82 protein-coding genes, 3 tRNA genes and 2 pseudogenes are annotated in these 109,942 nt (G+C 36.7%); 45 read left to right on the top strand and 42 right to left on the bottom strand.

Going from position 1 to position 109,942, the window contains the following annotated elements; all coding sequences use genetic code 11:
• From ACFIK4_RS03535 to ACFIK4_RS03510, 6 genes are all read left to right on the top strand, one after another.
• A partial coding sequence (locus tag ACFIK4_RS03535; RefSeq protein ID WP_375674996.1) for a hypothetical protein occupies positions 1-323 on the top strand: 323 nt, incomplete at its 5' end.
• Positions 324-386: 63 nt separating this feature from the next.
• On the top strand, positions 387-1,049 hold the full coding sequence (locus tag ACFIK4_RS03530; RefSeq protein WP_375674994.1) for a lysozyme: 663 nt from the start codon (positions 387-389) through the stop codon (positions 1,047-1,049).
• A complete protein-coding gene (locus ACFIK4_RS03525) occupies positions 1,046-1,273 on the top strand; it encodes a hypothetical protein (RefSeq protein WP_375611041.1) in 228 nt (75 codons plus the stop codon). Before ACFIK4_RS03530 ends, ACFIK4_RS03525 begins: the two co-directional genes overlap by 4 nt.
• A gap of 116 nt (positions 1,274-1,389) precedes the next feature.
• Positions 1,390-1,620, top strand: coding sequence for a hypothetical protein (locus tag ACFIK4_RS03520; protein ID WP_375674992.1), 231 nt, complete (start codon positions 1,390-1,392; stop codon positions 1,618-1,620).
• Positions 1,621-1,767: 147 nt separating this feature from the next.
• Positions 1,768-2,142 (top strand): helix-turn-helix domain-containing protein, encoded by a 375-nt coding sequence (locus tag ACFIK4_RS03515; protein ID WP_375610409.1) that lies wholly within the window; start codon positions 1,768-1,770, stop codon positions 2,140-2,142.
• A gap of 607 nt (positions 2,143-2,749) precedes the next feature.
• The gene (locus tag ACFIK4_RS03510) at positions 2,750-3,115 is read left to right on the top strand and encodes a response regulator (protein WP_273724078.1); all 366 of its coding nucleotides are present in this window, start codon (positions 2,750-2,752) and stop codon (positions 3,113-3,115) included.
• A gap of 311 nt (positions 3,116-3,426) precedes the next feature.
• Here the strand turns inward: ACFIK4_RS03510 and rpsI are convergent, their stop codons facing one another.
• Together rpsI and rplM are read right to left on the bottom strand one after the other, a co-directional pair.
• Positions 3,427-3,912, bottom strand: a complete 486-nt coding sequence (rpsI, locus tag ACFIK4_RS03505; protein WP_015856545.1) for a 30S ribosomal protein S9 — start codon at positions 3,910-3,912, stop codon at positions 3,427-3,429.
• A gap of 2 nt (positions 3,913-3,914) precedes the next feature.
• Positions 3,915-4,379, bottom strand: a complete 465-nt coding sequence (gene rplM, locus ACFIK4_RS03500; protein WP_015856544.1) for a 50S ribosomal protein L13 — start codon at positions 4,377-4,379, stop codon at positions 3,915-3,917.
• 296 nt (positions 4,380-4,675) lie between these two features.
• On the opposite strand from rplM, the gene recJ reads away from it, so the two are divergent.
• Positions 4,676-6,460 (top strand): single-stranded-DNA-specific exonuclease RecJ, encoded by a 1,785-nt coding sequence (recJ, locus tag ACFIK4_RS03495; RefSeq protein ID WP_375611494.1) that lies wholly within the window; start codon positions 4,676-4,678, stop codon positions 6,458-6,460.
• Positions 6,461-6,477: 17 nt separating this feature from the next.
• Here the strand turns inward: recJ and parE are convergent, their stop codons facing one another.
• The 4 genes from parE to ACFIK4_RS03475 form a co-directional block, all read right to left on the bottom strand.
• The gene (gene parE / locus ACFIK4_RS03490; RefSeq protein ID WP_375632404.1) at positions 6,478-8,544 is read right to left on the bottom strand and encodes a DNA topoisomerase IV subunit B; all 2,067 of its coding nucleotides are present in this window, start codon (positions 8,542-8,544) and stop codon (positions 6,478-6,480) included.
• Positions 8,545-8,625: 81 nt separating this feature from the next.
• Complete coding sequence (gene lipB / locus ACFIK4_RS03485) at positions 8,626-9,363, bottom strand: lipoyl(octanoyl) transferase LipB (RefSeq protein WP_375629025.1); 738 nt, start codon at positions 9,361-9,363, stop codon at positions 8,626-8,628.
• Between the two features lie 147 nt (positions 9,364-9,510).
• Positions 9,511-10,362: a TPM domain-containing protein gene (locus ACFIK4_RS03480; protein ID WP_375674989.1), complete on the bottom strand. Its 852-nt coding sequence runs from the start codon at positions 10,360-10,362 to the stop codon at positions 9,511-9,513.
• Positions 10,362-10,988, bottom strand: a complete 627-nt coding sequence (locus ACFIK4_RS03475) for a LemA family protein (RefSeq protein ID WP_375629028.1) — start codon at positions 10,986-10,988, stop codon at positions 10,362-10,364. Before ACFIK4_RS03475 ends, ACFIK4_RS03480 begins: the two co-directional genes overlap by 1 nt.
• Before the next feature lie 421 nt (positions 10,989-11,409).
• Here ACFIK4_RS03475 and ACFIK4_RS03470 point away from each other — a divergent pair, with 421 nt between their 5' ends.
• The 9 genes from ACFIK4_RS03470 (at position 11,410) to ACFIK4_RS03430 (ending at position 24,347) form a co-directional block, all read left to right on the top strand.
• Positions 11,410-12,186, top strand: a complete 777-nt coding sequence (locus ACFIK4_RS03470; protein ID WP_375632401.1) for a class I SAM-dependent methyltransferase — start codon at positions 11,410-11,412, stop codon at positions 12,184-12,186.
• Positions 12,187-13,500: 1,314 nt separating this feature from the next.
• A complete protein-coding gene (gene hutH / locus ACFIK4_RS03465; protein WP_375629031.1) occupies positions 13,501-15,039 on the top strand; it encodes a histidine ammonia-lyase in 1,539 nt (512 codons plus the stop codon).
• A 399-nt stretch (positions 15,040-15,438) separates the two neighbouring features.
• Complete coding sequence (locus ACFIK4_RS03460) at positions 15,439-15,798, top strand: hypothetical protein (RefSeq protein ID WP_375613125.1); 360 nt, start codon at positions 15,439-15,441, stop codon at positions 15,796-15,798.
• A gap of 448 nt (positions 15,799-16,246) precedes the next feature.
• Entirely contained in the window at positions 16,247-17,629 is a 1,383-nt protein-coding gene (locus ACFIK4_RS03455) for an amino acid permease (protein ID WP_375674986.1), read from the top strand.
• Between the two features lie 943 nt (positions 17,630-18,572).
• On the top strand, positions 18,573-18,734 hold the full coding sequence (locus ACFIK4_RS03450; RefSeq protein ID WP_375613123.1) for a hypothetical protein: 162 nt from the start codon (positions 18,573-18,575) through the stop codon (positions 18,732-18,734).
• Between the two features lie 122 nt (positions 18,735-18,856).
• Positions 18,857-19,270, top strand: a complete 414-nt coding sequence (locus ACFIK4_RS03445; protein WP_375613122.1) for a hypothetical protein — start codon at positions 18,857-18,859, stop codon at positions 19,268-19,270.
• Between the two features lie 362 nt (positions 19,271-19,632).
• The gene (locus ACFIK4_RS03440; RefSeq protein ID WP_375611504.1) at positions 19,633-20,034 is read left to right on the top strand and encodes a hypothetical protein; all 402 of its coding nucleotides are present in this window, start codon (positions 19,633-19,635) and stop codon (positions 20,032-20,034) included.
• A gap of 161 nt (positions 20,035-20,195) precedes the next feature.
• Positions 20,196-20,645 (top strand): hypothetical protein, encoded by a 450-nt coding sequence (locus tag ACFIK4_RS03435; protein WP_375611505.1) that lies wholly within the window; start codon positions 20,196-20,198, stop codon positions 20,643-20,645.
• A 948-nt stretch (positions 20,646-21,593) separates the two neighbouring features.
• Positions 21,594-24,347, top strand: a complete 2,754-nt coding sequence (locus ACFIK4_RS03430; protein WP_375674983.1) for an autotransporter outer membrane beta-barrel domain-containing protein — start codon at positions 21,594-21,596, stop codon at positions 24,345-24,347.
• Positions 24,348-24,618: 271 nt separating this feature from the next.
• Here the strand turns inward: ACFIK4_RS03430 and ACFIK4_RS03425 are convergent, their stop codons facing one another.
• From ACFIK4_RS03425 to ACFIK4_RS03405, 5 genes are all read right to left on the bottom strand, one after another.
• Entirely contained in the window at positions 24,619-25,881 is a 1,263-nt protein-coding gene (locus ACFIK4_RS03425) for an acetyl-CoA carboxylase biotin carboxylase subunit family protein (RefSeq protein ID WP_375636820.1), read from the bottom strand.
• Positions 25,878-26,279, bottom strand: coding sequence for an EamA family transporter (locus ACFIK4_RS03420; protein ID WP_375674980.1), 402 nt, complete (start codon positions 26,277-26,279; stop codon positions 25,878-25,880). Before ACFIK4_RS03420 ends, ACFIK4_RS03425 begins: the two co-directional genes overlap by 4 nt.
• Positions 26,280-26,288: 9 nt before the next feature.
• Positions 26,289-26,741 (bottom strand): EamA family transporter, encoded by a 453-nt coding sequence (locus tag ACFIK4_RS03415; RefSeq protein WP_375675003.1) that lies wholly within the window; start codon positions 26,739-26,741, stop codon positions 26,289-26,291.
• Positions 26,742-26,821: 80 nt separating this feature from the next.
• Positions 26,822-28,027: a DUF6421 family protein gene (locus tag ACFIK4_RS03410; RefSeq protein ID WP_375674978.1), complete on the bottom strand. Its 1,206-nt coding sequence runs from the start codon at positions 28,025-28,027 to the stop codon at positions 26,822-26,824.
• Entirely contained in the window at positions 28,014-28,574 is a 561-nt protein-coding gene (locus ACFIK4_RS03405) for a prephenate dehydratase domain-containing protein (RefSeq protein ID WP_375674976.1), read from the bottom strand. Before ACFIK4_RS03405 ends, ACFIK4_RS03410 begins: the two co-directional genes overlap by 14 nt.
• 647 nt (positions 28,575-29,221) lie before the next feature.
• On the opposite strand from ACFIK4_RS03405, the gene ACFIK4_RS03400 reads away from it, so the two are divergent.
• Positions 29,222-30,004, top strand: coding sequence for an ATP12 family chaperone protein (locus ACFIK4_RS03400; protein ID WP_375629042.1), 783 nt, complete (start codon positions 29,222-29,224; stop codon positions 30,002-30,004).
• 34 nt (positions 30,005-30,038) lie between these two features.
• Here ACFIK4_RS03400 and ACFIK4_RS03395 read toward each other — a convergent pair whose 3' ends face one another.
• The 4 genes from ACFIK4_RS03395 to uvrA all read right to left on the bottom strand — a co-directional run bounded on the left by ACFIK4_RS03395 (position 30,039) and on the right by uvrA (position 36,528).
• Positions 30,039-30,584, bottom strand: coding sequence for a hypothetical protein (locus ACFIK4_RS03395; RefSeq protein WP_375629043.1), 546 nt, complete (start codon positions 30,582-30,584; stop codon positions 30,039-30,041).
• Between the two features lie 156 nt (positions 30,585-30,740).
• Complete coding sequence (gene glnA, locus ACFIK4_RS03390; RefSeq protein ID WP_375611514.1) at positions 30,741-32,150, bottom strand: type I glutamate--ammonia ligase; 1,410 nt, start codon at positions 32,148-32,150, stop codon at positions 30,741-30,743.
• 59 nt (positions 32,151-32,209) lie between these two features.
• Positions 32,210-32,548, bottom strand: coding sequence for a P-II family nitrogen regulator (locus ACFIK4_RS03385; protein WP_015856528.1), 339 nt, complete (start codon positions 32,546-32,548; stop codon positions 32,210-32,212).
• A gap of 1,064 nt (positions 32,549-33,612) precedes the next feature.
• Positions 33,613-36,528, bottom strand: a complete 2,916-nt coding sequence (uvrA, locus tag ACFIK4_RS03380) for an excinuclease ABC subunit UvrA (protein WP_375611515.1) — start codon at positions 36,526-36,528, stop codon at positions 33,613-33,615.
• 330 nt (positions 36,529-36,858) lie between these two features.
• On the opposite strand from uvrA, the gene ssb reads away from it, so the two are divergent.
• The 7 genes from ssb (at position 36,859) to ACFIK4_RS03345 (ending at position 47,093) form a co-directional block, all read left to right on the top strand.
• Positions 36,859-37,365: a single-stranded DNA-binding protein gene (gene ssb / locus ACFIK4_RS03375; RefSeq protein ID WP_375611516.1), complete on the top strand. Its 507-nt coding sequence runs from the start codon at positions 36,859-36,861 to the stop codon at positions 37,363-37,365.
• 230 nt (positions 37,366-37,595) lie between these two features.
• The gene (gene gyrA, locus ACFIK4_RS03370) at positions 37,596-40,379 is read left to right on the top strand and encodes a DNA gyrase subunit A (protein WP_375674972.1); all 2,784 of its coding nucleotides are present in this window, start codon (positions 37,596-37,598) and stop codon (positions 40,377-40,379) included.
• A gap of 24 nt (positions 40,380-40,403) precedes the next feature.
• Complete coding sequence (gene coaD / locus ACFIK4_RS03365; protein WP_375611518.1) at positions 40,404-40,910, top strand: pantetheine-phosphate adenylyltransferase; 507 nt, start codon at positions 40,404-40,406, stop codon at positions 40,908-40,910.
• 2 nt (positions 40,911-40,912) lie between these two features.
• Positions 40,913-41,506, top strand: a complete 594-nt coding sequence (locus tag ACFIK4_RS03360; RefSeq protein ID WP_375638223.1) for a peptidylprolyl isomerase — start codon at positions 40,913-40,915, stop codon at positions 41,504-41,506.
• Positions 41,507-41,524: 18 nt separating this feature from the next.
• Positions 41,525-42,037: a peptidylprolyl isomerase gene (locus tag ACFIK4_RS03355; protein ID WP_375611520.1), complete on the top strand. Its 513-nt coding sequence runs from the start codon at positions 41,525-41,527 to the stop codon at positions 42,035-42,037.
• A gap of 1,453 nt (positions 42,038-43,490) precedes the next feature.
• Positions 43,491-44,609, top strand: a complete 1,119-nt coding sequence (gene tgt / locus ACFIK4_RS03350) for a tRNA guanosine(34) transglycosylase Tgt (RefSeq protein WP_375629052.1) — start codon at positions 43,491-43,493, stop codon at positions 44,607-44,609.
• A gap of 1,284 nt (positions 44,610-45,893) precedes the next feature.
• Positions 45,894-47,093 (top strand): MFS transporter, encoded by a 1,200-nt coding sequence (locus ACFIK4_RS03345; protein ID WP_375629055.1) that lies wholly within the window; start codon positions 45,894-45,896, stop codon positions 47,091-47,093.
• A gap of 44 nt (positions 47,094-47,137) precedes the next feature.
• On the opposite strand, the gene ACFIK4_RS03340 is transcribed toward ACFIK4_RS03345, so the two are convergent.
• From ACFIK4_RS03340 to ACFIK4_RS03330, 3 genes are all read right to left on the bottom strand, one after another.
• The gene (locus tag ACFIK4_RS03340; protein ID WP_375629058.1) at positions 47,138-48,565 is read right to left on the bottom strand and encodes an MFS transporter; all 1,428 of its coding nucleotides are present in this window, start codon (positions 48,563-48,565) and stop codon (positions 47,138-47,140) included.
• A 118-nt stretch (positions 48,566-48,683) separates the two neighbouring features.
• On the bottom strand, positions 48,684-49,898 hold the full coding sequence (locus ACFIK4_RS03335) for an NADP-dependent isocitrate dehydrogenase (protein WP_375613103.1): 1,215 nt from the start codon (positions 49,896-49,898) through the stop codon (positions 48,684-48,686).
• A gap of 791 nt (positions 49,899-50,689) precedes the next feature.
• A tRNA-Glu gene (locus ACFIK4_RS03330) sits at positions 50,690-50,764 on the bottom strand.
• Positions 50,765-52,108: 1,344 nt separating this feature from the next.
• Between ACFIK4_RS03330 and ACFIK4_RS03325 the strand changes: the two genes are divergently transcribed.
• The gene (locus ACFIK4_RS03325) at positions 52,109-53,425 is read left to right on the top strand and encodes a homoserine dehydrogenase (protein ID WP_375674968.1); all 1,317 of its coding nucleotides are present in this window, start codon (positions 52,109-52,111) and stop codon (positions 53,423-53,425) included.
• Between the two features lie 142 nt (positions 53,426-53,567).
• Complete coding sequence (gene glpX, locus ACFIK4_RS03320; protein WP_375617770.1) at positions 53,568-54,554, top strand: class II fructose-bisphosphatase; 987 nt, start codon at positions 53,568-53,570, stop codon at positions 54,552-54,554.
• Between the two features lie 105 nt (positions 54,555-54,659).
• Here the strand turns inward: glpX and ACFIK4_RS03315 are convergent, their stop codons facing one another.
• Positions 54,660-55,766, bottom strand: a complete 1,107-nt coding sequence (locus ACFIK4_RS03315; RefSeq protein WP_375627801.1) for a branched-chain amino acid aminotransferase — start codon at positions 55,764-55,766, stop codon at positions 54,660-54,662.
• A 310-nt stretch (positions 55,767-56,076) separates the two neighbouring features.
• Between ACFIK4_RS03315 and ACFIK4_RS03310 the strand changes: the two genes are divergently transcribed.
• On the top strand, positions 56,077-56,352 hold the full coding sequence (locus ACFIK4_RS03310) for a hypothetical protein (RefSeq protein ID WP_375627800.1): 276 nt from the start codon (positions 56,077-56,079) through the stop codon (positions 56,350-56,352).
• 173 nt (positions 56,353-56,525) lie between these two features.
• Here ACFIK4_RS03310 and ACFIK4_RS03305 read toward each other — a convergent pair whose 3' ends face one another.
• From ACFIK4_RS03305 to ACFIK4_RS03295, 3 genes are all read right to left on the bottom strand, one after another.
• Positions 56,526-59,042 carry an SPOR domain-containing protein gene (locus tag ACFIK4_RS03305; RefSeq protein WP_375674965.1) on the bottom strand — a complete coding sequence of 839 codons (2,517 nt, stop codon included), beginning with the start codon at positions 59,040-59,042 and terminating at the stop codon, positions 56,526-56,528.
• 151 nt (positions 59,043-59,193) lie between these two features.
• The gene (gene argS, locus ACFIK4_RS03300; protein ID WP_375627798.1) at positions 59,194-60,951 is read right to left on the bottom strand and encodes an arginine--tRNA ligase; all 1,758 of its coding nucleotides are present in this window, start codon (positions 60,949-60,951) and stop codon (positions 59,194-59,196) included.
• A gap of 30 nt (positions 60,952-60,981) precedes the next feature.
• A complete protein-coding gene (locus ACFIK4_RS03295) occupies positions 60,982-62,184 on the bottom strand; it encodes a deoxyguanosinetriphosphate triphosphohydrolase (RefSeq protein WP_375638219.1) in 1,203 nt (400 codons plus the stop codon).
• A gap of 108 nt (positions 62,185-62,292) precedes the next feature.
• On the opposite strand from ACFIK4_RS03295, the gene ACFIK4_RS03290 reads away from it, so the two are divergent.
• The 5 genes from ACFIK4_RS03290 to glmS all read left to right on the top strand — a co-directional run bounded on the left by ACFIK4_RS03290 (position 62,293) and on the right by glmS (position 67,840).
• Positions 62,293-62,616 (top strand): HesB/IscA family protein, encoded by a 324-nt coding sequence (locus ACFIK4_RS03290; RefSeq protein ID WP_375671866.1) that lies wholly within the window; start codon positions 62,293-62,295, stop codon positions 62,614-62,616.
• Positions 62,617-62,655: 39 nt separating this feature from the next.
• The gene (locus ACFIK4_RS03285; protein ID WP_375638218.1) at positions 62,656-63,645 is read left to right on the top strand and encodes a carboxypeptidase regulatory-like domain-containing protein; all 990 of its coding nucleotides are present in this window, start codon (positions 62,656-62,658) and stop codon (positions 63,643-63,645) included.
• A 45-nt stretch (positions 63,646-63,690) separates the two neighbouring features.
• Entirely contained in the window at positions 63,691-64,479 is a 789-nt protein-coding gene (locus tag ACFIK4_RS03280) for a cytochrome c biogenesis CcdA family protein (RefSeq protein WP_375675001.1), read from the top strand.
• Between the two features lie 14 nt (positions 64,480-64,493).
• The gene (gene glmU, locus ACFIK4_RS03275; RefSeq protein WP_375638217.1) at positions 64,494-65,843 is read left to right on the top strand and encodes a bifunctional UDP-N-acetylglucosamine diphosphorylase/glucosamine-1-phosphate N-acetyltransferase GlmU; all 1,350 of its coding nucleotides are present in this window, start codon (positions 64,494-64,496) and stop codon (positions 65,841-65,843) included.
• A gap of 173 nt (positions 65,844-66,016) precedes the next feature.
• Positions 66,017-67,840, top strand: a complete 1,824-nt coding sequence (glmS, locus tag ACFIK4_RS03270; RefSeq protein WP_375674964.1) for a glutamine--fructose-6-phosphate transaminase (isomerizing) — start codon at positions 66,017-66,019, stop codon at positions 67,838-67,840.
• A 356-nt stretch (positions 67,841-68,196) separates the two neighbouring features.
• Here the strand turns inward: glmS and recG are convergent, their stop codons facing one another.
• Entirely contained in the window at positions 68,197-70,305 is a 2,109-nt protein-coding gene (recG, locus tag ACFIK4_RS03265) for an ATP-dependent DNA helicase RecG (RefSeq protein WP_375674962.1), read from the bottom strand.
• Positions 70,306-70,707: 402 nt separating this feature from the next.
• Here recG and dnaE point away from each other — a divergent pair, with 402 nt between their 5' ends.
• A complete protein-coding gene (dnaE, locus tag ACFIK4_RS03260) occupies positions 70,708-74,175 on the top strand; it encodes a DNA polymerase III subunit alpha (protein WP_375611586.1) in 3,468 nt (1,155 codons plus the stop codon).
• Positions 74,176-74,366: 191 nt separating this feature from the next.
• On the opposite strand, the gene ACFIK4_RS03255 is transcribed toward dnaE, so the two are convergent.
• Both ACFIK4_RS03255 and ACFIK4_RS03250 read right to left on the bottom strand, forming a co-directional pair.
• Complete coding sequence (locus ACFIK4_RS03255) at positions 74,367-75,614, bottom strand: FAD-binding protein (protein WP_375636833.1); 1,248 nt, start codon at positions 75,612-75,614, stop codon at positions 74,367-74,369.
• 52 nt (positions 75,615-75,666) lie between these two features.
• The gene (locus ACFIK4_RS03250) at positions 75,667-75,915 is read right to left on the bottom strand and encodes a zinc-finger domain-containing protein (RefSeq protein ID WP_375611536.1); all 249 of its coding nucleotides are present in this window, start codon (positions 75,913-75,915) and stop codon (positions 75,667-75,669) included.
• A gap of 325 nt (positions 75,916-76,240) precedes the next feature.
• Here ACFIK4_RS03250 and ACFIK4_RS03245 point away from each other — a divergent pair, with 325 nt between their 5' ends.
• Entirely contained in the window at positions 76,241-78,421 is a 2,181-nt protein-coding gene (locus ACFIK4_RS03245; protein WP_375638214.1) for an RNA degradosome polyphosphate kinase, read from the top strand.
• A 6-nt stretch (positions 78,422-78,427) separates the two neighbouring features.
• Entirely contained in the window at positions 78,428-79,945 is a 1,518-nt protein-coding gene (gene ppx / locus ACFIK4_RS03240) for an exopolyphosphatase (protein ID WP_375638213.1), read from the top strand.
• Positions 79,946-80,218: 273 nt separating this feature from the next.
• On the opposite strand, the pseudogene ACFIK4_RS03235 reads toward ppx, so the two are convergent.
• Both ACFIK4_RS03235 and rnd read right to left on the bottom strand, forming a co-directional pair.
• Positions 80,219-80,404 (bottom strand): annotated as a pseudogene (locus tag ACFIK4_RS03235) (helix-turn-helix transcriptional regulator).
• Between the two features lie 643 nt (positions 80,405-81,047).
• On the bottom strand, positions 81,048-82,202 hold the full coding sequence (gene rnd / locus ACFIK4_RS03230; RefSeq protein WP_375611539.1) for a ribonuclease D: 1,155 nt from the start codon (positions 82,200-82,202) through the stop codon (positions 81,048-81,050).
• Positions 82,203-82,334: 132 nt separating this feature from the next.
• Between rnd and aspS the strand changes: the two genes are divergently transcribed.
• Both aspS and parC read left to right on the top strand, forming a co-directional pair.
• Positions 82,335-84,128, top strand: a complete 1,794-nt coding sequence (gene aspS, locus ACFIK4_RS03225) for an aspartate--tRNA ligase (protein WP_375611540.1) — start codon at positions 82,335-82,337, stop codon at positions 84,126-84,128.
• Between the two features lie 778 nt (positions 84,129-84,906).
• Positions 84,907-87,156, top strand: a complete 2,250-nt coding sequence (gene parC / locus ACFIK4_RS03220; protein ID WP_375627792.1) for a DNA topoisomerase IV subunit A — start codon at positions 84,907-84,909, stop codon at positions 87,154-87,156.
• Positions 87,157-87,623: 467 nt separating this feature from the next.
• Here parC and ACFIK4_RS03215 read toward each other — a convergent pair whose 3' ends face one another.
• From ACFIK4_RS03215 to rpe, 10 genes and pseudogenes are all read right to left on the bottom strand, one after another.
• The gene (locus tag ACFIK4_RS03215) at positions 87,624-88,880 is read right to left on the bottom strand and encodes a multidrug effflux MFS transporter (RefSeq protein WP_375611542.1); all 1,257 of its coding nucleotides are present in this window, start codon (positions 88,878-88,880) and stop codon (positions 87,624-87,626) included.
• 71 nt (positions 88,881-88,951) lie between these two features.
• A complete protein-coding gene (gene grxD, locus ACFIK4_RS03210) occupies positions 88,952-89,284 on the bottom strand; it encodes a Grx4 family monothiol glutaredoxin (RefSeq protein WP_375606638.1) in 333 nt (110 codons plus the stop codon).
• Positions 89,285-89,382: 98 nt separating this feature from the next.
• Entirely contained in the window at positions 89,383-89,616 is a 234-nt protein-coding gene (locus ACFIK4_RS03205; protein WP_375611543.1) for a BolA/IbaG family iron-sulfur metabolism protein, read from the bottom strand.
• Between the two features lie 58 nt (positions 89,617-89,674).
• Positions 89,675-91,883: pseudogene (gene purL / locus ACFIK4_RS03200) on the bottom strand (phosphoribosylformylglycinamidine synthase subunit PurL).
• Positions 91,884-92,176: 293 nt separating this feature from the next.
• Positions 92,177-92,848 (bottom strand): phosphoribosylformylglycinamidine synthase subunit PurQ, encoded by a 672-nt coding sequence (gene purQ, locus ACFIK4_RS03195; protein ID WP_375613086.1) that lies wholly within the window; start codon positions 92,846-92,848, stop codon positions 92,177-92,179.
• An 11-nt stretch (positions 92,849-92,859) separates the two neighbouring features.
• A complete protein-coding gene (purS, locus tag ACFIK4_RS03190) occupies positions 92,860-93,099 on the bottom strand; it encodes a phosphoribosylformylglycinamidine synthase subunit PurS (RefSeq protein WP_375613085.1) in 240 nt (79 codons plus the stop codon).
• A gap of 78 nt (positions 93,100-93,177) precedes the next feature.
• Positions 93,178-93,942, bottom strand: a complete 765-nt coding sequence (purC, locus tag ACFIK4_RS03185; RefSeq protein ID WP_375613149.1) for a phosphoribosylaminoimidazolesuccinocarboxamide synthase — start codon at positions 93,940-93,942, stop codon at positions 93,178-93,180.
• A 173-nt stretch (positions 93,943-94,115) separates the two neighbouring features.
• Positions 94,116-94,664, bottom strand: coding sequence for an RBBP9/YdeN family alpha/beta hydrolase (locus ACFIK4_RS03180; RefSeq protein WP_375611547.1), 549 nt, complete (start codon positions 94,662-94,664; stop codon positions 94,116-94,118).
• A 68-nt stretch (positions 94,665-94,732) separates the two neighbouring features.
• Positions 94,733-96,040 (bottom strand): adenylosuccinate lyase, encoded by a 1,308-nt coding sequence (gene purB, locus ACFIK4_RS03175; RefSeq protein WP_375674998.1) that lies wholly within the window; start codon positions 96,038-96,040, stop codon positions 94,733-94,735.
• A complete protein-coding gene (rpe, locus tag ACFIK4_RS03170; protein WP_375674957.1) occupies positions 96,040-96,726 on the bottom strand; it encodes a ribulose-phosphate 3-epimerase in 687 nt (228 codons plus the stop codon). The genes purB and rpe overlap by 1 nt, the downstream gene beginning before the upstream one ends.
• Positions 96,727-96,872: 146 nt before the next feature.
• Between rpe and ACFIK4_RS03165 the strand changes: the two genes are divergently transcribed.
• Positions 96,873-97,412: a flavin reductase gene (locus tag ACFIK4_RS03165; RefSeq protein ID WP_375611549.1), complete on the top strand. Its 540-nt coding sequence runs from the start codon at positions 96,873-96,875 to the stop codon at positions 97,410-97,412.
• Positions 97,413-97,727: 315 nt separating this feature from the next.
• The gene (gene dksA, locus ACFIK4_RS03160) at positions 97,728-98,144 is read left to right on the top strand and encodes an RNA polymerase-binding protein DksA (RefSeq protein WP_015856486.1); all 417 of its coding nucleotides are present in this window, start codon (positions 97,728-97,730) and stop codon (positions 98,142-98,144) included.
• 52 nt (positions 98,145-98,196) lie between these two features.
• Here dksA and ACFIK4_RS03155 read toward each other — a convergent pair whose 3' ends face one another.
• Positions 98,197-98,673, bottom strand: coding sequence for a hypothetical protein (locus ACFIK4_RS03155; protein ID WP_375611550.1), 477 nt, complete (start codon positions 98,671-98,673; stop codon positions 98,197-98,199).
• A 218-nt stretch (positions 98,674-98,891) separates the two neighbouring features.
• Between ACFIK4_RS03155 and ACFIK4_RS03150 the strand changes: the two genes are divergently transcribed.
• Complete coding sequence (locus tag ACFIK4_RS03150) at positions 98,892-101,426, top strand: response regulator (protein ID WP_375674954.1); 2,535 nt, start codon at positions 98,892-98,894, stop codon at positions 101,424-101,426.
• A 281-nt stretch (positions 101,427-101,707) separates the two neighbouring features.
• On the opposite strand, the gene purN is transcribed toward ACFIK4_RS03150, so the two are convergent.
• Both purN and purM read right to left on the bottom strand, forming a co-directional pair.
• The gene (purN, locus tag ACFIK4_RS03145; RefSeq protein WP_375613082.1) at positions 101,708-102,319 is read right to left on the bottom strand and encodes a phosphoribosylglycinamide formyltransferase; all 612 of its coding nucleotides are present in this window, start codon (positions 102,317-102,319) and stop codon (positions 101,708-101,710) included.
• On the bottom strand, positions 102,316-103,425 hold the full coding sequence (gene purM / locus ACFIK4_RS03140) for a phosphoribosylformylglycinamidine cyclo-ligase (protein WP_375613081.1): 1,110 nt from the start codon (positions 103,423-103,425) through the stop codon (positions 102,316-102,318). The genes purN and purM overlap by 4 nt, the downstream gene beginning before the upstream one ends.
• Positions 103,426-103,583: 158 nt before the next feature.
• Here purM and ACFIK4_RS03135 point away from each other — a divergent pair, with 158 nt between their 5' ends.
• The 5 genes from ACFIK4_RS03135 to ACFIK4_RS03115 all read left to right on the top strand — a co-directional run bounded on the left by ACFIK4_RS03135 (position 103,584) and on the right by ACFIK4_RS03115 (position 106,779).
• Entirely contained in the window at positions 103,584-104,795 is a 1,212-nt protein-coding gene (locus ACFIK4_RS03135) for an AI-2E family transporter (RefSeq protein ID WP_375630182.1), read from the top strand.
• Positions 104,792-105,481 (top strand): DnaA regulatory inactivator HdaA, encoded by a 690-nt coding sequence (hdaA, locus tag ACFIK4_RS03130; RefSeq protein WP_375671874.1) that lies wholly within the window; start codon positions 104,792-104,794, stop codon positions 105,479-105,481. Before ACFIK4_RS03135 ends, hdaA begins: the two co-directional genes overlap by 4 nt.
• 710 nt (positions 105,482-106,191) lie before the next feature.
• Positions 106,192-106,268: transfer RNA gene (locus ACFIK4_RS03125), tRNA-Pro, on the top strand.
• 89 nt (positions 106,269-106,357) lie between these two features.
• The gene (locus ACFIK4_RS03120) at positions 106,358-106,663 is read left to right on the top strand and encodes an ETC complex I subunit (RefSeq protein ID WP_375671875.1); all 306 of its coding nucleotides are present in this window, start codon (positions 106,358-106,360) and stop codon (positions 106,661-106,663) included.
• Positions 106,664-106,702: 39 nt separating this feature from the next.
• Positions 106,703-106,779 (top strand) — tRNA-Arg (locus tag ACFIK4_RS03115).
• Between the two features lie 1,930 nt (positions 106,780-108,709).
• Here ACFIK4_RS03115 and ACFIK4_RS03110 read toward each other — a convergent pair.
• Positions 108,710-109,753, bottom strand: a complete 1,044-nt coding sequence (locus ACFIK4_RS03110; protein ID WP_375671876.1) for a tyrosine-type recombinase/integrase — start codon at positions 109,751-109,753, stop codon at positions 108,710-108,712.
• Positions 109,754-109,761: 8 nt separating this feature from the next.
• The coding region (locus tag ACFIK4_RS03105; RefSeq protein WP_375674950.1) for a hypothetical protein at positions 109,762-109,942 on the bottom strand (181 nt) is incomplete at its 5' end.

The following is a 109,942-nucleotide window of genomic DNA, read 5'->3' as shown; positions in this document are numbered from 1 at the left end:
AATATCCAGAACATTTAAATAGCAAAGAAGATTATCTGAACATGCTTTCTTTTGACAAAGTTGAAACAGTAAGAAGGCTAGAGATGCTTTTGACAACGCGTTTTTATTGGTTTTTTGTCAAAGAACTCAGTGAAGGGGAAGAGGGGGTAGAAGATGATACGCATAAGGTTTGTCGAACAACAGAAATACCGTTTGATTCAAATGGTGATTTTGTCGAAAAGCGTTGTCAGTATGAATTACAGGAAAGTGAATATGCGCCGCTCTTTCAGCTTGGCTTTGGTGTTGACGAAGTCGAGCAACTGATCAAAGAGCATAGCCAATAGAGATCATAAGAAAACATTTTTATCCAGCTCCACTTTTGTGGGGCTTTTTTTATGGAGCGTCAGATGAGAAAGATATCGAAAGAAGGATTAGAGCTTATCAAACAATGGGAAGGTTTGCGTTTAGAGGCATATAGAGACACGGCATGTATCTGGACGATTGGTTATGGTCACACCAGCAATGCGGGTCACCCCCTTGTCAAAAAAGGCATGTGTATTAGCCAAAAGCAAGCAGAAGAAATCCTTTGTGAAGACTTAAAGCAATTTGAGAAGACGGTAGAGGAATCGGTGACGGTTTCGTTAACGGATTGCCAATTCGCGGCATTGGTCTCATTTTGCTATAATGTAGGAACAGCTGCTTTTCGCAAGTCAACCTTGTTGAAGAAGCTTAATCAAGGCGATTATGAAGCCGTACCCTTAGAATTACAGAAATGGAATAAGGTCGGTGGGAAGCCTCTTGCGGGTTTAGCTAACCGTCGAGCAGCAGAAGCGGGATTATGGGTAAAAGGGGCTTATGTTTCTTCGAATTATCAAAGGGTAGAAACGAAAACGGCAACCGGACTTCTTAAAATAGAAGCACTTGCCCCGATTATAGGGTCTTGTTCAGGTTTTGGCGGCTTGTTAGCAGGCAATGGTCCGGTGCAATGGGCTTTAGCAGGCATCATGGTTTTAGCGGCTGTAACGGGCATAGTGATTGTCGCCAAGCGGTTTGGGGAGCAACGCTTATGATTTTTTGGCTAAAGAAATATTCTCTTATGTTTACAGCGGCTTTAGCCGTTTTTTTTATGGCTTTAGCCAAGGCGTTTCAGCTTGGCAAGCAAAGCGAACGGCAAAAGCAAACAGAGAATGCTTTAAAGACAGCAACAACCCGTCTTGAGGTAGAAAATGAAGTTAATCGAAAAAGTGATGCTGGTGTGCGCTCTGAACTTTCTCGTTGGGTGCGCGGCAAATAGGTCTGTTTCTTGTGGTGGCTGGTTGCCCATTTATTTGGATAATCAGGATGTTGCGGTCATCAGTTCCAACCTTGCAAGAGATATTTTGAAGCATAACAAGCAGGGAGCCCATTTATGTGGTTGGAAAGATGGTCAAGAAACGAAGCAGCAAAGATAAAGGTCTTACAGAAACAGAACAACAGCTCCTTCACGAGATGATAGAGACCTATCAAGGCTTAAAGATGATGTCACGCATCATGAAATTGATTGCCTTCATTCTCTTTATGTTTGTAATAGATTTTTCCCGTTGCGTGGACGCCATAGAGAATAGCTTCTCACATCTTAAAAGATGGTTAACAAAAAGTTAGCTATCTTAGAATAGCGATCCTTTGGACCTCTGGTTTTGCTAAAAAATCACCCCGAAAAGAACTCTTGATTCGTAATAATTGAAGAAAATCATAAAAAGATTTGTTAGAATCAGAAGAAAATATTTCTTCTCTAATAGGACTTTTTATATGGTTACATCTTTTGGTAAAATTTTACGGAAACTTCGCATTGATCACTCAGAACGCCTCTTAGATATGGCTAAGAAATTAGACATATCTGTAGCATTTTTATCTTCTGTCGAGATTGGCAAAAAATCTGTTCCTGTAGGACTGGAGGAAAAGATCATAGAGCTTTATGGTTTAGATAAAGAGAAGGCTTTACTCTTAAAAAAAGAAGCCTATTCTTGTCGAAAAAGCATCATCATAAAGCCTTCTACTCCGTTGCAACGTGAAGCTGTTGTTGCGTTTATGAGACTTTTAGATGGCTTACATCAAGAAGCGTTAGCAGACTTCAAAGAAACATTAGAAACATTGTGCGAAGCGTGCTTTATAGAGAAATGTTAAAAATCCTATTCCCTAACTTTTATTTACGCGTCCCTCACTGTAAAAAAGCTGTATAAATACAGCAAGTTATTTTTACATAAAACTTATATATTATTCTGTTATTGAATGTTTTATATTAAATAAACCGTGATATTTAATCACGGTTTATTTATTTTTTTAATCTTAATGACCTTGATAAGTTTATCCTTTTATATCATTAAGATATTGTTTTGTGGATGCCAGTATATGGTGCATTAAATTCAGCTAATCAGTTGCTTTTTAAATTTACTTAAATTTTTTTCTCTTCAAAATGCGCATTTGAGCTAAGTTTGTGGTTGATATTTTTTTTATGATGAAAACGCGAATGCATTAATTGAGATATCCATAAACTTTGTATATCAACTCAAAAAATACAAGGTCACACAATCTTACGACTATTTGTGGGTTTTATGTTGATGAACTGAATAAGTATAGCGATGCGTCTTACAAATATTTGCAAAAATGCTTTTATTGGAATCTTTTAATCTCTTTGTGGTTTACAATTCATTTTATCATTTTATCTTAAGCAAAGAGAATGTGGATTCATTTCTATTTCGCTATTTTATCTGAGAAGGGTGGAGTTATACGAATGTCAAAAAAAGTCATGATCGTGGAAGATAATGAGCTTAATATGAAGTTATTTCGCGATCTTGTAGAAGCGAGTGGTTATGAAACCGTTGAAACACGTAATGGTCTTATGGCATTAGATTTGGCGCGTTCATCAATGCCATCTCTTATCCTTGTGGATATCCAGTTGCCAGAGGTCTCTGGAATAGATGTTATTAAACAATTAAAAGAAGATGAAGAACTTCGATCAATCCCCGTTGTTGCTGTAACAGCTTTTGCTATGAAAGGCGATGAGGAGCGAATTCGTGCCAGTGGATGTGAAGAATATATGTCAAAGCCTATTTCTGTCCCTCATTTTATTACAATGGTAAAGCATTTCTTGGACTAAAGCTTGTTAAGTGATGATAGAAAAAATATTGAAAAGCTTATAAGATTGCTAAAGTTGTCGCGTAAATATTTTTGTGCTTTAGCACGTCGATATATTACAAGTTAGTAAAACAGATTTAAAAAATTGAAACTGAAGTTTTGAATTTTTTCGGTCTATTTTTCTTGCCTTTTATCTTAAGAGAAGAGGTTGTTTTGCATTCTTGTTTTTTCTAATCGGTATAGATTTGTTCCTACATTCATCTAAAAGTCTGTTTTAGCAGTTTAAAAAAGCCCCGTTTTTGTCCGAGGCTTTATGCATTGCAAAAATTGAAATTAACGCTTTGAGAATTGGAAAGAACGACGTGCTTTTGCTTTACCGTATTTTTTACGTTCAACAACACGACTATCACGGGTAAGAAACCCACCTTTTTTCAAGATTGAGCGAAGTTCTGGTTCGTAATAGGTTAAAGCTTTGGAAATGCCATGGCGCACTGCACCGGCTTGTCCAGAAAGACCACCGCCTGCAACGGTTGCAATAATATCAAACTGGGTATCCCTATTTGTTGCAACAATTGGTTGACGAAGAATCATTCTAAGAACAGGACGAGCAAAATATTTGTCAAATTCCTTATTGTTGATCGTGATTTTTCCAGAACCTGGTTTAATCCATACACGCGCAACAGCGTCTTTACGCTTTCCTGTTGCGTAAGCACGTCCTTGTGAATCAAGCTTCTGCACGTGAACAGGAACAACATTTTCATGTGTTTCTGTAATACTTGTTACTATGCTAAGCTCAGAAAGAGAATTAATTTCAGCCATAATCAAGCAATCCTTTTGTTTTTGCGGTTTAAAGCACCAACGTCAAGAGATTCAGGCTGTTGTGCTTCATGTGGATGTTGGCTTCCAGCGTAAACACGTAGATTCTTCAATTGACGGCGACCAAGAGGTCCACGAGGAATCATACGCTCTACCGCTTTTTCAATAACGCGTTCGGGAAAACGCCCCTCAAGAAGTTGACGTGCTGTACGTTGTTTGATTCCACCAATATAGCCGGTATGCCAATAATATTTTTTATCCGTATATTTTTTGCCAGTGAGAGCTATTTTATCTGCATTAATGACAATAACGTTGTCACCATCATCAACATGTGGAGTAAATGTAGCTTTATGTTTGCCACGTAAGCGGTTAGCAACAAATGTGGCAAGACGACCTAAAACAAGGTTTTCTGCGTCAATAATAACCCATTTTTTCACCACTTCAGTTGGCTTTTGTGAAAAAGTTGCCATAGAAGTATCCTTTATTAGAACCCTTTTAATATAAGGGAATTTTTACTGTTTTGCGTTGAAAATTGTTACCATAGCGAAATATTTAACGCATACTACTTGCTCTGATATAATGTCTTTTGATTGACGTCAAGAGAAAATAAAAACTTTATAAAACAACATGTTACAAGAAAGGTATTATAATACCCCATTAAAAGAAGTTTGTAGACCATTTAAACTTAAAATGAATGTTGCAAAAGACTATTTTATCTTTAACGCATGATTGTATTTTATCGTTCTTCATTATAAAATAAGAAATAATGCAGTGGTCTCGTTATTTTCTCAATGTTGAATCTTCTGCTTGTGGTCAAGCTTGGTTAGATGCCCTTGATGTTCAAGGGATAAATAACGCGCGCGCTATTTCTCAAAAATTTGGCTTTCCAGATCAGTTAGCTCGAGTACTTTCAGCAAGAGATGTGGATGAAGCTGAGGCTGTTGCTTTTATTAATCCAACATTGCGTACGCTTATGCCTGATCCAGAAAGTTTTAGGGATATGCAATGCGCTGCAGAGCGCATTGTTAAGGCTCTTCTCAATCAAGAACAGGTTGCTGTGTTTGGTGATTATGATGTTGATGGTGCTTGTTCATCGGCACTCATAGCACGTTTTTTTCGTTATTTTGGTATTGAAGTCAAAATTTATATTCCTGATCGTATTGTTGAAGGCTATGGTCCGAATGAACAAGCAATGAGGATGCTTGTGCAAGAAGGCGCTCGGTTAATCATCACTGTTGATTGTGGTGCAAACAGTCCTGATGCCGTAAAAGCAGCGAGGCTTGCTGGTGCTGATGTTGTGATTTTAGATCATCATCAAATGTCAGAGATTCATCAAGAAGCTGTTGCTCTTGTCAATCCTAATCGTCCTGATGATTTTTCTAAACAGGGGCATTTATGTGCAGCTGGCGTTGTTTTTGTTACGTTAGCTTGGGTTCATCATTTGCTGCGGAAAAAACAATTCCAAGGACCGCTGCCTGATCTTTTAAGTATGCTTGATCTTGTTGCATTGGCAACCATATGTGATGTCGTTCCATTACAGGGGGTTAACCGTGCTTTTGTGTTAAAAGGGCTTCAAGTTGCTCGTTCTATGCATAATCTAGGAATAACAGCTTTAACAAAGGTTGCACGAATAGGGGAGCCGCTTAATAGTTTTCATTTAGGCTTTTTATTAGGTCCTAGAATTAATGCAGGAGGGCGCATTGGTGATCAAGCTTTGGGAGCACGTTTGCTTAGCTGTGAGAATAAAGATGAAGCGGACAGAATAGCAGAACAATTAGATCGGCTTAATCAAGAACGCCAAGAAATGGAGAACATTCAATTAGCACAAGCGGAATCTTACATTTCTTCTCTTTATCAAGATCAAGAAATACCATTGTCACTTGTAATTTCTCATAAAGAATGGCATCCGGGAATTATTGGTATTCTTGCTTCCCGCCTTAAAGAGCGTTTTTTTTGCCCTGTTTTTGCTATTGCTTTGAAAGAAGATGGAAATGGCGTAGGGTCGGGACGCTCAATTAATGGTATAGATTTAGGAGCACTCGTTCGTGAAGCTGTTACATTAAATTTATTAGAAAAAGGAGGGGGACATAGTATGGCAGCAGGAATTACAATTCAATCAACAAAAATTGAAATTTTTCGAAAATGGCTAGAAGAAAAAGTTTCTTTAATGGTTTCACAGTTGCGTGCAAAAAAATCTCTTAGTATAGATGGTTCTCTTTCTGCTTCTGGTGTTAATGAAGCGCTGTTTGAATTGCTTGAAAAAGCAGGGCCATTTGGGGCAGGGAATGCAACACCTGTTTTTGTTCTTCCCTCTCATCGACTGGTGAATCTATCTGAAGTTGGTAAAGGACATCTTCGCCTCATTGTATCTAATGTTGAAGGAAAAAAACTACAAGGAATAGCTTTTCGTGCTGTAGGGACATCGCTAGGTGATTTTCTTTTTGAAAATATTGGTGAAATGATTCATTTAGCTGGTCATCTTAGTTTGAATTATTGGAATGGAACGATCAATCCGCAACTGCGCGTGATTGACGCAGCTGCAGTGGTTTGAAAGGGATATTTTTTATATTAGATGTCTAGATTAGAAGCAAAAGTAGAGTTTTCTTGTATGAAACGAAATCGTGCTTCTGGTTTTGTTCCCATGAGACTTTCTACAGTCTTTTTCGTTTCTTGCATTTCCACGGCATCAATAGAAACACGAAGCAATGTACGTTTTTGAGGATGCATAGTCGTTTCTTTAAGTTGTTCTGCGCGCATTTCACCCAGCCCTTTAAAACGCCCGATTTCGATTTTAGCTTTTCCAGTAAATTCAGTTTTGAGCAATTCATCCTTATGAATGTCGTCACGAGCATAAGCAACTTTTCCTCCTTGCGATATTCTATAAAGGGGAGGGACGGCAAGATATAAATGTCCCTGATGAATAAGGTCAGGCATTTCTTGAAAGAAGAAGGTAATGAGCAGTGACGCAATATGAGCACCATCAACATCAGCATCTGTCATGATGATAATACGTTCATATCTGAGATCTTTTTCACGATACTTGGAGCGTGTTCCACATCCAAGAGCAAGGATAAGATCGCTAATTGTTTGGCTTGAGTTCATTTTTTCATGTGCAGCACTGGCGACATTTAAGATTTTACCACGAAGAGGTAAAATTGCTTGGTTTGCTCTATTTCTTGCTTGTTTAGCAGATCCTCCTGCAGAATCCCCTTCAACAATGAATAGTTCAGCACCCAAAGCATGGTTCTGGCTACAATCTGCAAGTTTACCGGGCAGACGTAATTTACGGACAGCAGTTTTTCGACTTATTTCTCTATCTTGGCGTCGTCTAACACGTTCTTCAGCACGTTCGATAACCCAATCGAGAAGTTTTGTTGCTTCTTGTGGGGAATTTGCTAACCAATGATCAAAAGGATCGCGGATTGCATTCTCAACGATACGCTGTGCTTCAATGGTTGCTAATCGATCTTTTGTTTGTCCAACAAATTCAGGGTTACTGATAAAGACTGAAAGTATTGCGGCTGTTGAAATCATAATATCGTCAGACGTAATAATCGTTGCGCGCTTGTTTCCTATTAACTCAGCGTAGGATTTCAATCCACGCAAAAGAGCTTGACGTAATCCTATTTCATGTGTTCCGCCTTCTCCTGTAGGAATCGTATTGCAGTAAGATTGCACACAAGAATCACCACCATGCCAAGCGATAGCCCACTCAACGGAGCCATGGCCATTATTGTGTTGTGTTTTGCCAGAAAAAATTTCTGACGTTACTCGATATTCATCTTTTAGTGACGAAAGTAAATAGTCTTTAAGCCCATCGGGAAAATGAAAAACAGCTTTTTCAGGAATATTTTTTGCGCCTTCAAGTATGACGGGATCACAAGACCAGCGAATTTTTACGCCACCAAAAAGATAGGCTTTGGAGCATGTCATCTTATAGATTTTTTCTGGATCAAAAGCTGCTTTTTCACCAAAAATTTCATGATCAGGATGAAAACGAACGCGCGTACCACGACGATTATAAACATCTCCCAGATCTTCCAATCCAGATTGAGGAATACCGCGTGAGAAACGTTGGCGGTACAGTTTTCGTTCTCGGGCAACTTCAACTTCCATATCATCAGAAAGAGCATTGACGACAGAAATTCCTACTCCATGAAGTCCACCTGCAGTTTGATAAGCCTTTCCATCAAATTTTCCCCCTGAGTGGAGTTGTGTCATAATAACTTCAAGAGTCGATTTCTCAGGCATTTGAGGATGATTTTCAACAGGAATACCGCGTCCATTATCTGTAACGGTTATATAACCGTTCCTATCTAATGAGACCTCAATAGAATCTGCATAACCCGCAACAGCTTCATCCATCGCGTTATCAATAATTTCAGCAAATAAATGATGAAGTGCTTTACTGTCTGTTCCACCAATATACATTCCAGGGCGTAAACGTACCGGCTCTAAACCCTCAAGAACTCGAATAGAGAGGGCATTATAGTCATCTTCTTGCGTATCTTTTGCACTTTTTCTTGAAATCATCGCGTTTGATTTCATTGGAGACTGCAGAGTGTTTTCTTTTGTATTTACCCGAGATTGGGCTTTATTTAAAACACTAAAAAGATCCTTTTTGTTATCGCTCATAGCGTTTAACTATCCACCTCATAAAATCAAATATTTATTAAAATAATTTTATGCCTGTTTTTTATTTAAAAATCAATGCACTTAGGAAACATCGATTGTTGGACCAAAAATTTTTTCAAAAGCGTGTTTGAGAGCAATATCAATATCATGCATTGCTACAGGGCAACCTAGATCAAGAAAGCTTGTTACACCGTGGTTTGTAATTCCACAAGGAACAATTCCTGAATAATGGGCTAAATTAGGATTAACATTGATAGAAACTCCATGAAAACTTATCCATTTGCGCACTCGAATGCCAATAGCTGCAATTTTATCTTCGGAAGAAAGATCATTTTGTTTTGATGGGCAATGAGACTGTTTAACCCAGACACCAACGCGATCTTCTCTGCGTTCGCCTTTAATATTAAAGTTGGCAAGCATCTGTATAATCCATTCTTCTAATGCACTAATGAAAGCACGAATGTCTTGTTTCCGGCGTTTAAGATCAAGCATGATATAAGCAATACGCTGTCCTGGACCGTGATATGTAAATTCACCTCCACGTCCTGCTTCATAAACAGGGAATAAATTAGGCGCCAAAAGATCTTTTTTATTTGCACTCGTTCCCGCTGTATAAAGGGAAGGGTGTTCGAGAAGCCAAACTTGTTCATGCGCAGTTTTTGCAAGAATTTTTTCTACACGTTCTTGCATATAACGCAGAGCTTCAGGATACTCAATCAGATGATCGCTTATTTTCCATTCGACGGGTGGATTTTCTAGAATTGCATTAAAATGATGTGATAAGTGATTACGATCTGTATGTTTCAATTCACATGTCATGGGTTATATTTATCTTGATGTTTGAGTTTGTATTGTAATCAATAAAAGTGATTACAGAGTAAGGTATAGAATTGTTGAATAAAAGAGAATACGTTCATAAAATTTTATCTTAAGAAGATTTGCTACGCTTAAAAATCCACGTTCCTTTTACCATCTTCCTGTTGCACCACCACCACCTGATGATCCACCACCACCCCTAAATCCCCCTCCACCTCGAGGACCACCGAACCTTCCACCAGGATATCTGCCACCGGCACTTAAGTTAAGAAACCAAGGTGTGAAGATGATCCCCAGCCAGAGATACTTTTGTGGACCCACTTTTTTACCAAAAATCATTGCAAGAATGGGCAAAGCAACGACTATAAAGAGAATGAGAAACATAATTGCATTGATTACCATTTCTTCTTTTTCAGCTTGTTTACGTTGTTCTTCAACGATTTTAGCTTTTTCTTTGATGCGAAAAGTAAAATCAGAATCACTTTCTGTAATAACTTTGATAATTGTATCAACTGCTTCAGCAATTCCTTTTTGATAATTTCCTTCGCGAAAATTAGGAATCATGAAGCTATTAATAATGACAGAGGAAAGAGCATCTGTTAGCTCTCCTTCCAAACCATATCCAACTTCGATACGTGCTGTGCGTTCATTCGGTGCAATGACCAGTAATACACCATTATTGATCTTCTTTTGGCCTAATCCCCATGTACGAAAAAGAGAATTGCTGTACGTTTCTATATCGTTGCCCGAAAGAGTAGGGAGTGTTACAAGAACAATTTGATCTCCCGTTTTCTCTTCGAGTGCTGCCAGTTTTTTTGTCAAGTCTTCCTTGGTTGCATTATCGAGCAAATGAGCCACATCATTAACATAACCTGTTAAATGAGGAAATTTTATTTGCGAACAAGCGATACTTCCCAATGCAGCAACTAAATACAGAGAGCAGATAAAAGCCCATAATTTTGGAAATACAATACGTTGCAAAGAGTATCGAAATGATTTCATTAATTAAAATTAACCTTTGGTGTTTGTTGGCTATCAGTATCGATGGTAAAAGTTGGCATAGGTTTAGCATCACGAAACCATAATTTTGCCCAAATCATCGTCGGCATTGTTTTGAGTGCAGTATTGTAGGCACGTACTGTTTCAATATAATCGCGGCGCGCAACGGAAATACGGTTTTCTGTTCCTTCTAATTGTGATTGAAGAGCAAGAAAGTTTTGGTTTGCTTTAAGATCCGGATAGTTTTCAACAACAGCCATAAGTCGCGAAAGTGCACTTGATAAATTTGCTTGATTTTTGAGATATTGCTGCATAACTTCTGGATTATTCAACATATCTGCATTAATGTTGACTTGTGTTGCTTTAGCACGTGCTTCAATTACATTTGTGAAAACACTTTGTTCATGAGCTGCGTAAGCTTTAACTGTTTCTACAAGATTGGGGATGAGATCTATACGACGTTGATATTGATTGAGCACTTCACTCCATGCTGCATGTGCTTTTTCTTCATTTGTTGGTATCGTATTAAATCCGCACCCACTTAAAAATGGCACTAACCATGCCAAAAGAATCACGATTGGAAATTTTTTTAATATTTTAAACATTGAAGAAGTTTGTACATTTAACATAAAGATGTCTCCACAGATATTTTATGTATTATATAGGGTTTATTTTCTTGGTGGAAAGTATTTTGAACTTTATAAACAGGCGTATTTATCAATAAATTGATATCTCTCTGCGTTTTAGGTACGCTTAAGTGACTTGTTGATGTTAAAATAATAATAGTAATATAGATGTCATCTTATAAAAGATCAATAATATTTATATCAATTATTATTACAGAAAAATATATTATTTTCGTAGGAGTTTTGGGTTTCGCAACGTGCAGATAACAATTGGAAAAGAGAAAAATGTAAGTATCAATCTTATGGAAAGATAGAAGGTCAGGGCAGTTCTTATTTTCCTCCTTTAGAAGTTATGTTTAATACATTGGATAAAAAGGCTTTTTTATTATGTATGGTAGTAATTGAGAAGGAGGGTGAAAGTCCTATGATAGAAAGTGTTCAGCGGCAAAGTGAAAAGTTTGATGGATTGGCTAATGATTATGATCGTTATCGTCCTCGCTATCCCCTTACTTTATTTAAAACCATGCTCCATCCTTTTAAGAACAAAAAGCATTTGTCCATTGTGGATGTGGGTGCTGGGACAGGCATCGCATTAGAGGGAATTGTTAAATTTTTAGGAAATGAGCACCAATATCATGCTATCGATGTATCGGCAGATATGATTAAGCAGGGGCGAAAAAAATTTCCTACGGTGCAGTGGTATCAGGGCCGTGCCGAAGACCTATTGCCTCAAATTGGCGAGGTTGATCTTGTCATTGCAGCGCAAGCGTTTCAGTGGATGGATCGTCCCAAGTTGCTTTGTTCTGTTTCAGATCAACTTCGAGTCAATGGTGTCATGGCGGTTATTCAAAATAATCGTGATTTCAAGCATAGCGAATTTCTAGAGGCTTATGAGACATTGTTAGAGAAAATGAGTCCGAATTATTCCCGTTATTATCGTAATTTTGATTTTTTACAGGAAATGACTGATGGCTTTGGGGTAGATCCAGAAAAGATTTTTTTTCATACGCACAATTGGACGATGATGATCCCATCTGAAGCTTTTATTGGAATGAGCCGCTCTTCAACGCAAGCGCAACGCGCTATTGCTTGCTATGGGGAAGAATATTTGCGGCAATTGGTCGCATTGATAAAGAAATATGAAGTGCAAGGCAATTTGGAGCTTTTGTATCGAAGTGAGCTCTATATGTATGCAGGATAATCCGATATCGATGATTGCTTTTGCTCTTTTAGCACATCAGAGTGGGCGGTATTCAGGAAATTAACGCCTTATTAAGGCAGACTTTGAGGGCGAAAGTTTTTTTCTTCAGCATTCACATTGACATCTTATTACCGCTGATTTTCATTGTTCACTTGATATGAGAGAGTTTAAATAGAAAATTTATGCAGTGCATTATAGTATCGAAGCGCTTTTTTTACTGCAGTTTAACAACAGATTATTTTATAAAATAAGAAGAGGTAGATTGAATAGAAATATTTGATAATTCTTTGTTTTTATGATTGTTTTTTGTTATTAAATGAGAGTGTTTTTAATAAATTTTGACAAAAACAACTGAAAAAGTACAAAAAATTATCATAATCAGAAATTTGTAGTAAAAAAGGTAATGGCTTGGAAGCACCTTTAAAACAACTCATTTTGAAATTATCTCTAAATTCAGATTCAATATAACAAAAAAGTAAAATATAAATATGCTATATGAAGCATTTCTCTGTTTAAAAGATATAATATAAAACAATATATTAATTATTTTTTTTTGATATAAGAAAACTTCTTTTATTTTCTATTTTAAATAACGGGTTAGGCCGATTCTTATGTGGTTTTATTGAAGATGTGTTTTTCAAGGTTTAATCTGGCGCTTTAAATACAATTTTAGAAGTCGCAAATAAGCTCAATTTCTTCTCTGTTGTGATGTGTTAAATAAGTTTTTTAATTTTCTATAGAGTTTGATTTTTGCAATTATGATAGATTGTGACAGCTATCTATTTAAGGTTTTTATAAGTTTAGTAAGAATAGCTTGATAATAAATCCATTGATTTTTTCATCTTTACGCTTCATAAAAGAATAAGCCTGCACCATCACGCACTTTGTCATTTCCCAATGTTGCGACAGTCCTTGACATGGTTTATAAGAGGAGTAGTCCTTTTTTGTACAGTTTATCCATACGCCAATTTCGCTTATGACGTGCAAGCGAATGGTTTTGATTGATTCAACATACACAGATTTGGAATGAGAGAGTTTTAAGATATTCAGCTCTCTCATTTAATATGAATCATGCTAGATTATAATTATAAATTAATGCGTTATCTATTTTTAAAATCCATGACCTTGGTTGTGTTTGTCAATATTTCATTTTCATTTATCGTCAACTATTCTACTTTTGGATAATAACTCCATTGTAAGGAATACCTTTAAGAAAGCATTCTCGCTTTAAAGAGTCGTTATAGTTTTTTTTGTTTTATAGAAGGATCAATAATGCTAAACGTTATACTTTGATAAAAAAAAAGAAAGTAGATTATGACTATTATACTGAAACCGAGCGAGGTGACGCTTAGTGAGCTTGCAGCTATTTATTTTAATGGTGAAGTGAGTAAACTTCATAATGACACGCATTTAGCTATCGAGAAAGGGGCTCAGCGCATTGCTGAAATTGCTGCTGGAAGTGAGCCTGTGTACGGTATTAATACTGGTTTTGGGAAGTTGGCTTCCATTAAAATTGATGCGGACGATGTCGCTGTTTTACAGAGAAACCTTATTTTGTCCCATTGTTGTGGGGTAGGAGAGCCTTTAGCTGAAAATATTGTGCGTTTGATAATGAGCTTAAAGCTTATCTCTTTAGGAAGAGGGGCTTCAGGAGTTCGTCTAGAATTGGTAAATTTGCTGGAAAATATGCTTGCAAAGGGCGTCATTCCTGTCATCCCTGAAAAAGGGTCTGTTGGTGCTTCAGGTGATCTAGCTCCACTTGCTCACATGGCGGCTGTTATGATGGGAGAAGGAGAAGCATTTTTTCAAAATATTCGTATGAGTGGGGCGGTTGCATTAGAGAAAGCGGGATTGTCCCCTATTATTTTAGAGGCAAAGGAAGGTCTAGCTCTTATTAATGGAACTCAAACATCAACAGCCCTTGCACTTGCTGGTCTTTTTCGAGGTTATCGGGCATTGTGTGGTGGATTGTTGGCAGGGGCTTTGACGACAGATGCTATCATGGGATCAACGGCGCCATTTCATCCTGATATCCATATTTTACGAGGACATTATGGGCAGATTGCTGTATCGAAAACATTAGAAAAGCTTGTAGAGGATTCAGAAATTCGTGCAGCACATTTACGGGGGGATGAGCGTGTACAAGATCCTTATTGTATACGTTGCCAGCCACAGGTCATGGGGGCATGTTTTGATATTTTGCTGGCAGCAGCAAAAACACTGATTATTGAAGCAAATGCTGTTACAGATAATCCATTGATTTTAAGGAATGGTGAAGTTGTATCAGGTGGGAATTTTCATGCTGAACCTGTAGCGTTTGCTGCTGATCAGATTGCTCTTGCTTTATGTGAAATAGGATCTATTTCTCAACGGCGTATTGCTCTTATGGTTGATCCAGCAGTTTCTTATGGACTTCCAGCTTTTTTAGCGCATAATGCGGGTCTTAATTCAGGTTTTATGATTGCTGAAGTAACAGCGGCAGCTTTAATGTCTGAAAATAAGCAAATGGCCCATCCTGCTTCCGTTGATTCAACCCCAACTTCTGCCAATCAAGAAGATCATGTTTCAATGGCTTGCCATGGAGCGCGTCGGTTATTGGTAATGAGCGAAAATCTTTTTACACTTATTGGCATTGAAACGCTTGTTGCAGCACAAGGAATTGAATATCGTGCACCTTTAAAAACAAGTACTTTTTTGCAATCCGTTATGGAATGTCTACGAAAAAATGTTGCTTCTCTTAAGGAAGATCGCTATCTGGCTCCAGATCTTCATCAAGCACATATACTTGTGCGTGAAGGGCACTTATTATCTGTTTTACCAGAAACAATTTTTCCTTCATTAAGTTTTCAATAGTATTTGTTTGAAGGTCAATGCTGAAGGGCGGATATTGAATTTTAAAACTTTCTCATATGAAAATATAGAGGAGCGATACAATATTTGAATTATTTAATAAATCATATATTTATTACTGTATATATCTGATTTTTGTAGTTAACTAGATATTATGTTATTTTATAGAAACTATAAACTTAAAGCACCTATATTTTCTGATTTATATCAGAAATTTTAATATAAGTTAAATAATATCCACGAATTATATATTCGTGATATTATATTTCTATAAATATAAATTATAATATATGTATTGTATCGAGTAAAAATAAAAGTTTTATTTTATATTATTCTTATTTGTTAATACTTTATGAATTTTATAGTTTATTTTTGATATTTAAAATAAAAAAGGAGAAAGGAATGTTTAAAAGTGCTAAATTATGTGTTTCAATAACAGTTCTTTTTTTCTCTCAAATTCTTGAGATTCATGCAAATTTTAGGAGAGGTAGCTTTCCAGAGGAAGTTTTCATTATGATAGTGGCCCAAGAGAAAGAGCCTCTTATTTCAGCGAAAAACAAAGATTTTATTGCTATATCAGGGCAAATTCCCAGAGGTAAGGAGAACGCTATCATCGGACCAACAATCAAAGATGCTCTTTTTACCGTATATTTTTTTTTCATTGGAAAGCTTGTCGTTAAGGCAGCTGGAGTCCTTAAAAGATGGGTTGTAGATACACTTTCTCATACTTTTGAAAACTTGCGAGATTCGTATTATCATTAATTGAGCTATTCAATTGGCGTAAAAAGTTTTTTTATAAGCTCAAAGAGAGTTGGCTTAAAGTAACAAAAAATTAATTGTATGCATAGTTAATGTGTTTGTTATGAATTTTTAGGCTTCTATTTCAGTGCACTGAAATAGAAGCCTAAAAGTTTAGATTACATTAAGGTTAATTTTCTCTGTAAAAAACTAGAGAATACGAAATGAATTAAATGACAATTATGAAAAAATTCATTATCACTTTATTTGAATAAAATAATACGAAATTGTAGGCTATAAAAGCTGAATAATTCGCAATAAAAGTATTTTTTCATTGTTTAGAGCAAAGTGTTGGACTGGCTGGTCTTCGGTGTTTTTTGAAATATATTTGTGAAAGAAACATGAGGCTTTATTTCTCATAGAGCTGTTATCGTGGTGTGGATTGTCAGCATTTCAAAAAGTAAGGAAAGAAATGGCAATAAATGAACTGAAAAGAGGGATGAGTAAGCGCCAAGTTATTTTTTTAGCTCTTGGTTCTGCTATTGGAACAGGTCTTTTTTATGGGTCTGCACAGGCAATTAAGCTTGCGGGTCCTAGTGTTTTGATTGCCTATTGTATTGCTGGTTTAGCTATTTTTATGGTTATGCGGGCTCTAGGAGAGATGATACTTCATAATCCATTGCCTGGTTCTTTTGCTCGTTATGCGGCAAATTACATATCACCATTAGCAGGTTTTTTAACGGGATGGACATATGTATTTGAGATGATTCTTGTTGGTTTGGCTGATATTACAGCTTTTGCGACTTATATGGGGTTTTGGTATCCTGATGTTGCTCCTTGGGTATGGGCACTGAGTATTACATTAATCATCACAGGTATTAATTTAGCGGCTGTAGAAGTCTATGGTGAACTAGAGTTTTGGCTATCTTCTATTAAAGTTATCGCTATCATTGCGATGATTATTTTAGGAATAGCAATTATTTTTTGGGGGTGGGGTGAAGGTGCAGATTTTTCTACCGTTACTGTTCATAATTTATGGAAAAATGGTGGACTTTTTCCCAATGGTTGGTTTGGTTTTTTAGCTTGCTTTAGTGTTGTTGTTTTTGCTTTTGGTGGCATAGAAATCATTGGCATGGCAGTTATGGAAGTTCAAAACCCTCATCAAACGATTTCAAAGGCAATTAATTCTACTCCAGTTCGTATTTTGCTTTTTTACGTCATGACGTTAGCTATTTTAATGTCTCTTTATCCTTGGAATGAGATTGGTCTCATGGATAGCCCTTTTGTATCCATTTTTGAAAATCTTGGGATTTCATATGCAGCAAATATTTTAAATATTGTTGTTGTTACAGCGGCTATTTCAGCAATGAATAGTGGAATGTATGGTGCTTGTCGTATGATCCATGGTTTATCGCAGGAAGGTTATGCTTTAAAAAAGTTTCAATATTTATCAAAAAACGGTATACCAGTTTTTGTTATTTTGATGATCTTCGGTATTTTTCTTCTTGGTGCTGTCCTTAATTATTTTTATCATGAAAAGTTTTTTTTTCTTATTGCTGCAATGGCAACATTTGCGACAGTTTTTGTTTGGATGATGATTCTACTTTCACAATTTTTTATGCGAATTAAGATGCCTAAAGAAGCTCAGAATGGTTTAAAATTTCCCATTCCATTTTGGCCAATAGGATCGATTTTTTCTATTTTATTTATGGTTTTTATTTTTATTCTCCTATGGTATTTTGATGAGACACGACCAGTTTTAATTATAGGTGTTATTTGGATTGCTTGGCTTGTTATTTGTTTCTATACACTTAAACTTTATAATTTTAAGCAAAAGAAGCTGAATAAAATGTGAATAGAGAAAAAACTCAAAACAAATAGCTGATGTCATCAGGAGAACAGGTGTTTGATTGTTTTCTCTAAAGGTTAGAACAATCTAGATTGAAAAAATCTGCTCGTTATTATTTTGCTTTGGAAGTTTTTGTGAGCCATTGTTTACGGTAACGACAAAATCATATAAATATTAGGCGTTTTTTTGATGGTGAGCTGTGCCATTAATATAAGTCTTTCAGGTTAAAATGCCTAACAGTGCAAATAGATTTTACCAGATACATGATTATAGGCAGATATCTTTTTCTAAACGTATTAATGAAGTTCTGTTTCACGAAAGAAGTTATTGTAAGAATTGTTTTTTAGCTCTTTAAAAAATTAGTTGTTTAAATTTTGTTGTTTAGAAAATTACTATTGCTTTTAGAAGCGAAGATAAAGTTCTTTATGTATTTTTTCTCAAAGAGGATTGGCGTTGGTAGAAAATAGTGGATAACAAAGTTACATGAGGCATTGTATCATTGTTTTTACAAAAACTTTAATAAACAGCAGCAAGGTATTACAATAAAATTTCATAGAAGAGTAAATTAAAGAGAACAATGAACGTGTGACAGTTTTACGATTCTTATTGCTCTCACAAGAGGAAGGATCAAACTTATTTTTTTAATATTGATACAAGAGTAATTTTTATCACAAGTGGAGGCGGACAAAATGCACTCCGCAACTGTATTTCGGTGCAAAATTATTCGATATTACCATAAAAGGCGCTCAAGAACACTACAACCAGCAAAAAAATCATCGGAAAGTGGCTTTTTACACGAGAAATCTTCCAATAGCTCTGAACACACACAACAACAATTCTCTCTATCCTTGAGGCAACAGGCAATGTTGATATGGATGTACAATGAGATGCTACGATTATTGCTTCTCATCTGATTTCTGGTCAAGATATCAATGTAATGGGGGAAAGTATGACGATTGTTGGCATGACAGACCATCATAGCAGCCATTCACAGACGCATGAAACAGGTTTTGATGGGAATAAATTTGACTTTGTAAGCAGAATTATTGGCGGTAATGGCTATACCTACGAAACGATACCTGCTGGCAGTAACGTTTGGATAGAATGGTAGAGAGTGGCTACAAATCCCATAAATCCCCATACCTGTCTTGGAGATGCGGGTCCAAAATGCCAAAAATTTTATGGCACATCTCATTTAGAACAAAAGCCTTGAATTAGATCATGGAGTAAAAAATGAAACACATCGTAAAATTATTAAGTGCTGTAACTTTGTTAAGTATAGCTGGATGTCAGTTTAATAAGCCTCCTTCAGGATATTTGACTGCTTGGGAAAAACCAGGAGCAGATTTTACAGAGATAGGAAAAGGCTTGTTAGAATGTGGTATGCCAACTCCTTATGATGTCGATCCAGAAAACAGAAAGCAGAGCATCAATGCAAAAGCAACAACTTATGCTTGCATGCTTCAATCAGGTTTCCGCTATAAAGATGAAGAGGTAGCAAGAGCGGGTGGACCATGTTATACTTTTAGAGCCGAAAACTTGCCGATTTGTCGTTCAGGCGCAGTCATCCCGAGGCGCAGTGTCAAGAAGCGCTTGAACAGCCCTTTTTGTAAAAAATATAAAAATGCACCTGAATGCAAACCTTAAGTCTTGCTGTTTGTGACGATCACAATCCCTACCTTCATGTTTCTCATACCCGTACGCGGGGGGCTTAATTCAGCATGTCAATGCTATTTATTTATGGGTACCACAACTGTTGGCGCAATAATATGAAATATCTATTTTGGTTATAATCAAAATATTGATAATAATTATAAGCATATCGTTGATAGATAGATGATTTTAGTAATAATTTTACCGTATTTTTGATATAATAATTATGGCATAATCTTCGGAAAGATAAAATAATATAGGTTGATAATGTTCATCATTGTTTTGGAAATAAAAAACAGTATGTAAAATAATTTATAGATTGTTTCGTAATATCAAAATTACTCAAGGATAGGAAAATGAAGCAGATTTTAAAATTATTAAGCGGGATAACCTTATTTGTTATGGCTGGATGCTACCCTGAGCAGCCTTCTCGAACAGCTGTAGATGCATGGGAAAAATCCGGTGCTGATCAGCTTGAGATCAAAAAAGCTCTGTTAGAATGTGGAATACAGCATCTTGATGGTCGTCTTGATACAGAAACAAGTACTGATGAGAAATTCAATGCTGAGGAGTCTGTGAATGCATGTATGATCCAAGCAGGTTTCCAAGATAAATTGGGAAGAATGAAGTGGTGTGAGAAATATAAAAATCTTCCAATTTGTCAGCCTGATGCAGTTATTCCTCAGCGAAGTGTAGAGAGGCGTTTGAATAGTCCTCATTGTCAAGAGCATAAAGAACAACCTGAATGTCAACCTTAAGTATTGAGGCTGCTGTAATCAAAAATCCTTCCATTCTTGTTTTTGCATGGGGGGTGGGATTGTTTCTTCAATATCTATATGCTAACAAAAGTCATCTTGCGTGTGAGAAAATATTAGAAGACTTATCAGTCTTTCTATCGTAAATATTGACGGAGGGCGAAATGAAAAAAACATTGAAATTATTGATTGCTATAATTTTATTAAGCTCTGCTGGGTGTATTAGCAAACCTCCCCCATCGACGTTAGAATTATGGGAAAAGTCTGGTGTCAGTAAGTCTATGGTCCAACAAGCACTGTCAAAATGTGGTTGGAAACCAATCTACGCTTCTTCTAAAAATATGGATTCGCGTGCAAGTGATTTTGCAGCAGTTTATGAGTGCATGACTAAAGCAGGTTATCGGTACAAATTACAAGATTCAAAGGGAATCTATTTTTCATCAACGCCGCGAAGTGATTCATTTTTAGTCAATTTAATGGTAGCAGGGTATCAGCAGGTTATGGACAATGATACTTTTGGTGTAACCAATTCGACACAACAAGAGCGAGATTTGATGTTACGTTTTGAAAATGATAAAAAGCGCCAGAAAATAAAAAAAGCTTTGCACAAGTGATCATCAACAGTAGAACGTTAATTTTTAAAGCAATAATTAAATAAAAATATTAAACGGGAGAAGAGAGAAATATAGCTCTTTTGTCTCTAATGTAGTTATATTCATCAGCTACGAGATTGGCAATAGTGTTGTTGTCAGATGATGCTAGCGGAGGATAGTGAGTTGTTGTTTAGAGAAATTTATTCAATATAAAGAATGGCAAATAATAGCTTTGCTAAAATATCTTCTTTAACGATAATAAACAGATAGCTTTCATAGAGCTAATTTTGATGAAATTTTATTTTGGTGTTTTTTAAGTTCAGAATGGTGAGTGTTTTACTGTATTTTAGATTTTATCAAAAGATCTAAAATATTACATTTATTAATTCAAATCATTGATGATAGGGTATTAGGAGAAGTTTTTTATTTATTCAAATTTCTTTGTTAGATATCTAGCATTTTTAATATAGAAATTGTGTACATTAGCTTATACATTAGTGTGCAATTTCTTGTTTTTTTGTTGTAGTTGAAGAGATGATGCGGTTATAGATTTCGTATACTGTATCTTTTTGTTCTGTGTTTTATTAAAACGTTTTAATCGTTTAATCTTAGAAGTCATTCTCATTTTGTTGTATTTTTATTTTTTGGTGGTGAGATAAATTGAATATTATATCTCTTCAAAATTCGCATTTTTTTACGTTTTTTTAAGATTGGTTTTTTGGCCTTTTGTAATTACAGTTTCCAGCGGTTTTTGAGATGCATTCTTTAAAGGGATTTTCATCCTAAATGGTATTTTTAAACTTTTTATTCTTTCTTTACATAAAACACAAAACATATTATTGAATGCTATGATTTTATCATGAAAAATAAAATAATTTTGTTTGTTTTATTCTTGTTGTGTTTAATTTGTGGTTTATTTTTTTGCCAGCATTTTTTGTTTTTGTTGAAAAAAGAAAGTTTTGAAAAACAATGATAATCAAGGTATCTAACAATCACTTGTATTCGTGCGTTTTTACAGCAGCTATTTTTTCTTTTTTGTTAAATATAAATATTGAGGCACATTCTCATTCATATACATCACTGTCATGTGACAAAAACAAATTACCTTATGAATGCAGTGATGGTTCAAAGCATACAATTAGTGATAAAGTATATAAATTCACGGCGCCTGTTAAAGAAACGAATGGGGAGGGTCGTTCTCTCATGTTACCTGCTGCTATAGTAGTGCAGGAGCCAAATACAGTTATTCAGGCAACGCGTGTAGAGGTTGAAGGGACTGCGGGTATAGAAGATATTTATGGTGTTTTTGTATCACGAGGGGGAAAAATTGTTTTGAGCGATTCAGCTTTTAAAAATGTATCAATAGGTCTTAAAGCTGATAATGGAATGATTGAGGTTGATCGTGGAACAATTGAGGCTTTTCAGATTGCTGCTTATGCAGAGAAGCGAGGAGCATCTGTTACGTTAACGAATACAAAAATTAAAGTGGAAGGTTTGGGTATCGGTCAAGAGAGTGCTCTTTTCGTTAGTGCTGATGCGGGTATTCAGATGAAAAGTGGATTTATTGATGTGAATGATGCTGCTGCGCTTTATGTGGGGAGAGGGGGGAGTGCGACTTTAGATGGTGTTACCATTGCTTCAAAATATCAAAAAACAGAAGACAAAGAAAATACAAATGAAAAAATTACACATACAGTTTTCAATGTAAAACATCAGGGTTCTGTTTATGTAAAAAATACGAATATTATTTCTACGGATGTTCATGTTTTAACAGTTGGACAAGATTCTAACACGCCATCCAATAACGGCAGGGAAGGAAATATTTTAATTTCGCGGGTTAATATTGAAGATTCAACAATTAAAGCAATAGGTAACAAACATGGTATGTATTTTGAGAGGGATGAGGAAAATGATGCGTATGAACAGGGGCTTGTCTTTTTGAAAAGGACGATTTTTGAGGTTCCAGATGGGACAGCTGTTCATAGTCATAACAGTCGTATTTATATTGGAGTAACAGAAGGTACAAAAATTTTTGGTGACTTATTATTAACAGCTGAAAAAGGGGGAAGTGTAGCGATTTTGGCTAATTCTTCTTCATTGATAGGAGGGACTCGTGTTGCCGATGATTCTATTGCTGAGCTTTATTTAACAGGGGGATCAAAATGGTTTTTGACAAAAAGAAGAGAGATCGATTTGCAAGTTGCAAACCGTACAAGTTCGTCTATTTCATTTGTGAAAGTTTCTGATAGTTTTATTGCTTTTGAGACTCCAATGTTTCAGGAGTATCAGACACTTCATATTGGGAAGGGAGAAAAAGAAGTTTATAGTGCGCAAGATAGGGCAGATATTTATCTCAATACGCATCTCAGTAGTGATGGTTTGCTCGATAATACAAAAACTGATCGGCTTTTAATACATGGTGATGTTTCTGGAAAAACAACAGTTTATGTGCAATTTGTTGCAGGAAATCAGGGTGAGATAGCAACCGGTGAAAATGCTCATAGTATTTCACTTATTCAGGTTTCTGGAAAAGCGGCAGAGGATTCTTTTCAGTTAAATCGTGCTTATATCGCATTAGAGGGTTTGCCTTACCAATATTATCTTCATGCTTATGGTCCAGCTTCTGCTCTTGGAAATGCACAAACTTCTCAAAGATTGGTTGAAGGAGATGGAGATTTTTGGGATTTTCGCCTTGAAAGTAAATATATTCAGCCTGTTTTAGAGGTGTCTGCTATTCCCCCTTCTGAGTTAAAGGTCAGAGAGGTTGTTCCACAAGTTCCGACCTATCTTTTGTTACCAAATGCTTTGTTTCATGTTGGGCTCATGGATATGAGTCATCAACAAAAGCAGTTGCAAGTTAGGCGGTCTATTCCTCGTAAATTATTAAAAGTTGAAGGGAACTTTGCTTTATCTGTTCACGGTTATGGTGGGAGTTATCGTTATGTCTCAGATCTTTCTATACTTAAATATGGGTACGATGGTCATGTTGATTATAACGCTATAAAAACAGATATTTTGCTCAAAACAATAGAGAGCGCATATAGTACGACATCTTTTGGGATTATGGGAACCTATGGAAAGCTTTCTTTACAACCTCGTAACGTGGAACGAAGCCAAAAGAGTACGTTTAATAAATGGTCATTTACGTCATACGGTAGTGTGGAACACAAAACTGGTTTTTATATAGATGGTCTTTTATCTTATGGTTTGTTTAAAGGGGATGTGCGTAGCCATGTTTGGGGTAAGACGGCGACATTAAAAGCAAATCCTTTGAACGTTTCGTTTTCTGCTGGTAAAACGTTTATGACAGGATATAAAGATCTTATTTTTGATCCGCAACTTCAGCTTATTTATCAACATCTTCAATTTGATAAGTTTCGTGATATTGATGGATTTGATGTTGATATGAAAAAAATGAGTCAATGGTTTGTACGTGTTGGTGGGCGTTTAAGTAAAACATTTACAGCCTCTGATAAGGATCGTATCACTTCTTTTTATGGCAATATTCATCTTGCTCATTGTTTTGGTAAAGAACAATTTGTTCATTTTAAAGATGTTTTTCAGTTGAGTGCTTTCGGTTCTTCCTTAGAAACAGGTTTGGGTATCAATGCGCAGTTTTCTTCTAAAGTTACACTTTACAGTGATCTTAGCTATCAGCATAGGTTAACCAAGGCTGGTTTTTCTGGAGTTCATTTTTCTGGTGGTTTGCGCTATCATTTTTAATAAATCTTTTAAAAAAATAATAAATGTTATTTTCAAAGTCTTGTTCTACTATCGGAATTAAAACCATTGTTTGTGCAGAATTTTAGTTGCTTCTTTTAATAATGATATCATGTGTTTTAATAAATATGAAAATATCGTGTTGATTTATTTTTATCTACTATAGCATTTTTCAAATGCTTTAAAAAATTTGTTCATCTGATAAACAGATTTAAAATGAGAAAATCCTACGATATCGGCGTTCTCATTCAATATGAATAACGATAAATTATCATTATAAATCAGTATTTTGCCATATGATGCTTAAGGTATCATCGAGCCATTTATGGTAATTGCGTGCTTCTTCGTTTGAGTTATGAACAGAGAAAATAAAACCAGGATATCCACCAAATGCTGGTGGAGGTGGTGAAATGTGATTGGTTTCAAAAAAAATGATAGTTCTGGCGGTTTGAGGATGCTGTGCAACCTTATCTAGACCTGAAAATCCAGAAAACCGTCCATACCCATGAAGAGGAATAATATAATTTGCCGCCACTTTTTCAGTTGGGAGTATATCGGGAAGGTCTGGGGTTTGTTCAGCTAAAGCGGCATTCATACATAGTTTTGCAAATGAAATTCCTGTACCTTGCTCAACAATAAAATGGGAAACACCTGATCCACCTATACGAGCGCCTATCTCAATGATATAAGGTAAATTATTAGTATCTAGGCGTAGCTCTACATGGGCAGCTCCCATATTTATACCAAGAGCTTTAACTCCAGAGCATGCAGCCTCACATAAAGCAATAATTAAAGGATCATCTATATCACAGCGTTGACGATAAATTGTTTCTTCAAACCATGGTCCCTCAGGCTGTCCCTTGTCTCCAACGGATAGAACGTGTACACCTGCTGTATCAACAAAGCATTCTACGACAAACTCTTTTCCTGACAAATACTGTTCTACGACTAAACCTACAGGTTTATTTTTATCATTAAAACGTGCCATGTCTTTATGCTGAACATTCCATACGGCTTTAATGAGATCAGGAAGTTCGGTGGAATTTTTAGCTAACATGACGCCTGCACTTGCCCATCCAGAGACGGGTTTAATAACGAGTGGACAGTCTAAGGCATGTACTTGTGATAGGTCTTCTGGATTATCTATATAAAAGAATCCTGGTGTTCTTAAGCCTGCTTTAGCAAAAGCTTGACGCATGAGATATTTATTTCTGGTTAATGCTGCTACTTCTGGTTCAATACTTGGAGTATTGATTTTTTTTGCAGCCAAAGCTGTCCATAGAATGGCTTCTTCGCGAAGGGTCATAACCCCAGCAATATTGCGTTCTTTTGCTCCTGTTGCAAAAGTGTCTAGAGCTAGCTCTGGGTTATCAAAAACAGGAAGTTGCCAAGTTGAAGTGACTGCTGCGGGGTGTTGAGTGGGAGCGCTTTCAGCGGTATCATAGATCATTACTAATTCGATATTAGCTGCTTGTGCTGCTTCAAATATAAATGGTAATTTTGCATTGCGCTGGCAAACTAACGCGAGTTTTTTCATTTTGTTTCCTTATTAAATTTGGAGTTTTGAGAATGGCGTTTATGTTGCCATGTAGATACCTTTGATGCATCTATAAATAAGAGTGTCATCCCTATAACAACTACAATCATAGCAATTATTTTGATCATATTGAGAGAAGGGCTCGAGCCGATTATCCATTCACATGCAATCACTGCAAAAGGGGATAATACGCCGATAGTGTTGGCGTATAATACGCCTCCTTCGGCTAAAACTTTTTGATATAATACGTAAACTGGTGCCGAGCAAACAGTTCCTAAAATCAATATTTTAAATATATCTTCTAACTTAAGATAGAAGAGTGGGGCAGGATCAAAAATAAATAATGGCATAAATGATGCTGCAGAAATTGTCGTGATCCAAGCCAGTGAGGTGAGCAAAGGTAGATTTTAAAGATAACGTTTAGACAATAAGCCATAAGCAGAATAAGAAAGGGCTGCTGTTAAGGCAAGCACTACTCCTATCAGGTTATAATATCCACCTTCTCCACTATTTATATTGAATACTACAGCTGCTACACTGACAATTATCACTCCACTAAGCTTCAGCCATGAGAATTTAAGGACATTTGTCAATGCACCTAATATATAAGTAATTCCTGGAATAGTAGCGAGCACCATGGTTAAATCACTGGCTTTGAGCGATTTTAATGCACCAAAGCTGCATACAAAATACAGCGAAAATCCTAACACTGAGAGAATTAAAAAAGAAGGTATCATGGAAAGCAATGGTAGGGATCTGAAAACAGCTTTCTCACGAAATATTGCAATCAGCCATAAGGTGGCAGCGGTGGCAAACAACCTAAGTCCAACCGCATGCATGACGGGTATATTGCTAACCAAATTCTTAGATAATAACCAACTTATGGAAAACAATGCTAGAATGGCAAAAGTAAATAATAATAATCGTCCTTTTATAAAACTCAATGATTTAATCCTCTAATCACTCGCTGTGCATAAGATGATGTTGAAAAATTAAATCGTGACTGTGAAGTTTGCGGCTTACCAAGATTATTTTGGATATAATCTTTAGCTCCTGCCAAATAAGCGTCATCATCTAATGCTTCAAGTGCTTCTATATCTGCTATCATCAATATTATTACTTTTTCAAGACGCTCCAAATCAAATTGAAGATAACCTTGATTTGTTTCAATCAATGCTTTGTTCCGCATCAATATTTCAAAAAGCAAGATCCCTGTACCAGCATCGAATGTCATATGCTGATCAGAATCTTTTGGATAACGAAATATGCGTTCTAATAGGATAAATTCAGTTATTTCTTTCCAAAATTTTGGATGATTTTGTAGCATAATACGCACTGTAATTAAATCAACTTTAGTTTCTTCTAGAAGACCTGTAAACCAATTTAATTTTATATACAGATTTTTATCCAATGGCCGCGGTCCGGTATGATGTGCATAGTCATGATAATAGCCCCACAAACAGCGAGCATCGTAAATGTCTTCTTTAGATAAGTTACGACTATGCAATTGACCGAACAGGAATTTACTATCTCGACCGAGTAAACGTTCAGCTTCCACAATTGTTTGCTTGTTGTAAATATCAAAGAATTTACTGAAAAAAAACAAAGCAAATGCTTGCTTATCAATTTTTTGAGCAGCTGCTACAGATTCTGGGAATAGAACAATGCAATTGCCTTCTAAAAAACCTCTTGATGCTATTCCCATTTTTATACATTGAAATGGTGATACATAATTATTTGTATATTTTGAGGCGTCAGCAAGATAGGCCGTTTCATGACGATATCCTGTAACTAATTCCAGCCGGAATCCTTCTGGATCAGGTCCATTTGTTGCACGCATTGGAGCCAAGAAAAACAAGGGCGCATCTGGTAATGGGGCTTTGAAAGCAGCCAAAGTGTTATCAAATTGAGGAGGGGTCGTTAAACCGCTGATCATCCACTGATGAAGATCATCAGAAGTGGTCGCTAAAAGTTTTGGAGATAATCCGTCAAGAATATTGGCATGGTGGTTCAGCAGAGTGATCAATTCATTGATCATATTATTATCTGCTGAAGTTGGTTCTTTAATGCTCCCATCTCGTTCTTGGCGCATACGGAATTTGTCAACCAAGTTAACAATGGAAAGAAGCGCTTCAGATTTTTTCATGATGAGTTGACTTTAGTGAGTGGAGCAAAAAGGACATTGGCACTTGTCCAAAATTTTCGACAATACTCAGCTTATAGCGATTTGCCGCAACCGATGTTGTGATACAAGCATCGGCTTTTTCAGCCTTACAAAGAACGGCTGCATCAGCATTGCTGTTGGCAAATACTTTGTCATATTGATGAGCTACCAGAGATTGCGGGGCAGGATGAGTCGCTACGGTTTTAATTTCATCAATGTTATTGCGTTTAGCTAAAACCATAGAGTGAGTAGGCATGATAAAGCTGTCAAATAATTGCATATCACCTAAACGGGTAAATATGAGTGTATGCAAATCAGGGTAAGCAGCACAGCTTAAGAGATATCCATCCTTTTTCTGAGCAAGTTCATTAAATGCTTCTTCAAGAGTTGCGTATAAGATAATACGGGATCTCGAGTCAGTGAACAAAACACTTCTATTGTGATTGTCAAGCCACCACTGTGCTGCTGCTGCACAGTTAGTATCTGCAGGGCCAAGTGTATAGATAAAAGTATTATTTTCAGATTGCATGATCTCTATTCTTTATAACTATATGCCTAAATTTAAACTAGTGTAATATGTAGAGTATATCAAGCACAATGCGTTAAGTAATTTAGTGCTTTATAAAATAATGTATATATGAAAGAAAATTTACAATTATAATTTTGTCTGTTCATTATTCTATCATGCCGTAAAACAGCGTCTTTTAGGGGAGTAATTGAGCAGAAAAATTCTATGCAGGGTATTTATTGGATATGTTAGAGAATTATTGAAATGGTTAAGCGAAGGTGAATGACACGTAAACCGTACTGCTCTATCATTTTTTGGATGAGCAGCGTTTTTGAATCTGTTCATATTGATAATACTATTGTAGGTGAATAATAAGCAAATTGGTAAGGCATGAACATCTTTGCCATAAAACTCAATATGTTTAACTTCTTAATTAAGATAATACTTTTAGAAATTGTTTTACTATTATGATTGTATTAAATATATAAAAGGCAATCATCATTGTCTTGTTTGTAAAAGAAACATGAAATATAACTCTTAAATCAGATTGAGATTGGTAAGATTTTTTTCTTCTTTGGAATCGTTAAGAAGGTCAGATTAAACCTTATTCAAGCTACAGAACCTAAAGAAACAGTCGTTTTTTTTGAAAAGATCAGAGGTAAACAAATATGCGTGAGATTTTGGATCATGTTGATATGCCATTGAATAAGAAGAGTTCTGTTCAAAAGGTTCAAAATCTTTCATTCCAATCACACCCAAAACGGTTTTATAAGCAAGTGAAGATCGCTTGTGAGGAGGGCGGCTTTACGATTTTGTTGGATGAACGTCCTGTAAAAACGCCCGCAAGGCGTCATTTTCATGTGCCAACAGAAGTGTTTGCTGAATATGTTGCTCAGGAATTTGAGAACCAAAAGCACGTTGTTGATCCTGCAAAAATGCCGATGACGCGTTTGGTTAATACTGTTATTGATGGTATCGCTGATGATATGCAGGCGGTTTTTGAAGATTTATTGCGTTTCGTTGCATGTGATATGATCTTTTATCGTGCACAAACACCTAAAGAGTTGGTGCAAAAACAATCTGAGCAATGGGATCCTTTATTAGATTGGGCAGAAAAAAAACTGGGTGCAAGGTTTTATTTGACAGAAGGGCTGATGCATGTGGAACAATCACCAGAAGCACTTCAAGCAGTCAGTAATTATTTACGTAGAGTTGAGTCTGCTTATATGCTTGCTGCACTTCATATGATGACAACATTAACGGGATCTGCTCTCATTGCTCTTGCTGTTGCAGCGGGAAACATTGATGCTGATCATGCTTGGTCTATTGCCTATTTAGATGAAGATTGGATGATGGAGCAATGGGGAACGGATAAAGAAACAATAGCACGCCGTTCTCATAAAAAAGTTGAATTTAAGGCTGCTGCTACAATTGTTACAACTTGTTTATAGGGGAAAATCTTTTATTTACGTGCATTCTTTTCGCTCAGAGTATTTTTGTGACTTTTTGAGGATTGGTTTTTACTTTATCAAGTCCAGGAAATAGTTCATTGGTTATGGTTAAGAGCGCTTCGTCATTACCACGGATAAAATACCATTGGTTATCGTGAAGTAGGGCAATAATTTCAGTTTGAATAGAGCATTTTTTTCCAGCATTTGTTGTGGTTACAAGCTCCACGGGTATAACAAAATAAGGGGTACCATTATCAAGGGTACCTTCACGTTTTTGTTTTTGATCAATGTTGATCGTTTCAATCTTGTAACTTTCTGCCAACCGTTCTATTTGGCTTTTCATGATTTGTAGAAATTGTGATTGATTAAGATTTTTTTGGGCGGTTAAGCGGTTGATGACTTGGGGAGGAATAGCATTTAAGATGGCATTTGCATCGGCATTTTTAAGTGCTTTACTATAAGCAGATGTTGCTTTCTCAAGAGTTGTAAGTTTTTGGTTGGTTATTGTATGTGCTTTAGTTGTTGATGTGATAAAGACAATGCATAAAAGAACGGGAACGAGAAAACAAATTCGCGGCATTAGAAACCTTTGTTAATTCATTTGAAGAGATTCAATACATTATAAAGGAAAAGCGGGCGAGCAAAAAGCCTCTTGCGCTTTTGCATGAGAAGAATATCCACAAAAATGGAGGCTTTTGCCTCCACTTTAAAAATCAAAAGAATACGTATTAATTGTTTAAACAGAATAGTACATATCAAATTCAACAGGATGGGGTGTTGTTTCGTAACGCAAGACTTCTTGCATCTTTACTTGAATGAAGGAATTAATCTGATCATCATCAAAAACGTCGCCAGCTTTAAGAAAGCCACGATCTTTGTCAAGTGCTTCAAGCGCTTCACGCAGGCTTCCTGAAACAGTAGGGATTTCTTTAAGTTCCTTTAAGGGAAGATCATAAAGATCTTTATCCATAGCATGTCCGGGATGAATTTTGTTTTTGATACCGTCAAGACCAGCCATTAAAAGGGCTGCAAATGCCAAATAGGGATTTGCTGTTGGGTCTGGAAAACGAACTTCTACGCGTTTTGAATTTGGTGAGGAGCTCATTGGAATACGGCAAGATGCAGAACGATTACGTGCTGAATAGGCAAGAAGAACAGGAGCTTCATAACCAGGAACCAAACGTTTATAGGAGTTTGTAGATGGGTTGGTAAAAGCATTTATTGCTTTTGCGTGCTTAATAACACCACCGATAAAAAACAGACAGGTTTCTGATAGTCCAGCATATTCATTTCCTGCAAAAATGGGTTTGCCATCTTTCCAAATGGAAATGTGGACATGCATTCCAGAGCCGTTATCACCAAAAACTGGTTTTGGCATGAAGGTTGCTGTTTTCCCATAACTGTTTGCTATTTGATGTACAACATATTTAAAAATTTGCATCTTGTCAGCCTCGCGAACAAGTGTATCAAAACGAATACCCAATTCATGTTGGCCCGCTGCTACTTCGTGATGGTGTTTTTCGACCTGTACACCCATATCTTTGAGTGCTGTGAGCATTTCAGAACGCATATCTTGGCAGGAATCAATCGGCGGAACAGGAAGGTAGCCTCCCTTTATTCGTGGGCGATGCCCTAGATTTCCTGTTTCATATTCCGTATCATCATTAGAGGGAAGTTCACTTGAATCGAGTTTAAACCCTGTGTTGTAAGGGTCCGTTTTATAGCGCACATCATCAAAGATAAAAAACTCTGCTTCTGGACCCACATTGATTGTATCTCCAATGTTTAAAGATTTCATATACACCTCAGCCCTTTTGGCGATAGAACGAGGATCTCTACGATAAAACTCACCAGAGACAGGATCAAGTACATCACAAAATATGACCAAAGTAGATTGAGCAAAAAAAGGATCAATATGTGCTGTTGCTGGATCTGGCATTAAAACCATGTCAGATTCATTAATTGTTTTCCAACCAGCAATTGAAGAACCATCAAACATGACACCATCACTAAAAGTATCCTCGCTGATCTCTGCGATATCCATTGTAATGTGATGCAATTTTCCTCGTGGATCAGTAAAACGTAAATCAACAAAACGGATTTCGTTGTCTGTAATCTGTTTGATAATATCTGATGCGGTTGTCATATTCAATTTCCTTAATATGGCGTTGAGGTGGATAAAAAAGTGAATTTTCCTGTTATTTATTAAAGGGCATCGATACCGGTTTCGTCTGTGCCTATACGAATTGCATCATCAATGGAAAAGACAAATATCTTTCCATCCCCTATATGTTTGGTTTGAGCTGCTTTACGTATTGCATCAACAGTTTGTTCCAGTTTTTCATCGGACACAACAATTTCAATCTTTACTTTAGGTAGAAAGTCAACAACATATTTCGTACCACGATAAAGTTCTGTATGTTCCCTTTGACGACCAAAACCTTTCGCTTCTGTTACTGTAATACCATGTAACCCAATTTTTTGAAGCGCTTCTTTCACTTCATCAAGTTTGAAAGGTTTTATAATGGCTTCAATTTTTTTCATGCTGAAATTATCTCCAACGTTATTTTGTCTTTTTAGACTGCATCACATTATATTGACAACTGTAAGATGTCCAACAGATACTTTGTGCACAAAAAGTCGAAAATAATGACACTCTATGCTCTGTTAGGAGAGTTTCTTTTGTAGAATACAGCCAAATACTGTTTTTTGGGAAAAAAACTTACAATTCTTATACAGAATTCAAATAATATAATAAAAGAGTTTTGTTTCTTTTTTATTAGATAATATCTTGACTTATAAGGATAATTAGACGCTCTCCACATTGAATGAGAAACTCTAATAGCGTAAGATTTTCTCATTTTAGATCTTTTTATCGTCAATCAATCAAAACGATACTTTTATATATCATAAATAGTTATGAGTGTGTGGATAACAACATTTGAAAAAAGAAATAAAATGCTTTTTATGAAAGCTTTCGATAATTAAAGGCTTTACAATATTAGGGAGTAGGGAAGACAAATATTGGAAAAGAGTGTGATGATGCCGATTCATAAATGTAAAGATGGTGGTGTATAATAATGAGTTTATCATTATAGCATTCATAGGAGCCGTTGTGAAATGGGCTTGAGAGCATTGAGAAATGTTTCTTTAAAACAGATGTGGGAATTGGCAACGCAAATATATTCCTTTTGGGGCGTTTTGTTCCTTCGTGAGGAATGTGATCTTCATTAAGGAACGCGATAAATAAAAGTGTGAAGCAATGGCAATCTTCATTATAAGATATTGCTGTGGATGCCTTGGAAAATCATAAAGATAAATTAAAAGGAAATGGAAATATAGAAATTTATTTATACCCTTAAAACTTCATATTCTTCCCAGTTTAGGTTGTCTGGTCGTTTCAGGTATAAACAAAACAGAGAATAAATACGCAATTATGTGCGCGTTCCTATTTGGCAATACGACAACTGAAACAGCTTATAAAGCGCTAAATTGTTTTTAGTCTTTGCTTCAAACGTGTTGCACCACTGGAATTAGGTGTTGGTTTACAGGTAATAATAAAAGTACAGGCTTTGTTAGTATGCTGTATTTTACAATAGAAAGCGTTTCTAAGAATTGGAATTATAGAGAGATGGGCGCAGTAAAACATGTTTTAGAAATTTTCCCGTATAGGAAGCGGGAACCTTAATGATGTCTTCAGGGCGTCCAATTGCAACAATTTCACCACCGCGATCTCCACCTTCTGGTCCTAAATCAATAATCCAGTCGGCTGTCTTTATAACATCAAGGTTATGTTCAATGACTATAACTGTGTTGCCTTGCTCGACTAGTTCGTGAAGCACTTCAAGAAGTTTGGAAATATCATGAAAATGTAAACCTGTTGTCGGTTCATCCAAAATATAGAGTGTACGTCCCGTTGTTTTACGAGAAAGTTCTTTCGCAAGTTTTACACGTTGTGCTTCCCCACCAGAAAGTGTGGTTGCTTGCTGTCCTACTTTTATGTAACCCAATCCTACTTTAATGAGAGTTTCCATTTTATTATGAATAGCGGGAATAGCTTGGAAAAATTCCTCTGCCTTTTCAATTGTCATATCCAAAATATCGGCTATAGACTGTCCTTTGAATTTTATTTCTAGTGTTTCTCGGTTATAGCGTTTTCCTTTACAGACATCGCAAGTAACATAGACATCAGGTAAAAAGTGCATTTCAATTTTGATGACTCCATCACCTTGACATGCTTCGCACCGTCCTCCTTTAACATTAAATGAAAAACGCCCAGCTTTGTAACCGCGGGCTTTTGATTCTGGAAGATCGGCAAACCACTCACGAATCGGTGTAAAAGCACCTGTATAGGTTGCGGGATTAGAGCGTGGGGTGCGTCCAATAGGAGACTGGTTGATATCGATGACTTTATCAAGAAATTCTAATCCTTCAATTTTGTCATAGCTGGCAGGGCTGTGATGAGAGCCCATGATATGATGTGATGCTGCTTTGAAAAGCGTTTCAATAAGAAATGTTGATTTTCCTCCTCCAGAAACACCAGTTATGCATGTGAAGGTTCCAAGAGGAATATTCGCATTGATATTTTTGAGGTTATTGCCTTTGGCGCCGATGATTTTAAGTGTTTTCGTTTTTGATATTTTGCGTCGCTCTGTCGGCATTTTAACAGCCATTTTTCCTGAAAGGTATTGGCCTGTGAGAGAGGCTGAATTTTCTATAATTTCCTGCGGTGTTCCTTGCGCTATGATTTCTCCACCATGAACGCCTGCGGCAGGCCCCATATCGACAACATAGTCTGCTGTGAGAATAGCATCTTCATCATGTTCAACAACAATAACTGTATTGCCAAGATTACGCAAATGGCGCAGCATTTCCAACAGGCGTTCATTATCGCGTTGGTGTAAACCGATAGATGGTTCATCTAAAATATAAAGAACGCCTGTAAGACCAGAACCAATTTGGGATGCCAACCGAATGCGTTGGCTTTCTCCCCCTGAAAGCGTTCCTGAATTTCGAGACAAGGTAAGATATTCCAATCCTACATGATTTAAAAAAGCCAAGCGTTCACGAATTTCTTTTAAAATACGTACGGCGATATTACGTTGTTTTTTTGTGAGATATTGATGAACATTGGCAAACCAATCATCTGCCTTTAGAATAGAAAGATCTGATATTTGCCCAATATGCATTCCGTTTATTTTTACAGCAAGTGCCTCTGGTTTTAAACGATAACCGTGACAAGCTGGGCAGGGCGAAGAAGACATATAACGTTCGATTTCTTCTCGAGACCAAGCAGAATCGGTTTCTTTCCAGCGTCTCTCCATATTAGGGATGATTCCTTCAAAGGGTTGGGTCGTTTTATGCGAACCAGAATTATTTTTATAGATAAAAGAAATTTCATCTCTTTTTGTACCGTAGAGAATAGCCTGTTGTGCTTCATTAGAGAGTTCACACCATTGATCTGTGAGTTTGAAACCGTAAGCTTTTCCTAATGCTTCTAAGGTTTGTTTATAGTAAAGTGAATCTGACTTAGCCCAAGGGGCAATGGCGCCATTCTTGAGGGTAAGATTTTTATTGGGCACAATTTTCAGTGGATCCATTGCTTTTTTTATGCCCAGTCCATCGCAGAGAGGACAGGCGCCAAAAGGATTATTGAACGAAAAAAGGCGTGGTTCAATTTCAGGAATAGAAAAACCCGATACAGGGCAGGAAAACTTTTCTGAAAAAATGAGCCGTTTGTGTGTATCATTTTTTGATTTATGAGCAGATTCCTTTGTCGTTTCTTTTTGTGCTAAGGGGTGGTCTGCCATTTCAGCTATGGCAAGCCCATTTGCTAGCTGTAAACAGGTTTCTATACTATCAGCCAAGCGAGAGGTGATATCCTTCTGTACAACAATGCGGTCTACCACGACATCGATGTCGTGTTTATATTTTTTATCAAGAGGTGGAATATCAGCGATTTCATAGAATTTTCCATCAACTTTAGCGCGTTGAAATCCTCTTTTTAAAAGTTCTGTTAGCTCTTTTTTATATTCTCCCTTTCGTCCTCGCACTAAGGGTGCCATAATAAAAATTCGCGTTCCTTCTGGTAAGGCCATAATTTGATCCACCATTTGGCTTACTGTCTGGCTTTCAATAGGAAGTCCTGTTGCAGGAGAATGAGGAATACCAATACGTGCAAAGAGAAGACGCATGTAATCGTGGATTTCAGTAACGGTACCTACCGTTGAACGAGGGTTGCGACTGGTTGTTTTTTGTTCAATGGAGATAGCTGGAGAGAGACCGTCTATGCGGTCGACATCGGGTTTTTGCATGACTTCCAAAAATTGGCGTGCATAGGCTGAAAGGCTTTCGACATAGCGGCGTTGTCCTTCAGCGTAAATTGTATCAAACGCTAAGGATGATTTCCCTGATCCAGAAAGTCCTGTTATAACAATGAGTTTATCACGAGGCAGATCGAGATCAATATTTTTAAGGTTATGCTCACGTGCACCGCGAATGGAGATATATTTTTGATGAGTCATACTTTATCCTTGGCATATGTGGCAAAAATTGAGCACCTAAAATGGAATAAAACTGTTTTTTTAGAATTATAATGTGTTTAACTGCTTTAATGCAAAAGGAAGGTATAAGTTTTGTGAAAAAAATACAAATGAGCAGCTTTTTATTCTCTCGTGGTGGAATAAACTATGCGTTTTTATCATCTTTTGTTATAATTACACTGAATACAATATTGGTAAAGGATAGCAATACCCATATTGATAGTCAATTGCGACATGTAAATTGAAGGTCAAGATGGTTATAACTGTTATAGAACAGAGTATTTTACAAATTAAAATTTTGGAGTTTATGCGATGGCTGGTAGCCTTAATAAAGTTATTTTGATTGGTAATCTTGGTGCGGATCCTGAAATCCGCCGTTTGAATTCTGGTGATCAAGTGGCAAATCTGCGTATTGCTACTTCAGAAAGTTGGCGCGATCGGAATACAAATGAGCGAAAAGAACGCACTGAGTGGCATAGTATTGTTATTTTTAATGAAAACCTTGTCAAAGTTGCAGAGCAATATTTAAAAAAGGGCAGCAAAATTTATATTGAGGGGCAGTTACAGACACGAAAATGGCAAGATCAAAATGGAAATGACCGTTATACAACAGAGATTGTTTTGCAAAAGTACCGTGGCGAATTACAAATGCTTGATGGGCGGGGAGCTGCGAGCGGGGAGCAAGGAGCAAGTCAAGGGGGGAGTTATAGTGGTGGCTTTGCCGATAGTCACTCAAATCAGAGAAATGCTTTTGGTCAAAATAATAATCAATTGGGAGAAAGTTTTTCACACAAATTAGATGATGACGTCCCTTTTTAAGAGTCTTTAAATTGCAGTATTATGATCATTTTATGGTTTGCTTGTTTCAGATTTTTGAAGTTTAGCGAAGTGAAAATTGTTAATTATTATTGGTAATTTAAAATATAAATTAATAACATCTTGAAAAGTATTGTTAAATTTCTTTTTTGTCATGGGAGAGAAATTAGCATTTTTGTGTATTTTTCGCTATAAATAAAGTGAAATGATTCTTTTTTGAAAGTTTTGAAATTGTGACCGATCTTACTCCACACCCAGAACGTGATGTGCTAACCGGTATTGAACCAATCAGTATTATTGATGAAATGCAACGCTCCTATCTCGATTATGCGATGAGCGTGATTGTTTCACGTGCACTCCCTGATGTCCGTGATGGTCTTAAGCCTGTTCATCGACGTATCCTTCATGCTATGAATGAGATGGGGCTTTCTTTCAATAAGTCGTATCGTAAATCTGCTGGTGTTGTTGGTGAGGTTATGGGGAAATTTCATCCCCATGGTGATGCTTCAATTTACGATGCATTAGTGCGTATGGCGCAGGACTTTTCTTTAAGAAATCCATTAATTGATGGTCAGGGAAATTTTGGTTCCGTTGATGGTGATCCACCCGCGGCTATGCGCTATACTGAGTGTCGTTTAGAAAAAGTTTCAGAAGAACTTTTAGCTGATATTGATAAAGATACTGTTGATTTTCAGGATAATTACGATGGGCGTGAGCGTGAACCGGTTGTCTTACCAGCGCGTTTTCCCAATCTTTTGGTTAATGGGTCAGGGGGAATTGCTGTGGGAATGGCAACCAATATTCCTCCCCATAATCTTGGTGAAGTCGTTGATGGTTGTATCGCTTTGATTGATAATCCCGATATCACACTCGATAAAATAATTGAAATTATTCCTGGTCCGGATTTTCCTACAGGGGGTATTATCCTTGGCCACTCTGGTGTTCGTGCAGCTTATGAAACAGGGCGTGGCTCAATCATTATGCGTGCTAAAGTTGAGATCGAAGAAATTCGCAGTGGTCGACAAGCAATTATTGTGAGTGAGATCCCTTATCAAGTTAATAAGGCAACAATGATTGAGAAAATGGCTGAATTGGTGCGCGATAAACGCATTGAGGGAATCTCTGATTTGCGTGACGAATCTGATCGTGATGGATATCGGGTTGTTATTGAGCTGAAGAAAGATGTTGTTGCGGAAGTTGTTTTAAACCAATTATATCGGTATACGCCGCTACAAACTTCCTTTGGTTGTAATATGGTTGCTTTGAATGGGGGAAAACCCGAACAGATGACGTTGCTTGATATGCTTCGTGCATTTGTTTCTTTTCGGGAAGAAGTTGTCAGTCGGCGAACAAAATATCTTTTGCGTAAAGCGCGTGAGCGAGCACATGTTTTGGTTGGCCTTGCCCTTGCTGTTGCCAATATTGATGAAATTATAGCGCTTATTCGCAAAGCTCCTGATCCGCAGACAGCACGTGCACAGTTAATGGAGCGACGCTGGCCAGCGATGGATGTCGCGCCTTTGATTAAACTTATTGATGATCCTCGTCATATTATTCATGAGGATGGTACTTATAACCTCTCTGAAGAACAGGCGCGTGCTATTTTAGAATTGCGTTTGCAACGATTGACAGCCCTTGGGCGTGATGAAATCGCTGATGAATTGAATAAAATTGGCGTGGATATCGCTGACTATCTTGAGATCTTGGCATCACGCGTACGCATTATGTCTATTGTTAAGGATGAGTTGAGTGCTCTTCGTGAGGAATTTGCAACGCCGCGACGTACCGTATTTGGTTTTGGTAGCGCTGAGATGGAGAGTGAAGATCTGATCGCACCAGAGGATATGGTGGTAACGGTAAGCCATAGTGGCTATATTAAGCGTGTGCCTCTTAATACCTATCGTGCACAGCGACGTGGTGGTAAGGGGCGTTCTGGTATGTCCACGAAGGATGAGGATTTTGTAACGCGGTTGTTTGTTGCCAATACGCATACTCCGGTTCTTTTCTTTTCATCACGTGGGATTGTTTATAAGGAAAAAGTTTGGCGGCTGCCGCTGGGGACACCCCAATCGCGTGGGCGGGCTTTGATCAATATGCTTCCTTTACAACAAGGTGAGCGTATTACAACGATTATGCCTTTGCCTGAAGATGAAGTGAGCTGGAGTGCATTAGATATTATGTTTGCGACAACACGTGGAACTGTGCGTCGTAATAAATTATCAGATTTCGTTCAGGTTAATCGTAATGGTAAAATTGCGATGAAACTTGATGAAGAAGATGAAATTCTTTCTGTTGAAACCTGTACAGAACATGATGATGTTGTTCTAACAACAGCCAAAGGACAATGTATCCGTTTTCCAGTTGTTGATGTTCGGGTCTTTGCTGGGCGTAATTCTGTGGGAGTTCGTGGTATCAATTTAGCTAAAGGCGATAAAGTCATTTCGATGACAATTTTAGAGCATGTCGAGGCGACGTCCATTGAGCGTTCTGCTTATATTAAACGTGTAATGAATGAACGGCGTGCTTCTGGTGCAGATGCTGATGTTGAAGATGTTATAACTTTTGATGAAGAAGATGGGGGTGCTGAAACAGAGTTAACAGATGAACGTTATGCAGAACTTCATGCACGTGAACAAATGCTTTTGACAGTGAGTGAGTTTGGTTATGGTAAACGTTCTTCTTCCTATGAGTTCCGGATTTCGGGACGTGGCGGAAAGGGGATTCGCGCAACAGATCCATCTAAAACAGCTGAAATTGGTAAATTAGTAGCGGCTTTTCCGGTGAAGGCGCAAGATCAAATTATGTTGGTATCAGATGGGGGGCAGCTTATTCGTGTCCCTGTTGAGGGAATTCGTACTGCTGGGCGCTCAACTAAGGGAGTCACAATTTTTAATACAGCCAAAGGTGAAAGAGTCGTATCGGTTGAACGTATTTCTGAACCTGAAGATGATACGAGTTCATTAGATGATGAAGGTGAGAAGCATTCTGATACAGTTGATATGAGCGAAGAAAAATAATTTTTAAGAGGAAGGAGTAAAGTCATGAAAATTGCTCTTTACGCGGGTTCTTTTGATCCTCTTACAAATGGTCATCTTGATGTTTTGAAAGGGTGTTTTGTGTTAGCTGATAAGGTGGTCGTCGCTATAGGGATACAGGCTGACAAAAAAACACTCTTTAGCTTCGAAGAGCGTGTTGATTTCATTACGCAGGTAGGGAAAGACTTATTTGGTGCAGATTCTAATCGATTGCAGGTTCTTTCATTTAGCAACCTTCTCATTGAGAAGGCGCGTGAAGTTGGTGCTTCATTTCTCATTCGTGGATTGCGTGATGGTACTGATCTTGATTATGAAATGCAAATGGCAGGAATGAATGGTGTTATGGCTCCTGAATTGCAAACTGTTTTTTTGCCGGCAAGTGTTTCTGGGCGCGCGATAACTTCTACATTGGTACGCCAAATTGCCTCTATGGGAGGTGATGTGACACCATTTGTACCGCCCAATGTTGCACAAGCTTTAAGCTCGAAATACCAATCTTTTAGGGGAGAATAAGTGTGTCTCGTAGAATTTTTGCTGTTTTGATATGTGTGTTTTGTTTTTTTTCATTGTCCGCTGTCGCTGGTAATCCTAGACCAGCAAGCGATGCAAGCCTTCTTGTTTTATCTCTCAAAGATGGTGATGTCATTATTCGTCTGCGTCCTGATTTGGCGCCAAAGCATGTTGCGCAAATCAAAAGATTAACAGAGGAGGGGGCCTATAATAATGTTGTGTTTCATCGCGTTATTCCTAATTTCATGGCACAAACTGGTGATGTAGAATTTGGAAAAAAAGGCAGTAGAGATTTTGATCTGAAACGCGTTGGTATGGGTGGCTCAAATTATCCCAATATACCGGCAGAGTTTTCAAAACAGCCGTTTAAGCGTGGTACAGTTGGGATGGCACGGTCACAAGATCCGGATTCCGCGAATTCTCAATTCTTCATTTGTTTTGATGATGCTGCTTTTTTAAACGGTCAGTATACGGTTGTTGGAGAGGTTATAAAGGGGATGGATGTTGTTGATAAAATAAAAAAAGGTACGACAAGTAATAATGGATCTGTAAAAAATCCTGATGTTATTAATGCTGCTACTTTACAAGTTGAGAAATGAATCAAGGGAGCTTTCCATATGGCTGAGAATAAAAATCCAGAGAATACTTTAATTCTTGAAACAACAAAGGGCAGAGTTGTTATTGAGCTTTTTGCTGATTTGGCACCTTGTCATGTTGCACGTATTAAAGAACTGGTACGGGAAGGTGCTTATGATAATGTTATTTTCCATCGCGTTATTGATGGTTTTATGGCGCAAACAGGGGATGTGCAATTTGGAAAGAAGGATAGTGAAAAATTCAATTTATCACGTGCTGGTATGGGGGGAGCAGAAAAACCAAATTTAACAGCAGAGTTTTCAAATCTTTCTCATAAGCGTGGTACAGTTTCTATGGCACGGAGTCAGAATCCAAATTCTGCTAACTCTCAGTTTTTTATTTGTTTTGCAGATGCTCCGTGGCTTGATCGTCAATATTCCATATGGGGGCAGGTTGTTGAAGGTATGGAAAATGTTGATAAAATTAAACGTGGTGAACCTGTTGCAGATCCAGATTCAATTACCAAAGCCATTATTGCTGCGGATGTAGAATAGTATAAACTATACTGATTTCAATTGTAAGTTTCTAAGAAAAAGTACTCTTTTCTGATCAATAAAGGCACACGAAACTCTTTTGTAGTATCACGCTTACCTTTTATAATTTCGAGCTAAGCATTGTCCATATATTTTCTTTAATCGGATCTTCCTGAAGAATATAACGCAACGGATTTGTACAAACACCTGTCAGAATAAGAAAACGCAAAGTCTGTTGTATTATGGTTGTTGTTTGGCAAAGTGTTTTATAAAAAATTCGGCATTTCTCTTCAATCCATTGTCGGTCTTAATGGTTTTATGATGTTACTTTCTTAAGAGAGCGTGTGCTTTTGTTTCTGCTCGTAAATCAACATCTAATCCTAATGCAGAAGCATGTTTGAAACACATATTAAGACGGATAAGAGCTTTACTCGCTCATCCAGTTTTCTTAGCAAGGTGGAAAACCAGCATTTATATATATATTGGCGTAATCTTTAAAATAAGAAGACAGTTTAATCTTAGAAGAATATAATAAAGGCGCAGAAGTGAAATAAATGGCTAGTCTTGCCATCTCCTTTTTAACTCAACTTTACTTTTTTAAAAGTATCTAATGCAATATCTTTTAAATAATGAAGATTATGCATGGACTTACGCTTTTATTTTTCTCGTTTTTTAATAGAGGAATGCTCCAAACGGAATACACTTGTGTTGCGTATTTACGTGTTTTTTAAGAAGCATTTCTTAGTACATATCAACGTTCACTTCCACGATGATATTCATGGCATGTATAGTTTTAAAGCTATAAATAGTATAAAATCTGTTATGTACCACCTTCTTTAAAGCTTATGAAGGAGCAAGCGGGTACCATCATACGCTTTTTCAGCCTCTAATGTTACGATAGAGCTTTTGGTATTTGAGAATCTTTACAAAAAGCATTTTTAGTTTTTTAAAGTATTTTTATTTACACGTTAATTTCTTTTGTGAATTATCTCTAATGCCAAGAGCTATCTCAATATTGTGAGTGGATAAGTGATTATGCTCATTTGCGTTTTTATTAAGCGTGAGGATCGCTGTGCCCAGTAGATGAAAAATTTTTATCTGTAAAAGTTAAAGAATATGTAAGCTGTACAATGCGTTCAAAATTTTCTTCTATGGGTACAAAGTTACTGCTTATGGAAGTATGTGAAGATGAAATTATTGTGATAATAATGTTGCAGTTCTGTTAAGGATAAGCGTAGGTATTTTGAGGTATGATATTATAAGGATTTTACTATTTTTTGGGAGCTAGATTATCACTTTTATTATGGTGGTTTCTTAACAAGAAATGTTCTTTTATCTCGTTTAATTTTTGATGCTGATTACAATATTGAGCGAATCAAAAATTAATTCATAAAGCTTTTGACAATGCTCGTAAGGGGATATCTTTTTTCTTTCTATAGAGATATGCATTGATGGAATCAAAAAGACGAGAGTTATGATAAAGACATTTCATTATAGAAAAATTGCTCAAGATGGGTATGCACGTCGAGGCGAAATTATAACGGGGCGAGGATGTGTTCGTACACCCGCATTTATGCCTGTTGGGACGGCAGGAACCGTTAAGGCTATGTATATGGATCAAATTCGTGATCTTGGTGCAGATATCATTTTGGGGAATACTTATCATTTAATGTTACGTCCAGGAGCTGAACGTGTTGCGCGTTTAGGAGGATTACATGAATTTTCACGCTGGAGCGGACCTATTTTAACCGATTCTGGTGGCTTTCAGGTTATGTCATTGGCGGGAATCCGTAAAATTACTGAACAAGGTGTGATTTTTCGTTCTTACATTAATGGAGCCTACTATGAAATGAGTCCAGAGCGTTCTATCGAAATTCAAGAACTTCTTGGTGCGGATATCCAGATGCAGTTGGATCAATGTATTGCATTACCCGCAACTGAAAAAGAAATGGAAGAAGCTATGGAACTTTCATTGCGGTGGGCGCTGCGTTGTAAAACAGCTTTTGGAGAGCAGCCAGATAAAGCATTGTTTGGGATTGTTCAAGGTGGTGATAATATGAAACTGCGTGAACGTTCTGCTCAAGCATTAAAAGAAATAGATTTAAAAGGTTACGCTATTGGAGGGCTTGCTGTTGGTGAGCCGCAGAGTGTTATGACAGCAGTATTGGATACTACTTGTCCGATTTTACCAGAGGATAAACCACGCTATCTTATGGGAGTAGGGACACCTGATGATATTTTACAAAGTGTTGCTCGTGGTGTTGATATGTTTGATTGTGTTATGCCGACGCGTGCAGGACGTCATGGTTTAGCTTTTACCCGCTTTGGTAGAATTAATTTGCGTAATGCGCGTTATGCAGAAGATCCACTTCCTCTTGATCCACAGTCACTTTGTCCAGCAGCACATGATTATAGTTGTGCTTATTTGCATCATTTGATTAAATCTGGTGAATCTCTTGGGGGGATGTTGTTGACGTGGAATAATCTTTTTTATTATCAACAACTTATGCAGGGAATTCGTGATGCCATTGAGGAAGGCTGTTATGCCGATTTTTGCGCTGAAACGCGTGCTCTATGGGCACAAGGACGCTAAAATATTAATCGTAATATAGCGCCTCATTTTTTTATTGAATTTATTCTCGCACTTACAAATTTAGCTAAAAAATGAAATTAGAAACATCTTCCAAAATTATAAAATTCCACTATCTTAGGATATAACAGTGCGGTTTTATAGGGCACATATTCTTTTTCTAATTACTAGATAAAAACAGAAACTGCTACTCCGGTACGCGCTACCTGATCCGGAGAAAAACAGTTTTTCTGTTTCTGATGACTGTTTACAGCAACAATGTTAATGAGGCGTTAGCGAACTCTTAAAGAAGTATGAAAATTGTATTTTTATGAGCTACTTTGTGTTTTTTATTACTAAAGGTAAAGAATGGATTATATACAATCGAACAGATAAATTTTTAGAAAATTAAAATAAAACTAAAATAAAATTACAACATTTAAAATGTTATAATTTTATTTTTTAAGTTTTTATATATAAATATTCTTTAAAATAGATTTATGTAATATTATTTATATAATAAAAATATAGATATTATGTCATAATAAATTAAATATTAATCACGGTAATTGTCATGTTTATAAAACATCAATAAACATACTTATACAAAATTTATTATATTTGTTTTTTGCTTTGTTTATAGAATTTATCTGAAAATAATCATAATATATTTACGTGAATATTTTAATTTACAGATAGTGAGTTAGATATCTGATGCGATTCCTCTGTTAGATGAGGGAGGGGTAAAGATGTCTAAAAGAGGGTATTTAATAAATCTAGAAACCAAGCACTATTATCATGAGAATTTTTAAAAGACTCTATAATAATTTATAAGAATGGCCTAAAGTTGAAATTATAGCTTATCGATTTGGGGGATCTGTATTCAGGTAGCAAAATAAAGCAACAATAATTTTGGGGGAGAAGTTTTATCTTTGTATCAAGATAATGATGAGATATTATTCACTTGTTTGAAATGCATTCTTCGGCAAATTTTAGAATTATTTATAGGATATAGTATATCGTTGCAAAATAAAGTTTTCACTGTAAAATTACAATGGCTGAAAAGAGGAGACAAAGTTTATTATCTGGTAGATCTGATAGAAATAGGTGAATACGTCTATGATCTTGAGGTTTTCAAAGATTTTCCATTAAAGAATCTTACTTAAAACTCTATAAAATGCTTTATATATCAAAATATTTCTAAAACTTTATTGGGGACTATTGGGCATGCGTATAATAATGTTTTGAATTTTTGTTTGTGTGTATTACAGATATTTACAGTTAAAACTCCTATCCAGAAGTGATAGTATGAAGGATTTTTATCAACAAAAGGTTCTTGCATTGGGAATTGATTCGAGAATACGGCGTTTAATAATTTTAGCTCTTGCCGTGGGGAGTTTTGCTATTGGTACTGCAGAGTTTGTCGCAATGGGGCTACTGCCAGAGATGGCACGAAGTTCCTATGTTGATATTCCTACCGCTGGTCAATATATTTCTGCTTATGCATTAGGAGTTGTGATTGGAGCACCTCTTTTAGCTGTGGCAACAGCTCAGGTATCACGCAAAACTGTTTTGATGGGATTAATGCTTTTTTATGCCTTAGCAAATATTGCTAGTGCCTTTTTTTCTGATTTTAGCATATTAGTAGTATTACGCTTTCTCAGTGGACTTCCCCATGGAATCTATTTTGGACTTGCGGCTATGGTTGCTTCTTCAATGGTAGAAATGAAAGAACGTTCTAAAGCTGTTGGATATGTTATGCTCGGCTTAACAATTGCAACCGTTTTGGGAGCACCCAGTGCTACTTGGATTGGTCAACTTATTGGTTGGCAGATTGCTTTTGTCCTTGTGGGTATGATTGCTTTATTGTGTAGCTTGCTTATTTGGAATTTTTTTCCTTGTGATTCAAGTTTTCCAAAAACGAATCCTTTGCAAGAAATGGGTGTATTAAAGCAAAAGCAGGTGTGGCTTCTTTTGTTGATGGTGTCGGTGGGAGCGTCAGGATTATTTTCTGTTTTCACTTATATCAAGCCAACATTAATGCATATTTCTGGTGTTTCACTTGAGTGGGTACCATTTATTATGCCGTTAGTTGGATTGGGAATGGTGATAGGAAATCTCTTGGGGCCTAAATTAGCTGTTAAAATTGGCATTTCACCGATGATATTTTTCTCTATGCTTTGGAGCGTATTTGTTTTTTTTCTTTTTTTCTTTTTATCCTATGCTCCGTTAACAGCGGCAATAGGATGCTTTTTTGTTGGAACTTCTTTTGCTGCTATGCCTTCTATACAAACAAAAATTATGGATGTTGCACTACAGGGACAGATTTTGGCAGGAGCATTAATGCAGTCTGCTTTTAATATTGCCAACGCTCTTGGTGCTGAATCTGGAGCATTAGTTTTAAAATTGGGCTATAGTTATGAATATACAGCTGTTTTAGGAAGTGTTCTAACTTTGTGTGGATTAATGGTTTTTTGCATCTCATGGTATATGGAGAAGCATGCTTAATATTTTTCATTTTTTTAATGAAGAAGGAATTTTTATATTTATTTTTAGTTATTGGAATGTCCTGTTGGGTTTTTCAATATGAAGTAAGAAATGCGCAGTGCTAATGGAATAGCAAGACAAAATAAAAGACCCATGAGCACTATAAGAAGAGTTTTTGCTGCTAAGATCATTCCTATTGTTCCTCCAGGATTAAAGAGGCCTGCAAGATTGGTGATGACTCCTGCTAGAGTTGCACTTAAGGCTGCTGAAAATAGTTGTACAGAGGTAAGGGATTCACTGGCACGGAGAGCATCTTCATCATTTGCACATTGTAAGATCCTTGTGAGCAAATGTGGCCATGCTATGCCCGCACTGATTCCAATAGAAAACAGTGCTAAGCAAATAATAAAAATATATTCAAGCGCGGAAACTTCTGTTGGGATGAGCCATAAAAGAATCATTATGCCTAACAGTTTTAATAGGGGCGAGTATACAATGATGTTGCGAATTTTTTTTGTGGAGAGACCAGCACTTGAGATGGCTCCACATGTCCACCCTAGGCTCATAAGTGCTGCTATATAACCAGCAATAAGTGGAGCTTGCCCATGAAGCTCTTGAAGAAAAAGTGGAAAATAAAGTTCTATACTGTATACGACTGTTGTCATAACGAGTATCAATGCGTAAACAGAAAAGATTTCAGAAGAGAAAGAAAAGGATTTGCGGGGCAACATAGGATGAGGGGTAGATGATTCGATTTTTGCTAGAACAAAAAGAAGACTAAGTCCGATAACTAATCCGCAAATTTTTGCTATTGTAGACTCCATAGCCCCTCCAACAGAAATAATAAAAATCAATAAGGTGAGTGTGAAAAGCTGGAGAAGAGGAAGAGGGGGTGTTGGAACATCGTTTTCATTCTTTTTTGGTAAAAATTTAAAGGCGATGAGTGAGAAAAATATAGCTAATACGCCAATGATCAAAAAGGATGCTCGCCATAGCCCATAATATACAGAAAGCCCCCCGATTGCTGGTCCTAACAAGGTTGATATTCCCCACATTCCAGAGATAATACTTAATGCATGTGACCATAAAGATGGGCTGAAAACAATCCGTACCATGGAATAGGATAGGGATAACAAAGAACCACTTCCAAATCCTTGAATAAAGCGTCCTATTAAAAACAATGGCATAGATGAAGAAATGCTGCACATAAAAGTGCCTAGGGTGAAGATAAGTCCAGAAATAACATACGCATTGCGAGGACCTAATTTCCCTAATATTTTTGTTGCAAGTGAAGTACCCACGAGTGAAGCTGTAATAAAGACAGTAGCCACCCAAGAATAATATATTTCACTGCCAATATGATTCATAAGAGAGGGTAAAATAGTAATAACAATATAAACGTTGGTGGCGTGTAACACAACTCCACCTGTAAACGTTAAAAAGCAAAGACCATTTTTACCCAATAAAAGCGCAGACCAGCCCTGTTTTTTCACTGTTGTTTGCTATTTAATAAAAATCTATCCTCTTTTTACTTATAAGGTACTTCTTTGAATTTGCCAAGAGAAATTCAAAGCTCTGTTTAGAGCTTTGAATTTTAATTTAAGTAATAACTTAATTGCCCATTGCTTTTTTGAGATTCTCATCAATTTTATCGAGGAAACCTGTTGTAGAAAGCCACTTTTGTTTAGGCCCAATCAAAAGTGCGAGATCTTTGGTCATAAAACCTTCTTCGACGGTTTTAATACAAACTTCTTCCAATGTCGTGGAAAAGTTTTTTAACTTCTCATTGTTATCTAGTTTAGCACGGTGCGCTAGTCCACGCGTCCATGCAAAAATAGATGCAATAGAGTTCGTTGATGTTTCTTCATTCTTTTGATGCTGACGATAATGGCGTGTTACAGTGCCGTGTGCTGCCTCTGCTTCAACAATTTTGCCGTCAGGTGTCATGAGAACAGAAGTCATGAGACCCAGAGAACCAAAGCCTTGGGCAACAATATCAGATTGGACATCACCATCATAGTTTTTACATGCCCATACGTATCCACCTGACCACTTTAATGCAGAAGCAACCATATCATCAATAAGACGGTGTTCGTAATATAATTTACGGTTTTCAAATTCAGTTTTAAATTCCGTATCGAATATTTCTTGAAAGATATCTTTAAAACGACCATCGTAAGTTTTTAGAATGGTATTTTTTGTTGAAAGATAAACTGGAACATTCCGTTGTAGTCCATAATTAAAGGATGCGCGGGCAAAATCACGAATTGACTCATCAAGGTTATACATAGCCATGGCAACCCCTGCGCTTGGAGCATCAAAAACATCATGTTCAATAACTTGATTATCATCACCGACAAATTTAATACTTAATTTCCCTTTTCCTGGAAATTTAAAATCTGTTGCCTTGTATTGATCACCAAAAGCGTGACGTCCGATAATAATTGGCTTTGTCCAGTTAGGAACAAGGCGAGGGACATTTTTACAGATAATGGGTTCGCGAAAAATGACTCCTCCTAAAATATTGCGGATTGTGCCATTAGGTGATTTCCACATTTTTTTTAGGTTAAATTCTTTAACGCGTGCCTCATCAGGTGTGATGGTTGCGCATTTTATACCAACCCCATATTTTTTGATAGCATTGGCAGAATCGATAGTTACCTGATCATTGGTTGCATCACGATTTACGACGGAAAGATCATAATATTTTAGATCAATGTCGAGGTAGGGATGGATTAATTTATCTTTGATATATTTCCAGATGATGCGGGTCATCTCATCCCCATCAAGTTCAACAACGGGGTTTTCTACTTTGATCTTTACCATTAGAAATCCTTTTTCTTTTAAGCGATACTACTTGTATAACACTTTCAAGTTTATAATGAAAAGTAAAAACAAGGGAAAAAAGCATTCAAATATGAGCTTTTAGAATATATTATCAATAGAGTGTAAAATTTTGTTGGAGGGTTTAATTTTTGAAAAGAAGTGATGTGTTTGCAAATCTATAATTATTCGATGATTGATGAAGAATCTGTTTAATAGATAAGGTAGTTAGATCACCGGGGGATAGGGATTATGCATTTTTATTATCAGAGATTCCATTTAATAAGTTGATCGTATTCTGAATTATAGTTTCTTGATTTGTTGTGTTAGGTGAATAAGAAACTATTTTTATATTGCTATTTCAATTCTAAGCTTATGGTCTGTTTGTTTATAAAAAGTTTAATGTGATAACAAAGGCACTGTAATTAGAAATGCTTCATATAAAATGCGTTTGAGATAAACTTCAATTTTGAAGGTTGAAAAAAACGTATAAATGATGCGGCTGGTTTTAATTTAAAAATTAACAGCATACGCAAGAATATGACTTATAAAATTACCGTATCGCGAGCTAGAATCTTCTAATTCTTATGTTTTATCGATTCTTATTGTTATTAACTATGCGCAGTAAAGCACTATCCTCGAAATGCAACAAAGAAATTAATCACCTAATGATTCTTGTATCCTTTTTACGAAGATATTCCTTTTAAAATCTTATTCCCTCATTTTTATTTATGCATCCCTCATTTTTAAAAACACAAATAAAATGAATATATTACACATAGAAAAAAGAAACATGGTACGCCCAAGGGGAATCGAACCCCTGTTTCCGCCGTGAAAGGGCGATGTCCTAACCGCTAGACGATGGGCGCAAACCAATGATGAGGCTTATAGAGAGGATCTTTTTACTTCGCAAGCCCTCTGTGTCATTTTTTTTGAAAAAAGTGTGTTTTATTGAATAATTTTTGAGCGATTCCTGTTTAGATCATTTTATTTTCTAAGATTTTTTGTAGAAAAAATATAAAGTTATCATGATTGATAGAAAATTTTGATGTGGGTATCATCTCAGGGAATGATATTTTCAGTTTTGAGGAGTAGGCAAAAATGATCAAAAACAGCATTTTTAATGTATTTATTTTTTGCATATTTTATCGCTTGTTATCTTTGCTCACCACATGAGAATATTATTTAACTTGCTTGAAAGAGCCTTTATACAGAAAGATTTCTCATTTGAGCTTATCATAAAGCAAAAACTGTATAATTTATGAAGTGGAAAGACAATATTTATTACCAAATTAACAAATAATACCAATCATACAAAAGTTTTTTTGATGAATAATCCATAAATTATTTGCAGTTTAACAAAATATAAATAGATATCTGTATGATAAAAATGAAAATATTAAAGCAATTTTTATAGAAAATATAAAAAAATATTTTTTCATATTTACTTTTACATGTCTGTAAAATTTTTAAAATTAAAAACCATTCATTTGCTCTTTTACATATTGAGAAGGTTCTTGATTTGAAAATGAATTAGCGTGGATAAAGGGTAGATTGAGTTTTTTCTCATTTCAATTCGCTAGTTTTTCAGAGAGGTGGCAATAAGTTTAGATAAAATATTCGAGTTTTGTAAATTTATTCTCCATATTCATAATATTTCAGAATTATGGTATACACATATTAATTCTTGTTTTTTAATTTAATGTAAGGTTCTATTTTGATATATGGGTTCATTAATATTTTTGCATTAAAGATTTATAGTTCAAACTATGGAATGGTAGGAAGGAATGTGTTATTATTTACTGATCTACTTTGTTTTATCCATTCTTTTAATTTATCATATAAAAGAATGTTTTTTGTTCCGTATTTGTTAATTTAGAAGAGATGTTTTTATTCTTTCTTACTAATCCTTAATATTCTTTAACTTGTTATTGATTATTTTTTAGAACTTTTCTTTATGGCAACTTGCATTTATCAGTTTTACAGATTTTCATTCTGAATTAGATGTTTTATAAAGATTCTGAAATCTTTGAAGACAATAAATATTATATTTTTAGGAATGTTGATTGAACAAGCGGGGATCATTCTATTGGAGAACATGAAGTGAATAGAGCAGGGTATTTCTTTTGTTCTTATGAACATAAGTACTTTTTGTGTTGATTGGCACATCATTTAAACGATTTTTCAGTAAAGATAGGGATCAGTGGTTAATAATGGCAGAAGCTTTAAAAGTTGGTGTTGCGGGACTTGGTACAGTTGGTACTTCAGTTGTTCGAACTCTATGTGAAAAAGCGAATAGTTTAGCTTGTCAATGTGGACGATTCATCAAAGTTGTTGCTGTTAGTGCGCGCGATAAAGGCCGCAATCGTGGACTTGATCTCAGTGATATAAAATGGTTTGATTCACCTGTGGAGTTGGCTGCTTCTGATGAGATTGATGTTTTTGTAGAGTTAATTGGTGGTGAATTGGATGTGGTGTATACCGCTGTTAAGAGAGCGCTTGAGGCGGGACATCATGTTGTAACAGCCAATAAAGCTCTTCTTGCTCGACATGGAGTAGAGCTGGCTATAATTGCAGAAAAAAAAGGTGTTTTTCTTCATTTTGAAGCAGCTGTTGCAGGGGGGATTCCTGTCATCAAAGCGATGAGAGAATCACTTGTTAGTAATCACATATCGCGAATTTATGGTATTCTCAATGGAACCTGTAATTATATATTAACACGTATGTTTACGGAAGGTCTTTCATTTAAAGATTGTTTAGCAGATGCACAGAGACTTGGGTATGCTGAAGCAGATCCAAGTTTTGATATTGAGGGAAATGATACTGCTCATAAATTAGCTTTGTTGACAAGCTTGGCATTTGGAACTGCTGTTTCGTTAGATGATGTTTATGTTGAAGGAATTCATAATATTTCGCAAATTGATATTCGAGCAGCTGATGAATTGGGGTATCGGATTAAGCTTTTAGGGGTTGCATTAAAAACGGATTCTGGAATAGAGCAACGCGTTCATCCAACAATGGTACCAACATCCTCAATGATTGCACAGATAAATGGTGTAACCAATGCTCTTTCTATTCAAAGTGATTTATTAGGTGAATTACTGTTTTCTGGTCCTGGCGCCGGAGGAAAGGCAACAGCATCAGCCGTTATTGGTGATTTGGCTGATATAGCAAAAGCACGTTCTGGTTTTCAGTATGCACCTGTTTTAAGACGTCCAGCATTAGAACTTGCTCCTCATAAAAAAGCACGTATTTCGCATCATGCAGGTGGTTATTTTATTCGTTTAAATGTTCATGATCGTACTGGCGTTTTTGCCGAGGTCGCAAGGCATATGGCTGATAATCACATCTCATTGGAGTCGATTGTTCAAAGATCTTTTGTAGAAGATCAAATTGAAAAAACAATTATTTTAATTACGCACGAAACAACAGAGATGAATGTACGACAGGCACTTGCAGAAATTGAAAAAGATGGACATCTTGTTGCAAAATCTCAATTTATTCGTATTGAACCTATGGCAAAGAATTGATAACTTTCTTGATAATAAAAAAAGCACGCTTGAGTTCTTTTATCTCTTGTGGAAAATTTTCATCTTTGCCAAAAAACTTTATTCTTAGTATTTAATAAGGACTCATATTTTTTCTGGTATTCATTCGGTAGGATTTTTTCATATGCCCACAACTCAGAAGATTTTAAATGGACTTGATCGTATTTTGACGCTTGAATTGGTACGTGTTACTGAACGTGCTGCTGTTGCTGCTGCACGCTGGCGCGGACGTGGCGATGAAAAGGCAGCGGATCAAGCTGCTGTAGATGCAATGCGGCAGGAACTTAATCGATTGCCTATTGATGGTACAGTGGTGATTGGTGAAGGTGAGCGGGATGAAGCGCCTATGCTTTATATTGGAGAAAAAGTAGGTCTTCAAAGTGGATTGGCGATCGATATTGCACTTGATCCACTAGAGGGTACAACACTTTGTGCTAAAAATATTGCCAATTCTTTGGCAGTAGTTGCAATTGCTGAAAAGGGTAATCTCCTTTATGCCCCTGATGTTTATATGAACAAAATTGCTATTGGTCCTGGTTATCCAAAGGGAGTAGTCGATATAGATGCTTGTCCTACCGATAATATACATGCTCTTGCGAAGGCTAAAGGAGTGACTGTTAATCAGATTGTTGTTTGTATTATGGATAGACCTCGTCATGAAAAATTGGTTAATGAAGTACGAGCGACAGGGGCGTCGATTCGCTTGATTGGGGATGGAGATGTGGCTGCTGTTATTGATACAACTGATCCAGAAGAAACAGGTATTGATATCTATATGGGGATTGGTGGAGCACCTGAAGGTGTCTTAGCTTCTGCTGCTTTGCGCTGCATTGGAGGACAGATGCAAGGTCGTTTGCTGCTTGATACAGAAGAGAAAATTGCTCGTGCAGCTAAAATGGGGATTAGTGATCCCAATAAGGTTTATACAATGGAAGAAATGGCAAAGGGTGATGTTTTGTTTTCAGCAACAGGGGTGACAGATGGCAATATGCTTTCTGGTGTTAAATTTACATCTCGTTACATTCAAACGGAAACTCTCGTAATGCGCTCCCATACGGGTACAGTCCGTAATATTAAAGCAAAGCATAGAAATCATTCGAAATTTGATTAATGCTTTCTTTTTTGTCACTAAAAATAGAGGGAGTTTTTCTAGGAAAAACGCTTCCATGAATCTACTTTCATGGAAGCGTTTATAGATATGAGAATACCTTAAATATTATGAGATCTGGACAGAATGTACCCAGCCATTTTTATCTTCTATGTTCCCTTTTTGAATGCCAACCAATTGTGTACGAAGCTGCTTTGTAACTTCTCCAACTGTTTCATTTCCAATAATAAATTCTCCCCCTTTATATCTAAAACGACCAATTGATGTGATAACGGCAGCTGTACCACAAGCAAAGGCTTCTTTAAGGTGTCCACTCTTTGCATCTTCTTGAAGCGCTGTAAAAGAATAAGGACGCTCTTCTATTTTTAATCCCATTTGTTGAGCTAACCTTAAGATTGAATCACGGGTTATCCCTGGAAGGATAGTTCCATTAAGTGGGGGGGTTACAAGTGTATTATTGTCCATAATAAAGCAGACATTCATACCACCAAGTTCTTCAATCCATTTATGTTCAATCATATCAAGGAAGAGTACTTGGCTACAATTATTTTCAGTTGCAGTTTTTTGTGCCAGTAAGCTTGCTGCATAGTTTCCACCACATTTGGCAGCCCCTGTTCCTCTTGGACCGGCACGACTATAATCTGTTTCAATCCAGACGCTGACAGATTTTTCTTCTCCTTTGAAATAGGATTCAACTGGAGAGGCTATGACACAAAAAAGATATTCTTGAGAAGGGCGGACTCCCAAAAAGTTTTCATTGCCAAACATAAATGGACGGATATAGAGGCTAGCGTTGGGCTGATCAGAAACCCATTTTTGATCAATCTTTACTAATTGATGAACGGCATCCAGAAAAATATCTTTTGGCAATTCTGGCATAGCTAAACGTTGTGCTGATTCTATAAAGCGTTGTGCATTGGCATCAGGACGGAAGAGCAAGATGCGTCCATCTTTTGCACGATATGCTTTTAAACCCTCAAAAATTTCCTGTCCGTAATGTAAAACGGTACTTGCAGGGTTAATTTCTAAAGCTTTGTATTGAGAAATGACGGCATTGTGCCAGCCTTTGTCTTCAGTCCATTGAATAGTACACATGTGGTCTGTAAAAAATTGACCAAAACCGGGACTTTTTAAAATTTCTTCATATTTTTCTTCTGACAGAGGAGATGGGTGTTTTTCTATTTTAAAGGGAAGCGATGATATGGGAGATTTCATAAAAAACCTTTTGAGTATGTTTCATTTTTATTAATAAAAATAATGAAATATTTTGATTATAACTCTATTATTAACAAAACCTTTGTGTCAATGTTTTATTATAGAATACAAAGGGGTTTATTATAGAATTCAAAGGCTAGAGTAGGGTAGATATTTTAATTCTATCCTCGCTTCTTTTTCTCAACTTTATGAAGTAAACTGGAACTTTTGTTTATAATTATCGTTTTCTCACAATAAGTATCTGAATAATTGCATATATGCATATTTTCTAGAAATTTAAAGGTAAGGGAATTGAGAAAAGGAATCCACTATGATTGATAAAAATTATCACACATATGAAGAACGTATGGCCGCAGAAAGAAGAGGTCATGAACAACCTGTTTCAATCGCTAAGGGTATTTTTGCTATTCTTCTTGCGATGGTTATTATCTGGTTTATTTTTGGTTTTTTAGGATCTTTTTTTGCAAAATCTCCTGAACATAGTTCGCGTTATAATACCCCAGAAACAAGCCAAAGTGTAACAACGCCCAAAAAAGATTTAAATTCGCTTCCTCCTGTACCTTATACCTATAAGGGTACGGAGTAATTTTTTCGTAAATATAATTTTTTAGATAGGGCGAAAATCGACGTAGATTAAGGAATAAAGTCAGCACAAAGACATAAAAAAGAGAGGAATTTAATTTCTGAAGTTTTTGATAAGTAATTAAATGGTATGGAAATAAATAATGCAACGGTTGTTAAAACCGTTGCATTATTGGTTTAGCGTGTGATGAAGCAGCTTCCACCAGAACTTTTAATGGATTCACAAAGGATTATGGCTTCATTACGGTCTTGCGCTTGAATCCGAACACGGTAATAAGTACCTTTTCCTGGTATAAAAGCGGATTGAATATTTAAAGAACGGGCACCGATAAGGAATCCAAATTTAGATTTCATATTTTTTAAAGAATTTCTAGCGAGCTCATACGTTGGTTGAGATGCAAGTTGTACGTAATAACTTTCTGAATTTTGTGCTGCGACTCTGTTTGGTGATATGGGGCGAGACGCGGCTGGTGTTTCAACTTGTGTATTTCTTTCTGCATGGGAAGGGATAGGGATAAATTTTTCTTCAATATTTGAGCTAGAATTATTTTCTGCGATTATTTTATCAATATTATTTTTGAGATCATGATCTCTTTCTTGGTCGTTTATATCAGAATCATGCGACGAAACAAGGGACGAATCTTGAAGTTCATTAGAAGTTTGATCAATGCTTTCTTCAGATTGAGCAGCAGTTTTGCTGTTTGTTTGATGCGCGGGGGCTAGTGTAACTGTACCATCTTGATTGACAATAACAGTTTGTACTTCTCGCATTGGAATAGTATGATTTATGGCTTCTGTGACTGCATCTTCAACATCAGATTCATTTAAAGACGATGAGGAAACGCTTGAAGATTCTTCAGGGTTTAATTCTTTTAAATTTTCAGGTTGTTCAGAGTTATCAATAAGAAATTGTTGTGTATTTTCTTGTTTCTCATTTTGTTCAGTTGTTTGTTTATAAATATCTAAATTATGTGCAACATCATTTTTCGTTTCAGTTGTTTCTGGTTTGAATTTAAAAGGCGTATTATCAGCGTGGATAATGACCGTTTCTTCATTTTTTTGTGATGGCATAAAAAAATGAGAATAACCAGCAAACCCAAGTCCTATTAAAATAAGTATAAAAAAACCTTTAATGAAAGTTTTACCAAAAATAAAACTTTTTAAGGGAGGAGGAGCTGATGGAGGTGTGGGAACCTCATCTGAGTTTGTGTATGATGAATTCTCGCTAAAAGAGGGAAAATTATATTCCATATTGGCAGAAGAAAAATAGTCGGAATTTTGTTCTTTAGAGTTTATATAAACACCTTCTTTTGAATTTTGCATAGACTGATGAAAAACTTCACTAAAAACCTCGTTTTTCTGTTTTTTTTGAGAAAAATTATCCGTTGGGACATTCCCTACATTGAGTACATCAGCAAATTCTTCTTCTAAACCACCATTAGTTGGCACATCATATTCTGGCGCTTCATACGGGACTTCTGGAACCATAATAGGACCAGTTTTTTCTACGATTTCCTCTGAAAATTTATAAGTATCAACATTGGGAGGGGGAGTATCTCTGTGCGTATAGTTATGGGCAAAAAAGCCATCCGTTTGTTTTGTATTTAAAGAGGGGGATGAGGAAAGAAACTCATCTAAATTATTTTCATTATATGAAATTTCTCTATTTGGGTTAGAGGCACCTTCGGCGTTATTGATGTATTGGGCTCGAGCCTCATCATATATCGGAACTTTTTCGCCATAAGTTTTTTGTTGTGAGGGGGGGGCTGCAAAAAAATGGGGATAATTGGTTGTATGATCTTCTTGTGAAGCTCCCTTTAAATAAGATTGTCTATCAACTGGTGGAGAATCTAAAGGTGAGGAGAAGGTACTTGTTGTTTGATTTCTTGCAGTGTTTTGTCTTTCTGACACAAGATTAGAAGATGAGAAAAACTCATTTTCCTCTGTAGAAGAGGAGACATCAGGATAATCTTTTTTAATCCAATTTTCTTGATCAGCTGAAATTTTATAGGGATGGTTTATAGGAGTGTCATAGAGGTTTTGATTGTCCTCATAAGTTTTTTGTATATTCGTAGTCTCAGGTTGTTGTGAATTTATTTGTGAAAAACGATTGGTTTGTTCAACATCTTCTGGCGTCTCTCTCTTATTTTCGTGCCTTTCAGATTTATCAAAAAAGAAATTTTCTGATTCTGATTGTGACATAAGATTACTTTTTTCAAGAAAAGGATCAGCATTGGTTGCTGTTTTTTTCTGTTGATGTGATTGATTCTTTGGGATTGGTAATGGAGAAAGCTCATCTAAAATTTGTTCTTCATCATGACTGCTAGGTGAAGAATATTTCTCTTCAGATAAATTATTTTGTTTTGAATGGTTGAAAGAAGAAGATTGTGCAATATCTGAGGCTGTTGCGTTGCTGGTTGCATGCAAGTCCCATTGTTTTTTTTGATCATCAAACGGTAAGTCATGTGCTAAATTTTTTTCAAGTTCCTCTTCTAGAAAGGAGAAATCAAAATCATCATCATGGGATGATGTTTCGGGGTGAGATGTTGATCGTTCTGTTTTTAAAGACGATTGCTCATTTTGGTTTCCGCTTTGTTTGTGCGGATTAAAAATGCGCGTAAGCCTTTCTAAAGGATCATGGTGTTCATGATCGTGTTTTGTTTCGTGTAGATTTTTGCGATCGTTATCGCTCATAGCTTTTCTCACATGATGGTTTGCACTTACGTGCAATCAATGGTTGATTTTGATTTGTTATATTAAAATTATAAATTTTCCCCCTCTCATGCAAGGATACATGAAAAAGTTTATCAATAGAGTACCTATTGTATGTATTTATAGAACTTTTTCAACGCATTTCTATGGGTGCTTCGACTCCTATGATGGTAAGCCCTGATGATAAAATATTGATAACAGCTTGTATCAATCCTAATCTTGCAAAGGATAACTCTTTATCATCAGGTTGAATAAAGCGTAAATTGAGATTTTCACTCCCTTTATTCCAATGGGTGTGAAAGCTGGAGGCAAGGTCATAAAGGTAAAACGCTAATCGATGCGGTTCTTTATGAATTACGGCCTGTTCAATGATACGTGGATATTCAGAAAGTTTGCGTATTAACAATATTTCATGGTCATCTGTTAATCGATGAAGATGGGCAATCAATGTATTATTTGAAAAGCTTTTAATATGAAGCGCTTCTTGTGCTTGACGAAAGACTGAGTGACAACGTGCACTTGCATATTGTACGTAAAAGATGGGGTTATCTTTTGATTGTTCTGTTACTTTTGCAAAATCAAAATCAAGAGGTGCTTCACACTTACGGTATAGCATCATAAAACGCACAGGATCACGCCCAACCTCTTCGACAACATCCCGTAGAGTGACAAAAGATCCTGCTCTTTTTGACATGCGTACAGGATGACCGTTGCGAAAAAGTTTTACCAATTGACACAAGAAGACACTTAATTTAGCTTTATCCCCAGAAATTGCTTTTGCCATTGCCTCTAGCCGCTTTACATAGCCCGCATGGTCTGCGCCTAGAATATAAATCATTTCATCAAAATGACGATTAAATTTATCCCGAAAATAAGCAACATCAGCAGCAAAATAAGTGTAAGAACCGTCAGATTTGACTAAAACACGGTCTTGGTCATCACCGACATTTGTTGAACGGAACAAAGTTTGTTCGCTTGGTTCCCAGTCTTCTGTATTTTGTCCTTTGGGAGGGGGGAGTTTTCCTTTGTAGATATAACCATTTAAAGTGAGGTCGTTGATGGTGTTACGAATGGCGCGTGCATTATCTGCATAAAGCATTCGCTCAGAGAAAAAGATATCATGATAAATATTAAGAGCAGCCAAATCTTCGCGAATCATGGACATCATTGCATGAATTGCACGTTCTTTCACAAGAGATAAGGCTTCATCTTTATCCATCGTGAGGAGTTGGTCACCAAACTCTTGAGCAAGCGATTGACCCAATGGTATCAAGTATTCTCCAGGATAGAGTCCTTCTGGAATTTCATTAATTTCTTGCCCAAGAGCTTCACGATAGCGCAATAGTACCGAATGGGCGAGGACTTCGATTTGTTGACCCGCATCATTGATATAATACTCTTTTGTAATGTTATAGCCCGTAAATTGTAGCAAATTGGAGAGAACATCCCCAACAACTGCTCCGCGGCAGTGTCCTACATGCATTGGTCCAGTGGGATTTGCTGAGACATATTCAACATTGACGCATTTTCCTTGTCCCATTGGAATACGACCATAAGAAGTGCCTAATTCAAGCATAGATTTTATAGCATCTTGCCAAAATAATTTTGTAAGCTTTATGTTTATAAAACCAGGACCGGCAACATCTATATTTTCGATAGAGGAATCATTTTTAAGAAGTTCTATGATTTTATCTGCAAGTGCACGTGGATTGATTCCAATAGATTTTGCAAGCACCATAGCAGCATTGGTTGATAAATGACCGTGGGAGGAATCACGCGGAGGATCAACAGTGATTTTTGATAAATCTAGATCTTCTCCATTTTTTCCTTTTATATCAGATAATTCAATTGATCTCTTAATTTTTTTTTCGAAGTTTTTAAAGATATTCATATTTAGCTTCCATGATGATGCCAAAAGCCATTAAACGAAATTATCTGTATGGTCAAATAAACGCTGATATTCACGTAGAGCGTAGTGATCCGTCATGCCTGAAAGAAAGTCAGCAATCAAACGTGCTAACTCTTGATTTTTTAAGTGCACTGTTTTGCTCTGCCAACTTTCAGGCATTGTATTTGGATTTTCATAATAACAATTGAATAATTTTTGTACAATGCATTTTGCTGCATTGCGACGACTAAGAACTTGTTCATGGTAGTAAAGATTTTTAAATAAAAAGTTTTTTAGTTCTTTTTCATAAACGGTCATTGTCGGTGAAAAGGTGACAATGGTTTGTTTTGCTTGGTGAATATCGTTTATGCTTGTTGGTTTGATGCGTGCTAAATTTTCTTGTGATTGTTTGATAACATCTTCAACCATGGTTGTTATTTGTCTTCGTACAAGTGTGTAACCGCGACGCGCTTGGTCGAGGTGGGGATGCTCATCTGTTATATCTTTTAATATTGCTGCTGTTAGTGGAACATGTTCAAATTGATCGAGTGTTAAAAATTGCGAACGTAGACCATCATCAATATCATGCGCATTGTATGCGATATCATCTGCAATAGCAGCACATTGCGCTTCTAGCCCTGCAAAACAATCGAGTGCAAGGTCTTGCTTTGCATTGTATTGTAAAATATCGATAGGAACCTCCTTATTCTTTGCGTGAGGACCTAAAAGGGGACCATTATGCTTTACAAGTCCTTCGAGGGTTTCCCATGTAAGGTTAAGTCCATCAAAATTTGCATAGCGCTGTTCTAGTTTTGTTACAATGCGTAATGCTTGTGCATTATGATCAAAGCCGCCATAAAGTACCATGGCTTCATTAAGAGCATCTTCTCCTGCATGGCCAAAGGGTGTGTGTCCAAAGTCGTGAACAAGGGCAATGGCTTCGGCAAGGTCTTCATCAAGACACAGGGCACGGGCTAATGTTCTTGCAATTTGAGAAACCTCTATGGAATGGGTTAGGCGAGTACGGTAATGATCGCTTTCATCAGCAATAAACACTTGCGTTTTATGTTTAAGACGTCGAAATGCATTAGAATGGATAATACGATCTCTATCTCGTTGAAAAGGTGAGCGTGTGGTGCTCATCGTTTCATGGTATAATCGACCACGGCTTGTTTGTGGATGAGCACTGTATACTGCTCGAGATTGGTAATTGAAGTTGATATTGCCTATATCCATTGCAAGCTGTCTATTATCATCTTAAAATTGAGAGTGGTTTATGAGAAATAAACTGCTCTTTGAGTGTAGGATACTCTTTCTTGAAGGTTTAATGCAAGGATATATAAAATGAATGTGAAAATTTCAGATATTGCTGCCAAAAAAATTGCACAGATACTTTTGCGTGAACCCGATAAAATAGCATTACGTATTTCTGTTGAAGGTGGTGGGTGTTCTGGTTTTTCTTATAAATATGACTTGGTTTCTGAAATGTGTGAAGATGACCTCGTTCTCAAAAAAGACGGGGCAGTTGTGTTTATTGATTTACTATCACTTCCTTTTATGGAAGGAGCTGAGATTGATTTTGTTGATGATCTTATGGGGCAGTCTTTTCAAATCCACAATCCCAATGCTGTTTCATCATGTGGTTGTGGTGTAAGTTTCTCAATTTAAAATGATGGCTGTGTGATATTGTTTCTTGAAAAAAAGATCATGTTGATCAACAATGCAAAAATGGGTATTCTTATAAAAATAGTGCACCGATGTGTATGGTTGTGCGTGGCGCTTTCTTTATTGACTTGGAGCCACTGTGCTTTTTCTGAAGCAGGAGAAGGGCAAGATCAGCAGCAGAGACAATCAAGGAGTTTTATTGTAAAGACTCAAAAGCAGGAGAACGAAAACTTAGCATCTCAAACACAACTCATTTTGAATGCTCGATTAACAAATAGTCATCCGGATATTGAAAAAGGGCTTGTCTGGCGGGTTTATGCTCCTATTCTAGGGATTGATAATAAGTTACCATTAGTGGCAACCTATAAGGGGGGAAGTGCACGTTTTGATCTCGAACCAGGAAATTATCTTGTTCATGTCTCATTTGGTCATATGAGTGCTGTGCGCCATATTCGTTTAGAAAATGGGCAGAGTCTTGTAAAAAACTTTAATCTTGAGGCTGGTGGTGTCATTTTAAATGCAACACTGCTCAATGGCGTAATGAATGAAAAGGAACTCCGTTTTACCATTTATGAGGATGAAAAAGAAAATGATGATACGGGAGTAATTATATCAAATGTTAAACCCCAATCAGTTGTGCGTTTAAAAGCTGGCCGCTACCATGTTGCTTCCCATTATGGTTCTATTAATGCGACGGCTCGTTCGGATATTCAAGTGGATGCGGGTAAAATAACAGAAGTTACTCTTGAACATCAGGCCGCTCAGATTGTCTTAAAGCTGGTGCGACAAGAAAGAGGAGAAGCGCTTGCAGATACAAGTTGGTCTCTTGCCAATGATTCTGGTGATATCGTTTATGAAACAGTAGGTGCGTATGTTTCACTCGTGTTAGCGGAGGGAGAGTATATTGCAATTGCTAAAAATAAAGATAAAATCTATCAAAAAGTTTTTTCAGTCGTTTCTGGTCATGATGAAGATATAAGTGTGATAGCGAATGAAGAAAATATGCAGCGAGTTGATGAAGATGTGGATTGATTGTTGTTCATGGGGGGGTAAACTACGATGAAAGACGGGGTATGAATTTTGATTGAAATTTCAACAGTTGGTGTGTTTTTTGCTGGGGCACTCTCTTTTTTGTCACCATGCGTTTTGCCGTTAGTTCCTCCTTATTTGTGCTATATGGCAGGGGTTGGTATTGATGATTTTCGTTCAGAAAAGCCTGATGAGAAAGTCTTTATCCGGTGGGCTTTATTATCTTCTGTTATTGCTTTTGTTCTTGGGTTTACGACTGTTTTTGTTGCTTTAGGTGCCAGTGCTAGTACAATTGGGAAATTCATCGGTTATTATCGTGATTGGTTTGCTCTTGCTGCTGGAATTGTCATTATTATTTTTGGTTTAAATTTTTTGGGGATTTTCAAGATCGCTTTTTTATTTCGTGAGGCGCGTTTTCAGACCAAAAAAACACCTGCTGGTCCTTTAGGCGCGTATATTATCGGTTTAGCTTTTGCCTTTGGTTGGACACCGTGTATTGGCCCTATTTTAGGTCCTATTATAACGCTTGCTGGAACAAAAGAAACTGTGGGAGAGGGAGCTGTTCTCTTAGCGGTTTATGCATTAGGTCTTGCTATTCCTTTTATGTTAGCAGCTTTATTTTCGAGCAGTTTTATGCGATTTTTAGGAGCTTTTCGTATTCATTTAGGAAAAGTTGAAAAAATCATTGGTGTTTTTCTTATTCTTACAGGGATTTTGTTTTTAACAGGTTCTATGCAGGATCTTTCATTTTGGCTTTTAGAACATTATCCTTCGTTGAGTTATATTGAAGATATTCGTTGGCACAATATTATGATTTTTTTTGGATTTTCTCGTTAGTCTTATGTGTTTTTATGGTTAGAAGTTGTCTTTCTATTGTTCTTGCCGCAGGTGAGGGGACGCGCATGAAATCGTCTCTGCCTAAGGTACTTCATAAAATTGCTGGATTGCCTCTTATATGCCATGTTCTAAAAAAAATAGAATTGGCAGGCTCTTCACAATTAGCGGTTGTTGTGGGATATGGTGCTAAGGAGGTTACGCACGTTGTTCAGTCATTTGTAAAAGATGTAATGATTTTTGAACAAAAAGAGCGTTTAGGAACTGCCCATGCTGTTTTGTCTGCTCGTTTAGCTTTGCAAAAGGAGGTGGATGATGTGCTCATTGTTTTTGGGGATACTCCTCTCATTCAGCAAGATTCATTGCACCAAATGCGTGCACAGCTTGCTGATGGAGCAGATGTTGTTTTTGCAGGTTTTCATACCAAACATCCAACAGGTTATGGGCGTCTTCTCGAGAAAAATGGTCAATTGATTGCAATTGTAGAAGAAAAAGACGCTAGCGATGAAGAAAAAAAGATTTCTTTTTGTAATGGTGGAATACTCGCTATGCGTGGAAAACATGCACTTTCTCTTTTAGAGAAAGTTGGTAATAATAATGTGAAAAAAGAATATTACTTAACAGATATTGCTTCTCTTGCAACACGCGAAGGATTAGATGTGCGTGTTGTTGAAGTTCCTTTTGAAGATATTGTAGGAATTAACAACGGTCTTGAGCTTTCTGAGGCTGATTCTTTGTGGCAAAAACGTAAAGCGCGCGATTTAATGTTATCGGGTGTTACACTCTTAAAGCCAGAAACACTCTATTTTTCTTATGATACAGAAATTGCACCAGGGGTGGTGATAGAACCAAATGTTTATTTTGGGTTAAACGTAAAAGTACAATCTGGTGCGGTTATTCATGCATTTAGTTATCTCGAAGGTGCTGTGGTTGGTAGAGATGCACAGATTGGTCCCTATGCACGTTTGCGTCCTGGAACAGAGTTGGCTAAGTCCGTAAAGATTGGAAATTTTTGTGAAGTCAAACAAGCTAAGGTAGGAGAATCTTCTAAAATCAATCATTTAAGTTATATTGGTGATGCCGAAATTGGTGCACATACCAATATTGGAGCCGGTACGATTACTTGCAATTATGATGGATTTAACAAATATAAAACCATGATTGGTGATCATGCTTTTGTTGGGTCTAATACGGCACTTGTTTCCCCATTGGTAATAGGGGATGGCTCTTATGTTGCTTCAGGAAGTGTTATTACTGAAAATATTCCTATGAACAGTATGGCTTTTGGGCGTGCACGACAGGTTATAAAAGAGGGCTATGCGACAAAATTTCGAGAGCGTTTGTTAGAAAAAAAACAGAAAAAATGATTATTTTCAGCTTATTCTTTTGTTTCGTGTTAATCTAACGATGGATGGAAGATTTATTCTTAAAGATTGCCGTATTCCATGTTTGAATTATTTTTATTATTTATAGTTTTAAATAAAGGCTGTTGGATTGTTTTGTAAAATTTGAATCTTAAGATGTGGGTTGGAGCTTTTTAATGTGTGGAATTATTGGAGTTCTTGGAAAGAGGTGTGTTACGTCCTCTTTGGTTGAGGGGTTAAAACGTCTTGAATATAGAGGGTATGATTCATCTGGGGTGGCAACGGTCCATAATGGGCATCTTTATCGTGTACGTGCTGAGGGGAAGCTTGTTCATTTAGAAGAAAAATTAAAAAAAACACCTCTGGAGGGAAGTTTAGGGATTGGTCATACCCGTTGGGCTACGCATGGAATTGCTGTTGAACGCAATGCGCATCCCCATGTGACTGAAAAGCTTGCGATTGTTCATAATGGTATTATTGAAAATTTTGTAGAACTGCAAAAGGAACTCATAGAGGATGGTTGTATCTTTGAAACAGAGACGGATACGGAAGTTATTGCACATTTAATAACGCGTGCATTAAAAGATGGTCTTTCTCCGCAAGAAGCCATACGTACCAGTTGGAAAAGGCTGCAGGGGGCTTTTGCTATTGCTCTTATTTTCGAAGGTGAAGATAACCTTATGATTGCGGCTTGTTCTGGTCCACCTCTGGCAATTGGTTATGGAAAAGATGAATTTTTTGTGGGGTCAGATGCCATAGCTTTGGCACCATTCGTTGATTATATTAGCTATATGGAAGATGGGGATTGGGCTGTTCTCACACGGGAAGGTGTTACAATTTATGATGCTAATAATCAACCGGTAAAACGTCCTGTGACGACATTACTTGAAGGGGCTTTATTGATTTCTAAGGGTAATCATCGTCATTTTATGCACAAGGAAATGTTTGAACAACCTGAAGTGATTTCTCATAATTTGGCGCATTATCTTGATCTTGGAAATTATGCGGTTCGACCGCTTGAGAATTTGATTGATTGGAAAAATATTCATCGGCTTCTTTTTGCGAGTTGTGGAACGGCATATTATTCAACCTTAGTTGCGCGCTATTGGTTTGAGAAATTTGCCGCTTTAAGTGTTGATAATGATGTTGCTTCCGAGTTTCGTTATCGTGAACCTCCTATAACGTCTGATGTGTTATCGCTGTTTGTTTCTCAATCTGGTGAGACAGCTGATACATTGGCTTCTTTGCGTTATTGTCGTGAGCGGTGTGTAAAAACAGCAACAATTGTGAATGTAGAGCAATCAACAATGGCAAGGGAGGCTGATTTTATTCTCCCAACACTTGCCGGACCGGAAATAGGTGTTGCTTCAACAAAAGCTTTTACCTGTCAATTGGCAACGCTTGCTTCACTCGCTCTTAGTGCGGCTAAACAACGTGGCTATCTCTCGGCTCAAATAGAAAAGCAACTGGTTCGACAGTTGGCAGAAGTTCCACGTATTTTAAATGAGGTCTTAAAATTAGAGAGAAAAATTGAATGTATTTGTCGTGATTTGGTGAATGCAAAAAGTGTTCTTTATCTGGGACGTGGAACTTCTTATCCGATTGCTTTGGAGGGAGCTCTTAAACTGAAAGAGCTTTCTTATATTCATGCTGAAGGTTATGCGGCAGGTGAATTAAAGCATGGACCAATTGCTCTGGTGGATGAGACAATACCCGTTATTGTTGTTGCACCTTATGATCGGTGGTTTGAAAAAACTTTTTCTAATATGCAAGAAGTGGTAGCGCGTAATGGTCGTATTATTTTAATAACCGATAAAAAGGGAGCAGAAGTAGCTTGTCTTAAGACTTTATCAACGATCACTTTGCCAGATGTTCCAGAATTTATTTCTCCTATTATTTATGCACTCCCTGTTCAGTTAATCGCTTATCATACGGCTGTTTTATTAGGAACAGATGTTGATCAACCCCGTAATTTAGCAAAATCAGTCACGGTTGAATAAAAGTATATTTCTGAATCTTTTGGAGAATAATCAAGTGTAAGAAATTGATTTATAATGAAACTTATTTTTTCATTTTTCTCTGTTGAACGAGAATACTGAAGAAAGGTTTTTTATTCCTAAATCCTTTACGATAAAACGAAAAATATTTTCTTACCTATCAAAAAATAGATCAGTTATGTGAATATAATGGTAAAAAAAGACGCAATATTGCTTCTACTGTTTTAATGCAGTTGATTTGTTATTCGTTCATGAAGCATAAAGATGGTAAGAGACTGCGTAGATCATTTATGGGTAATTCTAAGAGAAAATCATATTTGAACAGAGAGGTATTTAAGTTTTTTATTAGAGGGTTTTTGTTATCCTGCTCGTAAGAGGCGTGCAGCATCGTTGTGTCCGAAAAGATAAAGGAGCAACCGTAAAGCTTGTCCTTGCTCAGAAGAAAGATGAGGATCGCGTTGTAAAAATAAACGAGCATCTTTTCTTGCCATTGACAAAAGATCGCTATGAACTGCAAGGTTTGCTATATGAAATTCAGGGACTCCGGATTGTTTTGTACCTAAAAGTTCTCCTTCGCCTCGTAGGCGCCAATCTTCTTCAGCAATTTCAAAACCATCTTCTGTATTGCGGATAATATTAAGGCGTGTTGCTGCTGTTTTAGTCAGTGGATCTTTATAGAGCAAAATGCAGGAAGATTTTTTATCGCCTCGTCCTACACGTCCACGTAATTGGTGCAATTGTGAAAGGCCAAAATGTTCCGCGTGTTCGATGATAATGATCGAAGCATCTGGAATATCTACTCCCACTTCAATGACGGTGGTTGCAACTAAAATACGTGTATTTCCACATTTAAAAGATGCCATAGCGGCTTCTTTTTCTGCTGTAGACATTTTTCCATGGATCATACCAACGTGTGCTCCAAAGCGCTCATGGAGAAATGCAAAGCGGTTTTCAATTGAAGTGAGATCAAGAGCTGTCGATTCCTCTACTAAAGGACAAATCCAATAGAGCTTTTCTCCTTTTTCTAATGCAATTGCGATTCTCGCTATAAGCTCATGAAGACGTTTCAAAGAAAGCGTTGCTGTTGTAATGGGTTGTCGTCCCATTGGTTTTTCGGTAATTTTAGAGACATCCATATCACCAAAAGCTGTTAAGACAAGTGTGCGCGGAATGGGCGTGGCGGTCATAACCAGCATATCAGCTTTATTGCCTTTTTCTGTAAGAGCGATACGTTGATGGACACCAAAACGGTGTTGTTCATCGATAATGGTTAAAGCGAGATTATTATAAGTAACGCTGTTTTGTATGAGAGCATGAGTTCCGATAACAATAGAAACTTGACCTGACAGAATATCATTCACGATATTTGTCCGCAATTTTCCTTTTTCTCGTCCTGTTAAAAGCGTTGTTTGTAATCCGACCTTTTCGGCAAGAGGAGCGATGGTGGCAAAATGTTGCCTAGCAAGCACTTCAGTTGGTGCCATTAAAGCTGATTGTCCTGAATTTTCAGCAATTTGTGCCATTGCCATCAATGCAACAACAGTTTTTCCTGCGCCTACATCACCTTGAAGTAGTCTTAGCATCGGTTCTGGTGAAGCAAGATCATTTGCGATATCTTCTACTGCTTTTTTTTGTCCGGTTGTGAGTTGAAAGGGGAGGATATTGAGTAATTTTTTAGTATAAATTCCTGTTGATGGTCGAGAAGTGCCAACAAGAGATTTAGTTTTCAAACGCACGAGTCCTAGTGCCAATTGACAAGCGAGCAATTCATCATAGGCAAGACGTTTGCGTGCTGTACTTTCTAAGGATAGATCATTGGGGTTAATGGGTGCATGGATACGGCGTAAAGCAACGGAAAAAGAAGGAAAATTTTGCTGCTTTTTTACATTTTCATCTATCCATTCTGGTAGAAGAGGAATAAAATCAAGAGCGTTTTGTATGGCGCGTCTTAGTGTCTTTACAGTTAGTCCGGCAGTAGAGGGATAGACAGGTTCGATCAGAGGTATCTGATTTGATTGTTCGCTTGGGGCAATATAGTCTGGATGCGCCATTGAAAGCTGTCCATTAAACCATTCAACTTTTCCTGATATAATGACTTTTTTTCCTTCGGGGAGTTGTTTTTTTAGCCAAAGAGGTTGAGCATGAAAAAAGACTAAATTTATTTTTCCTGTGTGATCATGGGCAATAACACGATAGGGAATTCGGTTGTGACCACGGGGTGGTGGTTGATGTTGATCGATGATAATTTCGAGCGTAACAGTATCTCCTTCTTTTGCACAAGTAATGTTGGGACGCATTCTGCGGTCTATAACGGAATGGGGCATTAATTGAAGAAGGTCAATAAGGGTTGCTTCGCGTTGTGTGGGATTAACATCTAAGAGTTTGGTCAATAAACCATAGACTTTAGGTGTAATACCAGAAAGAGTTCGGATAGAATTAAAAAGTGGGGTAAGAAGACTTGGAGGCATGAGCAAATTTAACCTGCCCTTTTTGTTTTTTCTAGACCTTTAGAAGAGCTTTTTGGGGATAAAGTCATAAAGACAAGGTTGCTTTATTTACACATTGAACTTTAGGAAGAGAAATTAATATTTAAAGAAAAATACAATTAAATGGTCAAAAATTAAAGTACTTAGATGAGGTATATTGTTTTTCTTTTTATTTTAGGTGTTTATTTGCTGTGAATAGAAGCATTTTCTTGATAGAACTCTCTTATAAATATTAATAAAATTGGGATATTGCTCCTATGTAGGATGATGAATTTATAGCTTTAAAGTTTGATGATGAACAGAAGTTTTTTCTTTTATAAGGGGTGCTGTTTAGCATTTATTTTGTAGTGGGAAATTGTGAGAGTGGTAAAAAATAAAATGCAAATGCAAGAGAACAAAAATTCTCTTCCTCGCTTTATTCATTTGAGAGTGCATTCAGCTTATTCCTTGCTCGAAGGGGCTTTAAAAATCCCCCAAATTATTCAACAGACGATTTTAGATCATGCACCAGCGGTTGCTATTACCGATACCAATAATTTATTTGGTGCTTTGGAATTTTCACAGCATTGTCTTTCTCATGGGGTCCAACCTATTATTGGTTGTCAGCTTACTGTTGATTTTTGTGATGAAAATGATCATTCACGTTTGGCTAAATGGCGTAATCCTTCTGATTTTTGCTCTATTGTTCTTTTGGCTGCTAGCGAAACCGGTTATGCTCATTTGGTTCGTCTTGTGAGCCGTGCTTATCTTGATAAGTGTGATACTGATCCTCCTCATATTAAAGCTGATTGGTTGTCAGAACACAGTGAAGGCATAATCGCTTTAACGGGTGGAAAGGGAGGACCTATTAATCTTTCTTTGGCAGAAGAGAAAAAAGAACATGCTGTTGAGCGCTTAATTTATTTGAAAAAATCTTTTGCTGATCGTCTTTATGTGGAGTTACAACGGCATGGCTCTTATGACCGGAGAGTAGAAGCTGATCTTATTGAATTGGCTTATGCGCATGAAATTCCTCTTGTAGCAACGAATGAAGCTTTTTTTCTGCAAAGAGAAGGGTATGAAGCGCATGATGCGCTGATGGCTGTTTCAGAAGGACAAATTGTCTCTAATCCAGATCGCAAACGTGTGACACCAGATCATTATTTGAAGTCACAAGATGAAATGGTTACACTGTTTTCTGATCTTCCAGAAGCTTTGGAAAATAGTGTTGAAATTGCATTGCGTTGTCATATTGCCTCGCCTCTTCGAAAACCGATATTGCCTCGTTTTATAGAACAATCTGTTAATTCAGAAACTACTTTAGAAATAGAAGATAGTGAGTTATTAAATCAGGCTAAAGATGGTTTGAAGATTCGGCTTGAAACAATAGGGTTGGCTGAAGGGTATACGATTGCAGATTATGAACAGCGGCTTGATTATGAAATTTCAGTTATTACGCGTATGCAATTTTCTGGATATTTTCTTATCGTTTCAGATTTCATAAAATGGGCAAAGGTTCATGACATTCCCGTTGGACCAGGCCGGGGTTCTGGTGCTGGTTCACTTGTTGCTTATGCATTGACGATTACTGATGTGGATCCCTTGCGGTTTTCTCTTCTCTTTGAACGTTTTCTGAATCCAGATCGTGTTTCGATGCCAGATTTTGATATCGACTTTTGTCAAGAGCGGCGCGAAGAAGTTATTCAATATGTTCAAAAAAAATATGGACGTGATCAAGTTGCTCAAATTATTACTTTTGGTAAGTTACAGGCACGTGCAGTTTTGCGTGATGTGGGGCGTGTTTTAGAAGTTCCTTATCGTCAGGTGGATTATCTTACAAAATTAATTCCTGCCACCCCAGGAAGTCAGGTAGAATTAGCAGATGCTATTAAGGATGAACCTAAATTTGAAGAAGAAAAGAAAAAAGATCCCGTTGTTGGACGCGCATTAGATATAGCGCTTCAGTTGGAGGGACTTTATCGTCATGCTTCAACTCATGCTGCTGGGATTGTTATCGGAGATCGTCCACTTTGGGAGCTTGTCCCGATGTATCGTGATCCTCGTTCTGATATGCCTGTTACACAATTTAACATGAAATATGTTGAACAAGCGGGGCTGGTAAAATTTGATTTTCTTGGATTAAAAACGCTTACTGTTTTGAAAATGGCAGTCGATTTTGTTGCCAGAAAGGGGATTAAAATAGATTTATCAAATATTCCTCTGAATGATGAAGCAACCTACGCTATGATGGCACGTGGTGAAACGGTTGGCGTGTTTCAGGTGGAAAGTTCTGGTATGCGCAAGGCGTTGATTGGAATGAAGCCAGACCGTATTGAAGATATTATTGCGCTGGTTGCACTTTATCGTCCAGGTCCAATGGAGAATATTCCAACCTATAATGCACGCAAACATGGGGAAGAGGAAATTGCTTCTATTCATCCTAAGATAGATCATCTGATCAAAGAAACACAAGGTGTTATTGTCTATCAAGAACAGGTGATGCAGATTGCTCAGGTTCTTGCTGGCTATTCGCTTGGAGAAGCTGATTTACTACGTCGTGCTATGGGGAAAAAAATTCATGCTGAAATGCAAAAACAGCGTACGCGTTTTGTCAATGGAGCTGTTGCAGGTGGCGTGGATAAAGATCAAGCTGATATTATCTTTGATCTTTTAGCAAAATTTGCCGATTATGGTTTTAATAAATCGCACGCTGCTGCTTATGCAATTGTTTCTTACCAAACGGCTTATATGAAAGCAAACTATCCCGTTGAGTTTTTAGCTGCTTCAATGACATATGATATGACGAATACAGATAAGCTCAATGATTTTCGGCGTGAAGCATTAAGGTTGGGTATTGAAGTTATTGCACCTTCTATACAAACATCTCATCGTGTTTTTGAGGTTGGTGATAATTGTATTTATTATTCTCTTGCTGCCATTAAAGGTGTGGGAGAAACTGTTGTAGATCATATTGTTTCTTGTCGTGGGAGTAAGATTTTTAAGGATTTGGAAGATTTTTGTGCGCGTGTTGATCCTCGTATTGTTAATAAGCGTGCGATGGAAAGTTTAGTTTGTGCTGGTGCTTTTGATTGTTTTAACATTGCACGTGAGGTTTTATTAGCCAATCTTGGAACCCTTCATGCGCGTGCACTTCGTATTCTCGATGACAATTCTAGCGGGCAGGTTGATATATTTGGAATGGCAGGCGGATTAAAAGAACCATTGATTTTATCGCAAACAACCCCTTGGTTGCCGGCTGAGAAACTTTATCGAGAATTTCAAGCTATAGGTTTTTACTTTTCTGCGCATCCTTTGGAGGAGTATCAAGCTATTCTGAACAAAAAACGCATTCAGACTTGGGGTAATTTTGCCAATGCCGTTAAAGGGGGAGCAACGGCTGCACGGCTTGCTGGAACTGTTGTGGCAAAAAACGTGCGCAAAACAAAATCTGGTAAAAAAATGGGAATTATTCATTTTTCTGATACAAGTGGACAATATGAAGCAGTTCTCTTTTCTGAGGCACTCTCGGATTATGAAGAGATGCTAGAACCCGGAAAATCTTTTATTATTACGGTGAGCGCAGAAAATCGTTCTGAAGGAGTTAGTTTGCGAATTGAAACAATTCAGTCTTTGGAAAATGAATCATTACAACAGCATAAAATGATGCGTCTCTTTATAAAAACAGTTGATATGCTTCCACAAATTGAACAAAATTTAAATCTTGGGGGGAATGGAGAGGTTGGGCTTATTTTAATTCAAGAGGATGGATTGCGAGAAGTCGAAATTGCACTTCCTAAGCGATATAAGGTAAATTCACATGTCGCAAATGCTATGAAATTAATTCAGGGTGTTGTTGATGTAGAATTGAGTTAAAGAAAGATTAAAGATGGGAGCTGATTTTGAGTGGTGTTTTTGCTTTTAGGAGAGCTAAAAATGGAGCTTTTAAAATCGGATTGTAGGTTTCGAAAAATATTGCTTTTATTAGAGTAAATTATGATATTTTTTAGTGTCATAAAATTAAAAAAATCTCGTTCTTTCGTAATATTCAAAGTGCCGGAAGAATTTTATAAGTTTTTATCATTATTTTTTATAGAATTCATCGCATCATACATGTAAAGCCAATTGAGATCTGACATAATGCTCTCTGGTGTACGAATTTTCATCATGAGATTGCGTGCAATTGCTATGGGACCGGTTGCGTGATAGGCTAATCTATTGAAATCTCCGCGTTTTTTTACTGCTGCAATACGCGGGGTGCGTGTTGTTTCGTAAAGCGAAAGTGCTTTCGTTAATGAAAAATCTTTCAATGAAAGTGCTTTTGCTAATGTGGCGGCATCTTCGATTGCCATAGCGGCACCTTGTGCTGCAAAAGGTAAGGCAGCATGTGCGCAATCGCCAACAAATACTTGTCTCTCTAAACCGATAAAACGATTTTGTTTCATTTGAAAAAGTGGCCAATAACTCCATTCATCAATATGATCGAAGATTTGTAAGATTTTTGAATTCCAATCTTTAAAAAGAGATTTGAGTTTTTCTTTATCTCCTTTATGGGCCCATCCTTCTTTTGAACTTTCTCCATGCGTAATGGCGACAAAATTAAAAATTTTTTCTGACGATTGAATGGGGTAGACAACAAGATGATTTTTTGGTCCCATCCAAGCCGTAATTGTCTTCATATTTTGCAATGAAGAACGAAAGTTTTGAGGAAGATTATCAGATGTTGTTGTTGCACGCCAAGCAATAAAGCCACTAAAATTTGCTTTTTCATGAAAAGGAGATTGTTGCCGTAATGTTGACCAAACGCCATCACATCCGATCAAGAGGGGCGTTGAATAAAGCTGTTCTGTTGCCGTATCTGTTTTTATTGTCGTGATTTTAATGTTGGTTGCCGATTGGGTAGAAGATACAATCGTTTCGCCTGCTTTGTATTTGATCAAAGGATTTTCAATCACTGCATTATATAAAATTTTTTGTAAAGCCGCGCGGTGAATCGTCATATAAGGGGCTTTCCAATATTTTTCTGTTAGATTAATAAGATGAGCCCGTAGATGTATTTTTAAAGATAATCCATCTTTTAACTCAAGAAAATATGGGATTGTCGCGACTTCAGTGAGTTTGTTAAGAAGTTTCCAGCGAGCAAGAATAGATGTTGCATTTGGTGTCAGTTGAATACCAGCGCCTATCGTTTCAAGTTGCTTACACTTTTCGATAATGGTGCTTGCAATTCCTTTATGAGCGAGTGCTAAAGCAGTGCTTAAACCAGCAATTCCTCCTCCAACGATGATGGGTGATTGTTCCACAAATGATTTCATATTAAACAAGCAGAATTAAAAGAGGGGTTATTAAGAAAGCCAAAAAACGCAATTATAATAGCTTTTCTGGATGATATAAGCATCCTGTTGGGTTTGTTTGATCGTATGATAGCGAGGGAACATAACGATAAAGGGTTGAGCAGTAAGGGCAAATTTTCTCATCTGCTGCTCCCATATCGATAAAGATATGAGGATGATCGAATGGGTGTGTAGCGCCTACACACATAAATTCTTTCACACCAATTTCGATTGTTTTATATCCAAGGTCATTTTGGAAATGAGGAATATTGTGATCAGCCATGGCATACAAACTCCAGAATAAATTTTCTCATCAGCTATGATTGGGCTCTTCTATTTTATAGGCGTGAGTTTGTAATAAAGCGTATAATAATGCAAGATGCTTTTTAAGACAAATTTCTCTTCTTTTATGCTATATTAGAATAGTTGTCTTACTTTTAGTGCTTTGCGCATAGCAATAATTCCAAGTACTTTTAAATATTAAATGGAAAAATGATGAGGGAAGTTAGGCATTGATATATTATTATGATGATAACATATTATCAAATGTTATGTGAGATATTTCGTCAAGGATTTTAGAAAATATAAAAGAAAATTATTTAGGATATATGGAACAGAGGGTGGTAGATAAAATTTCTATATCGAATATAACAATGAAAAATCCGGTACGATTTATTAATCGAGAGTTTTCATGGCTACAATTTAATAATCGTGTTTTGATGGAAGCGGCTAATTCGAAACATCCTTTATTAGAACGTCTACAATTTCTTTCTATTTCAGCTGCAAATCTTGATGAGTTTTTTATGGTTCGTGTTGCAGGACTAGCAGCTCAAATTCGTGCTCGCGTTACAGCGTGCAGTGCAGATGGGCACACTCCACAGGAACAACTTGATATTGTATTAGCTGAGATTTCAAAGCTGCAGGCTCACCAACTACGAGAATTGAATGTTTTACGTGATGAATTAAAAAAGAATGATATTGAAATTATTTGTTCTGATGATCTTTCAGAAATTGAAAAATCATGGCTTGAAAAATATTTTCTTGAGACAATTTTTCCTGTTTTAAAACCTTTACCTGTTGATTCTACTCATCCTTTTCCATTTATTCCTAATTTAGGGCTTTCTATTGGGCTTCAATTGTCTGGAGAAACTGATCAGAATTCACACACAGTGTTGTTATCTATTTCAATGCTTTTAAGGCGTTTTATTCTTCTTCCTCAAGAAGGCAATCATTTTCGTTTTATTGCATCTGAAGATGTTATTTGCCTTTTTATTAAATATGTATTTCCTAACTATGAGGTTAAAGAAATTGGTATATTTAGAATAATCCGAGATAGTGATATTGAAGTAGAAGAAGAAGCTGAGGATCTTGTTCATTTTTTTGAAACTGCTCTTAAAAGGCGGCGCCGTGGGCAGGTTATTCGAGTTGAGTTTGACGCAAAAATGCCAGAGAGTTTACGCCAATTTATAGCGAATAGTCTCGCTGTTCCTGATAATTGTATTAATGTCCTTGACGGATTTTTAGCGCTTAATACGGTATCAGAAATTGTTTCTATTCCCCGCGATGATCTTAAATTTATTCCTTATATTTCTCGTGTTCCAGAATGTATTCGTAAACATAAAGGGGATTGTTTTGCGGCTATTCGTGAAAATGATATTGTGATTCATCACCCCTATGAGACATTTGATGTTGTTGTCCAATTTTTACGTCAAGCTGCTTGCGATCCTGATGTTGTAGAAATAAAACAAACACTTTATCGTACATCAAATGATAGTCCAATTGTTGGCGCTTTGATTAAAGCAGCTGAACAGGGAAAGTCTGTGACTGCTTTGGTAGAACTTAAAGCACGTTTTGATGAGGAAGCAAATATTCGTTGGGCCAGGGATCTTGAATGTGCTGGGGTTCAAGTTATTTTTGGTTTTATTGCATTAAAAACGCATGCTAAGATGTCATTAGTTGTGAGACGTGAGGGAAAACGTCTTCGCTCTTATGTTCATCTTGGAACAGGAAATTATCATCCCATTAATGCTAAAACTTATACCGATCTTTCTTTTTTTTCCACGGATGATGATATCGCTCATGATGTTGCGTTATTATTCAATTATATTGCGCAATATGAGCGTCCAAATGAAACAATGAAGATTGCTTTTTCACCCTTAACACTGCGTGGTCGTATCTTAGAGCATATTGAGGGAGAAATTGTTCATGCACAACAGGGAAGGTTTGCTGCTATTTGGATGAAAGTTAATGCATTGGTTGATCCTGAAATTATTGATGCTTTATATCGTGCCAGTCAAGCAGGGGTGCAAATTGATTTGGTTGTGCGGGGGATATGTTGTTTACGTCCTGGTATTCTAGGAATTTCGGATAATATTCGTGTAAAATCAATTGTCGGGCGTTTTCTTGAACATAGTCGCATTTTTTGTTTTGGGAATGGTCAAGATTTGCCTAATGAAAATGCACTCGTTTACTTAGGCTCTGCTGATATGATGCCTCGTAATTTGGACTATCGTATTGAAATATTGGTTCCGGTTTTTAATAAAATAGTGCGTCAAAAAATTCTTTTACAGATTATGTTAGCTAATATCATTGATAATCAACAAAGCTTTGATATACTTAAGGATGGAACATCAAAACGTATTACACCGCAGATAGGTGAAAGTCTATTTAATGCGCAGGAGTATTTTATGGCCAATACAAGTTTTGCGGGGGAAAATGAGTCTTTTGAGTCTTCTGTTTCGCGCTTGGTTGCGTTGCATCGGCAACAAGCCGAAATACATAAAGACTAAAATCCAATGACATATAGAGATGCTCAAGGTCGGTTAAAAGGGCGTAAGCCTGTTGCTGTTATTGACATTGGCTCAAATTCTGTTCGGTTGGTTATTTATGAGGGGCTTGTTCGATCACCAACAGTTTTATTTAATGAAAAGATTCTTTGTGGTCTCGGTCATGGTGTGGCGAAAACAGGATTTTTAGAAGAAAAATCGATGAAAATGGCGTTGCAAACACTGAAACGGTTTCGTACGCTTTGTCGACAGATTGGGGCAGATGAGGTCTATACTTTAGCAACAGCAGCAGCACGAGATGCACAGAATGGCGTAGCATTTATTCAGCATGCTGAAGATATTTTGCAAAATAAAATATATCTTCTTTCAGGAAGTGAAGAAGCTATGTATTCAGCATATGGAGTTGTGTCTACTTTTTATCAACCAAAAGGTATTTCTGGGGATCTTGGTGGTGGAAGTCTTGAGCTGATTGATATTGATCATTCTGATGTTGGTGAAGGGATAACGCTCCCATTGGGTGGTTTAAGGCTACAGTATATGTCAAATAATGATAGTGCTGTAGCTACAAAAATTGTACATGAGCAATTTTATAAATCGTCTGTTGTTCGTACTCGTAAAGGTATAGCACGTTATTTTTATGCAGTAGGGGGGACATGGCGTAATTTGGCAAAACTCCATATGGCAATGAAACACTATCGGCTCCCTGTTATGCATGGCTATGAAGTTGATGCCGTTGAAATGGAGAACTTTTTACGTCTTGTAGCACGTGGCAATATTGATAATATGAGAGGGATTGCAGCGGTTTCTCAGAATCGTCGAAAACTTTTATCTTATGGGGCAATAGTTCTTATTGAACTCATTCAGTGTATGGAGTTTGAAAAGATAATCTTTTCTGGTGCTGGCGTTCGTGAAGGTTTTCTTTATTCACGTTTGCCGCAGGCGATTCGGCTTTCAGATCCTCTCATTGCAGCATGCACAGAAATGGCTATTTTACGGGCACGTTCACCAAAACAAGCAGAAGAACTCATTGATTTTACGACGAATGCTTTTGAAGTTTTTGGAATTTCAGAAACCGAAAATGAATGCCGTTATCGTCAAGCCGCTTGTCTTCTTGCGGATATTGGTTGGCGTATACATCCAGATTATCGAGGCAATGAAGCAGCAAATCAAATAGCTTTAGGATCTTATCCAGGAATTTCTCATGAAGGGCGCCTTTATGCGGCACTTGCTGTTTTTTTTCGCAATACGAGTTTATTGGTTGATAAAGAATCTCTTCCCATTTTTCAATTAGCAACTCAAAATATAATTGAAAAAGCACGTATTCTTGGCGAAACTATGCGTATTGCTCATCTTTTTAGTGCTTCTGTTGCAGGAATTTTACCTCATTTATTGTGGCATAAAAAAGCAGATCATATTATCCTGCAGATCCCAAAGAATTACGCTGGGTTATTAGGAGAACGTCCTCTTGGACGATTACAGAAGTTATCAAAAATAATAAAACAACCTCTCGCTTTTGAAATTTTTTGATTTTTTTCCTAATTTATTCGTGTTTTATGTCTTAATAATAGGGCCATTGACGAGGGATAAACTAGGTAGCCTATCATCATGAGCTGGACAATAGGACTTGTTCCATAACGCCCATGCTAGACACCACGCAAAGCATTTGTAATGCCTGAGCATTCATAAAAGAAAACATAATTTTTTATTCTGTTACTTGCATCACAGGATGGATTTTTCACTTCATAAGCTTCATGTGAAAATGAAAAGTTTTGTCCATTTTTACGTGAAAAGGTTTTCTTTTTATGCTGCGTCGTTATAACGTTTCTGTTTAGCTTGCTCGATTATCTTGATAAGATTACGATTGTAACCAACGCGATAAAAAACAAGTTTTAAAGATTTTGGGAGAGATCCATTGGTTACATGACGCTGGAATGTTGAAATACTCATATGAAACAGTTTTGCACTTTCACGGTCTGTCAAAAGAATATCATTTCAGTCATTATAAAATCCTTTCACTATAAAAAATAGAAATAAATCACAACTATTTATTAACCATGATTTTCGAATCCTTTGAAAGGTGTTTAATTTATAAAAAACAGCGCTTTATCATATAATTTCTTATGTGAAACTTTATGAGTCTTATTGAGATGGAATGAGAGAATCTTACGATATTCGGAGGTCTAATTCAATATAAATAACGCTAGATTATCGTTAGAAATCAATATATTGCTTTTGTTAGGTATTTTAGTTGTTATGCTGGCTCGTTTTTGATTGTTAGATTGCAATCTTGGTAGTTTTTAATACGATATGGTGACGTGAGGCATTATATCTTTGTTTGTTCCTATTTCTAGGCTGCTATTTTTGTAATGAATGCGCTTTTATTATCAGAACTTTTTTTTTCAAAACTTTTAAATAAGGAACTGTCTGTTTTTTTAGATTATTTTTAATGGGATTTCTATTTAATTGACCTGATAAAGATTTAGCTATCATTTTAATAAGAGTTTACTATTTAATTTTTTAACTTTGTCAGAAGTAGGCTTTATTTATCCTGTTTGCGTTGGCCTATAGGGCATACCAATTGATGTAGATAATGAGTAGCGTAATGGATTTTTCAAAATGAAAATGTAAATTAAAGCTGTTTTGTGCTTATTTTTCCATCGTTAAAGTAAAACCCTATCTGGCCCTTTAGCAGTTGTTCGGCTTTTTTACCAAATATTTCATAGCGCCAGCCATTCATAGCGGGAATATTTTTCTTTATTCCTCCATTGGCAATTTTTTCTAAATCATTAGATGTTGCAATAATTTTAGGGGCAATGCTGTTTTCATTTGCAACAATTTTTAATAACACTTTGAGCAGATCGATAACAGCGGCTGTCGTATCATTGAGTGGATTATGTTTAGGAATGGGGGGTAAAGTAGAAAGATCCACCTCTAATCCTTCGTGGACAGCTTTGATTAATGATTGAGCAATTGAGAGTTTATCCCAGTTCTTATTAAGACTGCGCAACCGTTTTAATGCAGATTCATCTTTTGGTTGTTGGGTTGCTATTTCTATAAGACATTCATCTTTTATGATATGACGACGTGGCATATTGTATTTTCGTGCTTCACGTTCCCGCCAAGCTGCTATCTTTTGTAATACAGCAAGTTCACGTGGCTTTTTAATTTTTCCTTTCACTTTTTTCCATGCTTCATCTTCTGGCATATCATAGGTTTTAGGATTTAAAAGGATTGTTATTTCATCATCCATCCAGTGAGCTCGTTGATTTTTCTCTAACCTTTTTTTCAATAACAAGTAAACATCTCTTAAGTAAGTTACATCGGAAAGTGCATAGAGCAGTTGTTTTTCAGACAAAGGGCGGTAACTCCAGTCTGTAAAGCGGGAGGATTTATCAAGATGATGCCCTGTACAGCGTTGTACAATTTGATCATAGGAGATAGAATCACCAAATCCACAAATGGATCCTGCTATTTGCGTATCAAAGAGAGGGGAAGGAATAACACCTCCAAGGTGATAAATTGTTTCAATATCTTGGCGCGCAGCATGAAAAACTTTTACAACTTTTTTATCGACCATAAGGTCAAAAAATGGTTGTAAATCAATATCTGGTGCTATGGGATCAATCAAAACTGTAACATCTGGTGAGGCGAGCTGTATTAAACACAGTTGAGGCCAAAAAGTTGTTTCGCGGATAAACTCAGTATCGACTGTTACAAAATCAGAGGTACGTAGAGCGTTAAGTGCAATTTCAAGATCTGTTGTTTGTGTAATAAGATTCATCATTTTATTATAATTCGATAAATTAAATTTGTCCTTTGTTGACTTTATTTTTGAGTTTTTATTCTCATATCTTGACAAATGGTTATTAAAAAGCGTTTGTAGCGCATGTGAATATTATAATCAAAGGCAAAAAACATGCATCGTTATCGCAGTCATCATTGTGCGGCTCTCCGTAGATGTGATGTAGGAACACAAGTTCGTCTTTCGGGGTGGGTTCATCGTGTTCGTGATCATGGAGGGATTCTTTTTGTGGATTTACGTGATCATTTTGGAATCACACAAATTGTTGCTGACCCTGCTTCACCAGCTTTTAAAGTTATTGAAAAAGTGCGTTCTGAATGGGTTATTCGTGTGGATGGGGAGGTATGTGCTCGTTCTGATGAGGTTATTAATGCAACGCTTCCAACAGGTGAGATTGAAATTTTTGCACAAGAGGTAGAAATTCTTTCAAAATCTGATGAGCTTCCTTTACCGGTTTTTGGTGAGCCTGATTATCCAGAAGATATTCGATTAAAATATCGTTTTCTTGATTTGCGTCGGGAGACTATGCACAAAAATATCATGCGTCGGACTGAAATTATTGCGGCTATGAGACGAGCTATGCAAAATAATGGTTTTACGGAATTTACGACGCCACTTTTGACAGCTTCATCGCCGGAAGGCGCACGTGATTTTTTGGTTCCAAGTCGTGTTCATCAGGGAAAATTTTATGCGTTACCGCAAGCGCCACAGCAATATAAACAGTTGTTGATGATGTCAGGTTTTGATCGTTATTTTCAGATTGCTCCATGTTTTAGAGATGAAGATCCAAGGGCCGACCGTCTTCCTGGTGAATTTTATCAATTAGATGTTGAAATGAGTTTTGTTGAGCAAGAAGATGTTTTAGCAACTATGGAACCTATTATGCGTTCTATTTTTGAAGAATTTGCAGATGGAAAGACTGTGACACAAAGCTTTCCTCGCATTTCTTATGATGAAGCAATGCGAAAATATGGTTCTGATAAGCCTGATCTGCGTAATCCGATCATTATGGAAGATGTTTCTCAGCATTTTTATAATTCTGGTTTCAAAGTCTTTGCTCAAATTTTAGCGAATGATGAGAATGCACAAGTGTGGGCTATTCCAGCTAAAACGGGTGGAAGTCGTGCTTTTTGTGATCGTATGAATGTATGGGCACAAGGCGAGGGGCAACCAGGGCTCGGCTATATTTTCTGGCGTGAAGAAGAAGGAAAATTTGAAGGAGCAGGGCCTATCGCCAAAAATATTGGTGAACAGAGGACTGAAGCAATCCGTATACAGCTTGGTCTTGAAAGTGGGGATGCCTGTTTTTTTGTAGCTGGCGATCCAAAAAAGTTTTCATCTTTTGCCGGAGCAGCACGCACAAGGGTAGGGGAAGAATTAGATCTTCTTGATAGAGATAGTTTCTCTATGGCGTGGATTGTTGATTTTCCATTTTTTGAATGGAATGAAGATGAAAAAAAGATTGATTTTGGACATAATCCTTTTTCCATGCCTCAAGGGGGAGAAAATGCCCTTGCCTGCCAAGATCCTCTTACTATTAAAGCTTTTCAATATGATCTTGTTTGCAATGGTTATGAAATTGCATCAGGTGGAATTCGTAATCACTTACCAGAAATGATGCTTAAAGTTTTTGAACTTGTAGGACTTTCTAAGGAAGTTGTGAAAGATCGTTTCGGTGGTCTTTATCGTGCATTCCATTATGGGGCTCCGCCACATGGTGGCATGGCTGCGGGAATTGACCGCATTATTATGCTGTTACAAGGTGTTAAAAATTTGCGTGAAGTTGCTTTATTCCCTATGAACCAACAGGCGCTTGATCTTTTAATGAGCGCTCCGTCTGATGTTTCTCCTACACAATTACGTGATTTAGGAATCCGCATGGCTCCTACTCACAAAAATAGCTCATAAAGTTGATAATGGATTGGTTTCATCTTTTTCTACGTAGAGTGAAGTTTTGATGCCTTTCAAGAGTCAACGGTGTGTGCGTGTACTGTTTGTGAAATTTAGATAGGCAAAACGCTATTGTGTTGATTCTTTATGAGGCATTTTTATTCCTTGTTTCTATAGTGGCTTTTCCCCTTGTGATAGGTGAGGAAATAATTATAATTGCTTGATCATGAATAAATTAGAAATAAAAGAATTCTATAATATTCGGGAGCCTCATTTTAGTTGAAAAAAATTAATTATCTTTATATGTCAATATATTATTTATTTTTTATTGAAGTTTTTACAACGTTGTAGCAGAGAATTGTGTCTCTTCGTTTTTATGAGAATAATGTGGTTTTCCATTCTATGGACTTACTCTGAAAAGTTTAAATTTCATAAGCTTTGAACATTTTTTTGGTTTTTCGTAGAAAAACTGAATGGGGTTGTTATACAATTTATCTTTATAATAAAAGATGATGTTTGAAAGGTGCTTTTGTCATTTCAGAAAAGATGAAATAACTCTTTGTGGGCAGTTAAATTATCGTCGAATTTGACAAAGCTTTCAATAAATTACTTAAGACAAGGGGGGAAGGACATGTATAAATTTTTCAAATTGATATAATTTTCTGTTCATGTTCTAATTGCAGCGTTTGTTTTTATGTAATTGACTTTTAATAAAAAAGTCGACTCATAGAAGATTTCATTAAATAAATCCTATAAAATAATTTCTTATTATTGTGGGAATTGTTGTTTTAATACTATGTCTGATAAAATGAATTTACCTTTTGATAAAGAACATATTGAACCAATAGAATTACGTTCTGCTTTACAGGAACGTTATTTGGCTTATGCACTTTCTACGATTACACACCGTGCATTGCCTGATGTACGTGATGGATTGAAGCCGGTCCACCGGCGGATTGTTCATGCGATGCGTCTTCTCAAACTAAATCCTGGACAGTCTTATGCGAAATGTGCGCGGATTGTTGGTGATGTCATGGGAAAATTTCATCCTCATGGGGATGCGTCTATTTATGATGCCTTGGTGCGCTTGGCTCAAAGTTTTGCTGTTCGTTATCCGTTGGTTGATGGGCAAGGCAATTTTGGTAATATTGATGGTGATAATGCTGCTGCCATGCGTTATACGGAAGCACGTATGACTGAAGTGGCTGCATTGTTACTTGAAGGAATTAATGAGAATGCTATTGATTTTCGTTTAACCTATAATGAGGAAGATGAAGAGCCTGTTGTTTTACCAGGAGCTTTCCCTAATCTTTTAGCAAATGGTTCTTCTGGTATTGCTGTTGGTATGGCAACATCTATTCCCCCCCATAATGTTGCTGAGCTTTGTGATGCAGCACTCCATTTGATTGCGCATCCCGATGTAAATGATGAGGAATTAAATCAATTTGTTCTTGGTCCTGATTTTCCGACGGGGGGAATTTTAGTTGAACCTAAAAAAAGTATTGAGGAATCCTATCGTGTTGGGCGTGGATTCTTTCGCTTGCGTTCACGTTGGCATCAGGAATCTGGTAGCCGTGGTTCTTATGTGATTGTTGTAACTGAAATTCCCTATCAGATTCAAAAGTCACGTCTTATTGAAAAAACAGCAGAGTTATTGCTTGCACGCCGATTGCCAATGCTTGAGGATATCCAAGATGAATCAGCAGAAGATATCAGAATCGTGCTGGTTCCTAAAAATCGGTCGGTTGATCCGGAGCTCCTTATGGAGTCTCTTTTTAAATTGACTGACTTTGAAGTAAGATTTCCCCTTAATCTGAATGTTTTGTCTTTGGGAAAAATACCCAATGTCCTTTCTTTGCGAGAAAGTTTGCAGCAATGGCTTGAACATCGTCAAGAAGTGCTTATTCGTCGCTCTCATTATCGGCTTGATCAAATTGATAGCCGATTGGAAATTCTTCATGGATATCTTATTGCCTATTTAAATCTCGATGAGGTCATTCAGATTATTCGTGAAGAGGATGAACCGAAAAAGAAGCTGATTAATCGGTTTGAATTAACAGAAAATCAAGCTGAAGCTATTCTTAATATGCGCTTGCGTTCTTTGCGTAAGCTTGAGGAATTTGAAATTCGTAAAGAATTTGAAAGTTTGAAAGCTGAAAAAGAAAAGCTACAGAATTTGTTAGCTTCTCCTATAAAACAGTGGAAAATAATTTCAGAAGAAATCAAAAAAGTTCGAAACACTTTTGGGCCTGAAACACTCTTGGGGAAAAGACGTACTACGTTTGAAGAGGCACCAAGACATGATCTTGATGATATTCAACAAGCAATGATCGAAAAAGAACCGATTACTATTGTTATTTCTGAAAAGGGGTGGATGCGTGCTTTGAAGGGACACTTGAACGATTATAAAGCACTTTCTTTTAAAGAAGGAGACAGTTTAAAGTTAGCCTTTCCAGCATTTACGACCGACAAGATTGTGCTGATCAGTACGGGGGGGAAGTTTTTTGCTATTGGTGCAAATAATTTACCTGGAGGGCGGGGACATGGTGAACCTATTCGTCTCTTAGTTGATATGGATGATGAGCACGATGTTCTCACAGCTTTTGTGCATCACGCCGAGGAAAAATTTCTCTTGGTTTCATCTCACGGTAATGGTTTTATTGTTTCTTCTGCAGAAGTGATCGCCAATACACGAAAAGGAAAGCAAGTGATGAATGTGAAAGCTCCTGATAAGGTAAAGCTTTGTGTTCCGGTAAATGGTGATCATGTTGCTGTAGTCGGTGAAAACCGTAAAATGCTTATTTTTTCTATTGAACAAATACCAGAAATGAATCGCGGTAAAGGTGTTCGTTTACAGCGTTATAAAGAAGGTGGTGTTGTTGATGCCAAGACTTTTAATTTATCAGAAGGCTTAAGTTGGCAAGATACAGCTGAACGAATCTTTAACCGTCAAGCTGATGATCTCATTGAATGGATGGGAATGCGTGCGGGCGTCGGGCGTTTGGTTCCAAGAGGATTTCCAAAATCAGGAAAATTTATCAATTAAATGTATTTTATAAATGGGAAAATTCCCTATGGTTTTATGATTATGTAAGATATTAATTTATAAAGATAATTTATTATTTTTTTATATTGAACGAAAGACCTAAAGCGTAAGTTTTTCTCTTATTTCGATCTTGTTCAGGTTAAATCAATCAAAACTGTTTGTTTGCCTATCATGAGATGAGAGACCAGCCCGTCTTCATAAAAACTATTGAAGAAAAGAATAAAAATATTTTTTAATAAACCGTTTCACAGACAAGAGTTGTTGCAACAATAGTATGTTTGTTTTTTTACATTATACCATTTATGGGTGCTGTCGTGAAATGATTTGATATTTCGAGAGCTGTACCTTTAAACAAACAATGTGAATGTTTAACACAAGAATGTTCTATTTGGAGATGTTTTATTTTGTCTGATAGGTTTATTTTCTTATTGTTCAAGAGAGATGTTATTAATCTTTCGTAGTAATATTTATTCGTTAGGATTACTATGATATTGTCTAAAAAGATGACCACGTTCAGCCCATAAGACGAGAAGTATGGCAGTGAGACTCAGAAAGAAAAATCCTGCTGAGTTTGGGATGGTTGTTTCATCAAATTGTTGGGCAATAAAAAAGCTAAGTCCTGCACCGATAGATGTTTGAAGAAAGCCGGATACAGAAGAAGCTGTTCCAGCTATTTCTCCTACAGGTTCAAGAGCGAGTGTATTGAAATTGGCCATAATACCACCGCAGGTAAACATTAATATACAATATAACGTCATATAAAAAGGAAAAGGGATAACACCACCTGCTAAGATGGACCCAATAAACCAAATGCATGAAGTGGCACAAAAGAGCAAAAGCATAGTATGAGCAATACGCCGCATTCCAAGGCGTCCAACGAGTTGAGAGTTAAAGAATGATGATAGAGCTTGAAATGCAGCACCAACTGCAAAAGCAATAGGGAACCAAAGTCCTAGATTATAGATCCCTTCATATGTTTGTTGTGATGTATTAACGGCGGTAAAGATACAGCCTAAAATAATGGAAGTTGCAAGTGTATAGCAAAGTGTTGTACGATTGGTTATTACAATCCATAAGTTGTGTTTAACTGAAGAAAAGGAAAGAGAGCGTTGCGCATAAAGAGTTTCAGGCAAGCGCAGTTGAATCCAAATCATCAGTCCTAAACCAATCATTGCCATGAAAATAAAAATATATTGCCAATGTCCAAGCAGTAAAATGATCTGTCCTGTTGCGGGACCAACCATTGGTGCAACAAGAAAAACCATCATAACAATAGACATAACTTCTGCCATTTTTCGACCACTGTAAAGATCACGTACGACGGAAACTGTAAGAACTCGCATAGCAGCCCCTCCAATTCCTTGCAAGATACGTAAAATAAGTAAGAGAGAAAAATCAGTTACAAAGGCACAGCCAATCGCCGTAAATGAATAAAAAGCAAGCCCGAGAAGAATAAGTTTACGTCGTCCATACCTATCGCTTATTGGACCGAAAAATATTTGAGCAATACCATAGCTAATAAGATAACTCGAAATGATATAATGTTGATCATTTTCATTGAGAACATTTAAGCCGTCTAAAATATCGGGCATAGCTGGCAGCATAATATCAACAGCTATAGCGTTAATAGCCATGAGCGAAGCAATAAGAATAACAAATTCTTTATAGCCAATTTTGTTTCTAATCGCATCTCTATGCGTTTGTTCATCGACTGAATATGACATATGGCATCCTTGAAATAAAAATTTCGTCTGAAAACAGCTCTTTTTAAGAGTCTGAATAAAATGAAAGATACCTATGATTGATTACATGGAATATTTTTTTCTTTCAAAAGTTCCTGTAACTCATTGTTTTGAAACATCTCTTTAACAATATCACAGCCTCCGATAAATTCACCTTTGATATAAAGCTGTGGAATTGTTGGCCAATTTGAGTAATCTTTAATCCCTTGACGCAATTCGTTAGAAGTTAAGATATTAATCCCTTTATAATTCAATCCTAAATAATCAAGAATTTGAACAACTTGTCCTGAAAACCCGCATTGCGGAGCGTCAGGTGTTCCTTTCATGAATAAAATGACGTCGTTTGTTTTAATTTCGTTGTCAATAAAATCATGAACAGTGGTCATTTTTATCCCTCGATATTTCAGATTTTTATCAGTGTGTAATTTATATTCATACTGCTTTTAATCGTATTAAATGTGTGAATGCAAGAAGAAATTTTAGATTATTTTGGGACATTTGTTTGCAACATTAAGGCGTGAAGGTCATTTCCCATATTGCCTTTAAGGGCATCATAGACCATTTTATGTTGTTGAACACGGGTTTTACCACGAAAACTTTCAGAAATAACTTCTGCAGCATAATGTTCCCCATCTCCAGCAAGATCACGAATTCTTACAGTAGCATCAGGAATGCCTTCACGAATAAGCGTTTCAATTGCATGGGCACTCATTGCCATCATTATTCTCCTATGTTGTTCATTTTTTATAAAGGCTGTTTAAGAGAAAAAACAATTTTTATTCTTCACCCATAAATTGTGGAAACCAGTTTTCATAGGCTTTTGTGAGTTTGTCTACTGAAAGTGTTAATATCCCATCTATATTAAGAGAAGTACCCTCGACTTGACCTAGCTCTGTTAAAGAAACTGTATTGATTTGTGCACGCTCTTTAAGACTATTAAGAGAGTGAGGTTTGACGGCTAAAAGATAACGTCCTTGGTCTTCTCCAAAAAGTTCTGCATGATGGGGTGATTTATTGCTTAATTTTACTTTGATTCCTTTACCTGCTTTAATGACCATTTCAGCAAGTGCTATCGCTAATCCTCCGTCAGAAAGGTCATGGGCGGCGTGAATAAAACCACGATGTATGACATCTCGAACAAATTGACCATGCTTTTTTTCAAGTTGTAAATCTACAGGGGGGGGGGCCTGCATCAATATTTAAAATGTTACGTGCATAGATTGATTGTCCTAAATGGGAGCCGCAATTTCCTACTAAAACAAGAATATCTCCATTTTGCATACCACTTATTGTTACCATTTTAGACCAATCATTAAGAAGGCCTACCCCAGCAATTGTGGGGGTTGGAAGAATGGCTTCCCCATTTGTTTCGTTGTAAAGAGAAACATTGCCTGAAACGATAGGAAAATCAAGGATTCTACAAGCTTCTCCTATACCTTTAATAGCAAAAACCAGCTGTCCCATAATTTCAGGTTTTTCAGGGTTACCAAAATTGAGATTATCTGTAGCAGCCAGTGGTGTTGCACCTGTCGTACTAATGTTTCGCCAGCATTCTGCGACAGCTTGTTTCCCCCCTTCATAAGGGTCTGCTTCACAATAGCGAGGTGTTACATCAGAAGAAAAAGCAAGAGCACGTTTGCTGTTGTTTCCTACACGGATAACGCCTGCATCACCTCCTGGACAAACAAGGCTATTTCCTTGGATAAGGGTATCATATTGTTCATAAACCCATCGCCGAGAACTTTGATCAGCAGAATTCAATAAGCTCAGAAGCGCATCACCAAGATTTTCAACTTTTTTGACGTCTTCTGCTTTCAAGGGTGTTTTTTTTGCCGGCTCACTCCAAGGACGATCATAAACAGGCGCTTCATCACCAAGCTCTTTGATGGGAAGATTGACAACTTCTTCCCCTTGATGAAATACACGAAAACGTAAATCATCGGTTGTTTTTCCAATGATAGAAAAATGTAGTCCCCACTTATGAAAAATTGCTTCTGCTTGCTTTTCTAGTTCTGGTTTAAGGACCATGAGCATACGCTCTTGACTTTCAGAAAGCATCATTTCATAGGCTGTCATGTTTTCTTCTCGAACAGGAACTGTATCAAGATTAAGCTGTATCCCCAGATTTCCTTTTGCTCCCATTTCAACGGCAGAAGAGGTGAGTCCTGCTGCCCCCATATCTTGAATAGCAACCACGGCTCCAAGTTCCATGAGCTCTAAACATGCTTCAAGGAGACATTTTTCTGTAAAAGGATCACCGACTTGAACAGTTGGGCGTTTTTCACTGATTGAAGAATCAAATTCAGCAGAAGCCATTGTTGCTCCACCGACACCATCACGTCCTGTTTTTGCACCCAGATAAACAACAGGGAGTCCAATACCTTGTGCTTTAGAATAAAAAAGGGCGTCTGTCTTTGCAATACCGGCGACAAAAGCGTTAACAAGGATATTGCCATTATAACGCTCATCAAAATTTACTTCTCCACCAACCGTTGGAACACCAAAAGAATTGCTGTAACCACCTATTCCAGAAACAACACCAGAAACAAGATGGCGTGTTCGTGGGTGATCAGGAGCACCAAATCGCAATGCATTCATAGCAGCAACAGGACGGGCTCCCATTGTAAAGACATCACGTAAAATACCACCAACACCTGTCGCTGCACCTTGATAAGGTTCAATATAAGAAGGGTGGTTATGGCTTTCCATTTTGAAAACAACACATTGTCCTTCGCCAATATCGACAACACCAGCATTTTCACCAGGTCCTTGGATGACACATTTTCCTTCTGTCGGAAGAGTTTTTAGCCATTTTTTAGATGATTTATAGGAACAATGTTCGTTCCACATTGCAGAAAAAATTCCTAGTTCAGTAAATGTTGGTTCTCTACCAATTAACGTTAGGATACGTTGATATTCATCTTCTTTTAGCCCGTGTTGTGCAATGAGTTCTGATGTAATAGTGATGTTATTGCAAGGCTTCATGAGTATTTATCCGTCAAATTAATCGAAATTTAGTATTTTTATTTTTTTAACCTAGCAGCTTATATTATAAACAATAATGTTGTTTAATAATAAAAATATTTATAGACAGTAAGCTGAAGATTTTGTCCTTTTGTTTGGTGGGATTTAAGACTAAAAATGGTCTTAAATAATTATGTGTTTAGAAAATAATATCCATTGTTGTTTGTGAAGAGCTTTGTTTATAGCTTTATGAAGCGAGAAATGGTATAAATCCTTATTTTTTTAAATTATGGAGCGCGAGTATTTTTGCAGCATTATCCATTTACTAACTCTAAAGCACTTTGAAAAAGTAAACGACCGTCAGTACCTCCGTGGGCGGGTTCAATAAAGTTTTCAGGATGGGGCATCATACCAAGAATATTACCAGCTTTATTAACAATACCAGCAATATCTTTCATTGAGCCGTTCGGGTTTGTATTTTCTGCATAGCGAAAAACAATTTGTTCATTGTCTTCCATTTGTTTCAATGTTTCACTATCAACAAAATAATTTCCGTCATGATGGGCAACAGGACAACGAATAATTTGTCCTTTAGAATAATATCGAGAAAATTTTGTCTTGGCGTTGACGACTTCAAGCTTGATTTCACGACAAACAAATTTTAAAGAAGCGTTACGCATTAAAGTACCGGGTAATAATCCTGCTTCCAACAAAATTTGAAATCCATTACAGATACCTATAATTGTCGTACCTTCTTGTGCTTTTTCACGAATGGCTTTTAAGACGGGAGTTCGCGCTCCAATCGCACCACATCTTAAGTAGTCGCCATAGGAAAAACCACCAGGAATAATAATAACATCTACATCTGGAATTGTTGTTTCTGTTTGCCAAATTTTTAGTGGCTCAACTCCCGTTATATGATGTAATGCTGCAACCATATCTCGATCACGATTTAATCCAGGAAGTTGAATGATGGCAGTTTTCATGAGCATTTCACTTACAGAAGTTCGATTGTATAATTTTCAATGACAGTATTTGCGAGTAACTCTTCACACATTTGTTCAAGTTTTTTCTTTGCAGTTTCAGAAGGTAGTTCATCAAGAACAATATCAAAAACCTTTCCTTGACGAATAGATTGAATGCCTTCGAAAGCCAAACTTTTTAAAGCACCGACAATTGCTTCTCCTTGTGGATCAAGAACGCTTTCTCTTAAAGTAACCGTAATGCGTGCTTTCATTTTTTGCTTCCTGCTTGTTAAAAGAACCTCTCCTTTGAAGAGGGGTGTTTGTATAAGGTGATGTTTTTTACCTTGTTTTTACTTTACGAGAACGGGACCACTTGGTCGTGTTGGTTCGTTTTCATTCATAATACCAAGACGTTTGGCAACTTCTTGATAGGCATTAATAAGCCCTCCCATATCACGACGAAAACGGTCTTTATCCATTTTTTCTTGTGTGTGCATATCCCATAGTCGTGCAGAATCAGGAGAGATTTCATCAGCAAGAACAATGCGCATTGTTTCATCTTCCCACAGGCGACCAAATTCCATTTTAAAATCAATTAATTGGATGTTAACACCGGCAAAAAGCCCAGAAAGAAAATCATTAATACGAATTGAAAGTTGCATCATATCTTCTATCTCTTGTGGGACAGCCCACCCAAAAGCTGTGATATGTTCTTCCGTTACCATAGGATCATCGAGAGAATCATTTTTATAGTAGAATTCAATGATGGATTGCGGAAGCGGGGTTCCTTCTTCCAGTCCTAAACGTTTAGCAAGAGAGCCGGCAGCAACATTGCGAACAACAACTTCCAACGGAATGATTTCCACCGCTTTAATAAGCTGTTCGCGCATGTTTATACGTTTGATAAAATGTGTTGGGATGCCCAAACGTCCAAGATGGCTAAAAATATGTTCCGAAATTCGGTTGTTTAAAACCCCCTTTCCGTCGATAATTTCATGTTTTTTTGCATTAAAGGCAGTTGCATCATCTTTAAAAAATTGAATGTAAGTCCCTGGTTCAGGTCCTTCATATAAAATTTTAGCCTTGCCTTCATAAATACGGTGGCGACGATTCATCATGATTCTCTATTTATCTTGAGAGGTTTTTAATAACATTGATAAATGATACTATCCTAATTGATAGAATTTCTCAATGATATTGCTATGATACTTTTATAATTTTTATCATTACACGTTTACCCAAAGGTGAAGATACATAAGCGATGAGAAAGAAGATCACCTCTTTTGGATCAAATTTTTGCAAGAAAGTGAGAGAGGACCATAAGCCCTTCAGGCCAAGGTCCGTGTCCGGATTCTGCGTTAATATGGCCAGAATACCCAGCATCAACAAAGAGTGATCCCCAATCATTGGCAATTTTTTCTGCTACTGAAAATTGACAAAACTCATCGTTGCGACTGGCTATGACAATAGAAGGAAAAGGAAGCTTTTGGCGATGATAGGGGCCAAATGTCATTAAATGTTTGGGACGTATTTTTTCATTGGCGACATCTGGAGGTGCAACAAAGAAAGCGCCACAAATTTTTTCTGTATTTTGTACAGTTGCATGAATAACACTGGGAACTCCTAATGAATGAGCAATAAGCATAACAGGCCTTTGAGCTTTTGCGATGGCGGTTTTAACTTTGTTAACCCACTCTTCACAAACAGGCTTTGACCAATGGAGTTGTTCAATGCGGCTGGCTGTCGACAATTTTTTTTCCCAGCGTGTTTGCCAATGATCTGGACCAGATCCTTTGTAGCCAGGAACAATAAGAATATCGAGTTGATTTGCTTTCATGAATTGTTTTCTTTGTTACAACAGATTTTTGATCATAGGTTGAATGGATTTTGGTTTTCTATGTCGCTTTATTGTTCTTCAAAAACACGTTTAAAAATCGTATTGATATGTTTGGTGTGGTAAGAAAGATCAAATTTTTCGCGAAGTTCTTCTTCACTTAAAGCTTTGGTAACATCTTTGTCGTTGAGGAGTTCTTCTAAAAAATCTTTTCCTTGTTCCCAAACTTTCATCGCATTTCGTTGTACAATCCGATAAGAATCTTCACGACTAATCCCTGCTTGTGTGAGTGCTAAAAGAACCCGTTGTGAGTGAACAAGACCGCGGAATTTATTGAGATTTTTTTGCATATTTTCTGGATAGACAATGAGATTTTCAATGACAGATGTGAGGCGAGAAAGAGCAAAATCAAGTGTAATAGTCGCATCTGGAGCAATATAACGCTCAACAGATGAATGGGAAATATCACGTTCATGCCAAAGAGCTACATTTTCCATGGCTGGGAGTGCAAATGCACGTACCATACGGGCTAATCCAGTTAAATTTTCTGTTAAAACTGGATTACGTTTATGAGGCATTGCCGATGAACCTTTTTGCCCAGGTGAGAAATGTTCCTCTGCTTCAAGAACTTCTGTTCGTTGTAAGTGGCGTATTTCTATTGCTAGCCTTTCAATAGAGGAAGCAATAACACCAAGTGTTGCAAAAAACATAGCATGACGATCTCTTGGTATTACTTGGGTGGAAACCGGTTCAGTACGCATCTTCAAGGCTTTTGCTACATGTTCTTCAACGCGTGGATCGATATTAGCAAAAGTTCCTACAGCTCCTGAAATCGCGCAAGTAGAAACTTCTTCTCGTGCAGCAAGAAGACGTTTGCGACAACGGGAAAATTCAGCGTATGCAAGAGCAAACTTGATTCCAAATGTTGTCGGTTCAGCATGAATGCCATGACTCCGCCCAATGGTGATTGTCTCTTTATGCTCAAAAGCACGTCTTTTTAATGCTTCAAGAAGTTGATCTATATCCTCTAGCAAAATATCACTCGCACGCATCAATTGAATGTTCAGCGTTGTATCGAGAACATCAGATGATGTCATGCCTTGGTGGATAAAACGTGCCTCTGGTCCAATGAATTCAGCTAGGTGGGTTAGAAATGCGATAACATCATGTTTGGTAATTGCTTCAATTTCATCAATGCGATTGACATCAAATTTAGCTGCTGCCCCTTTTTCCCAAATGACTTTGGCGGCTTCTTTCGGAATAATCCCTAAGTGAGCAAGGGCATCACAGGCATGGGCTTCAATTTCAAACCAAATACGATATTTTGTTTCGGGAGACCAAATTGTTACCATTGCAGGGCGGGAATAACGTGCGATCATCATTTTTTTCCTTGTTGTGAGAGGATTGCGGCTTGGCGCAATGCACTAATACGTGTTTTGTAAAGCTCTTTATTGCCATCTTTATAAATTGCAGAGCCTGCGACAAATACATTTGCACCAGCTTTTGCAGCTATCCCAATTGTATCAACGGTGATACCACCATCAACTTCAAGATCAATAGGGCGGTTTGCAATCATGTTTTTAACGCGCTTAATTTTATTTTTTATTTCTGGAATAAAACTTTGTCCACCAAAACCGGGATTGACCGTCATGATGAGAATGAGATCTAATTGATCAAGAAAATATTCCAGTACATGTTCAGGGGTGCTTGGATTGAGTGCGATTCCTGCTTTTTTCCCCATTTTTTTGATTGTTTGTAATGAACGATGAAGATGTGGACCTGCTTCAGCATGAATAGTTATAATATCTGAACCTGCTTTTGCAAAAGCTTCTAAATAAGGGTCTACTGGTGCGATCATCAGGTGGACATCAAATATTGCTTTTGTTAATGGGCGCAGAGCTTTGACGATTTCAGGACCAAAGGTGATGTTAGGAACAAAGTGCCCATCCATAATATCAAGATGAAGCCAATCTGCACCAGCATCAACAACATCTAACATTTCTTGTCCAAGTTTAGAAAAATCAGAAGCCAAGAGAGAAGGCGAAATGAGATGAGAATGGGGCATTAAAATCTCCTTAGATTGGCAGTTTTTATCATATCGCTGTGTATACACAAATATTTTTTGTGTTATGACGGAAAAGAAAAAATATGTATTATAGGTCTTTTTATGGAAAGATTGCTTGAAATTTTAAAGCTTTATAAGTGAAAGATATGTCGAATCATAAAACATATTTGATGCCTGAACTTCAACATAAACATACTATTGCGGTTTCTTCCCAAGAATATCGAGATGCCATGAGTCTTTTTGCAGGAGCTGTGCATATTGTGACAACAAATGGTATTAAGGGAAGACGTGGGGTGACTGTTTCGGCGTGTTGTTCTTTATCTGATGATCCTCCAACCCTTCTTGTTTGTCTCATGCGTCATAATTTAAAGAATCAGGTGTTTATGGAGAATGGAAATTTTTGTGTTAATAGCTTGGCAGGAAAACATCGCTCATTAGCGGATGTTTTTTCGAGGCGTTGCAATTCTACACAAAATGAGCGTTTTGATGTTGCTCAATGGGGAGCTTTGCAAACGGGGGCGCCTAGTCTTTCAGACGCTCTAGCGTCGTTTGATTGTCGTTTGATTTGTTGGCACGAACACGCAACCCATTGTGTTTTGATTGGTGAGGTTGTTGCAATCAACTGTAATAAAGAAAAAGATGCTTTGATGTATTTGAAACGTGAATATCACACTTTGCCTTTATAAAGATTTTATTTTTTTGCATTGATGAAATGATTTATTGTTGCTTCATTTAGATTTTAAACAATGTAGAGAGTAGGGGAGGGATGGCTCTGATATCTGATATTAGATTTCCTTCTTTTTAAAGTTTTTCAATAAGCGAAAAAAATGATTCTGGATGAGATTTGATCAAGAATTCAATCTACATAAAAAAGCGATCAAACCTAAACAGTGCATTTAGATATATTCGTCGATTGTTATGAAAAAACATTTTACTCTTGTGTTGATGGGTATTGCACAATATATAGACCGCACATAGCATATGTGGAGGTTTTTTATTGCATGAGCGAAGAGATTGATGGTCAATATCGCCCTAGTGAAGATGAGCCTTTTATGAATGAGCGGCAAAAGGCGTATTTTCGTGCTAAATTGGTTTCTTGGAAGAATGATATATTAAAAGAAGCTCGTGAGACTTTGGAAAATTTGCAGGAAGAGAATGTTGGTCAGCCCGATTTGACTGATCGGGCTTCTTGTGAAACTGATCGTACAATCGAATTACGTGCTCGTGATCGTCAGAGGAAACTTATTTCAAAAATAGATGCTGCTTTAGAGCGCATTGATAATGGGACATACGGTTTTTGTGAAGAAACCGGCGAACCCATTAGTATCAAGCGTCTTGAGGCTCGGCCGATAGCCGTTTTGTCATTGGAAGCGCAAGAACGTCACGAACGACGTGAAAGAGTTTATCGCGATGATTAAGGTTATTGAGATGATAAACAAACGAAATTCGTGGTGATGAAATTGTATATTTTTATTTTTGAGGGGTAGGAATGAATAAAGATGGTTCTTGCCGCCCCTCAATTTCGGCGGTGATGGCTGAATCTTTTACCGCTTGATTCGTAAAAGGAGAGGGACTTTTATCCGATACATCGTTTCTTTCTGGAGGGGCGGAATTTAGATGTGTGTGTGTTTCTCTTTTTTGTATTTTTGATGTACCAGTAATATCGGATTCTACAACCACATCTGTTAATCCGCCAATAAGGAGCAAATGTTCTTTATTATCGCAACGGACTAAAACAAGGCGGCGTGCTCGATCTATAGAAATTACTTCACATAATGCTAATCGTGATAGACTTTTTTTTCTATTAATGCTGTATCTTCCTGTACTTAAGCGACGTAAAAACACGATAATTACGGTAATAGCTGCGATTGTTATTATAAAAAGCAAAAAGCTTATCGTTATGTTTGCAGCAGATACACCTATCTGCTCTGATAACCAGATATACATAGATTTTCTCCCATTTTGGATGGAAATATTATTTTTTATTGAGATAAATTTATAAACATACCCTCAAAAGGTTCACTTATAATGTAAGAAATAAACTTTTGAATATTAAGCGAGCTTATCTTAGATAATATCATAGTATATACTTTATAACAACATAACAACGAATATAAAGGAAGTTTTGTGACATAAGAAATAGCTATAAGCTAAGGCAAAGAGAGATGGATAAAGATTTTGAGAATAATGAAAGATCAGCGTCTTCGTTTCATCGGAGAGTTGTGATTTTTGGTGTTGTTTTTGTATTAGGTTTTCTTTTCATTGTGGGTATTTTAGGTTTTTTTTATCCACAAAACTATTTGCAACAGGCGATATCAATATCTTTTTTGATTCTAGCAATGATCGGTGTTGCAACACTCGTTTTGTGTGGAATGGGAATTTTAAGATATCATGTGTGGTCGCATGAAGATTTTGATTTTAGCATCTTTAATAGGAGCGATGATGCAATTGTAATCTCTGATCTTTCTGGTTTTGTTTATTATTCTAATCAAAACTATCGAAAAATTCTGACCTATAAGCCTGAAGTGTCTTGTTATAGGGTTATTGCGGATCTTCCAGGAGCTGGTGCACTCTCGTACCGCTTAAAGGTTGCAGCCTGTAATAATCTTGCAGCGCAAGAGGAATTGAGAGTAGAACAACCAATTTTTACCGATTCTACACCCAAAAAATCTGTTTGGTATAATATTTCCGTTCAACCTATCACAAAACAGAAAAAAAAGCTTTTATTTTGGCGTATTACTGATATTTCGCACTTACAACAAACGCGAGAAGTTTTTTTCTCGAACCTTCAAGAGGCTATCAATCACTTGGATCAAGCTTCTATTGGTTTTGTATCCGTTAATAGACAAGGAACTATTCTTTATGCCAATGCGACTTTTGCCGAATGGTTTTCAATTGATTTAGCGAATTTCTCAATTGGTCAATATAATTTTGATTCGTTATTTGATAGCGTTGGCGCTAAGAGCTCATGGAGTGATATCTGTTTACAAACCAACAGATATCAAAGTTCAGGTTACTCTTTACCTTATAGGTTTTCGTTATGTTTAAATTCACACACGACTTGTGAGAAAATATTCCATTGTCTTATATCTGTTTCTTCTCTCTTAGAAGAGGAAGCCATTTATCGTGTTGTGATCATTCCACAACAAATACAAAAAGAAGAAGATGATCAATTAAAATTACCCAGTATACTAGGAGAATATTTTGATGCGAGTCCTTTTGCAATAGCCGTGGTGGATCATGCAGGGCAATTGGTTCATATGAATAAAGCTTTTTCATCACTCACGGGATGTATGGACAAAGCTGTCAATTTTTATGATGTTATTTCTCGTCGTGATTGTGTGCAGTTAGAGCGTTCTTTTCAGAGAATTGCGACAAATAAAAATTATTTTGTTTCTCTAGAAACTGTTTTAGAAAAAAATGAAGAATGCCATTTACGGCTCCATATTATGTCTGTACCGCCCTATCACGGTGATGCATTGCAAGATTTGCTTATTATCTCTGTGATTGAAACAACCGAACAAAAAACTCTTGAAGATAAAATGATGCAAAGTCAGAAGATGCAAGCTGTAGGACAATTGGCTGGCGGCATTGCTCATGATTTTAATAATGTTTTAACAGCAATTTTAATGTCATGTGATCTTCTTTTAAATACCCATCGTAGTTCTGATCCTGCTCATGCTGATCTTATCAATATTAAAAATAATGCTAATCGTGCAGCGGCTCTTGTACAACAATTATTAGCTTTTTCTAGAAAGCAAACACTTCGACCTGAAGAAGTTGATTTTACAGAGTTTTTATCAGACATTCGCAATCTTATTTTACCACTTTTGGGGAATAATATTCAGTTAAAAATTATCCATGGAAGAGATTTGTGGAGCGTTGAAGTTGATCAAGCATCTTTTCAGCGTGTTATTATGAATTTGGTTATTAATGCGCGTGATGCCATGTTAGATGGAGGTATTGTTACGATTGCGACAAATAATATTACAAAGCAACAAAGTGCTGAATTTAATCATCTTGGATTAGCAATTGGTGAGTATGTGCAATTGACTATCTCAGATACAGGGGCTGGTATATCTGCTGCTATACAAGAAAAAATGTTTGAGCCATTTTTTACAACAAAAGAAGTTGGAAAAGGAACAGGACTTGGTTTATCAATGGTTTATGGAATTATCAAGCAGAGCGGTGGGTATATTTATTGTGAAAGTAAAGAAGGTGAAGGAGCAACATTTCATATTTTTCTTCCCCGTTATATCCCCAATATAAAAGGAGAAATTTCTCAAAAGATTGAAAAAGATGAAGAGAAAGATAAAAATATAGACTTAACAGGATCTGCGACTGTTTTATTAGTTGAAGATGAAGATGCGGTCAGAATGGGGGGGGTAAGAGCTCTTCAAATGAGAGGATATACGGTTTTAGAGGCAGCAAGTGGGGTGGAAGCACTCTCTATTCTTGAGGAACAAAAAGGAGAAGTTGATATTATTGTTTCCGATGTGGTGATGCCAGAAATGGATGGGCCAACTTTATTGAAGGAAGTCCGTAAAAACTATCCTGATATCAAATTTCTTTTCGTTTCTGGATATGCAAAAGATGCCTTTGCTAAAAATCTTCCACAAGATGCTGTTTTTGGTTTTTTATCTAAGCCTTTTACACTCAAACAGTTAGCTGTAACAGTTAAAGAAACACTTTCGTCATAAACAAAAATTTATGCAATAGAAAATTGCGTATTTTAAGATTTTTTAGGCGAAATACGAGAGTATTTTGATAAATAGAGCTTATGATAATGTCATAGAATTGAATAAAGAAGAAAAATTTTAAAAATGAACTAAAATTCAAAAAATTACATATTTTGTGCAAAAATTTATGAAGAGATGGACTCTATTATGTCAATATTTCATAGAGATTTTCAATTGTAGATACTGAGCAAAAACTATGTGTAAAGCATTGAAATATGCTGATTAATAGATTGTTGATACACTCAAAAAGATAAAAGCTGTTGTTGCGTATCGACCATTTTGCTCTTCCCTTCAATAAATGCTTTTAAGGCTTCGGGATAGAGTTTATGCTCTGCTTTAAGAACTCTTTGTGCTAAGCACTCAGCAGTATCATGGGGATAGACTGGAACGGCTGCTTGGGCAAGGATTTTTCCTGCATCCATGTCTTCTGTAACAAGGTGAACAGTGCAACCCGTGATTTTTACACCTGCTTGTAAAGCTTTTTCATGTGTGTTTAAGCCTTTAAATGAAGGCAAAAGAGAAGGATGAATATTTAGAATTCGTCCTTCATAAAGTTTTACAAAACGTGGTGAGATAAGGCGCATATACCCCGCAAAGCAGAGAAAATCCGGTTTATATTGATTTAAAATTGTAAAAATATTTTCTTCATGCTCTTCTTTTGTTTTGTAAATTTTACGATCAACAATATGAATAGGTAAGTTATGGTTTTGCGCTTTTTCAATACCGTTGGCACGCGGATTATCGCAAATAACCGCGACGATTTCAGCAGGATATGCCGTTTGTTGGCTAGCTTGAGCAAGGGCGACCATATTGGATCCATTACCAGAAATGAAAACGACGATTTGTTTTTTCATAAATGCAGTACCCCTTTATAAAGTATTCCTTTATTTTGATCTTGGCATTTTGTTAAAATGCCAAGGGGAGTTACAGTCTCTCCTTTTCTTTCAAGAGCTTGTGTAATTGTTTCAGCTGCATGCTGTGCTACGATAATGATCATGCCAATACCACAATTAAATGTTCTTAACATTTCTGTTTCTTCTATTTTACCTTGTTTGGCAATCCATGAAAATACTGCTGGAACATTGATGCTAGAAAGATTAATTTCAGCGCAGAGAGAGGATGGAAGGACACGTGGAATATTTTCAGGAAAACCTCCACCCGTAATATGAGCAAGAGCTTTAATCCCTTCATATTTTCGCATGATGGGAAGAAGCGATTTTACATAAATGCGTGTTGGTGTAAGAAGTGCTATACCAAGGCTGCTTTCGGGGGAAAAAGGGGCAGGGTCATTCCATTTGAGATAATTTTGCTGGATGATTCGTCGAACAAGCGAAAAGCCATTGGAATGAATTCCAGAGGCGCTTAGACCTAATATAATATCACCTTCTGTCAAATCTTTTGAAGGGAGTAGCTTGCTACGTTCGCATGCTCCAACAGCAAAACCAGCTAGATCATAATCTCCCTCTGCATACATTCCTGGCATTTCTGCAGTTTCTCCTCCAATAAGGGCAGCACCGGCTTGTTTACATCCTTCTGCAATACCGGAAACAATCGCAGCTCCTTGTTCAGGGTCAAGCTTTCCAGTTGCAAAATAATCCAGAAAAAAGAGAGGTTCAGCCCCTTGTACGAGTAAATCATTGACACACATAGCTACAAGATCAATACCTACAGTGTTATGGTGACCTACTTCAATGGCAATTTTTAATTTTGTTCCCACACCATCATTGGCTGCTACTAGGATAGGATCCGTAAAGCCTGCTGCTTTTAAATCAAAAAGTCCACCAAAACCGCCAATTTCTGCATCTGTTCCGGCTCGTTTTGTTGCGCGTATAAAGGGTTTAATTTTTTCTACCATGGCATTACCCATATCGATGTTTACACCGGCTTTTGCGTAGGTAAGACCAGCTTTGGATTTATCCCCAGCCTTGGATTTATTATTTGTAAGATCTTGATTGCTCATTGGAGCCTTCCTTTAATGGAAAATCAGGTTTTGATATTATGCAATGCCATGATAGAGTTCTCTCTGCAAGAGATATTGATAAGAAAATAAGCAACTTTTCTTGTACCTTATTTTGAAGTTGTTTATAATTTTTTGTGAAGAATTTTTTAGGATATTTTATGAGCAAGATATCAGATAATCACGGACAGTCCTCTTGGCAGCTTATGAGAAAGAAAGTGAGTGAGAATACATCTCGTGATCGTTATAAGACTTATGTGCCAGCGTATACTCAATTACCTTTGCCGAATAATATGAAAAGACAAATCTTTTTTTGGCTTGGTACGCTGATTTTTTTCATTCTTTTTATGTTTGTTTTTGGATCAATTTTGCTTCCTTTTGTGGCAGGGATTGTGTTGGCTTATTTTCTCAATCCCATTGTTCAATTACTTGAAAAATTTGGTATTCGTCGTGTGTTTGGGACTGTCCTTATCACCCTATTTATTGTTATTACCTTTGTTGCTGCTTTAATTATTTTGATTCCTGTTATTAGTTGGCAAATACAGCAATTTATGAGTGATGGTTTACCTGTTTACATTAATCGTATTCAAACCTTTTTTGTTGAGCATGATTTTGATTGGTTAAGGCGCTATTTTGGAAGTGATCCAAATGAATTACGGAATAATATTAAAGGATTTTTGGGAGAAGGTTCGGATTTTATTACGTCTCTTTTGAATTCACTTTTAAAGTCAGGAAAATCAATCGTTAATATCGTTAGCCTATTTGTTGTGGCACCTGTGGTGGCATTTTATATGTTATTAGATTGGCCACGTATGGTAACAGCAATCGATTCGTTAATACCGCGGGATCATCTGGAAACCGTTCGTAGTATTTTTCATGAAATGGATAGAGCTATTGCAGGCTTTGTTCGTGGACAAGGAACAGTTTGTCTCATATTGGGAGGCTATTATGCTATTGGTTTAACGATTGCAGGACTCAATTTTAGTCTTTTGATTGGTATGTTTATTGGTCTTATTAGCTTTGTTCCTTATATCGGCACAATGAGTGGTTTGGTCCTTTCTGTTGGTATTGCATGGGTCCAGTTTTATCCCAATAATTGGGGGGGAATCATTGTTGTGATGGCACTTTTTTTAATTGGTCAATTTATTGAAGGTTATATTCTTCAACCCAAGCTTGTAGGTTCATCAGTGGGATTACATCCCGTATGGTTGATGTTTTCACTTTTTGCTTTTTCTTCACTCTTTGGTTTTACTGGTATGCTTGTTGCTGTTCCTGCGGCAGCGGCTGTTGGCGTTTTAGTTCGTTTTGCTCTTCATACTTATCTGAGTTCTCAGATGTATTCGCGAAGCGGAAATTCGGAGCCGCTAAAATGAATGGGCGTGAAACGCAATTATCTTTAAATTTTCCTTATGATCCGATTTTTCAATTTGAGGATTTAGTGGTAACGGAAAGCAATCGTATGGCTTTTCAGCTTATTGATCACTGGCCCAATTGGAGCTTACCTATTGCAGTTTTGGTTGGTAAAGAAGGATCTGGAAAAACGCATTTTTCTAATATATGGCTCCAAAAAGCAGATGCTTTCAGGATTCAGCACAATGAACTTGATCAGGCTGTTACTATGGCTTCTTTAGGCAGATCATTTTTAATAGAGGATATTGATACAGGTGAAATCAATGAGACAGAACTTTTTCATTTAATTAACAGTATTAAGCAAGCAAATCTTGATGCACGACAGGCTACTTTATTGATGACGGCACAAACACTTCCTTCCGCTTGGAATTTAATGTTAAATGATCTAAAAAGTCGTCTTAATTCGGTGATGTTCGTTGAAATTAATCAGCCTGATGATGCATTGTTAACAGCTGTTGCATTTAAGCTTTTTTCCGATAGGCAACTTATTGTACATCCAGATACGGTTTATTATCTTGTAAGCCGTTGTGAACGTTCTTTATTTTCATTGAAGCGTGTTGTTGATTCTGTTGATCAGTTGGCATTACAAAGAAAAAGAAAAATAACACGTGCTGTTATTGCTGAAGTTTTAAATAGAAGAAATCCGTAAATACTCCTTATCATGGCTTAATTATTCTGTCCTTCTATTATCGTTTCAATATGTGGAAGACAAGTCATTTAAATTTTCTTCTTTTTGGATATCTATATAAGAGTAAAAAATAATATTTTTTACTCTTATCGTGTTTTTATTTTAAATAGCTTTGAGATTTTATTGTATGATGTTGAATTCTTACCATCTTCGCATTTGAAAATTTTTCTAAAAAGAGCGCTTTATTTTATTTATAATAAAACCTTTGTGCTTTGAAAAAATGTTTGTTGTTTATGGGTTTGGATTGTAGAAGATTCTAGAATTTTTAATAAAAGAGTCTTTGGGAAGATAGAAAAAGAGGGGAAAAAAGCTTAATACAGCTGAATTTTTTGGCTTATGTTCTCTTTGGGAAAGTTTTTCTATGATATTTAAGTCATTTTTTCTAAAATTGTATCTGTGGAATGTGTTTTGATACAATGAGAGCTTGCTTAAAACAGGATAAAAATTATGAAGTCCTTATAGAGAAATTCGTTATTTTTTAATATAGATTGGATTTTCTTACGGAAGTTATTTTCTACTATTTGTCAATAAATTTGTTATTGAGTAGGGGGAAAAATTAAAAAATGTGCTTTTTTGTAAAGAAATGCAACAAAATTAAAAAAAAGTGTGTTTTTCTCTTGCACTTCTGTTGTGAAAATTTTAGGAAATGTGCATCAAGTAAATGTAAATGGCGGAGCGTAGCGCAGCCTGGTAGCGCACCTGATTTGGGATCAGGGGGTCGTAGGTTCGAATCCTATCGCTCCGACCATATTTGATTGAGTGTGTGAGAATGACCCAATTGGGTACGTGTGGTGAGAAACTATCATCCAAGCGTTGTGTAATCTGAAGGAAAAAGGCATGATCGCACGTATTTATAGTCCTGCTAAGACAGCTATGCAGTCAGGTAAGGGGAATACAGTTTTTTGGATTCTAGAGTATGAGCCAATGAAAGCAAAAATGCTTGAACCTCTTATGGGCTACACGGCAACGTCTGATATGAATAATCAGGTAAAGATTCGATTTAATAGGAAGGAAGAAGCGATTGCTTTTGCACGTAAGAATGCTATCTCTTACCGTGTAGAAAAGAAACATACATCGATTCGACGTGCTATTTCTTATTCTGATAATTTTCGCAGTGATCGGCAGCATTCTTGGACACATTGAATTGAAGATGCTATTTTGAATTGAGAAAATAATCAGTTGGGTCCCGTAGCTCAGCTGGATAGAGCAACGGCCTTCTAAGCCGTGGGTCACAGGTTCGAATCCTGTCGGGATCACCATGTTTAAATGATATTTATAGGCTATAAAAAGTTAGAGAGTTTTCCTTTTATTCTATTAGCTTATTTTTCTGTATAATCCCGAACCTTTTTGATGTTTTTTGGTTTATTTTGCTGCTACACGTTTTCTGTTGACTGTTTTAGTATAAAATGATGCTGTTTTCTCTTTTTTCAGTAAAAATTGCTTTTGATTGCTGAAACTTTAGCATTGCATATTCTTGCCGCGTGTTGCTACTATATCACATGCTTTAGGAAACAGATTACAAAAACTCTTTTTTATGAGCTTCTTTTCATCTTTCTGAAAATGAATATTTTATTTCTTAGATTAGATTTAAGCATTGCTGCTAGTGCTGGTGAAATTGCCAAAAAACATCTATTGTGATTTTTTTATTTTTTATGAATAATATTATTACGTTTTTTAGCATGATCTTTGGTAAGATCGATTTTGATTAGATACAAGGCATGATGGATTCGATTTAGAACTGTTTATGATGAGAATTTACAGATGGCACAAGAGGTGGAAAATATCTTCTTGTCTTGGAAGCTGTGATTCATAACGAATTACTTCTTTATAGTTTTTTCGTATAAAAAGATGTTATATGTGCCGTCCAGATAAGATATTGTTTTTTTCAATGAGAGACACTTGCGGACAATTTGATTTAACATGATTGTCACTGTTTCTCAGGTAGGGTTATAGGTTTCATCAATGTTTAGGTTTTCTTAGTCTTATAGGTTTAAGAATGTATACTGTGTATTTATATGAATGAAGATAGATTGTATCTTAGAGTTAAATTTTTAGATTTCATATTTACATTTTCAAATGTTTTTTCTTATTTCTTTATAGTTTGTACATCATGTTAGAAGTATTTTAATATTGGATAACAATCACATTAAAATGTTATGCAGATGAGCTTTGAAGATCTAAACTCACACGGTTCAAGGTGATCATTATTTCAATAGGAATACAGTGTGAGGAGAATGCCATTTTACAGGCTTTGTTTTAAGAGATATCTCTTAGAGCTCACTTCACGCTGGCGCTCGTGAATGGTACAATGATAAATCCATTGAGCTCCATCATCTTTACACTTATGAAGAAATAAGCTGACATTATCATACACTTTGCCTATTTGTCAGCCTCCGATGTTGCAATAGATCTCAGCACTTGAGGCATTTATCGGCATTTTTGTGCTTTTTTATACAATTTTTACTTAATATTAATTCCTCTTATGACGTGTAAGAGAGACGGTTTTGTTTAATTCAATATAAATAGGTTTGAAATGAGAAAACATTACGATATTCGGATTTCTCATTCAACATGGCAAACAATAAAACATGATTATAAATCAAATGTATTTTTAGAATGAAAAAAATTGCTTTTATCGTGTTTTTTACTCTTTTTAATATTTTATTATAATCTGTAATTGGTAAACTCAAAATACAGCTCTAAGGTTAAGTGTTTTATATCTATCGAAGTGACTGTGGTTATATCTAACTGTTTGGACAACAAGTTGTATACCAATAGACATGAAAGAATTAAGAAAAACAGGGGATAGATCAGGAAACAAACAATATTTTTTAGAACGGAAGCCTATGCTTGTGGAAAGAATTTTAAAATCAAACTTCTAATCTGTTGCAAAATGAGGCTGTTATTACGTTTGTGATACTTTTAGATGGCTTCCCCTAAGAGGCGCTATCAGAACGTAAAAAATATTAGAAACACTCCGTAAAGTATGCCCTTTGTAGAGGCATATTGCAAAATCTTATTTCCGAATCTTTATTTACGCATCCCGTACCTTGGAAGAATTCAATAATTTATTTATACTATAAAGTTGAATGGTGGGCGTGACAGGCAAATAAAAAGTAAGTAAAATAAAATAGTTATGTCTAATATAAGGGAATAGGTGAATCTTGATTCTATTGAGTTTTTTTGCCTCTATCCCTCATCTTTTTGAAGCTTTTTTATGGCTTCAAGAGAGAGTTTTTTACGGTCTGCGCTCTTTGTGTAAAGAGATGCCATAGCATCATTTGTCCAGCCAAAAATTGCTTTGAGTTGTGATACTGTTGCACCAGAATTAGCTGCGCGTGTTGCTGCTAATTTTCTTAAGCCATGTGCTGATTTTTTGATTCCCGCTACGTTACAAGCCTCACGAAAAAGGTTGCCAAAACTTTCTTTAACTAGTTTTTTACCTTCTTTACCACAAATGAATGTTTCTTCTCCAATAGGACCAGTTTCAAGCGTTTTGGCTAATTCCGGTAAAATAGGTAGAAAGACATCTGTTTGGAATTTACTTTTCTCTGTTTTGAGATGAATGATATTATTCTTTACATCTTTCCAGCCAATGCGGACCGCATCACCACGACGCAAACCCGTATACAAAAGGACATCAATCCAAACGCGTTCATGGGTACCATGGGACCATCTTTGATAATATTTCTCAACATCTTCTTCTGTCCAAACAGCAAACCCATCTTTGTTATGAAGGGCTGGTCTTTTAACACCTAAGGCTGGATTATTTTCTAAAAGACCTTGGTCAATCGCCCAATTAAAAAGCCCATTAAGGGCTTTCAGAAAGTTTCTAGCCATTGCTGGTGTTTCTTTGCGTCGTTCAACGCCGGCTATGATATGTTTCTTTTCAATTGCTTTGTATGGAATGTTTCCTATGGTATCACATACCTTCATAAGGATGAGTTCTTTTTGTTTTTTTGTAGCTTTAGTGTAGCTATGCCAATTAGAGCTGTTAAAGTATTGTTTAAGCAGCCATGCAAATGACCCTTCAATCAGTTTGCCGATTTTCGGTTTTGGAGGGATTATGCCTTGTAATTCGGCAAGTGCGCTTTTGTAGTTGTCAACAAACTCTTGTGTTCCATAAGTTCCGCGTATTCTAATACGTTTTCCATGACCAATACGTACATACCATACGATTTTGCCATGTTGGGTAATTTGTTTAACGAGATGAGGAGGGCGTGGTTTTGGCATGATCAATTTTACATCTTAGAGAGTGCGATTTCGTAATATTCATTCTTTGACAAATCTAAAAGTTTGTCTGGGTGTGCTGTTGAGTTTGGTATTGGAATATCTGCTTTCAGATAGATAAGCAGTTCACCGGTAGGTTTGATTTCTATGAGTTCGCATTTTTGCTTTTTTGCTTCTCTTAAAGCTCGTGCA

This window comes from Bartonella sp. AP9QHHD (assembly GCF_042195625.1).
Lineage (GTDB): Bacteria > Pseudomonadota > Alphaproteobacteria > Rhizobiales > Rhizobiaceae > Bartonella.
Note: the sequence above shows the minus strand (reverse complement) of the source record. Positions and strands in the feature narration are given on the sequence as shown.

Bases quoted from the DNA above. Each gene is read 5' to 3' on its own strand.
- parE (WP_375632404.1), bottom strand. From the start codon at position 8,544: ATGAGCGATAACAAAAAGGATCTTTTTAGTGTTTTAAATAAAGCCCAA.
- ACFIK4_RS03155 (WP_375611550.1), bottom strand. From the start codon at position 98,673: ATGTATATCTGGTTATCAGAGCAGATAGGTGTATCTGCTGCAAACATA.
- ACFIK4_RS03525 (WP_375611041.1), top strand. From the start codon at position 1,046: ATGATTTTTTGGCTAAAGAAATATTCTCTTATGTTTACAGCGGCTTTA.
- ACFIK4_RS03515 (WP_375610409.1), top strand. From the start codon at position 1,768: ATGGTTACATCTTTTGGTAAAATTTTACGGAAACTTCGCATTGATCAC.
- rplM (WP_015856544.1), bottom strand. From the start codon at position 4,379: ATGGCAACTTTTTCACAAAAGCCAACTGAAGTGGTGAAAAAATGGGTT.
- ACFIK4_RS03250 (WP_375611536.1), bottom strand. From the start codon at position 75,915: ATGGCTGATCACAATATTCCTCATTTCCAAAATGACCTTGGATATAAA.
- ACFIK4_RS03435 (WP_375611505.1), top strand. From the start codon at position 20,196: ATGAAAAAAACATTGAAATTATTGATTGCTATAATTTTATTAAGCTCT.
- ACFIK4_RS03410 (WP_375674978.1), bottom strand. From the start codon at position 28,027: ATGAAAAAATCTGAAGCGCTTCTTTCCATTGTTAACTTGGTTGACAAA.
- ACFIK4_RS03355 (WP_375611520.1), top strand. From the start codon at position 41,525: ATGGCTGAGAATAAAAATCCAGAGAATACTTTAATTCTTGAAACAACA.
- ACFIK4_RS03135 (WP_375630182.1), top strand. From the start codon at position 103,584: ATGAGCAAGATATCAGATAATCACGGACAGTCCTCTTGGCAGCTTATG.
- ACFIK4_RS03385 (WP_015856528.1), bottom strand. From the start codon at position 32,548: ATGAAAAAAATTGAAGCCATTATAAAACCTTTCAAACTTGATGAAGTG.
- ACFIK4_RS03305 (WP_375674965.1), bottom strand. From the start codon at position 59,042: ATGAGCGATAACGATCGCAAAAATCTACACGAAACAAAACACGATCAT.
- ssb (WP_375611516.1), top strand. From the start codon at position 36,859: ATGGCTGGTAGCCTTAATAAAGTTATTTTGATTGGTAATCTTGGTGCG.
- ACFIK4_RS03455 (WP_375674986.1), top strand. From the start codon at position 16,247: ATGGCAATAAATGAACTGAAAAGAGGGATGAGTAAGCGCCAAGTTATT.
- purS (WP_375613085.1), bottom strand. From the start codon at position 93,099: ATGAAAGCACGCATTACGGTTACTTTAAGAGAAAGCGTTCTTGATCCA.
- rnd (WP_375611539.1), bottom strand. From the start codon at position 82,202: ATGATGAATCTTATTACACAAACAACAGATCTTGAAATTGCACTTAAC.
- ACFIK4_RS03215 (WP_375611542.1), bottom strand. From the start codon at position 88,880: ATGTCATATTCAGTCGATGAACAAACGCATAGAGATGCGATTAGAAAC.
- parC (WP_375627792.1), top strand. From the start codon at position 84,907: ATGTCTGATAAAATGAATTTACCTTTTGATAAAGAACATATTGAACCA.
- purM (WP_375613081.1), bottom strand. From the start codon at position 103,425: ATGAGCAATCAAGATCTTACAAATAATAAATCCAAGGCTGGGGATAAA.
- glmU (WP_375638217.1), top strand. From the start codon at position 64,494: ATGGTTAGAAGTTGTCTTTCTATTGTTCTTGCCGCAGGTGAGGGGACG.
- aspS (WP_375611540.1), top strand. From the start codon at position 82,335: ATGCATCGTTATCGCAGTCATCATTGTGCGGCTCTCCGTAGATGTGAT.
- ACFIK4_RS03335 (WP_375613103.1), bottom strand. From the start codon at position 49,898: ATGGTAAAGATCAAAGTAGAAAACCCCGTTGTTGAACTTGATGGGGAT.
- rpsI (WP_015856545.1), bottom strand. From the start codon at position 3,912: ATGGCTGAAATTAATTCTCTTTCTGAGCTTAGCATAGTAACAAGTATT.
- ACFIK4_RS03395 (WP_375629043.1), bottom strand. From the start codon at position 30,584: ATGCCGCGAATTTGTTTTCTCGTTCCCGTTCTTTTATGCATTGTCTTT.
- ACFIK4_RS03430 (WP_375674983.1), top strand. From the start codon at position 21,594: ATGATAATCAAGGTATCTAACAATCACTTGTATTCGTGCGTTTTTACA.
- ACFIK4_RS03285 (WP_375638218.1), top strand. From the start codon at position 62,656: ATGTTGATCAACAATGCAAAAATGGGTATTCTTATAAAAATAGTGCAC.
- ACFIK4_RS03470 (WP_375632401.1), top strand. From the start codon at position 11,410: ATGATAGAAAGTGTTCAGCGGCAAAGTGAAAAGTTTGATGGATTGGCT.
- ACFIK4_RS03165 (WP_375611549.1), top strand. From the start codon at position 96,873: ATGTCGAATCATAAAACATATTTGATGCCTGAACTTCAACATAAACAT.
- purN (WP_375613082.1), bottom strand. From the start codon at position 102,319: ATGAAAAAACAAATCGTCGTTTTCATTTCTGGTAATGGATCCAATATG.
- ACFIK4_RS03325 (WP_375674968.1), top strand. From the start codon at position 52,109: ATGGCAGAAGCTTTAAAAGTTGGTGTTGCGGGACTTGGTACAGTTGGT.
- recJ (WP_375611494.1), top strand. From the start codon at position 4,676: ATGCAGTGGTCTCGTTATTTTCTCAATGTTGAATCTTCTGCTTGTGGT.
- ACFIK4_RS03290 (WP_375671866.1), top strand. From the start codon at position 62,293: ATGAATGTGAAAATTTCAGATATTGCTGCCAAAAAAATTGCACAGATA.
- hutH (WP_375629031.1), top strand. From the start codon at position 13,501: ATGACTATTATACTGAAACCGAGCGAGGTGACGCTTAGTGAGCTTGCA.
- coaD (WP_375611518.1), top strand. From the start codon at position 40,404: ATGAAAATTGCTCTTTACGCGGGTTCTTTTGATCCTCTTACAAATGGT.
- grxD (WP_375606638.1), bottom strand. From the start codon at position 89,284: ATGACCACTGTTCATGATTTTATTGACAACGAAATTAAAACAAACGAC.
- ACFIK4_RS03425 (WP_375636820.1), bottom strand. From the start codon at position 25,881: ATGAAAAAACTCGCGTTAGTTTGCCAGCGCAATGCAAAATTACCATTT.
- dnaE (WP_375611586.1), top strand. From the start codon at position 70,708: ATGCAAGAGAACAAAAATTCTCTTCCTCGCTTTATTCATTTGAGAGTG.
- ACFIK4_RS03460 (WP_375613125.1), top strand. From the start codon at position 15,439: ATGTTTAAAAGTGCTAAATTATGTGTTTCAATAACAGTTCTTTTTTTC.
- glmS (WP_375674964.1), top strand. From the start codon at position 66,017: ATGTGTGGAATTATTGGAGTTCTTGGAAAGAGGTGTGTTACGTCCTCT.
- ACFIK4_RS03530 (WP_375674994.1), top strand. From the start codon at position 387: ATGAGAAAGATATCGAAAGAAGGATTAGAGCTTATCAAACAATGGGAA.
- lipB (WP_375629025.1), bottom strand. From the start codon at position 9,363: ATGACATGTGAATTGAAACATACAGATCGTAATCACTTATCACATCAT.
- hdaA (WP_375671874.1), top strand. From the start codon at position 104,792: ATGAATGGGCGTGAAACGCAATTATCTTTAAATTTTCCTTATGATCCG.
- tgt (WP_375629052.1), top strand. From the start codon at position 43,491: ATGATAAAGACATTTCATTATAGAAAAATTGCTCAAGATGGGTATGCA.
- uvrA (WP_375611515.1), bottom strand. From the start codon at position 36,528: ATGACTCATCAAAAATATATCTCCATTCGCGGTGCACGTGAGCATAAC.
- argS (WP_375627798.1), bottom strand. From the start codon at position 60,951: ATGAATATCTTTAAAAACTTCGAAAAAAAAATTAAGAGATCAATTGAA.
- ACFIK4_RS03440 (WP_375611504.1), top strand. From the start codon at position 19,633: ATGAAGCAGATTTTAAAATTATTAAGCGGGATAACCTTATTTGTTATG.
- ACFIK4_RS03120 (WP_375671875.1), top strand. From the start codon at position 106,358: ATGATCGCACGTATTTATAGTCCTGCTAAGACAGCTATGCAGTCAGGT.
- ACFIK4_RS03110 (WP_375671876.1), bottom strand. From the start codon at position 109,753: ATGCCAAAACCACGCCCTCCTCATCTCGTTAAACAAATTACCCAACAT.
- ACFIK4_RS03255 (WP_375636833.1), bottom strand. From the start codon at position 75,614: ATGAAATCATTTGTGGAACAATCACCCATCATCGTTGGAGGAGGAATT.
- ACFIK4_RS03310 (WP_375627800.1), top strand. From the start codon at position 56,077: ATGATTGATAAAAATTATCACACATATGAAGAACGTATGGCCGCAGAA.
- ACFIK4_RS03400 (WP_375629042.1), top strand. From the start codon at position 29,222: ATGCGTGAGATTTTGGATCATGTTGATATGCCATTGAATAAGAAGAGT.
- ACFIK4_RS03450 (WP_375613123.1), top strand. From the start codon at position 18,573: ATGACGATTGTTGGCATGACAGACCATCATAGCAGCCATTCACAGACG.
- dksA (WP_015856486.1), top strand. From the start codon at position 97,728: ATGAGCGAAGAGATTGATGGTCAATATCGCCCTAGTGAAGATGAGCCT.
- recG (WP_375674962.1), bottom strand. From the start codon at position 70,305: ATGCCTCCAAGTCTTCTTACCCCACTTTTTAATTCTATCCGAACTCTT.
- glpX (WP_375617770.1), top strand. From the start codon at position 53,568: ATGCCCACAACTCAGAAGATTTTAAATGGACTTGATCGTATTTTGACG.
- ACFIK4_RS03295 (WP_375638219.1), bottom strand. From the start codon at position 62,184: ATGGATATAGGCAATATCAACTTCAATTACCAATCTCGAGCAGTATAC.
- rpe (WP_375674957.1), bottom strand. From the start codon at position 96,726: ATGCCCCATTCTCATCTCATTTCGCCTTCTCTCTTGGCTTCTGATTTT.
- purQ (WP_375613086.1), bottom strand. From the start codon at position 92,848: ATGAAAACTGCCATCATTCAACTTCCTGGATTAAATCGTGATCGAGAT.
- ACFIK4_RS03205 (WP_375611543.1), bottom strand. From the start codon at position 89,616: ATGGCAATGAGTGCCCATGCAATTGAAACGCTTATTCGTGAAGGCATT.
- ACFIK4_RS03150 (WP_375674954.1), top strand. From the start codon at position 98,892: ATGGATAAAGATTTTGAGAATAATGAAAGATCAGCGTCTTCGTTTCAT.
- glnA (WP_375611514.1), bottom strand. From the start codon at position 32,150: ATGACAACCGCATCAGATATTATCAAACAGATTACAGACAACGAAATC.
- ppx (WP_375638213.1), top strand. From the start codon at position 78,428: ATGACATATAGAGATGCTCAAGGTCGGTTAAAAGGGCGTAAGCCTGTT.
- ACFIK4_RS03245 (WP_375638214.1), top strand. From the start codon at position 76,241: ATGGAACAGAGGGTGGTAGATAAAATTTCTATATCGAATATAACAATG.
- ACFIK4_RS03315 (WP_375627801.1), bottom strand. From the start codon at position 55,766: ATGAAATCTCCCATATCATCGCTTCCCTTTAAAATAGAAAAACACCCA.
- purB (WP_375674998.1), bottom strand. From the start codon at position 96,040: ATGATCGCACGTTATTCCCGCCCTGCAATGGTAACAATTTGGTCTCCC.
- ACFIK4_RS03405 (WP_375674976.1), bottom strand. From the start codon at position 28,574: ATGCAATCTGAAAATAATACTTTTATCTATACACTTGGCCCTGCAGAT.
- purC (WP_375613149.1), bottom strand. From the start codon at position 93,942: ATGAATCGTCGCCACCGTATTTATGAAGGCAAGGCTAAAATTTTATAT.
- ACFIK4_RS03445 (WP_375613122.1), top strand. From the start codon at position 18,857: ATGAAACACATCGTAAAATTATTAAGTGCTGTAACTTTGTTAAGTATA.
- ACFIK4_RS03180 (WP_375611547.1), bottom strand. From the start codon at position 94,664: ATGAAAGCAAATCAACTCGATATTCTTATTGTTCCTGGCTACAAAGGA.
- ACFIK4_RS03345 (WP_375629055.1), top strand. From the start codon at position 45,894: ATGAAGGATTTTTATCAACAAAAGGTTCTTGCATTGGGAATTGATTCG.
- ACFIK4_RS03510 (WP_273724078.1), top strand. From the start codon at position 2,750: ATGTCAAAAAAAGTCATGATCGTGGAAGATAATGAGCTTAATATGAAG.
- ACFIK4_RS03475 (WP_375629028.1), bottom strand. From the start codon at position 10,988: ATGTTAAATGTACAAACTTCTTCAATGTTTAAAATATTAAAAAAATTT.
- ACFIK4_RS03480 (WP_375674989.1), bottom strand. From the start codon at position 10,362: ATGAAATCATTTCGATACTCTTTGCAACGTATTGTATTTCCAAAATTA.